This is a genomic window from Spiroplasma endosymbiont of Monopis laevigella, from assembly GCF_964019975.1.
GTDB classification, from domain to species: Bacteria; Bacillota_I; Bacilli_A; order Mycoplasmatales; family VBWQ01; genus Spiroplasma_E; species Spiroplasma_E ixodetis_A.
This window is the reverse complement of record NZ_OZ026473.1, coordinates 692,057-807,399: the sequence shown is the minus strand read 5'-3', so window position 1 is coordinate 807,399 and position 115,343 is coordinate 692,057. Positions and strand designations below refer to the sequence as shown.

General features: G+C 23.9%; 103 protein-coding genes and 12 pseudogenes (2 of these 115 running past the window's edge). 34 read left to right on the top strand and 81 right to left on the bottom strand.

Features of this window, described 5'->3' with window-relative positions; translation table 4 throughout:
• Positions 1-126, top strand: a pseudogene (locus AACK94_RS04420) (transposase) (its annotated part extends 219 nt beyond the left edge of the window); the annotation flags it as partial.
• A 39-nt stretch (positions 127-165) separates the two neighbouring features.
• Here AACK94_RS04420 and AACK94_RS04415 read toward each other — a convergent pair.
• Complete coding sequence (locus AACK94_RS04415; RefSeq protein WP_338976339.1) at positions 166-1,404, bottom strand: IS256 family transposase; 1,239 nt, start codon at positions 1,402-1,404, stop codon at positions 166-168.
• Positions 1,405-1,497: 93 nt separating this feature from the next.
• Positions 1,498-1,659: pseudogene (locus tag AACK94_RS04410) on the bottom strand (IS256 family transposase); the annotation flags it as partial.
• A gap of 28 nt (positions 1,660-1,687) precedes the next feature.
• On the opposite strand from AACK94_RS04410, the gene radC reads away from it, so the two are divergent.
• The 4 genes and pseudogenes from radC to AACK94_RS04390 all read left to right on the top strand — a co-directional run.
• Positions 1,688-2,278 carry a RadC family protein gene (gene radC, locus AACK94_RS04405; protein WP_338976338.1) on the top strand — a complete coding sequence of 197 codons (591 nt, stop codon included), beginning with the start codon at positions 1,688-1,690 and terminating at the stop codon, positions 2,276-2,278.
• Positions 2,279-2,421: 143 nt separating this feature from the next.
• The gene (locus AACK94_RS04400) at positions 2,422-3,021 is read left to right on the top strand and encodes a LemA family protein (protein WP_338975284.1); all 600 of its coding nucleotides are present in this window, start codon (positions 2,422-2,424) and stop codon (positions 3,019-3,021) included.
• A gap of 283 nt (positions 3,022-3,304) precedes the next feature.
• On the top strand, positions 3,305-3,595 hold the full coding sequence (locus tag AACK94_RS04395) for a hypothetical protein (RefSeq protein ID WP_338975283.1): 291 nt from the start codon (positions 3,305-3,307) through the stop codon (positions 3,593-3,595).
• An 82-nt stretch (positions 3,596-3,677) separates the two neighbouring features.
• Positions 3,678-3,890 (top strand): annotated as a pseudogene (locus AACK94_RS04390) (IS256 family transposase); the annotation flags it as partial.
• A gap of 44 nt (positions 3,891-3,934) precedes the next feature.
• Here the strand turns inward: AACK94_RS04390 and AACK94_RS04385 are convergent.
• Positions 3,935-4,063: pseudogene (locus AACK94_RS04385) on the bottom strand (IS256 family transposase); the annotation flags it as partial.
• Between the two features lie 98 nt (positions 4,064-4,161).
• Here AACK94_RS04385 and AACK94_RS04380 point away from each other — a divergent pair.
• On the top strand, positions 4,162-5,400 hold the full coding sequence (locus tag AACK94_RS04380; protein ID WP_338975571.1) for an IS256 family transposase: 1,239 nt from the start codon (positions 4,162-4,164) through the stop codon (positions 5,398-5,400).
• Between the two features lie 719 nt (positions 5,401-6,119).
• On the opposite strand, the gene AACK94_RS04375 is transcribed toward AACK94_RS04380, so the two are convergent.
• A protein-coding gene (locus AACK94_RS04375) for an IS3 family transposase (RefSeq protein ID WP_338975281.1) occupies positions 6,120-7,237 on the bottom strand; the annotation gives its coding sequence in 2 pieces (ribosomal slippage) (positions 6,120-6,967 and positions 6,967-7,237; 1,119 coding nt in all).
• 146 nt (positions 7,238-7,383) lie between these two features.
• Here AACK94_RS04375 and AACK94_RS04370 point away from each other — a divergent pair.
• Positions 7,384-7,752, top strand: coding sequence for a hypothetical protein (locus tag AACK94_RS04370; RefSeq protein WP_338975280.1), 369 nt, complete (start codon positions 7,384-7,386; stop codon positions 7,750-7,752).
• A 183-nt stretch (positions 7,753-7,935) separates the two neighbouring features.
• On the opposite strand, the gene aspS is transcribed toward AACK94_RS04370, so the two are convergent.
• The 11 genes from aspS to obgE all read right to left on the bottom strand — a co-directional run bounded on the left by aspS (position 7,936) and on the right by obgE (position 22,728).
• The gene (gene aspS, locus AACK94_RS04365) at positions 7,936-9,678 is read right to left on the bottom strand and encodes an aspartate--tRNA ligase (protein WP_338975279.1); all 1,743 of its coding nucleotides are present in this window, start codon (positions 9,676-9,678) and stop codon (positions 7,936-7,938) included.
• Positions 9,662-10,954 carry a histidine--tRNA ligase gene (gene hisS / locus AACK94_RS04360; RefSeq protein ID WP_338975278.1) on the bottom strand — a complete coding sequence of 431 codons (1,293 nt, stop codon included), beginning with the start codon at positions 10,952-10,954 and terminating at the stop codon, positions 9,662-9,664. Before hisS ends, aspS begins: the two co-directional genes overlap by 17 nt.
• A 260-nt stretch (positions 10,955-11,214) precedes the next feature.
• Positions 11,215-13,467: a RelA/SpoT family protein gene (locus AACK94_RS04355; protein WP_338975277.1), complete on the bottom strand. Its 2,253-nt coding sequence runs from the start codon at positions 13,465-13,467 to the stop codon at positions 11,215-11,217.
• Between the two features lie 13 nt (positions 13,468-13,480).
• Positions 13,481-14,002, bottom strand: a complete 522-nt coding sequence (locus AACK94_RS04350; RefSeq protein ID WP_338975276.1) for an adenine phosphoribosyltransferase — start codon at positions 14,000-14,002, stop codon at positions 13,481-13,483.
• A 9-nt stretch (positions 14,003-14,011) separates the two neighbouring features.
• Positions 14,012-17,176: a protein translocase subunit SecDF gene (gene secDF, locus AACK94_RS04345; RefSeq protein WP_338975275.1), complete on the bottom strand. Its 3,165-nt coding sequence runs from the start codon at positions 17,174-17,176 to the stop codon at positions 14,012-14,014.
• A 121-nt stretch (positions 17,177-17,297) separates the two neighbouring features.
• Positions 17,298-18,224: an AAA family ATPase gene (locus tag AACK94_RS04340; RefSeq protein WP_338975274.1), complete on the bottom strand. Its 927-nt coding sequence runs from the start codon at positions 18,222-18,224 to the stop codon at positions 17,298-17,300.
• Positions 18,214-18,759 (bottom strand): Holliday junction branch migration protein RuvA, encoded by a 546-nt coding sequence (ruvA, locus tag AACK94_RS04335; RefSeq protein ID WP_338976336.1) that lies wholly within the window; start codon positions 18,757-18,759, stop codon positions 18,214-18,216. Before ruvA ends, AACK94_RS04340 begins: the two co-directional genes overlap by 11 nt.
• Positions 18,760-18,842: 83 nt before the next feature.
• Positions 18,843-19,565, bottom strand: a complete 723-nt coding sequence (locus AACK94_RS04330) for a YebC/PmpR family DNA-binding transcriptional regulator (protein WP_338975273.1) — start codon at positions 19,563-19,565, stop codon at positions 18,843-18,845.
• Positions 19,566-19,577: 12 nt separating this feature from the next.
• A complete protein-coding gene (gene nadE, locus AACK94_RS04325) occupies positions 19,578-20,324 on the bottom strand; it encodes an NAD(+) synthase (protein WP_338975272.1) in 747 nt (248 codons plus the stop codon).
• Positions 20,325-20,326: 2 nt separating this feature from the next.
• Positions 20,327-21,418 carry a DNA recombination protein RmuC gene (locus tag AACK94_RS04320; RefSeq protein WP_338974852.1) on the bottom strand — a complete coding sequence of 364 codons (1,092 nt, stop codon included), beginning with the start codon at positions 21,416-21,418 and terminating at the stop codon, positions 20,327-20,329.
• Between the two features lie 23 nt (positions 21,419-21,441).
• On the bottom strand, positions 21,442-22,728 hold the full coding sequence (gene obgE / locus AACK94_RS04315; RefSeq protein ID WP_338975271.1) for a GTPase ObgE: 1,287 nt from the start codon (positions 22,726-22,728) through the stop codon (positions 21,442-21,444).
• Between the two features lie 474 nt (positions 22,729-23,202).
• Here obgE and AACK94_RS04310 point away from each other — a divergent pair, with 474 nt between their 5' ends.
• Positions 23,203-24,273 carry a hypothetical protein gene (locus tag AACK94_RS04310; protein ID WP_338975270.1) on the top strand — a complete coding sequence of 357 codons (1,071 nt, stop codon included), beginning with the start codon at positions 23,203-23,205 and terminating at the stop codon, positions 24,271-24,273.
• A gap of 92 nt (positions 24,274-24,365) precedes the next feature.
• Here the strand turns inward: AACK94_RS04310 and AACK94_RS04305 are convergent.
• Positions 24,366-25,322, bottom strand: a pseudogene (locus tag AACK94_RS04305) (IS256 family transposase); the annotation flags it as partial.
• A gap of 94 nt (positions 25,323-25,416) precedes the next feature.
• On the opposite strand from AACK94_RS04305, the gene AACK94_RS04300 reads away from it, so the two are divergent.
• Positions 25,417-26,655, top strand: a complete 1,239-nt coding sequence (locus AACK94_RS04300) for an IS256 family transposase (protein ID WP_338976334.1) — start codon at positions 25,417-25,419, stop codon at positions 26,653-26,655.
• A 44-nt stretch (positions 26,656-26,699) separates the two neighbouring features.
• Here the strand turns inward: AACK94_RS04300 and AACK94_RS04295 are convergent.
• From AACK94_RS04295 to AACK94_RS04280, 4 genes and pseudogenes are all read right to left on the bottom strand, one after another.
• A pseudogene (locus AACK94_RS04295) lies at positions 26,700-26,987 on the bottom strand (transposase); the annotation flags it as partial.
• 95 nt (positions 26,988-27,082) lie between these two features.
• Positions 27,083-27,325, bottom strand: coding sequence for a hypothetical protein (locus AACK94_RS04290; RefSeq protein ID WP_338975268.1), 243 nt, complete (start codon positions 27,323-27,325; stop codon positions 27,083-27,085).
• Between the two features lie 244 nt (positions 27,326-27,569).
• A complete protein-coding gene (locus tag AACK94_RS04285; RefSeq protein WP_338975267.1) occupies positions 27,570-28,481 on the bottom strand; it encodes a hypothetical protein in 912 nt (303 codons plus the stop codon).
• Positions 28,482-28,587: 106 nt separating this feature from the next.
• Positions 28,588-29,705, bottom strand: a protein-coding gene (locus tag AACK94_RS04280) for an IS3 family transposase (RefSeq protein WP_338975221.1) whose coding sequence is annotated in 2 segments (ribosomal slippage) — positions 28,588-29,435 and positions 29,435-29,705 — 1,119 coding nt in all. Because the reading frame shifts where the segments join, the coding sequence is not laid out codon by codon here.
• A gap of 82 nt (positions 29,706-29,787) precedes the next feature.
• Here AACK94_RS04280 and AACK94_RS04275 point away from each other — a divergent pair.
• The 3 genes and pseudogenes from AACK94_RS04275 to AACK94_RS04265 all read left to right on the top strand — a co-directional run.
• Positions 29,788-30,699: pseudogene (locus AACK94_RS04275) on the top strand (Mbov_0401 family ICE element transposase-like protein); the annotation flags it as partial.
• 350 nt (positions 30,700-31,049) lie between these two features.
• Positions 31,050-32,027 (top strand): hypothetical protein, encoded by a 978-nt coding sequence (locus AACK94_RS04270; RefSeq protein WP_338974992.1) that lies wholly within the window; start codon positions 31,050-31,052, stop codon positions 32,025-32,027.
• A 236-nt stretch (positions 32,028-32,263) separates the two neighbouring features.
• Positions 32,264-32,659 (top strand): hypothetical protein, encoded by a 396-nt coding sequence (locus AACK94_RS04265; RefSeq protein WP_338975265.1) that lies wholly within the window; start codon positions 32,264-32,266, stop codon positions 32,657-32,659.
• Between the two features lie 112 nt (positions 32,660-32,771).
• On the opposite strand, the pseudogene AACK94_RS04260 reads toward AACK94_RS04265, so the two are convergent.
• Positions 32,772-33,888 (bottom strand): annotated as a pseudogene (locus AACK94_RS04260) (IS3 family transposase).
• Between the two features lie 302 nt (positions 33,889-34,190).
• Here AACK94_RS04260 and AACK94_RS04255 point away from each other — a divergent pair.
• Positions 34,191-34,397, top strand: coding sequence for an IS3 family transposase (locus AACK94_RS04255; protein ID WP_338975264.1), 207 nt, complete (start codon positions 34,191-34,193; stop codon positions 34,395-34,397).
• Between the two features lie 256 nt (positions 34,398-34,653).
• Positions 34,654-34,986: an IS3 family transposase gene (locus tag AACK94_RS04250; RefSeq protein WP_338975262.1), complete on the top strand. Its 333-nt coding sequence runs from the start codon at positions 34,654-34,656 to the stop codon at positions 34,984-34,986.
• 158 nt (positions 34,987-35,144) lie between these two features.
• On the opposite strand, the gene AACK94_RS04245 is transcribed toward AACK94_RS04250, so the two are convergent.
• The 26 genes from AACK94_RS04245 to rpsB form a co-directional block, all read right to left on the bottom strand.
• On the bottom strand, positions 35,145-36,092 hold the full coding sequence (locus AACK94_RS04245; RefSeq protein WP_338975261.1) for a rolling circle replication-associated protein: 948 nt from the start codon (positions 36,090-36,092) through the stop codon (positions 35,145-35,147).
• Between the two features lie 190 nt (positions 36,093-36,282).
• Positions 36,283-37,779, bottom strand: coding sequence for a dihydrolipoyl dehydrogenase (lpdA, locus tag AACK94_RS04240; protein ID WP_338975260.1), 1,497 nt, complete (start codon positions 37,777-37,779; stop codon positions 36,283-36,285).
• Between the two features lie 16 nt (positions 37,780-37,795).
• The gene (locus tag AACK94_RS04235; RefSeq protein ID WP_338975259.1) at positions 37,796-39,097 is read right to left on the bottom strand and encodes a dihydrolipoamide acetyltransferase family protein; all 1,302 of its coding nucleotides are present in this window, start codon (positions 39,095-39,097) and stop codon (positions 37,796-37,798) included.
• Positions 39,098-39,127: 30 nt separating this feature from the next.
• Positions 39,128-40,168 carry an alpha-ketoacid dehydrogenase subunit beta gene (locus tag AACK94_RS04230; RefSeq protein ID WP_338975258.1) on the bottom strand — a complete coding sequence of 347 codons (1,041 nt, stop codon included), beginning with the start codon at positions 40,166-40,168 and terminating at the stop codon, positions 39,128-39,130.
• Between the two features lie 2 nt (positions 40,169-40,170).
• Entirely contained in the window at positions 40,171-41,328 is a 1,158-nt protein-coding gene (locus AACK94_RS04225; protein WP_281749245.1) for a thiamine pyrophosphate-dependent enzyme, read from the bottom strand.
• Between the two features lie 362 nt (positions 41,329-41,690).
• Positions 41,691-42,131, bottom strand: a complete 441-nt coding sequence (gene msrB, locus AACK94_RS04220) for a peptide-methionine (R)-S-oxide reductase MsrB (protein WP_338975256.1) — start codon at positions 42,129-42,131, stop codon at positions 41,691-41,693.
• A 29-nt stretch (positions 42,132-42,160) separates the two neighbouring features.
• On the bottom strand, positions 42,161-43,357 hold the full coding sequence (locus AACK94_RS04215; protein WP_338975255.1) for an NADH-dependent flavin oxidoreductase: 1,197 nt from the start codon (positions 43,355-43,357) through the stop codon (positions 42,161-42,163).
• Position 43,358: 1 nt separating this feature from the next.
• Positions 43,359-44,396: a lipoate--protein ligase gene (locus AACK94_RS04210; RefSeq protein ID WP_338975254.1), complete on the bottom strand. Its 1,038-nt coding sequence runs from the start codon at positions 44,394-44,396 to the stop codon at positions 43,359-43,361.
• Positions 44,397-44,433: 37 nt separating this feature from the next.
• Positions 44,434-44,769, bottom strand: a complete 336-nt coding sequence (locus AACK94_RS04205; protein ID WP_338975253.1) for a hypothetical protein — start codon at positions 44,767-44,769, stop codon at positions 44,434-44,436.
• Between the two features lie 74 nt (positions 44,770-44,843).
• Positions 44,844-45,908: an alpha/beta hydrolase gene (locus AACK94_RS04200; RefSeq protein ID WP_338975252.1), complete on the bottom strand. Its 1,065-nt coding sequence runs from the start codon at positions 45,906-45,908 to the stop codon at positions 44,844-44,846.
• 256 nt (positions 45,909-46,164) lie between these two features.
• A complete protein-coding gene (locus tag AACK94_RS04195; protein WP_338975251.1) occupies positions 46,165-46,914 on the bottom strand; it encodes a hypothetical protein in 750 nt (249 codons plus the stop codon).
• A 108-nt stretch (positions 46,915-47,022) separates the two neighbouring features.
• Complete coding sequence (locus AACK94_RS04190) at positions 47,023-47,829, bottom strand: hypothetical protein (protein ID WP_338975250.1); 807 nt, start codon at positions 47,827-47,829, stop codon at positions 47,023-47,025.
• The gene (locus AACK94_RS04185; protein ID WP_338975249.1) at positions 47,790-48,776 is read right to left on the bottom strand and encodes a hypothetical protein; all 987 of its coding nucleotides are present in this window, start codon (positions 48,774-48,776) and stop codon (positions 47,790-47,792) included. Before AACK94_RS04185 ends, AACK94_RS04190 begins: the two co-directional genes overlap by 40 nt.
• 107 nt (positions 48,777-48,883) lie before the next feature.
• Positions 48,884-49,711: an endo-beta-N-acetylglucosaminidase gene (locus tag AACK94_RS04180; RefSeq protein WP_338975248.1), complete on the bottom strand. Its 828-nt coding sequence runs from the start codon at positions 49,709-49,711 to the stop codon at positions 48,884-48,886.
• Between the two features lie 864 nt (positions 49,712-50,575).
• Positions 50,576-51,280, bottom strand: coding sequence for an ABC transporter ATP-binding protein (locus AACK94_RS04175; protein ID WP_338975247.1), 705 nt, complete (start codon positions 51,278-51,280; stop codon positions 50,576-50,578).
• A 2-nt stretch (positions 51,281-51,282) separates the two neighbouring features.
• Complete coding sequence (locus AACK94_RS04170; protein ID WP_338974971.1) at positions 51,283-52,011, bottom strand: hypothetical protein; 729 nt, start codon at positions 52,009-52,011, stop codon at positions 51,283-51,285.
• 88 nt (positions 52,012-52,099) lie between these two features.
• On the bottom strand, positions 52,100-53,092 hold the full coding sequence (locus AACK94_RS04165; RefSeq protein ID WP_338975246.1) for a lipoate--protein ligase: 993 nt from the start codon (positions 53,090-53,092) through the stop codon (positions 52,100-52,102).
• 7 nt (positions 53,093-53,099) lie between these two features.
• Entirely contained in the window at positions 53,100-54,236 is a 1,137-nt protein-coding gene (locus AACK94_RS04160) for an alpha/beta hydrolase (RefSeq protein ID WP_338974969.1), read from the bottom strand.
• A 39-nt stretch (positions 54,237-54,275) separates the two neighbouring features.
• Positions 54,276-55,778, bottom strand: a complete 1,503-nt coding sequence (locus AACK94_RS04155; protein WP_338975245.1) for an FAD-dependent oxidoreductase — start codon at positions 55,776-55,778, stop codon at positions 54,276-54,278.
• 142 nt (positions 55,779-55,920) lie between these two features.
• The gene (locus AACK94_RS04150) at positions 55,921-56,082 is read right to left on the bottom strand and encodes a hypothetical protein (protein WP_338975244.1); all 162 of its coding nucleotides are present in this window, start codon (positions 56,080-56,082) and stop codon (positions 55,921-55,923) included.
• 202 nt (positions 56,083-56,284) lie between these two features.
• On the bottom strand, positions 56,285-57,538 hold the full coding sequence (locus AACK94_RS04145) for an acetate kinase (RefSeq protein WP_338975243.1): 1,254 nt from the start codon (positions 57,536-57,538) through the stop codon (positions 56,285-56,287).
• 18 nt (positions 57,539-57,556) lie between these two features.
• Positions 57,557-58,549: a phosphate acetyltransferase gene (pta, locus tag AACK94_RS04140; protein ID WP_338975242.1), complete on the bottom strand. Its 993-nt coding sequence runs from the start codon at positions 58,547-58,549 to the stop codon at positions 57,557-57,559.
• Positions 58,550-58,572: 23 nt separating this feature from the next.
• Positions 58,573-59,301, bottom strand: coding sequence for a UMP kinase (gene pyrH, locus AACK94_RS04135; protein ID WP_338975241.1), 729 nt, complete (start codon positions 59,299-59,301; stop codon positions 58,573-58,575).
• A gap of 63 nt (positions 59,302-59,364) precedes the next feature.
• Positions 59,365-59,946 (bottom strand): hypothetical protein, encoded by a 582-nt coding sequence (locus AACK94_RS04130; protein WP_281749272.1) that lies wholly within the window; start codon positions 59,944-59,946, stop codon positions 59,365-59,367.
• 20 nt (positions 59,947-59,966) lie between these two features.
• Positions 59,967-60,845, bottom strand: coding sequence for a translation elongation factor Ts (gene tsf / locus AACK94_RS04125; protein ID WP_338975240.1), 879 nt, complete (start codon positions 60,843-60,845; stop codon positions 59,967-59,969).
• A 5-nt stretch (positions 60,846-60,850) separates the two neighbouring features.
• A complete protein-coding gene (rpsB, locus tag AACK94_RS04120) occupies positions 60,851-61,636 on the bottom strand; it encodes a 30S ribosomal protein S2 (RefSeq protein ID WP_338975239.1) in 786 nt (261 codons plus the stop codon).
• A 344-nt stretch (positions 61,637-61,980) separates the two neighbouring features.
• On the opposite strand from rpsB, the gene AACK94_RS04115 reads away from it, so the two are divergent.
• The 3 genes and pseudogenes from AACK94_RS04115 to AACK94_RS04105 form a co-directional block, all read left to right on the top strand.
• A protein-coding gene (locus AACK94_RS04115; RefSeq protein WP_338975238.1) for an IS3 family transposase occupies positions 61,981-63,098 on the top strand; the annotation gives its coding sequence in 2 pieces (ribosomal slippage) (positions 61,981-62,251 and positions 62,251-63,098; 1,119 coding nt in all).
• Positions 63,099-63,122: 24 nt separating this feature from the next.
• A pseudogene (locus AACK94_RS04110) lies at positions 63,123-63,542 on the top strand (transposase); the annotation flags it as partial.
• Positions 63,543-63,584: 42 nt separating this feature from the next.
• A pseudogene (locus AACK94_RS04105) lies at positions 63,585-63,779 on the top strand (IS256 family transposase); the annotation flags it as partial.
• A gap of 432 nt (positions 63,780-64,211) precedes the next feature.
• On the opposite strand, the gene AACK94_RS04100 reads toward AACK94_RS04105, so the two are convergent.
• On the bottom strand, positions 64,212-64,502 hold the full coding sequence (locus AACK94_RS04100) for an ankyrin repeat domain-containing protein (protein WP_338975236.1): 291 nt from the start codon (positions 64,500-64,502) through the stop codon (positions 64,212-64,214).
• Positions 64,503-64,866: 364 nt separating this feature from the next.
• Between AACK94_RS04100 and AACK94_RS04095 the strand changes: the two genes are divergently transcribed.
• Together AACK94_RS04095 and AACK94_RS04090 are read left to right on the top strand one after the other, a co-directional pair.
• Entirely contained in the window at positions 64,867-67,935 is a 3,069-nt protein-coding gene (locus AACK94_RS04095) for a DNA polymerase III subunit alpha (protein WP_338975235.1), read from the top strand.
• Between the two features lie 861 nt (positions 67,936-68,796).
• Positions 68,797-69,783, top strand: coding sequence for an OTU domain-containing protein (locus AACK94_RS04090; RefSeq protein WP_338975234.1), 987 nt, complete (start codon positions 68,797-68,799; stop codon positions 69,781-69,783).
• Between the two features lie 85 nt (positions 69,784-69,868).
• Here AACK94_RS04090 and AACK94_RS04085 read toward each other — a convergent pair whose 3' ends face one another.
• Entirely contained in the window at positions 69,869-70,612 is a 744-nt protein-coding gene (locus AACK94_RS04085) for a hypothetical protein (RefSeq protein WP_338975233.1), read from the bottom strand.
• Positions 70,613-71,017: 405 nt separating this feature from the next.
• Here AACK94_RS04085 and AACK94_RS04080 point away from each other — a divergent pair, with 405 nt between their 5' ends.
• On the top strand, positions 71,018-71,956 hold the full coding sequence (locus AACK94_RS04080) for a hypothetical protein (protein WP_338975232.1): 939 nt from the start codon (positions 71,018-71,020) through the stop codon (positions 71,954-71,956).
• A 58-nt stretch (positions 71,957-72,014) separates the two neighbouring features.
• On the opposite strand, the gene udk is transcribed toward AACK94_RS04080, so the two are convergent.
• The gene (udk, locus tag AACK94_RS04075; RefSeq protein WP_338976333.1) at positions 72,015-72,554 is read right to left on the bottom strand and encodes a uridine kinase; all 540 of its coding nucleotides are present in this window, start codon (positions 72,552-72,554) and stop codon (positions 72,015-72,017) included.
• Positions 72,555-72,633: 79 nt separating this feature from the next.
• On the opposite strand from udk, the gene AACK94_RS04070 reads away from it, so the two are divergent.
• The gene (locus tag AACK94_RS04070) at positions 72,634-73,872 is read left to right on the top strand and encodes an IS256 family transposase (protein WP_338976332.1); all 1,239 of its coding nucleotides are present in this window, start codon (positions 72,634-72,636) and stop codon (positions 73,870-73,872) included.
• Here AACK94_RS04070 and AACK94_RS04065 read toward each other — a convergent pair.
• The 4 genes from AACK94_RS04065 to AACK94_RS04050 form a co-directional block, all read right to left on the bottom strand.
• Entirely contained in the window at positions 73,869-74,021 is a 153-nt protein-coding gene (locus AACK94_RS04065) for a hypothetical protein (RefSeq protein ID WP_338975231.1), read from the bottom strand. The genes AACK94_RS04070 and AACK94_RS04065 overlap by 4 nt on opposite strands.
• 16 nt (positions 74,022-74,037) lie before the next feature.
• A complete protein-coding gene (gene ruvX / locus AACK94_RS04060; RefSeq protein WP_338975230.1) occupies positions 74,038-74,463 on the bottom strand; it encodes a Holliday junction resolvase RuvX in 426 nt (141 codons plus the stop codon).
• A gap of 98 nt (positions 74,464-74,561) precedes the next feature.
• Positions 74,562-74,723 (bottom strand): hypothetical protein, encoded by a 162-nt coding sequence (locus AACK94_RS04055; protein WP_338975229.1) that lies wholly within the window; start codon positions 74,721-74,723, stop codon positions 74,562-74,564.
• A 121-nt stretch (positions 74,724-74,844) separates the two neighbouring features.
• On the bottom strand, positions 74,845-76,818 hold the full coding sequence (locus AACK94_RS04050) for a hypothetical protein (RefSeq protein WP_338975228.1): 1,974 nt from the start codon (positions 76,816-76,818) through the stop codon (positions 74,845-74,847).
• A gap of 910 nt (positions 76,819-77,728) precedes the next feature.
• On the opposite strand from AACK94_RS04050, the gene plsX reads away from it, so the two are divergent.
• The 8 genes from plsX (at position 77,729) to AACK94_RS04010 (ending at position 85,294) form a co-directional block, all read left to right on the top strand.
• The gene (gene plsX / locus AACK94_RS04045) at positions 77,729-78,757 is read left to right on the top strand and encodes a phosphate acyltransferase PlsX (RefSeq protein WP_338975227.1); all 1,029 of its coding nucleotides are present in this window, start codon (positions 77,729-77,731) and stop codon (positions 78,755-78,757) included.
• 28 nt (positions 78,758-78,785) lie between these two features.
• Positions 78,786-79,505: a ribonuclease III gene (gene rnc / locus AACK94_RS04040; protein ID WP_174481262.1), complete on the top strand. Its 720-nt coding sequence runs from the start codon at positions 78,786-78,788 to the stop codon at positions 79,503-79,505.
• A gap of 2 nt (positions 79,506-79,507) precedes the next feature.
• The gene (locus tag AACK94_RS04035) at positions 79,508-81,838 is read left to right on the top strand and encodes an ABC transporter permease (RefSeq protein WP_338975226.1); all 2,331 of its coding nucleotides are present in this window, start codon (positions 79,508-79,510) and stop codon (positions 81,836-81,838) included.
• A 614-nt stretch (positions 81,839-82,452) separates the two neighbouring features.
• A complete protein-coding gene (locus AACK94_RS04030; protein WP_338975225.1) occupies positions 82,453-82,965 on the top strand; it encodes a hypothetical protein in 513 nt (170 codons plus the stop codon).
• 207 nt (positions 82,966-83,172) lie between these two features.
• Entirely contained in the window at positions 83,173-83,334 is a 162-nt protein-coding gene (locus tag AACK94_RS04025; RefSeq protein WP_338975224.1) for a hypothetical protein, read from the top strand.
• Between the two features lie 8 nt (positions 83,335-83,342).
• Positions 83,343-83,816 carry a hypothetical protein gene (locus tag AACK94_RS04020; RefSeq protein ID WP_338975223.1) on the top strand — a complete coding sequence of 158 codons (474 nt, stop codon included), beginning with the start codon at positions 83,343-83,345 and terminating at the stop codon, positions 83,814-83,816.
• Positions 83,770-84,063 carry a hypothetical protein gene (locus AACK94_RS04015; protein WP_338975222.1) on the top strand — a complete coding sequence of 98 codons (294 nt, stop codon included), beginning with the start codon at positions 83,770-83,772 and terminating at the stop codon, positions 84,061-84,063. The genes AACK94_RS04020 and AACK94_RS04015 overlap by 47 nt, the downstream gene beginning before the upstream one ends.
• A gap of 113 nt (positions 84,064-84,176) precedes the next feature.
• A protein-coding gene (locus AACK94_RS04010) for an IS3 family transposase (protein WP_338975221.1) occupies positions 84,177-85,294 on the top strand; the annotation gives its coding sequence in 2 pieces (ribosomal slippage) (positions 84,177-84,447 and positions 84,447-85,294; 1,119 coding nt in all).
• A 58-nt stretch (positions 85,295-85,352) separates the two neighbouring features.
• On the opposite strand, the gene AACK94_RS04005 is transcribed toward AACK94_RS04010, so the two are convergent.
• From AACK94_RS04005 to AACK94_RS03940, 14 genes and pseudogenes are all read right to left on the bottom strand, one after another.
• Positions 85,353-85,514 carry a hypothetical protein gene (locus AACK94_RS04005; RefSeq protein WP_338975220.1) on the bottom strand — a complete coding sequence of 54 codons (162 nt, stop codon included), beginning with the start codon at positions 85,512-85,514 and terminating at the stop codon, positions 85,353-85,355.
• 544 nt (positions 85,515-86,058) lie between these two features.
• A pseudogene (locus AACK94_RS04000) lies at positions 86,059-87,299 on the bottom strand (IS256 family transposase).
• A 148-nt stretch (positions 87,300-87,447) separates the two neighbouring features.
• A complete protein-coding gene (sepF, locus tag AACK94_RS03995; RefSeq protein WP_281748120.1) occupies positions 87,448-87,732 on the bottom strand; it encodes a cell division protein SepF in 285 nt (94 codons plus the stop codon).
• Positions 87,733-87,738: 6 nt separating this feature from the next.
• Positions 87,739-88,893 carry a cell division protein FtsZ gene (ftsZ, locus tag AACK94_RS03990; protein ID WP_338975219.1) on the bottom strand — a complete coding sequence of 385 codons (1,155 nt, stop codon included), beginning with the start codon at positions 88,891-88,893 and terminating at the stop codon, positions 87,739-87,741.
• A gap of 35 nt (positions 88,894-88,928) precedes the next feature.
• Entirely contained in the window at positions 88,929-90,209 is a 1,281-nt protein-coding gene (locus tag AACK94_RS03985) for a hypothetical protein (protein WP_338975218.1), read from the bottom strand.
• A 21-nt stretch (positions 90,210-90,230) separates the two neighbouring features.
• Positions 90,231-91,181 carry a 16S rRNA (cytosine(1402)-N(4))-methyltransferase RsmH gene (gene rsmH / locus AACK94_RS03980; RefSeq protein WP_338975217.1) on the bottom strand — a complete coding sequence of 317 codons (951 nt, stop codon included), beginning with the start codon at positions 91,179-91,181 and terminating at the stop codon, positions 90,231-90,233.
• A gap of 5 nt (positions 91,182-91,186) precedes the next feature.
• Positions 91,187-91,618: a division/cell wall cluster transcriptional repressor MraZ gene (mraZ, locus tag AACK94_RS03975; protein WP_252320016.1), complete on the bottom strand. Its 432-nt coding sequence runs from the start codon at positions 91,616-91,618 to the stop codon at positions 91,187-91,189.
• A gap of 284 nt (positions 91,619-91,902) precedes the next feature.
• On the bottom strand, positions 91,903-92,820 hold the full coding sequence (locus tag AACK94_RS03970; protein WP_338975216.1) for a BspA family leucine-rich repeat surface protein: 918 nt from the start codon (positions 92,818-92,820) through the stop codon (positions 91,903-91,905).
• A 240-nt stretch (positions 92,821-93,060) separates the two neighbouring features.
• Complete coding sequence (locus AACK94_RS03965; RefSeq protein WP_338957576.1) at positions 93,061-93,189, bottom strand: hypothetical protein; 129 nt, start codon at positions 93,187-93,189, stop codon at positions 93,061-93,063.
• Positions 93,190-93,213: 24 nt separating this feature from the next.
• Positions 93,214-93,828 (bottom strand): hypothetical protein, encoded by a 615-nt coding sequence (locus AACK94_RS03960; protein ID WP_338975215.1) that lies wholly within the window; start codon positions 93,826-93,828, stop codon positions 93,214-93,216.
• A gap of 453 nt (positions 93,829-94,281) precedes the next feature.
• Positions 94,282-96,162 carry a hypothetical protein gene (locus tag AACK94_RS03955; protein WP_338975214.1) on the bottom strand — a complete coding sequence of 627 codons (1,881 nt, stop codon included), beginning with the start codon at positions 96,160-96,162 and terminating at the stop codon, positions 94,282-94,284.
• A gap of 253 nt (positions 96,163-96,415) precedes the next feature.
• On the bottom strand, positions 96,416-96,694 hold the full coding sequence (locus tag AACK94_RS03950) for a hypothetical protein (RefSeq protein ID WP_338975213.1): 279 nt from the start codon (positions 96,692-96,694) through the stop codon (positions 96,416-96,418).
• Positions 96,695-97,076: 382 nt separating this feature from the next.
• Positions 97,077-97,763 (bottom strand): hypothetical protein, encoded by a 687-nt coding sequence (locus tag AACK94_RS03945; RefSeq protein WP_338975212.1) that lies wholly within the window; start codon positions 97,761-97,763, stop codon positions 97,077-97,079.
• A gap of 816 nt (positions 97,764-98,579) precedes the next feature.
• Positions 98,580-99,224, bottom strand: a complete 645-nt coding sequence (locus AACK94_RS03940) for a hypothetical protein (protein WP_338975211.1) — start codon at positions 99,222-99,224, stop codon at positions 98,580-98,582.
• Positions 99,225-99,323: 99 nt separating this feature from the next.
• Here AACK94_RS03940 and AACK94_RS03935 point away from each other — a divergent pair, with 99 nt between their 5' ends.
• Together AACK94_RS03935 and AACK94_RS03930 are read left to right on the top strand one after the other, a co-directional pair.
• Entirely contained in the window at positions 99,324-99,878 is a 555-nt protein-coding gene (locus AACK94_RS03935) for an inorganic diphosphatase (RefSeq protein ID WP_338974782.1), read from the top strand.
• Positions 99,879-99,995: 117 nt separating this feature from the next.
• Positions 99,996-100,667 (top strand): annotated as a pseudogene (locus AACK94_RS03930) (IS256 family transposase); the annotation flags it as partial.
• A gap of 274 nt (positions 100,668-100,941) precedes the next feature.
• Here the strand turns inward: AACK94_RS03930 and AACK94_RS03925 are convergent.
• The 7 genes from AACK94_RS03925 to AACK94_RS03895 all read right to left on the bottom strand — a co-directional run bounded on the left by AACK94_RS03925 (position 100,942) and on the right by AACK94_RS03895 (position 109,405).
• Positions 100,942-102,192: a hypothetical protein gene (locus AACK94_RS03925; RefSeq protein WP_338975209.1), complete on the bottom strand. Its 1,251-nt coding sequence runs from the start codon at positions 102,190-102,192 to the stop codon at positions 100,942-100,944.
• A 272-nt stretch (positions 102,193-102,464) separates the two neighbouring features.
• Positions 102,465-104,651: an ATP-dependent helicase gene (locus AACK94_RS03920; RefSeq protein ID WP_338975208.1), complete on the bottom strand. Its 2,187-nt coding sequence runs from the start codon at positions 104,649-104,651 to the stop codon at positions 102,465-102,467.
• A gap of 35 nt (positions 104,652-104,686) precedes the next feature.
• Positions 104,687-105,382, bottom strand: a complete 696-nt coding sequence (locus AACK94_RS03915) for an RDD family protein (RefSeq protein ID WP_281749370.1) — start codon at positions 105,380-105,382, stop codon at positions 104,687-104,689.
• Positions 105,383-105,386: 4 nt separating this feature from the next.
• The gene (locus tag AACK94_RS03910) at positions 105,387-106,385 is read right to left on the bottom strand and encodes a glycosyltransferase family 2 protein (RefSeq protein ID WP_338975207.1); all 999 of its coding nucleotides are present in this window, start codon (positions 106,383-106,385) and stop codon (positions 105,387-105,389) included.
• Between the two features lie 73 nt (positions 106,386-106,458).
• On the bottom strand, positions 106,459-106,995 hold the full coding sequence (locus tag AACK94_RS03905) for a hypothetical protein (RefSeq protein WP_338975206.1): 537 nt from the start codon (positions 106,993-106,995) through the stop codon (positions 106,459-106,461).
• On the bottom strand, positions 106,944-107,273 hold the full coding sequence (locus AACK94_RS03900; protein WP_338975205.1) for a hypothetical protein: 330 nt from the start codon (positions 107,271-107,273) through the stop codon (positions 106,944-106,946). The genes AACK94_RS03905 and AACK94_RS03900 overlap by 52 nt, the downstream gene beginning before the upstream one ends.
• A 521-nt stretch (positions 107,274-107,794) precedes the next feature.
• The gene (locus AACK94_RS03895) at positions 107,795-109,405 is read right to left on the bottom strand and encodes a YhgE/Pip family protein (protein WP_338975204.1); all 1,611 of its coding nucleotides are present in this window, start codon (positions 109,403-109,405) and stop codon (positions 107,795-107,797) included.
• Between the two features lie 86 nt (positions 109,406-109,491).
• On the opposite strand from AACK94_RS03895, the gene tpx reads away from it, so the two are divergent.
• On the top strand, positions 109,492-109,998 hold the full coding sequence (gene tpx / locus AACK94_RS03890) for a thiol peroxidase (RefSeq protein WP_338975203.1): 507 nt from the start codon (positions 109,492-109,494) through the stop codon (positions 109,996-109,998).
• 173 nt (positions 109,999-110,171) lie between these two features.
• Entirely contained in the window at positions 110,172-111,410 is a 1,239-nt protein-coding gene (locus tag AACK94_RS03885; RefSeq protein ID WP_338976331.1) for an IS256 family transposase, read from the top strand.
• A 46-nt stretch (positions 111,411-111,456) separates the two neighbouring features.
• On the opposite strand, the gene AACK94_RS03880 is transcribed toward AACK94_RS03885, so the two are convergent.
• The 4 genes from AACK94_RS03880 to AACK94_RS03865 form a co-directional block, all read right to left on the bottom strand.
• A complete protein-coding gene (locus tag AACK94_RS03880; protein ID WP_338975202.1) occupies positions 111,457-111,630 on the bottom strand; it encodes a hypothetical protein in 174 nt (57 codons plus the stop codon).
• An 84-nt stretch (positions 111,631-111,714) separates the two neighbouring features.
• A complete protein-coding gene (locus AACK94_RS03875; protein WP_338975201.1) occupies positions 111,715-112,683 on the bottom strand; it encodes a hypothetical protein in 969 nt (322 codons plus the stop codon).
• Positions 112,661-112,858, bottom strand: coding sequence for a hypothetical protein (locus AACK94_RS03870; RefSeq protein WP_338975200.1), 198 nt, complete (start codon positions 112,856-112,858; stop codon positions 112,661-112,663). Before AACK94_RS03870 ends, AACK94_RS03875 begins: the two co-directional genes overlap by 23 nt.
• 375 nt (positions 112,859-113,233) lie before the next feature.
• Entirely contained in the window at positions 113,234-113,398 is a 165-nt protein-coding gene (locus AACK94_RS03865; RefSeq protein ID WP_338975199.1) for a hypothetical protein, read from the bottom strand.
• 291 nt (positions 113,399-113,689) lie between these two features.
• On the opposite strand from AACK94_RS03865, the gene AACK94_RS03860 reads away from it, so the two are divergent.
• The gene (locus AACK94_RS03860; protein ID WP_338975198.1) at positions 113,690-114,172 is read left to right on the top strand and encodes a hypothetical protein; all 483 of its coding nucleotides are present in this window, start codon (positions 113,690-113,692) and stop codon (positions 114,170-114,172) included.
• Position 114,173: 1 nt separating this feature from the next.
• Here the strand turns inward: AACK94_RS03860 and AACK94_RS03855 are convergent, their stop codons facing one another.
• Positions 114,174-114,887, bottom strand: coding sequence for a sugar phosphate nucleotidyltransferase (locus AACK94_RS03855; RefSeq protein ID WP_338975196.1), 714 nt, complete (start codon positions 114,885-114,887; stop codon positions 114,174-114,176).
• Between the two features lie 10 nt (positions 114,888-114,897).
• A protein-coding gene (gene leuS / locus AACK94_RS03850; protein WP_338976294.1) for a leucine--tRNA ligase crosses the window boundary here: on the bottom strand, positions 114,898-115,343 show its end. 1,993 nt of this gene lie beyond the right edge of the window; the window shows 446 of its 2,439 coding nt (coding positions 1,994-2,439); its start codon lies beyond the right edge, outside the window; the stop codon is at positions 114,898-114,900.

The window sequence follows — 115,343 nt, the reverse complement described above, 5'->3', positions numbered from 1 at the left end:
ACAAGTTCAAAAAAATTAATAACTCAACAAGGTAAAATTGAAATTGATGTACCAAGAGATCGCAATAGTAATTTTACTCCTGTAATAGTTCCTAAAAGGCAAAGAAGATTTGATGGTTTTGATGAGGCTTTTTAATAATCTGTGTATCTTTGTTTTACAAAGTTACTAATTTAGATTAATTCTGTCTTCAAATTTTATCATAAAATAAGCAATTGCTGTATTTAAATTTTGAATAGGCAATGTTCATTTTTTTGTTATATTTTCAATTGCCAAGTAAAATATTTTGAAAACTACCATATCATTAGGAAAAACTTTTTTATTTCTGATGATTTTTCGTAATTGACTATTTACAGATTCAATAGCATTTGTAGTATAAATCACTCTTTTGATTTCTACTGGATAACTAATAAAAACCATTAAATTATCTCAATTTTTATATCAAGATTTAGTAATTTGAGGATATTGTTTATTTCATTTACTTTCAAACGATTCTAAAGCTTGCATTGCTTGTTCTTCACTACATGCACTATAAATTGGTTTTAAATCTGCAACTAGACCTTTTCGATGTTTGTATGAAACATATTTTAAACTATTTCTAATTTGATGAACAATGCATAATTGATGTTCTGTTTTAGGATAAACTGATTGTATTGCTTCTGACATGCCTGTTAAATTATCACTACAAGCAATAAGAATATCATTTAAGCCACGATTTTTCATTTCTGTGAAATTAGATAATCAAAACTTAGAACCTTCATTTTCACTAATTCATAATCCTAAAACATCTTTTTTGCCTTCTAAATCAACTCCTAATGCTATATAAACTGATTTGTTAATAATCCGTTTATCTTGTCGTACTTTAACTACTATACAATCAAAATAAACAATAGGATAAATACTTTCTAATGGTCGATTTTGTCATGCTTTAACATCATCAATAACATCATCAGTAATTTGACTAATAACACTTTCACTAATATCAGCACCATGATATAACTCTTGCAACTGCATTCTAATGTCAGATAATGTCATTCCTTTTGCATACAAGGAAAGAACTTGTTGATCAAAACCATCAAATCTTCTTTGCCTTTTAGGAACTATTACAGGAGTAAAATTACTATTGCGATCTCTTGGTACATCAATTTCAATTTTACCTTGTTGAGTTATTAATTTTTTTGAACTTGTACCATTACGAGCATTTTCAGTAGTACTATGTTGATTTTTTTCATATCCTAAATAATTTTGCATCTCAGAATTCAACATTTTTTCTACTAATCTTTTTGTTAATTCTTTATACAACCCTCCCTCTTTAAAAACTTTTGTTAAATCTTCAGTATTTTCTAATAATAAATCTACTGCTTTTGATATTGGATCATTATTATTAATATTTTGCTTTTTAGCCATCTGTAACTCACTCTTTCTAGTCATTTAATTATATTTACTAGAATTAATTAAACATAGTTATTTTTGTAAGTTACACAGATTACTAAACATTTCCTGCATTTCAGAATTCAACATTTTTTCAACTAATCTTTTTGTTAATTCTTTATATAAACCGCCAGGTTTAAAAACTGTTGTTAAATCTTCAGTATTTTCTAGTAATAAATCTACTGCTTTTGATATTGGATCATTATTATTAAAGTTATCTTTTTTAGCCATCTGTAACTCACTCTTTCTAGTCATTTAATTATATTTACTAGAATTAATTAAACATAGTTATTTTTGTAAGTTACACAGATTACTAAACATTTCCGGTCTTGAAAATTTAAATAAAGTAACTATTAAATCTTTAATGATTATTAAAGGTATTGGTGTTAGTAAGGCTTTAGAAATTTTAAGTTGTTTAGAAATAGTAAAAAGAATAAGAACTATTGAAAGTCAAAAAAAATATTTTAAAATTATTATTCCCGAAGATGTTTTTAATTTAGTTAATGCATATTATCAAAATTTAACGCAAGAACATTTTTATTTATTATTATTAAATAATCAAAATAAATTAATTCATCAAAATTTATTATATAAGGGTACTAATGATACTATGAAAATTGATGTTAAAGATATGTTGCATCTGGCACTTATTCATAAATCAAGTAAAGTAATTTGTATTCATAATCATCCTAGTGGTAATAGTGAACCCTCACTATCTGATTTATATATCACCGAAGAAATTAAAAAAAATTTTCAGGTTTTTAATATTACCTTAGTTGATCATATTATTATTGGCAAAGGTAATTATTTTAGTATAAATTTAAATAAAAAATATTATAAGCTTAAATAAAAACTTAAAAAAATACATTACTTAAATTTAAAAATATAGTAAAATTATTATGGTTTAGTGTGTAAATAATATTTAACTTACCAAGAATGGACTAGTTATTAAACATAGTTTGTTATTAGATATTGATAAGAAAGGAGAAAATTATGTCAACAATTAAACCTAGCAATGAATCATTTACTGCCCAACCGTCACTATTTGGAAAAATTATGGTTTATTTATCTTTTGTTTTAATATTTCCAATAATTTTATTTATTGTTTCTCGTAATAATTTTCTAAGATTACAACAATCAATTGAAGAAACTGCTTCTGATATTGATGTACAATTAAAGCGTCGTTTTGATTTATTAACAAAATTAGTAGATGCTACTAAAGGTTATATGAAATTTGAAAAAAGTACATTAACAGATGTTGTATCTTTACGAAGTGGAAAAATGGAAACAATGAGTGATCTTTCAAAAGCAGATAGTGGACTTAATGCAGCTTTTGGAAAATTTAATGCTTTATTAGAAAATTATCCTGATTTAAAAGCAAATACTACTGTTTTACAATTACAATCAGGTGCCAAAGATTGTGAAGATAATATTGCTGCTGCTAGAAGATTTTATAATGCTAATGTTAAAGTGTTCAATAGTGAAATTAAAACCTTTCCAAGTAATGTTGTAGCATCAACATTAAATTTAGTTTCAAAAGATTACTTTCTTGCATCAGATAGCGATCGTCAAGATATTAAAATTGACTTATAAAATTAAATTTATTTTTGAAAATATATTTAAATTAGTTTTTTATCCCTTTCTTTAGACAAATAAATTGTTTTGAATAAACATTTATGATTTGTTTGAAGAAAGGGTATTTTATTTAAAATTAAAATTTATATTAATTAGATTTAATTATTTTATTCTTTATTTCATTTTTTATTTAAGAAAAATTATATTTTGGTATAATCTAACTCATTAAGTAAGTTCTTAATAAATATTAAAGAAAGTAGTAAAGTAATATGAATATTTTTTTTCAAATTTTTCTTTTTTAATGTTTTTATTATGAATTTTTTTGTTTGCATATTTATTTTTTAAAATTATTAAAAATAAATTAGTTATTAATTATAAAATATTAAATTTTCAAAGAAAACATGTTTTTGGTAATATTAGTTATCAAAAGATTTTTTATTTATTGTTATTAATGTTTTTATTAACGCAAATTTTACCATACAATATTGTTTTTAATAATAGTTTACAAGTTACTCAAGTTTATTGTTTTCAAAATTTTATGATGTTAAATTATTTTATTTCTATTTTTACACTTTTAACTGGTAATGTTTAGTAATCTGTGTAACTTACAAAAATAACTATGTTTAATTAATTATAGTAAATATAATTAAATGACTAGAAAGAGTGAGTTACAGATGGCTAAAAAGCAAAATATTAATAATAATGATCCAATATCAAAAGCAGTAGATTTATTACTAGAAAATACTGAAGATTTAACAAAAGTTTTTAAACCTGGCGGTTTATATAAAGAATTAACAAAAAGATTAGTAGAAAAAATGTTGAATTCTGAGATGCAAAATTATTTGGGATATGAAAAGAATCAACATAGTAATAGTGACAATGCTCGTAAGAGGCTTTTTAATAATCTGTGTATCTTTGTTTTACAAAGTTACTAATTTAGATTAATTCTGTCTTCAAATTTTATCATAAAATGAGCAATTGCTGTATTTCAATTTTGAATAGGCAATGTTCATTTTTTTGTTATATTTTCAATTGCCAAGTAAAATATTTTGAAAACTGCCATAGGAAATGTTTAGCCATCTGTGTAACTTACAAAAATAACTATGTTTAATTAATTCTAGTAAATATAATTAAATGACTAGAAAGAGTGAGTTACAGATGGCTAAAAAAGATAACTTTAATAATAATGATCCAATATCAAAAGCAGTAGATTTATTACTAGAAAATACTGAAGATTTAACAACAGTTTTTAAACCTAGCGGTTTATATAAAGAATTAACAAAAAGATTAGTTGAAAAAATGTTGAATTCTGAAATGCAAAATTATTTAGGATATGAAAAAAATCAACATAGTACTACTGAAAATGCTCGTAATGGTACAAGTTCAAAAAAATTAATAACTCAACAAGGTAAAATTGAAATTGATGTACCAAGAGATCGCAATAGTAATTTTACTCCTGTAATAGTTCCTAAAAGGCAAAGAAGATTTGATGGTTTTGATCAACAAGTTCTTTCCTTGTATGCAAAAGGAATGACATTATCTGACATTAGAATGCAGTTGCAAGAGTTATATCATGGTGCTGATATTAGTGAAAGTGTTATTAGTCAAATTACTGATGATGTTATTGATGATGTTAAAGCATGACAAAATCGACCATTAGAAAGTATTTATCCTATTGTTTATTTTGATTGTATAGTAGTTAAAGTACGACAAGATAAACGGATTATTAACAAATCAGTTTATATAGCATTAGGAGTTGATTTAGAAGGCAAAAAAGATGTTTTAGGATTATGAATTAGTGAAAATGAAGGTTCTAAGTTTTGATTATCTAATTTCACAGAAATGAAAAATCGTGGCTTAAATGATATTCTTATTGCTTGTAGTGATAATTTAACAGGCATGTCAGAAGCAATACAATCAGTTTATCCTAAAACAGAACATCAATTATGCATTGTTCATCAAATTAGAAATAGTTTAAAATATGTTTCATACAAACATCGAAAAGGTCTAGTTGCAGATTTAAAACCAATTTATAGTGCATGTAGTGAAGAACAAGCAATGCAAGCTTTAGAATCGTTTGAAAGTAAATGAAATAAACAATATCCTCAAATTACTAAATCTTGATATAAAAATTGAGATAATTTAATGGTTTTTATTAGTTATCCAGTAGAAATCAAAAGAGTGATTTATACTACAAATGCTATTGAATCTGTTAATAGTCAATTACGAAAAATCATCAGAAATAAAAAAGTTTTTCCTAATGATATGGCAGTTTTCAAAATATTTTACTTGGCAATTGAAAATATAACAAAAAAATGAACATTGCCTATTCAAAATTGAAATACAGCAATTGCTCATTTTATGATAAAATTTGAAGACAGAATTAATCTAAATTAGTAACTTTGTAAAACAAAGATACACAGATTATTAAAAAGCCTCTTTTAACTTTTTATTTTTTTATTTTTAGTTTCTTTTTAGGAATTAATAATAATATGGAAAGAAAATATACTTTACAATTTATTAGTTTTTTGCTTCTTTTTGTAAATTTATTTTTCAATTTAGTTGCTATTCCTAATCAAACATTGAATTTATTAAATGCTATTAATATTTTTTCTGTCATTCCTTTTATTTTTATATATATTTTAGTTTTTCGTTTATTTTTAAATCTTTTTTAAATGTTTTTTTACTTTTAGTATTACGCAAATAATTAAGTTAACTTTATTTATTTTTAATTATCAAGGTATTAAAGCTATCTTCATTAATAATGAAAATAAAATTAATATTTTAGTTTTTGGGAGCGTACCGAAGATGTCGATAACTAAAAAGTTTTAAAAATAGCTCCTTTCTTTTTTAAATCCTTAAATTAAAAATAAATGACAAAAGATGAGAATAAAAATCTTGTCTTTTTTTGTAATTGTAAAATTTTAAAATTTTTAATAACCCTCTTTAACGCTATTATCAACACGTGTTAGGGAACTAAAAAAGTGAACTACAACACAGTTGTTAAAAATAGTAGCTAGCATGTGGACTTGCATGGATAAATAAAAAGTGGAGTGATACCTAATAAAATATACTAACCATTTAATGGTAATTTGGAATGGCAACCCTTTTTAGGACTATTTTTTGGTAGACATTTGTTTTTGATAACTAATTGGAGTTAGGTAGTTTAGAGTACTGTGAATTCTTATGTTGTTATATCAATTGATGTAATCAAATAATTCTAATTTTAATTGGATTAATGATGTAAAATTTTTATCATTAATAAATTCAATTTTGAAAGTTTTAAAAGTTGCTTCAGCAACAGCATTGTCATAAGGACATCCTTTTTTGCTTAAAGATCGAGTTATGTTGAAAGCTAATAAAAGTTTATCAATAGTTTTATTATTGAATTCATTACCGCGATCAGTATGAAATATTTCAATATCTTTTAAACAGTGATTTGATTGCATAAATGCTTGATATACTAATGATGCATCTTTTTTAACTCCAACACTATGTCCAATAATTTCGCGGTTAAATAGGTCGATTAATAGGCAAATATAGTTTCATTTACCATTAACTTGAACATAAGTTAAATCACTAACAATAACTTCATTTTTAATTCTATTATTAAAGTTTCTATTAACAAGATTGGTTATTTGACTATCATTGACTTTATTATGATAATTTTTGAATGATAATTTAGTGTATTTTGATATTAAATTATGCTTATTCATAATTTCTTTAATTTTTCTGCGTGATAAATAAATTTCTTGGTTTGCTAGTATGACTTTTAATCTTCTAGTACCATAAACTTCTTTATTTTCTTTAAAAGCACTAATAACAGCTTGTTCATAAATATTATTTTGAATTTTATTTTTTTTCTTTAAATTAAAATAATATGTTGATTTAGAGAGTTTTAAAAAATGACACATTGTGCGAATTTTATATTTAGATTTATTATTTGCAATAATCTCTACTTTCTGCCTATTATTAGTGCTGCTTGCTTTAAAATATCAATTTCCATTCGTAACTGTTTTAATTCTTTATTTGCTTGAATTAATTGTTTTTCTAAATCTGAAAGATTATCTTTAGTTTTAAAACTACCTGAATTAGTAAATTGCTTAATTCAATTGTAAGTAGCTGCTCTTGTAACATTGTATTCTTTAACAAGGCAAGATACTGATTTGCCACTTTGATATAAAGCTACTATTTGTTTTTTAAATTCATCTGAATATGAGTTAATAGTGACCATAATTATAATTCCTTTCTTTTAACTAATTTGTTCACTTGTCTATGTAATTAGTGTCCAATAAAGTGTAACCCATCCAGTGTAACCCATCCAGTAGTTTTAAAGGTAACGTTTATAAATATCAAAAAAATCAAAATACTTTTAAAAAAATGGATGGTATAAATAAATCTGTTTCTTCTTTAACTTTTGACAATGATGATAATATTTATGCAGGAGTTTGAACCGGTTCATATCAATCTCCTAGTAATGGTGAAGTTTACAAATGTTTAGCAGGAGAAACAAACTTTAAACCAATGTCTGGAATAAAAGGGGGAGTACTATCATTAGTTTTTAATAAAAATACAAATTTTTTATATGTTACTACATGAAACGGAGATGGAAAAACTAAAACTGATGATGGTTCACTTTATAAATGTTTAGCAACAAATAATGTCTTTACTTTAGTTCAAAAAAATTTACCAGCTATATGACATCTAAAAACCAAAGATAGTGAACCATTTATTGAACTTGAATATTAACAAATATCAAAAAAATATAATTGAAATTAATAATTATTAATTTAACATTATTGAAAAATTGATTTCAATTAAATTACATAATTAATCTCTAATGAAAAATAATTTAATTATTTTTCATTAGAGATTTTTAATATTTATATTTTCTAATTTTATTAAACTTCTAATCACTTTAAAATTAAAATTTTACTTCTTAAATTCCAAATTTAATATTGATAACTGATCAGATGAAATTTCACTAGGACTATTTGTTAATAAACAAATACCACGATTATTTTTAGGAAAAGCAATAGTATCACGAATTGATTCATTCTTAATTAAAAGCATTAATAAACGATCAATGCCAAAAGCAATACCACCATGTGGAGGAACTCCGTAATTAAAAGCTGATAAGAAAAAACCAAATTTATTTTCAATTTCTGTTTTACTTAAATCTAATAATTCAAAAATCTTTTTCTGTAATTTATAATCATGAATTCTAATGCTCCCACCAGCAATTTCAAAACCATTTAAAACCAAATCATAAGCATCTGCAGTTAAAGTTCCTAAATCTTTATTTTTTATATCTAATAATTTTTCAGGATTTTTTGGACTTGTAAAAGGATGATGACAAGCTTGTCATTTATTTTCTTCCTGTTCAAACATTGGTCAATCAATAATTCAAATAAATTCAAAGTTTTCAATATTATTCATAAAATCTTTATGATTAATTCGTTTTGACAAATCATTAATATAAAAACTTCTAATAGCACCCATAACTTTATTAGCAATATCTTGTTGTTCATATACGAAAATTAAAAAATTATTATTATATTTTATTTTTGATATTTCTTCTGATAAAACTAAATCATCAAACTTTACTTTAGAATTATTATGAATAATTTTTTTCTTAATTAAGTCATAAATTATTAATGTTTTTCCTCCATGCTGATTGCTAATTTCTGTTAATTTTTTTATAGTTGTTTCGTTCATTTTATCATTAACTATAAAACCCTTATAAATAAATCCATCACTATTATTGTTAATATTAATATTTATTAACTTACATGTACAACGTAAATCGGGTTTATCACTACCATATAAATCCATTGCTTGATCATAGGTAATTGATGAAAATGTTGAAGGAATATTACCAATTTTTAAAGTATTAAAAAGACTTATTAGCATATTTTCTACTATTAATTTAATTTCTTTACTAGTAGTAAATGCCATTTCTAAGTCTAATTGTTGAAATTCGGGTTGTCTATCAGCACGAAAATCTTCATCACGAAAACATTTAGCGATTTGATAATATTTGTCAATACCTGATATCATTAATAATTGCTTATAAATTTGTGGTGATTGTGGTAAAGCATAAAAATGTTTTTTTTGAATACGAGCAGGAACTAAAAAATCACGAGCACCTTCTGGTGTTGATTTTGTTAAGCAAGGAGTATCAATTTCTAAAAAATTATTTTGATTCAAAAATGTTCGTAAACAACTAAGAACTTGGTGTTTAAATTTAATATTATAATTCATTGCTGGTCTTCTTAAATCTAAATAGCGATATTGTAAACGTAATTCTTCACTAGCAAGCGTATTATCATTTTTAATAACAAATGGTAAATTAATAGAATTGCTTAATATTTCAATATCTTTTGCTACTACTTCAATCATATCATTAGCAGTTTTTGCATCTTTATTTTTTCGTAAGACAACTGTTCCAATTACTTTTAAAACAGATTCAACTTTAACATTTTTTATTTCTTGATAATATCCGTTATCTGGTTTAACAATGACTTGTGTTGTTCCGTACATATCACGTAAATCAATAAAAATACCAAATTTATTAATACGAATATCTTTAACTCAACCACTAATAATAATTTCTTTTGTAATATCATCCTGCGTTAAATTACCACATGTATGAGTTCTAAAGAGTTTTTCCATATTCTTCATTCTCCTCTAATAATAGATTTTTAACCTTACTAAGCAATTGCTGTTCAGTATCAAAAATTAATTTTATCATTTCTTTTTTAACAAAAGAATAAAAACTAACCTGATTTTTTTCTTTTAAAAATAGTATATTTTTGGCTAAACTACGATCAATAATCTGTGACTTATTTTTATCTTGATATAAATTATATTCCATATCAATATGATAATTTTCTTTACGTAATTGTAATAATAAATCGGAAGCCATTATTAATCCTAATTCGCTTAAAGCAATAATTTGTAAATCAATAATTGGTGGTTTATTAATATTTTTATTTTCTACCAATAATAACATTAATCTTTCAATACCAATTGCAAAACCAATAGCAGGAATTTTTAATGGTGAGCCCAATTCATTAAATAAATTATCATATCTACCACCACCAAGTAAAGTATTTTGACTTTCACCAATTCGTGAATCAATAGTAGTTATTTCAAAAATAATACCATTATAATAATCTAAACCACGAACTAAATGCTCATCAATAATAAAATTAACTTTATTATTTTTTAAACTATTAATAATAGTTGTAAAATATGTTTTTTCTTCATTAGTTAAAAAATCATTTAAATATGGTATTTCTAAATTTAATTTAGTACAAATTTTACAATCAAGAACTCTTAGTGGTGATACATTAACTCTAATTTGACAATTTTCACACAATTGCTTACTTTGATTTAATAATTGTTCTTTAAGTGCTATTTGATATTTATTTTTTGTTTCATTAGATCCAAAATAATTAATATTTAAAGTTAAATTTGGTATTGAAAAACTTTTTATCATTTCTAAGGCCATCATCATTACTTCAACATCAACTAAAGGATGTTTAACACCAACAGTTTCGATACCAAATTGATTAAATTGACGTTGACGCCCTTTTTGAGGTCTTTCATATCGAAACATCGAACCATAATAAAAATACTTTAACGTTTGCTTAGATTTATATAATTTATTTTCAATTATAGCACGAACAATACCTGCTGTTCCTTCAGGACGAAGAGCTAATAATCTATCATTTTTATCATTAAATTGATAAATTTCTTTCTGAATAATATCAGTTGTATCTCCCACAGCTCGTAAAAATAGTTGAGCATTTTCAAAAATAGGAGTAATAAATTCTTGATAATTATATTTAATTGCACACTGTGTTAAAGATTTAATAATATTACGATATATAATAACCTCTTCATTATACATATCACGTGTTCCTCTTGGCTTTTGAAATTGCATACTTTTTTTTACTCCTTTTAATAAAAAATAAATCTTCTAAAAAAACGTTCCTTTATTTTAGGAACGTTTCTTAACGCGGTACCATCCTAATTCATTTACAAAATAAATGCACTTAATTATAATTTATCATATTTAATTAATTAATAATACAAGCTATTTAATGTCATAAAATTAGTTAACCAGTGTTTGCACCAACCACACCGTCTCTTAATGTTTACCCTAAATTTACTTTTAAATGCTGAAAATATTATACTAAAATATTACATAATTATTCTGTTTATTGCAATAATATCAGGAATTTTTTTAATTGATGAAATAATTTGATGTAAACGTTCAATATTAGAAACTTTAATTAAAATTTTTAAACTTCCATGATTTTCCTTAAGTTTATTATTAGCATCAATACTTTGAATTTGTGCCTTTAAATAGCCCAAAATATTTAAAACATCAGTCATCAATGCTGGTCGATCTAAATATTGAATTTGAATTTTTGAATTATAAAGATGATGACTGGTTGCTAATAAATTTCACTTAGTATCAATAATACGTTCTTTCCGCTCTGGCAAACTAACATTAGGACAAATTAAACGATGAACTTTAATACCTTGCCCTTTAGTAATATAACCCGCAATTGGTTCATCAGGAATAGGTAAGCAACAATGAGCCAATGATGTTTTAGTATTGGGGGCATTTTCAATAATAATTTCATTATTACTACTTAAATTCATTGTTGTTTGTTGTTTAGTTTTTAATTCTTGAAATGTTGCTGAATCACTATATAAAATAGTAGTAACCGCCTGTTCAATTGTATAAGTTCCATTAGCAACATCTAAGCAAAAATCTTCATACGTTTTATATTTTAATGATCTAATTCTTGACATAATAACATTACGTTTTGCAATTTTTCAACGAATGTGATTTTCAATAATATATTCTTCTATTTTTTCCTTTGTTTTTTTTATTTTCTCTTTGTTTTCTGTATCTTTAATTTTATTTTCTTGATTAAATTTTTCTTGCTGATTATTTAAATATTTTTTTATTTTATGTTGAGCAAAATTGGTCTTAACAATATTTAATCAATCACGAGAAGGACGTGCAGTTTTAGCAGTTTTAATTTCAACAATATCCCCTGATTTTAAAACAGTATTAATAGGAGAATAAATACCATTTATTCTTGCACCCACTGTTGTTTCACCAATTTCAGTATGAACTTTAAAAGCAAAATCTAAAACAGTTGAACCAAATGGTAATGTTATAACATTACCATTTGGAGTTAATACATAAATTAAATCACTAAAAATATCTTGTCGAATTTCTTTTTCTAAATTATTATCTTTGGCAATATTATCTGCTAATATGTTTTCATCAACATTTGGATTTAAGTCATTTAAATTTAATATTTCTTGAAAAATATTTAATTTTTCATCAATTTCTGCTTGACGTTTCTTAGGATTTTTATTTTCCCCTTCTTTATATCTTCAATGCGAAGCTGCACCTGCTTCAGCAAAATCTTCCATTTCTTCAGTTCTAATTTGTAATTCATAAATTTCATTATCAAAAACAACAGATGTATGTAATGATTGATACATATTATTTTTTGGTGTTGCAATATAATCTTTAAATCTACCCGGAACAGGAGTAAAACTTTGATGAATATAACCCAAAATGGCATAACAACTATCAATAGAATTAGTAACAACTCTAATTGCTAAAATATCATGTATATCATCAAAATCTTTTCCAAAATAATACATTTTACGATAAATAGAATATAAGTGTTTACTACGACCATAAATTTTAAAAATTAAATTTTTATGTTGTGATAATGTTTTACTTAATTCTTTAATAATTTCATTAACTAATTTTTCACGTTTTTCACGATCTAAATTAATAAGGTTATCAATTTTTTTATACTCTTTAGGATGTAATACTGCAAAAGAACGATCTTCTAGTTCTGATTGTAATTTACGCATACCTAGACGATGAGCAATAGAAGCATAAACTTCTAAAGTTTCTTTAGCAATAATTATTTGTTTTTCAGGATTTAAAAAATTAATAGTTCTAATATTATGTAAACGATCTGCCATTTTAATAATAATGACACGAATATCATGAGCTAAACTTAAATATAATTTACGTAAATAATTAGCTTTAATTTCATTTCTTTTTTCTTTTGCAAAATGGCTAACTTTAGTTACAGCTAAAACTAAATTAGCAACTTCCAAACCAAATTCTGCTACTAACTCATCAAAAGTTGTTGGTGTATCTTCTAAAATATCATGTAAAAATCCTGCTTGTATTGAAGAGACATCTAAATGCCATAATACTAAATTGTATGCTGTTGATAAAACATGATAAACATAAGGATCACCATTCTTTCGATATTGATCTTTATGTTTTAATAATGCATATTCATAAGCTACTTTAATTTTTGTAATTTGCTTAGGATCTTTGATAAATGTTTTTGCTTCCGCTAATAATTGATTAAAATCTTTACAAGTTAAATTATTCATTATTTACTACTTATTAAAACTTAATTATTTCTAACAGCGGAATATTATCAAAATGATGTTTATTAGCAAATTCAGAAAGCGAAATTAAAGCAGCAATACCAACTGATTGAGCGTTACTTTGCTTTATTAAATTAAGACAAGCATTAATTGTCCCTGAAGTTGCAATCAAATCATCAATTATTACTACTTTATCTTTTGTTGAAAGTACATTTTGCTGCATTTCTAATATAGCAGTACCGTACTCTAAATCATAAGTTACTTTATAGGTTTTACCTGGTAATTTACCTTTTTTACGTGCAAGAACTAATTTAATACCCAACTTATATGCTATAGCAGCACCAAAAATAAATCCTCTTGCTTCAGGTGCTAAAATTGCTGTTGCTCCACATTTTTTAATAAAATCTACAAAAATATTAACAACACTTTGAAATGCTTCTGGATTACTTAATATTGGGTTAATATCTTTAAATTGGATACATTTAATTGGAAAATCAGGAATATTAATAATAATTTTTTTTAATGATTCTTTTGTCATTGCAACCACCTATTCATTAATACCTTTAATAACATATTCATCTGCACCAATGAAATGTTTTTTAATTTTATTAATACGTTTTTTATATCTATAAACTCTTCATTTCTCAAAATAAGTTCAAATAAAAGGAGCAATAAAGTAAGATGATACTAAACTTACTATACAACCTATTAATAATGATAAACTAACTATTCAGAAACTAGGAATAATAAACATAACAATTACTGATGTTATTAATACTACACCATTAATAACTAATGTTCTTGGTAAAGCCTTTTGAACACTTTTATTTGAAATTTGAATTATTTCTTCTGTGCTAATAACTTGTGTTTGATTATTATTAATCTTAATTTCACGAATATTATCAAAAATTGACATAATACTAATTATTGTTAAAATCATTACTCCCAATAATATTCCAACAATTGAAGTAGAAATTACAATTTGGAAAATACTAATAATAGCAAGTGTCATTAGTAAACTAAAAATAATAGCTAAAATTAAAGGAATAACATAAGTCAATTGAAATCTAATAATAATATAAATTAAAATAACAATAAAAGATAAAGCAATTGAAATAATCATATTAACCAATAAATCTACACCTGACTTAGCAACAACTAGATCAATTTCTCCTCATTGTAAAATAGATTCTTGTTTTCAATTTCTAGTAATCTCTCCTAAAAAATTCTTAAACCTTTGCTGCATACTTTGAGAATTTACTGTTGTTTGAACAATAATCTTAAACTGATATGGTTTTCCTTCACCACCAGCAATTAAGGAAAAATTAATATTTTTAAAATATTTACTAAATTGACTATTATTTTGAATTTCTTTATTAATAAAATCTTTTGCTAATTCTGCTTCTTTAATAATATTGTAACTAGGATCACTTGGATATTGAGTAATTGTACCCATTCCAATAAAATCAGTTCGTTGATCAAAACCAGAACCAAAATTAGAACCAATTACACCATAAGTAATACCTGAAGCAAGAACAATAACAGCAGAACCTGAAAGAATTCATTTTGTTAATTTATGAAAATAATTTCAGTTACTTATTTTAAGTTTTGAAAAAACATTTTTAAAATTAACTAATATTTTTTTGTCTTTTGCTTTAACTATTTGAATTTTTAACGGTTTTAATGCATTAATTAATTCTTGTTTCAATTTATTAATTTCTTGTAAAAGATTTAATTTTAAATCTTTTACTTTTGACTTATAAACTGATCTTGATTTACTATGTTCTTTTTTTAATTGCTGCTTATCAACTTTAAATTTTTTAATTAATGCTTTAACTTTATTTTTATAATTAATTTTAAACTGACATTTTTCTGAAATTAATTGTTTTTTTATTTTTTTATCATCAGTTTTAATATTATTTGTATCTATTGAATTATTTAAAACTATAGTGCTTTTTCTACTAATATTATTAGTTCCTAAAAGTTGAGGTTTATTTTCTAACCAGTTATTTCGTAATAATGTTCATAACATTAATCTTAATAAGATAATTCCAAAAATAATTACACCAAAAGTAGCAATAGAAGTCATAATAATAAAACCTTTGATAGCACGAGTTCCAAATCAGAAAATAGTTAAATTAACAATTAAAATAATAGCGCTACAATCTAATGAAGAAGATAATGTTTTCTTATTTGCTGATTTAAAAGCACTAATCAAAGTTTTACCTTGCATATATTCATTTTTAAAACGTTCCAACAAATTAATAATCGTATCTAATAATAGTGCAAAACCAATAATTAAAGCAATTACGCTTTCAGGAGCAATTATGCCATTAATGAAAACAAAACTAACAATAGTAAATAATAAAAATAATGATATTATAATTAGAACAATAACTCCTAACATACGATAATAAAACAGAACAATAGTCATAAGAACAAAGGTAACTAATATAATAATAACAACTGCAATTTTTAAAGATGTTGCACCTAGCGTTGGACTAACATTAGCATAAGATAACATAGTAAAATTATTTTTTGACAATCCTGATGTTAAAACACTTTTCATTTGTTCAACTGTTTCAAGATTAAAAGTATCTGAATTAATTGAAATACTATTGTTAGTTACTTTAACTTCACCAACTCAATATGGAATATAACGATAATCAATAACATCTTCATGTAAAATATCTGAAACATCTGGTAAACGTAATAAATCTTTAATATAAGGCAATCATGCATTCATAGGTGAACCAACAATAGGGGAAGCAAAAGGATCAAAGCGATTAGCAGGATCATATGTATTTTTTTCATCATTAGTATCAACAGAAAGACTATGAACTGAACCTAAATTATCAGAATAAATTCAATTAATACCAAATTGACCATTTTGATTAGGATTTAATAGTCGTGCTAAAGTAGGGTCTTGTGCTTTAGCTCTAGCTAAAATATCAGTACCTTTACCAAGACCTGGTGTATTATTATCTAATAATGATGTTAATGATGCTTTAATCTTACCATCAGTATCATTTTTAAGATTATCAATTATAAAAGCAAGGGAGCGAATACCCTCCATACTACTTCGAATATAATCTAATAACTGACCAATATCTGAGTAAATGTAAAATGTATTTTCTTTGGCAGAAGTAAGTTCTTTTAAAACTGAATCATTTTTAACATCAAAAACAAGTTCTGGGCGATGAGTAACAGAATTATTAACAGCTTTAATAGCAGAAAACACATCACTAGTTAATAATCTTTTATCTCTTTTTGTTCAAGTAGTATCTTTGTCATCTTTCTTTTCGGTTGCTAATAAGTCATTACCATCTTTATCAACAATATAAGAATAACCACGTCGTGATACACTATGAACAAAAGTAGAAATATCAACTCCCGCATCTTTACTCAACGCTAAATTATACTTATTATTATTACTGCTAGTAATGCTTTCAATGTCAACGTTACTAGTACCTAAAGGGTCAACTCTGTCTTTTAATAAATTAATAACATCTTTTTGTTTACCTTTACCATCATATTGAACTTGTGTTTGATAACCACCAGCAAACTCAATACTTAATTTACTATTATTTTCAACATATTTAGCACTAAACACTACTGAAATTATTATTGTAGAAACAATAATTATTAAACTAAAAATTCTTAAAAAAAATCCAAGATTTTTAGTTTTTCTTGTCTTAGAAGAAGTGTTCATATTTCTTCACTCCTAAATCAATTTATTTGTATAAACATAGATTGTATATTATTTAAGCACTATATAAGAATACCAACATTCGTTATAAATAACAATTGTTTTACAGTAATATCAAAAATAATTATTTTCTAAATAAAATTATATTATTATTAATATACTCTTTACCAATAATTGTTATTTTACGACCCTTAGTTGTCTTAGTAATTAAACCACAATGAATAAGTCAAGGTTCATAATGAATTTCAAGATTTTTTCTTTCTTCATTCAAAAGTTGACAAATAGTTTCAATACTCAAACTTTTATCTAAATTTACATTATTAAACAATGCTAAATATGCCAATTGTAAACTATCTAACCCTAAAGGATAAATTTGCAAAATATTAGTTTCATTTAAATCTACATTCATAACAACGCAATAATTATACAATTGTTTAATGATGTTAATAATGAGTCGCGGAATATTACAACAATGATTAGTAATAATATTTATTATATTATTTTCTAATTTTCAATTTAAACTCAAAGAAACTTGTGAAATAATACTTTTAATATCCTGATAATTATAATCAGATAATTGTAAAATATTAGGAATACGACTTATCAACGCTTTAGTTAAGATTCCTACTTTATTAGTAGCACCAATAAATGTAAAAGTGGGTAAATTAATTTTAACAATTTTATTATTATAATCTTTACCAATCATAATATTAATAAAATTACCTTCTAATGCAGAATATAATACTTCTAATATTTCATAGTTAACAACATGAATTTCATCAATAAAAACTATATCAGATTGTTTGATATTTGCTAAAATACTAATAATATCACTAGTTTTATTAATGCTTGTTCCTTCTAAACTATGAAAATTTACTTGCAATTCTTCTGCTATTAATCGTGCAATAGTTGTTTTTCCAATACCAAGAGGACCAATCAATAAAATATGACTTAAAGCAATATTTTGAATTTTACTACCTTGGATTAAAATTAGAATACGTTCAATAACATTATTTTGTCCAACAAAATTATTAAAACTACTAATACCCATATTTTATTTCCTTAATAGCTAATGCAATAATTTCTTCAACTTCCAAATCTCAATTAATATTTCTTAATAAAAAATTATTAATTACTATTGAACTAAAACCTAATTTTAATAATGTATCAAATACTAAATCTGATTTTTCATTTTGACTAGTTGTTAAATTACTTACTACTTTAATATGATTACTAAAATAATTAATAATATTATTAGCAATTTTATGAGTTATACCTTTACACTGTTGCAATATCTTATAATCTTGTTTGCTTATAGCCAACTTAATACTATCAAGTGATAGTTGATTTAATAATCTTAAAGCAGTTTTTGGTCCAATATTACTAATATTAAGTAAGTGAATAAAAAAGGTTTTTATTGGTTTTGATACAAACCCAAAAAATTGTTCATAAGTTGGTTTTTGATGAAAATAAACATAAATTTTTACTTTAATATTTAATGGTAATGTTTGTAAATTAACACCTTCAATAATATATCCATGATCATTACATTCAAAAATAATTTTATTTTCATAAAATTCTTTAATAATACCTAAAAATATTCATCCATAACTTATTCCTCCTTTTCTATTCTTACTATTAATTAGATGAAAAAGAAAAATAAACCTTTTTATTTTTTAAAATTATGTTCAATTGAAAGCACATCATCATCATTTTCAATTGTTTCTAACAATATATCAATTAATTTAATTTGTTGTTGATCAGTAATGGTAATCAATTCATGGGGAATATTAACAATTTCATTACTAATAAAATCATTAATATTATTTTTTTCTAATAAATTAGTTACAGCATTTAACTGTTTAGGATTAACTTCAATATCAATAATATCTTCATTTTTTTCAATATTAAAAATTTCAAAATCAATTATTAACTCCAATATTTCTTCAACTGATAATAAACTTGAAAATTGAATTACCCCCGTTGTTTGAAATAAATATTGAACAGAATTAGTAGCAGCTAAATGACCACCCAATTTATTAAAATAACTTCGAATATTACTTGCAGTTCGATTTTTATTATCAGTTAAACAATGAATAATTATGGCAATATTACTTGGTCCATATCCTTCATAAGTGACTGCTTCATAATTAGTTGTTTCATTTTTATTACTAGCTTTATTAATAGCACGATTAATATTATCCTTTGGCATATTTATACGTCGTGCTTTTTCTAACATTAATTTTAATCGTGGATTATTTTCAACATTTGCACCACCTAATTTAACAGCAACATAAATTTCTCTTGATAATTTTTGAAAAATTTTACCACGTTTGTTATCTTGGGCATCTTTACGATGTTTAATATTTGCATATTGTGAATGTCCAGCCATATTCTCATTCCTTTATTTTTTTCTTGTTCATTTTGGAGCTTGCGGTACAGGTATTCTTTTGTGTGCACTATTCTGATGCATAAATTCAATTTTATTAATTACTGATGATGGTATTAATGATTTATTTCCTAGTAAATATTGATCTAATTGTTCATACTTAAATTGCATTTCCATTTCATCGGTTTGTCCATCTCATAAACCAGCAGTTGGCTTACGAATAATGATCTCTTCATTAACTTTTAATATCTTTGATGCAGCAAAAACATCTTTTTTTAACAAATGAATAATTGGTAATAAATCAACACCACCATCACCATATTTAGTAAAATAACCAATGTGTCATTCGTCACTATTATCTGTTCCTACAACTAAATAATTATGATTTTGTGCATATGCATAAAGAGTATTCATTCTTAATCTAGCTTTTAAATTTCCTAAAATTAATTTTGATTTTTCTATATTAATTTCAGTTTCTAATGTTTTTTTAAAACTTAAAAAAACATTATTTAAATTAACTACTTTGGCATTTAATTTATGAATATTAACTAAATTATTTGCATATTCTAAATCAATATCTGGTGAAAAACAAGGCATAATTAATGCTAAATGATCATTAGGAAAAGCTTTTTTAATCAATAATGCTACTACTGCCGAGTCAACACCACCACTTAAACCAACAATTAAACCTTTGGCATTTGCTTTTTTTACTTCACTTTGTAAAAATTTAATAATTTCATCTAAATATTGTTCTAAATTCATAATTATTCGCTCTCTTTTATTTCTTCAGACATTTCAAAAATATTGTTATAATGTCCAGCAATTTTATTATGGGTTTTATCTAAAGTTTCAATGGCTTTATTAGTTGTATCAAAACCAGACTTAACTTTTTCTCATCTATCAACCCAACGATCAAAATCATCTTTGAATAAACGTAATTTTTTTGCCATTTTTTCTAAATTTTTATTGAAATCAATGTCTTTACGATTTTTATCAACTGTAAATAAAACAGCAGATAAAGTAGTAGGAGAGGTAATTCAAACACGTTTCTTAAAAGCATATTCAACAATATCATCAGCAAATTGTGCGTAAATAAAAGCAAATATTTCTTCAGAAGGAATAAACATTACTGCGCTAGAAATCTTATTTTTAATATTAATATATTTTCCAACTTCATCAATTCGTTTACGAATATCATTACGAAAATCTTTTAAATAATTTTCTTTAACTTTAATATCTTCACTTACTAAATACCTTTGATAGTTATCAATTGAAAACTTTGAATCAATAGCAATTCCTTCTTTTTCAGAATCTGTTTTTACATAGGCATCAACAACTTTGCCATCAATTGTTTTATATTGTCGTTCTCATAATTTTTGATTTGAACCCAACATATTAGTCAAAATTTTTTCTAAAACAAATTCACCAACATTACCACGTTTTTTAGTATTAATAAAAACTTCTTGTAAACTTTGAATATTATCATTAATTTTTCCTAAAACAGTTGATGATTCTTGTAACTTTGCTAAATCTTTAATAACATCTACTACTTGTCTTTGAATGACATCAGCATTGCGTTTATAATCATCTTCTTTTTTATCTAAATTTTTTTGAAAATTATCAATATTACTCATTAAATTAATTAATTTTTCGGTTTTATCACGATCTGAACCATTTCATGATATTTTAAAATCATTTAATTGTTCTTTTAAAGTTTCTACTTGCATTTTTAAAAAATCTTGTGCAATTGGGTCACTAGTAACATTCTGACTTTTTTTAATTTGCATATAAATTATTAAGCCACCAATACTACTAATAATTAAAATAACTACCAATAAACTAATTACTATTTCCATTTCCTATTTTCCTTTGCCCTTTTTTATTCTTCTTCTCAAATCATATCATAATTAAAAATCTTAACATGATCACCTTTTTTTATTCCTTGCTTTCTTAATTCATCATAAATTCCTAAATCTTGTAATTTAATTTTAAATAATAAAATATTATGATAATTATTTAAAGGATTTTTTTGATATATTACTTCAACGGTTTTACCAGAAATAGTTCATTGATTACTTGCAATTTTAGTAATAAAAACTTGTGGAACTTCTTCTTTATTAATATATTCATAAAGAATATGTTCTTCATTATTTTCATCATTATTAACTTGATGCAGTTGTTCTTTTTCAACAGCTTTAGCAATATCTTTAATTAATATATCCAAACTAATATGTTTCATAGCAGAAATTGCAATTATTGGTAATTTAATTTGTTCTTTTAATTTCTCTAAATTAGTTTCTGCATCTGGTAAATCAATTTTATTTGCAACAATTAAATGCGGTTTTTTTGTCAAATCTTTATTATAACTTTCTAATTCACTCATAATTAATTGATAATTTAAAAAATGATCTTGAGTCTTATCACTAATATCAATCATATGTACTAAAACTTGACAACGTTCAATATGACGCAAAAATTGTAAACCTAATCCTTTTCCTAAACTAGCTCCCGCTATTAATCCAGGCAAATCCGCCATAACAAAATTATTATTTTTATCAACTCTAACAACACCTAAATGCGGATTAAGAGTAGTAAAAGGATAATCAGCAACTGCTGGAGTTGAAGCAGAAATAGCTCCTAATAATGTTGATTTACCGGCGTTAGGCAACCCAACTAATCCGGCATTAGCCAATAATTTCAACTCACAAATTATTTCAAAATGTTGTCCAGTCATTCCTTTTTCACATATTTTAGGTACTCGATTTATTGCCGAAGCAAAACGAGCATTTCCTCGTCCACCAAGACCACCGGCAGCAATTATTATTTCTTGTTTATCTTTAATAATATCACCAAGAATATTTTGAGTTTTGTTATCTCTAATAATGGTACCCAATGGAACTTTTACATAAGTATTGGTTCCTTTACGTCCATGCATATTTTTGGGTGCACCATTTTTACCATCTTCAGCAGTTATCTCTTTATTTTTACGTAAGTCTAATAGAGTATTCATACCCGAATCACCAATAAAGATAATATTACCGCCTCTTCCTCCATCTCCACCAGATGGACCACCTTTGGCTACATAAAGTTCACGACGAAAAGCAACAACACCATCACCACCTTTGCCAGCAGTAACTTTTAATTTTGTTACATCTATAAAACGCATTTCTTACTCCTTTTTTATATTAAAAATAACTCTTATTATATAGTGTTAACATTTTTGTGTAAAATACTATTTTATTTTTCATATAATTTTAGTATACAGATATTATTGTTAAAAAAATAATAATTTACTATATCTAGTTAATATTTTTTGTAAACCATTTTTGCTTTATGAAAATTAAAAAAACATTTTTTTAATGTTAAATATCATTTAAGTTATTTTCATATATGAAAAATTATATATTAAAATAAAACTTATAGGTGTTTTTATTAATTTGCTTAAAATCAAATAAATAGTTTTTTTATTTAGTTTTATCTTTGAAAAAATATATTGTATATTGTTTTTTTCACATATAAACTTTATTTGAGATTTATTTAAAGTAATTTAAAAAAATAAATGAAAATTTAATTAAAAATATTTTAATAAATCTCAATTATTAAAAATAAATATTTATATTTAAAAAGGGGTACTTTAAAAATGATAAATGATAAAGATAAAAATATAGTAAAAAAATCTGATGTTGATAGTTGATGAGGTATTACCACTAGCAATAAATGTGATAAAAAAATTGAGAAATTAAATAAAAAATTACAAGAAACATGTAATAAATTAGACGAAATAAGCAATCTTTATACAAAATCAGTAAAAGAAAACAAAAATTTTGAATATAAAGTTAAAGAACTAAAAGAAGAATTAAAAAAAATTCAAGATAATAATACAAAATTAGAAACAGAATTAAATGATTCAAAAAACAATAAAAAAGAATTAGAAACACAATTAAAACAATTTCAAGACAGTAAAGAAAAACTAGAAACAGAACTTAAAGATTATAAGGATAATAATGAAAATTTAGAAGAAGAACTAAAAGCAACTCAAGATAAAAATACAAAATTAGAAACAAACTTAAAAGAAGCAACAGAAAGTATTGAACATTTACAAGAAATAATCCAAGATTATATGGATAATAAAGAAAAACTAGAAGAAGAATTAAAAGAAACTCAAGATAATAATGCAAAACTAGAAATAAAATTAAAAGAAGTAGAAAATGATAAAGAAAAACTAGAAACAGAACTTAAAGATTATAAGGATAATAATGAAAATTTAGAAAAAGAATTAAGAAAATCTAGATATACTATAGCAAAACAAGCAGCAGAATTAAGAGAATCTAAAGGTATTAAAGAAAAATTAGAACAACAATTAAAAGAAGCAGAAAAAAATATTAGATATTTACAAAAAATAATACAAGAAAATAAAACACAATTAGAAAAAGAATTAAAAGATTATATAAATAATAACCAAAAATTAGAAAAAAAACTAAAACAATCTCAATATGATAAAGAAAAATTAGAAAAACAATTAAAATATTCAAAAGAAAACATTGAAGAACTAAAAAAAATAATACAAGATTGTAAAAACACTGTAGAAAAACTAGAAAAAGAATTAAAAAATACTAAGGATATTAATAAAAAAATTAGAGACTTTGTACTTGAATGAGGCTTTTTAATAATCTGTGTATCTTTGTTTTACAAAGTTACTAATTTAGATTAATTCTGTCTTCAAATTTTATCATAAAATAAGCAATTGCTGTATTTAAATTTGAGGCTTTTTAATAATCTGTGTATCTTTGTTTTACAAAGTTACTAATTTAGATTAATTCTGTCTTCAAATTTTATCATAAAATGAGCAATTGCTGTATTTCAATTTTGAATAGGCAATGTTCATTTTTTTGTTATATTTTCAATTGCCAAGTAAAATATTTTGAAAACTGCCATATCATTAGGAAAAACTTTTTTATTTCTGATGATTTTTCGTAATTGACTATTAACAGATTCAATAGCATTTGTAGTATAAATCACTCTTTTGATTTCTACTGGATAACTAATAAAAACCATTAAATTATCTCAATTTTTATATCAAGATTTAGTAATTTGAGGATATTGTTTATTTCATTTACTTTCAAACGATTCTAAAGCTTGCATTGCTTGTTCTTCACTACATGCACTATAAATTGGTTTTAAATCTGCAACTAGACCTTTTCGATGTTTGTATGAAAAATATTTTAAACTATTTCTAATTTGATGAACAATGCATAATTGATGTTCTGTTTTAGGATAAACTGATTGTATTGCTTCTGACATGCCTGTTAAATTATCACTACAAGCAATAAGAATATCATTTAAGCCACGATTTTTCATTTCTGTGAAATTAGATAATCAAAACTTAGAACCTTCATTTTCACTAATTCATAATCCTAAAACATCTTTTTTGCCTTCTAAATCAACTCCTAATGCTATATAAACTGATTTATTAATAATCATTTTATCTTGTCGTACTTTCACTACTATGCAATCAAAATAAACAATAGGATAAATACTTTCTAATGGTCGATTTTGTCATGCTTTAACATCATCAATAACATCATCAGTAATTTGACTAATAACACTTTCACTAATATCAGCACCATGATATAACTCTTGCAACTGCATTCTAATGTCAGATAATGTCATTCCTTTTGCATACAAGGAAAGAACTTGTTGATCAAAACCATCAAATCTTCTTTGCCTTTTAGGAACTATTACAGGAGTAAAATTACTATTGGTAATGTTTAGTAATCTGTGTAACTTACAAAAATAACTATGTTTAATTAATTCTAGTAAATATAATTAAATGACTAGAAAGAGTGAGTTACAGATGGCTAAAAAAGATAACTTTAATAATAATGATCCAATATCAAAAGCAGTAGATTTATTACTAGAAAATACTGAAGATTTAACAACAGTTTTTAAACCTGGCGGTTTATATAAAGAATTAACAAAAAGATTAGTAGAAAAAATGTTGAATTCTGAGATGCAAAATTATTTGGGATATGAAAAGAATCAACATAGTAATAGTGACAATGCTCGTAATGGTACAAGTTCAAAAAAATTAATAACTCAACAAGGTAAAATTGAAATTGATGTACCAAGAGATCGCAATAGTAATTTTACTCCTGTAATAGTTCCTAAAAGGCAAAGAAGATTTGATGGTTTTGATCAACAAGTTCTTTCCTTGTATGCAAAAGGAATGACATTATCTGACATTAGAATGCAGTTGCAAGAGTTATATCATGGTGCTGATATTAGTGAAAGTGTTATTAGTCAAATTACTGATGATGTTATTGATGATGTTAAAGCATGACAAAATCGACCATTAGAAAGTATTTATCCTATTGTTTATTTTGATTGTATAGTAGTTAAAGTACGACAAGATAAACGGATTATTAACAAATCAGTTTATATAGCATTAGGAGTTGATTTAGAAGGCAAAAAAGATGTTTTAGGATTATGAATTAGTGAAAATGAAGGTTCTAAGTTTTGATTATCTAATTTCACAGAAATGAAAAATCGTGGCTTAAATGATATTCTTATTGCTTGTAGTGATAATTTAACAGGCATGTCAGAAGCAATACAATCAGTTTATCCTAAAACAGAACATCAATTATGCATTGTTCATCAAATTAGAAATAGTTTAAAATATGTTTCATACAAACATCGAAAATGTCTAGTTGCAGATTTAAAACCAATTTATAGTGCATGTAGTGAAGAACAAGCAATGCAAGCTTTAGAATCGTTTGAAAGTAAATGAAATAAACAATATCCTCAAATTACTAAATCTTGATATAAAAATTGAGATAATTTAATGGTTTTTATTAGTTATCCAGTAGAAATCAAAAGAGTGATTTATACTACAAATGCTATTGAATCTGTTAATAGTCAATTACGAAAAATCATCAGAAATAAAAAAGTTTTTCCTAATGATATGGCAGTTTTCAAAATATTTTACTTGGCAATTGAAAATATAACAAAAAAATGAACATTTCCTATTCAAAATTGAAATACAGCAATTGCTCATTTTATGATAAAATTTGAAGACAGAATTAATCTAAATTAGTAACTTTGTAAAACAAAGATACACAGATTATTAAAAAGCCTCTTACTATTGCGATCTCTTGGTACATCAATTTCAATTTTACCTTGTTGAGTTATTAATTTTTTTGAACTTGTACAATTACGAGCATTTTCAGTAGTACTATGTTGATTTTTTTCATATCCTAAATAATTTTGCATTTCAGAATTCAACATTTTTTCAACTAATCTTTTTGTTAATTCTTTATATAAACCGCCAGGTTTAAAAACTGTTGTTAAATCTTCAGTATTTTCTAGTAATAAATCTACTGCTTTTGATATTGGATCATTATTATTAAAGTTATCTTTTTTAGCCATCTGTAACTCACTCTTTCTAGTCATTTAATTATATTTACTAGAATTAATTAAACATAGTTATTTTTGTAAGTTACACAGATTACTAAACATTTCCGTTATTTATTAAAATAACCATATGGATAATTGCCATCTCATGGTATATCTATTCTTTCAATAGTATCTCCACCATTATAAAATTTTGTTTTTTTAGGATTATCAGCAAAGTATATTTTAAATTCACTTTTTATAGAAACTGAAATACCATGAATTTCAGACATTCATATTTTCTGAACACCAATTATAGGTTTTTTATATGAATTTAAATAATATTTAAGTCCACTAAGATTATGGGTAAGCACCTCCCATGATTAATCCTATTGTTCCAGTTGTAGCACCAGTTAGTGCTAATGCTAATGTTATTTTACTTAAATTTGCTTTTATTCATGTTTTCATATTAAATTACTCCTTTTTTCCTTGATTTTACTTATAAATTGTACTATTTTTGATTATTTTTACAAGTACGTTTTTAAACGCAAAATAACGCCTAAATAAAAGGCGTTTATTTTGTGATACCTATACTATTAATGATATTGTAGTTGTTTATTATATGGCAAATGTGAAGATGCTTTTTTTCACAGTAGCATTATTTTTACCCCTAATTACATTTTTATATGGATACAATGCATAAAATAATCCATCATACGGGTCTTGATACATATTTTTATCAGGAATGTTAGTTTTGGTTTGGTCATAACGTAATTCTTCTAAACATTGAGTAGTCTTTGGTAAATCATCTTTATTTGCATAAAAGTTTCCATAACTCATAATGTTTCTCATTCAAACTACTCTATTAGTTAATCCTGCTTCTTGATTTAAATTTGAAGCATGTTTAATAGCAGTTTGTGTGATTAAAATAGTATTATGTTCATCTATTAATTTTTGATTTAATCAATCAATGGCAGTTCGTGCTTTATCATCATAAAAATAAATTGCTTGTTCAAAATTTTCAAAATTATCAATTAATCCTAAAATTTCATTAACATAAGCATTAATTTTTTCATTTTCATTTATAAAATCATTTGGAGTAACTACTAATTCACAAATAATATAAGCATCATAATAACCAGTATTATTATATTCTTTAAAACCCACTACTATAAATACAGTATGGTCTTTATGACCAGTTGCTCAATCCACACCAACTGAATAAAAATCAAATTTATACATATCTTTTTTTGAATTATAAAATTCTTTTAAATCATATGGTTGTCAGCACTTTACAGTTTTTTGAAATGGGAAAATTGTTGCATCACTATCTAAAAATTCAAAACCATAAAAAACAGTATTAAATTCATCAGGATTACTTTTTTTCATTTCTAATAATGTTCTTTTTTGAATATCTGGTAATTTATTTCAAAATGGTTGAATAGTAAATCTTAAAACAAATAAACCTAAACCACTAAACATATCTTGATTTTCATAATAAATTTTGCCATTTTTTTTAAGATTTTCCATCACTTTATCATTTAATGGTAAAAATGGCGTACAGTATTTTAAATAAAATGGATGATATTTATCATAAGGATTACATGTAAAAGTGGAATGGCAACCCTTTTTAGGACTATTTTTTGGTAGACATTTGTTTTTGATAACTAACTGGAGTTAGGTAGTTTAGAGTACTGTGAATTCTTATGTTGTTATATCAATTGATGTAATCAAATAATTCTAATTTTAATTGGATTAATGATGTAAAATTTTTATCATTAATAAATTCAATTTTGAAAGTTTTAAAAGTTGCTTCAGCAACAGCATTGTCATAAGGACATCCTTTTTTGCTTAAAGATCGAGTTATGTTGAAAGCTAATAAAAGTTTATCAATAGTTTTATTATTGAATTCATTACCGCGATCAGTATGAAATATTTCAATATCTTTTAAACAGTGATTTGATTGCATAAATGCTTGATATACTAATGATGCATCTTTTTTAACTCCAACACTATGTCCAATAATTTCGCGGTTAAATAGGTCGATTAATAGGCAAATATAGTTTCATTTACCATTAACTTGAACATAAGTTAAATCACTAACAATAACTTCATTTTTAATTCTATTATTAAAGTTTCTATTAACAAGATTGGTTATTTGACTATCATTGACTTTATTATGATAATTTTTGAATGATAATTTAGTGTATTTTGATATTAAATTATGCTTATTCATAATTTCTTTAATTTTTCTGCGTGATAAATAAATTTCTTGGTTTGCTAGTATGACTTTTAATCTTCTAGTACCATAAACTTCTTTATTTTCTTTAAAAGCACTAATAACAGCTTGTTCATAAATATTATTTTGAATTTTATTTTTTTTCTTTAAATTAAAATAATATGTTGATTTAGAGAGTTTTAAAAAATGACACATTGTGCGAATTTTATATTTAGATTTATTATTTGCAATAATCTCTACTTTCTGCCTATTATTAGTGCTGCTTGCTTTAAAATATCAATTTCCATTCGTAACTGTTTTAATTCTTTATTTGCTTGAATTAATTGTTTTTCTAAATCTGAAAGATTATCTTTAGTTTTAAAACTACCTGAATTAGTAAATTGCTTAATTCAATTGTAAGTAGCTGCTCTTGTAACATTGTATTCTTTAACAAGGCAAGATACTGATTTGCCACTTTGATATAAAGCTACTATTTGTTTTTTAAATTCATCTGAATATGAGTTAATAGTGACCATAATTATAATTCCTTTCTTTTAACTAATTTGTTCACTTGTCTATGTAATTAGTGTCCAATAAAGTGTAACCCATCCAAAAACACAAAAAATGGAATTTCTTTCATTGTTAGATAATTATCTTGGTGTTAAAAAATATAGTAAACTTGCACCTAATGTTATTAAACAAATTTTGAAATATTTTGCAGATGGTAAAAAGTATCATGATGTTTGTGATACTTTTATTGAAGGTTTAATAAGTAATAGTACAGTTTGTAGAACATATAAAAAGTTTCAATTACCAAAAGCCAATATCCTCAAAATACCATTACAACCATATCAAAATTTATATGTAAATATTGATGATGGACATAGAAAATTTAAGTTTAATGAAAAACATAATACTAAAAATTGTAAAAAATGTTCAATGAGATTATTAGTATTATGTACTGGTAAAAAGAAGAATGGAAAATTAATTAATAAAAGAGCTGTATGTAAAATTAGAGTATCAAAAACAGAAATTGGTGCTGAAAAAACTGCCAAATTAATTGAAAAATATGGTAATTTATTTTTTGAAAATTTTGACCAAGCAAATTTAATAGTTTGTGGAGATAGTGCAAAATGAATTAGAAAAACTGCTACAATTTTAAATGCTAAATTTATTTTAGATAAATTCCATGCTTTTCATGTTTTATTTCTTGGCATAATGGCTGGAAGAAGAAAAAATAAAATTGCTAAATTACACTATCAAAATGCAATAAATTTATTTTCCAAAGGTCAATATTATGAATTAATTGTTTTTTTACAATCATTGACTTTACAATATAAAAAATTAAAAGTTGGTTATTTTGTTAATGCAAAAGATGGCGTATTAAATCAAGCATTAGTTGAAAATATTGGTTGCTTTACTGAAACTAATATTAAACAAATTTTAAAGCATATGATTGGTGATAGAACTTATAATTTAAAGACAAATTTGAATATTATTGACAACATCGGTACGCTCCCAAGTTTATAAAAAACTTGCATAACAAATTATACTTATTTAAAAATTATTAGACTCCCTTGTATAAAGAATTTGAGATAAAATATGAGCATTACTTCAATTTTAAAGTATATGTTGATGTTATATAAATATAATAATAATAACCTACTTTAAAATCATTAAATAATTTTAAAAATAACATTTTAGAATTTAAAGTTAATAATATCTTTTAAACAAGTTAAAAAATATTAAAATTGGTAATTTTTACTAAAATTTAAAAAAAGTCATTTATAATGATAGAATATTAAAGAAAATAGTTGACCTTAAAACACTTTTTAATTAAATTATTAAAACTACAAAAAAAGAAAGTTAGGTGCCAAATAATGTTAATTAACAAAACAGCTGATGAGTGTATCATTGAAACTGGCGGTGCTTTATTCCAATGTTTCGTTGATACAAATTTAACTGTTGATCAAAAAAAAATGTGTATAAATTGAATTGTTTTATTTTTAAACTATCAAGATGCAGTTATTCTTTGTGATGAAGAAAAAATTAATAGTTTACAAAAAGAACTTTCAGAAACATTCACAACAGATTATTATAAAAATGCTTTAAAAGAATTTAATAATGCAAATCTTATATATAAAAAAACTATACTTACCAATTTTAAAAACGTATGTTTGGAAAATACTTCACAAGATATTATTAATATTATCACTCAATTCCATCAGTCATTTATTAAAACAATAGATGAACATAAAAAATCACTTACCTTTTTGAATTTAAATAAAATATATGAAAATCTTTTATTATTATTTTTTATAATTCACTACCATTTAGGCTATCAATTTAAACAAGAATTAATTCCAATCATTAGAAGTTTCACTAATATGATTAAAATTCCTATTTATATTGAACAAAATGATAGTCATGTTAAAATGTTATTAATGAAAAAAATTTTGCAAGATAATGAACAATTATTTGAAGATCTTGAATTAATTCAATTGAGAAATTTTATTCATAGTTTAGATGATATATTTGCTAATGGTCTTAATATTAGTAGTGCCATTGAAAAATTAATATTAACTAGACCACATAAAATAAAACATTCAATGAATATGTTATTTAAAAAACACGGTATTAAACTACAAGAAATACTTTGAAAAAATAACAAAGAAAGTAATCCTACCATTGGTAATATGATTATGCACTTATTTGCTTATGAAACATATTATGTGCAAAGAAATCACAACTATGAAACATATGAACAACTAGTATTAAATAATGTTTTAACAGATCCTCTTTTTCAAAAAATATTTGTTGAATATAAAACAAAAAATCAAATTAATAAGGTTATTTAAAAATAATAATTACTTTAATTTTCTAAGTAAAAAATTAAAGTAATTTTTTTACACTTTTTTATACAAATTAAAAAACATAAATCAAAATATATATTATTTTTTTTATATCTAATCTTGATATTTAAAAATATTTATATTTTTAAATATCATTATAAAATTAACTTGTCACTACTATTGGTTTTTTCTCCAAAGTGACATAATTAACATTTTTTTATATTGAAAGGAACAATAATAAAATGTCAACAAATAAATATGATTTTGATATTGAAAAAGATAAAAATTGAGAACAAGCAGTGAAATGTAAAGAAAATATTTTTATTAAATGCCGAACAGAAAAAAATAGCATTATATGCAAATTATTAGAAGATAAAGATAAAACAGAAATGCAACAAAATGAAGTAAAAACATTTCGAACACTATTTAAAAAAAGAACGTCAGAAAATAATAATTTATGTAATGAAAATTTAGAAAATATACAATTTGAACAAATAACTACATGAAATAAATATTTACAAAAAGAAATTAACAGTAATACCACTAATTATTTTTTTGATAAAAAAAGAAGAAGCAATACTTTCAAGTATATAGGGGCGTTGCCCCTAGTTGCTTCGCAACTTACCCCAGTGGCGTAAACGCCACGGCCAACCAACCAAGGTTCTGGTTGGCTTCGACCAATAATATAGGTTTACTCTATTTTAACATCTTTCTTATTTTTCTTAGATGGAATGGCAACCCTTTTTAGGACTATTTTTTGGTAGACATTTGTTTTTGATAACTAATTGGAGTTAGGTAGTTTAGAGTACTGTGAATTCTTATGTTGTTATATCAATTGATGTAATCAAATAATTCTAATTTTAATTGGATTAATGATGTAAAATTTTTATCATTAATAAATTCAATTTTGAAAGTTTTAAAAGTTGCTTCAGCAACAGCATTGTCATAAGGACATCCTTTTTTGCTTAAAGATCGAGTTATGTTGAAAGCTAATAAAAGTTTATCAATAGTTTTATTATTGAATTCATTACAGCGATCAGTATGAAATATTTCAATATCTTTTAAACAGTGATTTGATTGCATAAATGCTTGATATACTAATGATGCATCTTTTTTAACTCCAACCTATGTCCAATAATTTCGCGGTTAAATAGGTCGATTAATAGGCAAATATAGTTTCATTTACCATTAACTTGAACATAAGTTAAATCACTAACAATAACTTCATTTTTAATTCTATTATTAAAGTTTCTATTAACAAGATTGGTTATTTGACTATCATTGACTTTATTATGATAATTTTTGAATGATAATTTAGTGTATTTTGATATTAAATTATGCTTATTCATAATTTCTTTAATTTTTCTGCGTGATAAATAAATTTCTTGGTTTGCTAGTATGACTTTTAATCTTCTAGTACCATAAACTTCTTTATTTTCTTTAAAAGCACTAATAACAGCTTGTTCATAAATATTATTTTGAATTTTATTTTTTTTCTTTAAATTAAAATAATATGTTGATTTAGAGAGTTTTAAAAAATGACACATTGTGCGAATTTTATATTTAGATTTATTATTTGCAATAATCTCTACTTTCTGCCTATTATTAGTGCTGCTTGCTTTAAAATATCAATTTCCATTCGTAACTGTTTTAATTCTTTATTTGCTTGAATTAATTGTTTTTCTAAATCTGAAAGATTATCTTTAGTTTTAAAACTACCTGAATTAGTAAATTGCTTAATTCAATTGTAAGTAGCTGCTCTTGTAACATTGTATTCTTTAACAAGGCAAGATACTGATTTGCCACTTTGATATAAAGCTACTATTTGTTTTTTAAATTCATCTGAATATGAGTTAATAGTGACCATAATTATAATTCCTTTCTTTTAACTAATTTGTTCACTTGTCTATGTAATTAGTGTCCAATAAAGTGTAACCCATCCAACAATGTTACAAGAGCAGCTACTTACAATTGAATTAAGCAATTTACTAATTCAGGTAGTTTTAAAACTAAAGATAATCTTTCAGATTTAGAAAAACAATTAATTCAAGCAAATAAAGAATTAAAACAGTTACGAATGGAAATTGATATTTTAAAGCAAGCAGCACTAATAATAGGCAGAAAGTAGAGATTATTGCAAATAATAAATCTAAATATAAAATTCGCACAATGTGTCATTTTTTAAAACTCTCTAAATCAACATATTATTTTAATTTAAAGAAAAAAAATAAAATTCAAAATAATATTTATGAACAAGCTGTTATTAGTGCTTTTAAAGAAAATAAAGAAGTTTATGGTACTAGAAGATTAAAAGTCATACTAGCAAACCAAGAAATTTATTTATCACGCAGAAAAATTAAAGAAATTATGAATTAGCAGATTTAATATCAAAATACACTAAATTATCATTCAAAAATTATCATAATAAAGTCAATGATAGTCAAATAACCAATCTTGTTAATAGAAACTTTAATAATAGAATTAAAAATGAAGTTATTGTTAGTGATTTAACTTATGTTCAAGTTAATGGTAAATGAAACTATATTTGCCTATTAATCGACCTATTTAACCGCGAAATTATTGGACATAGGTTGGAGTTAAAAAAGATGCATCATTAGTATATCAAGCATTTATGCAATCAAATCACTGTTTAAAAGATATTGAAATATTTCATACTGATCGCTGTAATGAATTCAATAATAAAACTATTGATAAACTTTTATTAGCTTTCAACATAACTCGATCTTTAAGCAAAAAAGGATGTCCTTATGACAATGCTGTTGCTGAAGCAACTTTTAAAACTTTCAAAATTGAATTTATTAATGATAAAAATTTTACATCATTAATCCAATTAAAATTAGAATTATTTGATTACATCAATTGATATAACAACATAAGAATTCACAGTACTCTAAACTACCTAACTCCAATTAGTTATCAAAAACAAATGTCTACCAAAAAATAGTCCTAAAAAGGGTTGCCATTCCAATAGTCCTAAAAAGGGTTGCCATTCCAATATTTTATTCTCTTTTTTCTAATACCAAATAAATCCATTATATTTAACCTTTCTATATTCCTTTTTAAAATAATTATAATATAAAAAATAAAAATATATAAATAAATTTAATGTAAAACTTTTTTCTTAAAATCTATTTTTTCAACTTTATTACCAAAAACTTTTTCTGTCCAAGTCAAAACATCTTTATCTCTTTGAATTAAATAACCGATTTCACTAGTCCGTAAATAATGCTTATACGATAAAGCACTTAAATATAAATAGCGTTCATAATCTTCATACTCTTTAAAATAATCATTAACAACAGTACTTTCAATAATCCCACCAATCATAACAGTATCACTATTATTATCTTTTTGAGTTTTAAAATAAAACACATTTGTTGCATTAAAACTTGCTTTAATTATATCTGCAATTGTTAATTTCTTAATTCCACGAACTACAATAGGATTTTTACAATTACGACTAAAAGCATAAGCTTTTACACCTATATCTGCTTGATTTAAAGACTTAACATCATCTATTGCTTTTGTAACATATTTTCCTAAATATTTAATAACAAATTCATTAGTACCTTTTTTAACTACCCTTAAATCATTAAAACCATGAGTTCATCATTCTGCTAACATACTTTTATGTATCTTTCTATTAAAAATTATATGAAAATGTATAGCACCACGAGATTGATATTCATAAACATAAAAATATTTTAATTCTCCTAAATAATGAAAACGTTTAGGGTCATTTCATCACTTCTTTAGTTTAAGAAAAAATAAACGAATATCTTTTTTTGCTTTTTTAATATCTTTTATATTATCTTTATAAGTTAAAGTAACAAAACTTAACATTTTACTATTATAAAAATTATGTAATGCTTTTTGAATTAAATTAGTTTTAGTACGAACAGTACTATTTCTTAATTTTTGTTTATTGCCAACATAAGACTTACCCCTAACATTCCCAATATTATTTAAAAAAGAAATAGGTAAAATTACATTTTTAACATAACAAGCATAAAAAATCTTTTTAACATAAAAATCTTGTTGAATATCCATACATAAAAATCGCTAATTCTAGGTTTTAAAAACCAATTTTATATATTTTAATAACAAACAAATCTTAACATAAAAAATTATAAAAACAAACAATAAAACAAAAACGTTACTTAATTTAATTTAATCAATATTATATTAATTTTACAATAAAAATGTACCTTTAAATTTTTAGGTACATTTTTATTATTTTCTATTTTTTATTAACTTTGTATCATTCTAATTCTAAATCTTGTGCAACATCCATAACTACTTCTGACATTGTTGGATGTGGATGACAAGAAGAGGCTAATTCAACAATAGTACCTTCCGTTTGCATAATATTAACAATTTCAGCAATTATATCAGTAGCCGTTGAACATAAAATATGAGCACCTAGGATTTCTCCATATTTTTTATCAATAATTATTTTAACAAAACCATCAGTCTCACCATCAGCCAATGCCTTACCATTAATAGTAAATGGTATTTTCTTCATCAAATATTCTTTACCTAAAGATTTACATTCAGTTTCAGTTAAACCAACACTTGCCACTTCTGGGAATGAATAAATACAACTAGGCATTTTATTATAATCTACTTCTTGCTCTTTCAATGGATGATTATCAGCATCCGTTCTACCTTCTTTAACTAAAATATTATTAAGCGCTGCTAATCCTTGTGTTGATGCAACATGAGCAAGCATTCTTTGACCATTAGCATCTCCAATTACATATATATTATCAATAACATTATTGTTAGCATCTAAAGCTTCCAATTTATTATTTACGGCAAATGCTTGATTAGGCTTAATTTGAATTCCTAAATTAGTAAAACCTTCAGTAATCGGCGTTCTTCCAGTACTTAATAAACAATAGTCACTAGTTACTGTTAATGGTTTTTTATGTTCTTTATCGGTTGCAGCATAATAAGTTAAAGTTTTATCCTTTAATTCATTAACACTATGACCAGTAATAATATTAACACCATTTTTTTCAAGAATTTTAGTTAAAGTTGTGCTAATATCTTCATCTAGTAATGCTAAAATACGATCTAAATATTCAATAATAGTAACTTTAGTACCAAGTGTACTAAATAAACAAGCAAACTCAATTCCAATAACACCACCACCAATAATAGTTAGTGTTTTTGGAACTTCTTTTAAAGAAAGAATTTCAGTCGAAGTTAATAATGTTTGGTTTGTTTTTAAATCTTTTTCACTTAAACCTTGTGGACCATTAGGATTATCAAACATTTTTACTTTTGAACCAGTAGCAATTATCATATATTTAGTAGTATATTTCTTTTCTTTACCATCTTTAGCTTTCACTAAAATCGTATTTTTATCAATAGCACTTCCAATCCCTAATAATTGTTCTACTTTATTAGCTTTCATTAAAAAGCCAACTCCACCAGTTAAACCTTTAACAACACCAGTTTTACGATCTTGCATTACTTTTCAATTAATTTCAATATTTTTTTTATCTTTAATAGCAACACCATATTTATCAGCATTTTCAATATAATGAAAAACTTTTGCGCCCTTTAGTAACGTCTTAGTAGGAATACATCCAACATTTAAACAGACTCCACCTCAGTTATCTTTTTCAACAATTGCGGTTTTTAAACCCATCTTTGCTGCTCGAGCCGCTGTTACATAACCACCAGGGCCTGCCCCGATAATTATTAAATCAAAATCATAGTTAGACATCTTTTACATTTTCTCCTTAAGCTAAAATTAATGTTGGATTTTCTAATAACTCTTTAAGTCGAGAAAGGAAATAACCAGCAGGTGCACCATCAATAACACGATGATCAATTGAAAGTGATAATGGAAAGAACTTATGTTCAACAATTTTACCATCAGCAATAATTAGTTTTTTTTGCATCATCCCTAGACCCAAAATTGCTACCTCTGGATAATTAATAACTGGTGTTCCCATTTCAATTCCTGCTGAACCAAAATTAGTAATAGTAAATGATCCACCTTGCATTTCATCACCTTTTAATAGCCCCTTACGAGCTTTATCACCTAATGAATTAACTTGTCTTGCTATTTCAAATAATGAAAGTTGATCAGCATTTTTAATAACAGGAACTACTAAACCCTTTTCAGTATCAGCTGCCATACCAATGTTATAATATTTTTTAACAAGAATTTCATTATTAGCCATGTTCAAAGTTGAATTAAGTAATTTAAATCGTTCTTCTTTTAACGCTTTAGCAACAGCCTTTACAAAGAATGGCATAAATGTTAATTTAGCACTACCATCTGGATCTTTTTCCGCTGGTTCTTTTAAAGTTGCACGTAATTGTACTAAGTTTTCAGCATCAACATTAATCATTAAACTAACATGTGGTGCTGTATAAACTGATAATGACATTTGATTAGCAACAGCCTTACGAATTCCTGATAATGGTAAATGTTCAACATTACCAAAACTTTCGATTTTAGTAACATTAATACCTTGTGAACTAATAGTTGTAGCAGAAACTGAAGATATTGAATTAATAGGTGTTGTTGATGCAGTAGTACTGGTTGTTGTACCACCATTCTTGGCATTTAATAAATCATCTTTTAAAATTCTACCACGAGGACCAGTTCCTTTAATTGTTCCCATATCAACACCTAAGTCACGAGCCATTCTACGTGCTAATGGTGTTGCTAATACTTTACCCGTTTGTTGAATAGGTTGCGCATTTTGTTTTGGTAATTCAACTGGTGATACTGTAGATGTACTAGCAACTGATTCAGATTTTGGTGAAGAATTTGTTGATGAAGGACTTTTATTATCACTAATCGTTCCACCAAACTCAACAATAACAGCACCTGATTTAATACTATCTCCTTCTTTAACAAGAATCTTAGAAACTTTACCATCCGCTTCGGCTTTAATACTATCTGAAGCTTTATCTGCTTCAATATCAACAACATTATCACCTTTTTTTACATTATCTCCAACTTTAACATGAATTTGAGTTACAGTAACTTCATCGATTCCATCCATATCTTTAAACTTCAATTCCATCTTTTCACTTTCCTTTCTTTAAACAACTAACTAAACTGGATAATTCATCATTAGTTTAACTTTTTCCATAATTTTATCTGGACTAATTATAAATCATTTTTCACCTTTAGACAGTGGAACAGTAATATCATAACCTGTTAATCTTGTTGGAGGACATTCTAAATATTCAAAACACTTTTCATTAACAACGGTAATAATTTCTGAAGCAACTGAAAATGAACGAACCGCTTCTGAAACAACTAATAATCTTCCTGTTTTTTTAACAGAATTAACAACTGTTTCTTCATCTCATGGTTGTAATGTTTGTAAATCAATTAATTCAATTTTAAAATTTTCTTTTTCTTCTAAAATTTTAACAGCAGCTTCACAATCATAAACTTTTGAACCATAAGTTACAATCGTTAAATCAGGTTTTTCTTCAGACTTATATTCTTTAAGAACTTTAGCTTTACCAAGAACAGCCACTTCATAAGCATCACTAACTTCTTCTCTAACATCATATGTATAATTATTGCTAGTATAACTATTGAAATAAGTTCCTAAACATTCTAAAACAATAACAGGATCTGGACTTTCAATTGCTGCCAATAATAATTTTTTAGTATCATTAGGTTTTGAAGTCATAACTACTTTTAAACCTGGAATATGACAAAATAAAGCTTCAATTGCTTCTGAATGATGCTCCAAAGCACCATTATTACCGTTATTTCAATCATATGAAGGCATACGTACTACCATTGGACAAGTGAATCTACCACGAGAACGATTTCTCATTCGTGCAGCATGACATAACAATTGTTGAAAAGCAGGGAAAGCAAATCCTAAAAATTGCATTTCAATAATTGGATTTAAACCATTAATTGCCATTCCAACGGCACTACCAGCAATAACTGCTTCAGCAATTGGTGCATCAAAACAACGATTAACGCCAAATTTTGCTTGTAAACCTTTAGTTGCTCGAAAAACACCACCAACATTACCGGCATCTTCACCATAAACAACAACATTAGGATTTTTTTTCATTGCTAATTCTAAGGCTAAAGTAATAGCTTGCACATTATTTCTTTTCATAATTATTTTTTCTCTCCTTCATTGAAGAAAGCTTTTGCTTCTGCTTTTTGTTCTATTAATTGTGGTGTTAATTTTTCATATGTATAATCAAATATTTCATCAATTGAAACATTTTCATTTTTTAATGCTCAAGTAATTGCATCATTAACCTTTTTAGTAATTTGTTTATCTAATTCTGCTTGTTTGTTGTCATCTCAAAGTTTAATTGATTTTAAATATTCTCTAATACGATCAATTGGATCTTTTTTTAATCATTCTTGTTCAATTTTATAATCTTCAGCAGAAAAATAATCTTTTTTAATATCAAAAGCAGAATGCGCATTTTGACGATAAGTAACAGCTTCAATTAATGAAGGACCATTACCTTTTTTTGCTCTTTCAATTGCTTCTTGTGTAGCATAATAAACAGCAAAAAAATCATTACCATCAACACGAATATTAGGTACGCCAAATGCTGTTCCTTTTTGTGCAAAAGTTGGACTCATTGTTGCTTTAGCAGTTGGTGTATCTAATGACCACTGATTATTTTCAACAAAGAAAACAACAGCTAATTTATGGATAGCAGCAAAATTAATTGCTTCAGAAAACTCACCTTCAGAAGTACCACCATCACCAATCGTAGTAATAACAATTCCTTTATCTTTTTTATATTTTTCAGCAAAAGCAATACCTGTTGCATGTGAATATTGAGTAGCAATTGGAATATTAACTGGTAAAATATTAACACCTTTCGGCATTTGACTTCCCATTTCATTTCCTAATCAATATTGAATTACTTTTTCAACTGGATATCCAGCAGTAATTCATGCTGCATTATTACGATAGGCTGGTACTAATCAATCAATACCTGGTCGTAAACAACTAGCATAAGCAACTTCAACACCTTCTTGACCTTTTGAAGATAAAAAGTTAATAACTTTTCCGATTACTTTTGGAATTCCATTTACTAATTTAACTTGTCCTTTTTCATCTTTTTCATAGTTTAATTCCATTTGCATTTGTTCTTGTATTCGTGAAAAACACATGTTTTCATATGCTTTTAATAAAACCTTACTATCAAATTTTTTTAAATAATCAACAAAATTAGGATTAATTACTCCTTTTTCATTTAATATTTGAAAAATTTCTTTTTGGGGATTATCAAATTTCTCAACTCACATTTAAATTTTCCTCCTAAATATTTTAGCTAATTGCAGTTACACTTTTAATTATACTAATTTTTAAAATAATGAATGAACATACCTTTTCATTATACTACTAATAATTGTTGGTTCAAGATAATTTGTACTAAAATATTAATTTATCTCCCGTTTTATTAATATCGTATTTTTTTATTTCCTATTATCATGTAAAAATGAAAAATATATTCTAACAATAAACAAAATAAAAAAATAATTCAAATAATAATATCGTTGTTTATTTATTTTTTTACAACATAAAGTCCTAATAAAATTAGGACTTTATAATAAAATTTATAATCATAAAACATTATCAAGATAATAAATATACAATAAAAATATTTTTATTTAATGTAAGATAAATATTCTTCATATCCTTCTGTAATCATTTCTGATAATGGAATAAAACGTAAAGCTGCTGAATTAATACAATAGCGTAAACCGCCTTCTTTTTGTGGACCATCCTTAAAAAAATGCCCTAAATGAATATCAGTTTTTTTAGAACGTACTTCAGTACGCTGCAACATTAGATTAGTGTTATCTTCCTTTTTAAAGATAACTATTTCACTGATTGGTCTTGTAAAACTTGGTCAGCCATGACTAAAATTACATTTATCTGATGATGCAAATAATGGTTCACCTGATAAAATATCGACATAAATCCCCTTTTCCTTATTATCTCAATATTTATTTTTAAAAGGAAGTTCCGTTACTGATTTTATAATGACCTCATATTGTAAAGTAGTTAACTCATTAATAGTTTTAATTTTTCATTTTTGTTTCATATTTTTATTACCTTTTTCTAAATAAAATATTAATTTTTAGTTGAATAATTATTTTCTAACTTTCTTAACTCATCCCTAGTATCTTTAGGTAAACTTTCACCATAATCCATAAGTTTAACCATTTCCTTAAAAGCAGCTTTAGGAATAGCTAATTTTTCAATATCTTTTTCAGTAATATGTAAATTAATTTTATCAATTTGCATATTTTTTATTTTTCTAACAAAATCAGGTTCGGCTACAAAAACAGAAGATAATCCTATCATATCCCCATATTCTAAGGCTTCTAAACATTTATCAGGACTATTTATACCACCACTCACAATAACAGGAATACGTTGATTAATGTGTTGATAAACAACTTTATTCACTAATTGATTAAAATATTTCCCCTGAGATTGAACTTTATATTTATATATATTTCTTCCCCAACTGGCTAGTGCTAAATAATCAATTTTAATGTTTATTAATACTTGATCCATGAATTGTAAAAAATCTTCAATTGGATAACCTATTTCTTGACCTCTAGTTTCTTCAGCTGTAGCTCGATATCCTAAAATAAAATTTTCACTAGCGTGCTTATCAATTGTTTCTCTTACTGCTTGTAAAATTTCTAATCCCAAACGTGAACGATTTTCTAAATTTTGATTACCATAAATGTCATTTCTTTGATTACTAATTACTGAAAAAAAAGCTTGAATTAAAAGTTTTTGTGCTGAAGAAATTTCGACACCATCAAAACCAGCTTCAATAGCCCTTAAGGTAGCTTTTTGATAATCTTTAATTAATTCTTTGATTTGCTTAATACTCAGTTCTTGAACTTCATGTGGAAAAGGATACATAAAAGATTGTTTAGAAGGTCCAACTACATAACCTAAACGATTTAAACTAATTATAGAAAAACGACCTGAATGTGCTAACTGTAAAATAGCTTTTGCACCTTTTGATTTCATAGCATTAGCAACTTGTTTTAATGAATCAATATGTTCGTCATTAGCAGTAGAAAAACCAAATTCAAAAATTTGTCCCTCTAAATTAATATAAGCAGCACTAGATATCGCTAAGTATGCACTATGAGCTCTTTTAAGAGCATAATCAATATCTTCTTTACTAGCAAAACCATCATAACTAGAAACATTTAAGGTAATTGGTGAAAGCACAAACCGATTATCAAAAACAAAATTTTTAATTTTGATTGGTGAAAATAATTTAGAATATTTTTTATTCATGTTAACTCAAAATTAATTCTAACAATTGGTCATTATCTATTTTCTTAAAAAAATATGAAGAAATATCCAATTCTTGTAATTTTATTTTTAAATCTTGTTTAATCATTTTAGTACCTTCAAGACCTTTCTCAAAAATAGTTAAATCTTTTGTAGCAAAAAAATCACCACTAATTTTGCAACTTTTAATTTTACCATTATCAATTATTAATGAAATATTCATTGTTCCAATTTCTAAACGTGCTTCACGATTATATTGATAGCGAGGACTTAAACCATAAACCCATTCTCAATTCTTATACTTTTGATCAACTAACTTGTCAATTTCTAGTCATTGCTCATTTGATAAAACGTATCGTTCAACATCTGCTATTTTTTCTACATTCATCAATCGTTTAATAATTTCATCTTTAAACTCAAAAATAGTTAATTTTTTGAATTGTTCATTAAGGTGATTTTTTAATTTATCTACTCTTTGATTAATTGATTTAATTCCTTTTGATTCAATTTTTTTACGACTTGGTTTAAGTGCCAAGATCATAGCATCCAAATCAATATCATAAAGTAATGAATAACCACCATAAATAATATTTTCTTCTTTTAACATAGCTGCTCCAGAAACTTTTTTACCATTAATTGTCAAATCATTTTTTCCACTTTGCATGATATTTTTAATCCCCATATCTTTAAGCACTTTTATAATTGGCTTATAGAATTCTTGGTAATTAGCATAAATCGAATTAGTATTAGAATTTAATGGAATTAAAAAACAAAAATTTACTGAATTTGAATCAATAAAAATAGCTCCTCCTCCAGTATCACGACGCACAACTGGAATATTATTTTTATCCAAATATTCTTTATTAACTTCAACCTCTGGATTTTGAAAATATCCCAATTGAATATGAGGATCACAAATAAAAGGAAATATTATCGTTTTGTTTTTTACTTTTAAATTATGTAGTGCTCATACTTGAATCGCTAAAGCATAAGCTCCATCTTTGATATATTTACCATTTCTTATAGGTTCAATTAAAATCATAATATTCCTCCAATTTTATTAAGTTTGTAAATCAATTTTAATTATCTTCAAGTTCTAAAAATTCTTTTTCAACTACATCTGTTAATTTCAAAATTCAATTATCTTTAGACTTTTTTGAATTGAAAAGAGTTGGATTTTCAATTGCTCTTTGATTATATTCCAAAACCTTTCCTGTTAGTGGACTGCGCGCATGCAAAATAGCTTTTGAAGCCTCTACTGTTAATACTAAATCATTTTTATTAACTACATCATTTTCTGTATTATATTTAACATAACACGCCATACCCATATCATCTTGTAATTTGGGTGTAGGACTAATTATGTATATATTATCTTTTTTTTCTATTATTAAACAATTTGCATTTTTTTTCATTTTTTACCCCCTAAAATAAAATAAGAAATGTTCAATGAATAAATTAAGACTATAGTAACTTTTCTTAACTCTATCTAATTATTATTCATTTCATATTTATTAATAAAATTTTTTATCTCATTAATATAAGTTTGATGAGCATTTGGCAAAGTTTCAACATGACCAATATTTTCTAAAAATAAATAATTATAATTTTTATTATTACCTTTAATTTGAAAATTATGAATAACATTTGACATGAAAAATGGGACAAAATCATCTTTTTTACCATGAATTAATAAGGTAGGAACTTTAAATCCTGTTTTTAGTTTTTTTAATAAATCATATTCTAAAATATTTGTATTTGTAAATTTTTGATATCTTTTAGATATACCATTACTAATTAATCATCAAGGTTTTTTATAACGATATTGCATAACGTAACGAAATTGAACAAGTAAATTAGAGAATCCACAATCAGTAATTGCTCAATTAATTGAACTGATTGGTGCATAATTCAACAAATAATAATTAATTGTTGATGCACCCATACTATTACCAATTAAACCAATTGTTTCAACTTGATAATTAGTCTTTAATCAATTAATTAAACAATTAACATCTTGCGCACAAGTAAGACCAGTATCACTATATTGACCATAAGTTTTACCATGAGCAACACTATCAAATGTTAAAATATTATATCCTTCTTGATAAAATCAAGACACTAACCTTAAAGCTAAATATTTATTTTCAGTTCAACCATGAAAACCAATAACTCATTTCTTGCTTTTATTTTTTTGAATAACAGCTAAACAACTAATATCTTCATTATTATTATTTTTAATAACAAATTCTTGATAATTTTCTTTTTTTCAATCAATTGGATAACCATATTTATTAAGTTCTTTAATCTTACAATCATAATAATGATAATCAAAACTATTAATATCAACTAATTGATCATCATTAATTTTAACATTTCCTTCTTTTTGATAAGTAAAACAAAATTTAAAAAATTGTTTTTGATATTTTTTTGAATAAAAATAAACAAAAGGAAATAATAAAATAACTAATAAAATTTTGCTAAAAGAATAACAAAATTTTTGATAACCATTCATTAAAATTTCGTCACTAACAGAATCATTTATTACCTTCATTTCCCGGTCTCTCCTATCTAACAAATTTGTATCAAATCCATATTTGATTAAAAAATAACTAGTTTTATTTCTTATGTACCATGTCCTTTTTTTGTTACAATCTAATTTTCCTTAAAAAATATTTTTTTTCAAGATCTATTTTTAAATTTTATAATTTTTCTTTTTTTAATTATAAAAATAATATATTATTCAATATTTAAATAAACTTATTGTATTTTTAAAAATTAAAAAATAAGAATATATTTTGTTTAATTGCTTATTTTCTAGTACCATGTAAAAAAGAAAAATATGATCCAACAGCAAACAAACCAATAAATGTTAGGCAAGAAAATACTGGTTGATAAATATTGGTGAATGATAGTTTATAATCAACTGAAGGAACAATCTGAAAAAAATTATAATAATTTTTATCACTTTGACTATAAAAAATAAAATTAATTCAAGTTATATATTTTTGTGGTACAAAATATCCAATAATAATGGTTGGTGTTGAAATTGTATATGTCATATCAATAAAAAAGTCACCAAATAAAATAGAAGTTAAAAAAATAATTATATTAATTGTTTGAATTATATAAGGATTTTTTATAGAACCAGAAATTAATAAAGCCAAGAAAAAAATAACAATAATATTTAGACTAATACTAAATATAAGACCAAATCATTGTGAAAAAGTTTTCATTGCTAATATTCATACTGTCATGATATTAGTTCCTTGTAACTGATCAATAAAAAATAAATATCCAAGTAATATAAATACTGTACAAAAAGAAATAACAAAAATAACAATTAATAAACTTAAAATAAATGCAATCTTATTGATACCAAAATTTTGTAATTGTTTTAAAAAAACTGATTCGCGTCATTGACAAATAAGATGACCAATTAAAAAAATATTAAATAATATTGGTAATAAAATATAACTAGAAACTATAATATAACGATTATATTTAATAATTGACTGTGATGTTAAAAAATAAACTAAACTAAGTAAAATAACGGGCATTATTAAAAAGTAAATATAAGTTCTAAATGTTTTTAAAATTGTTTTAAACATATAACTTATACAATGACTAAAAATTACTATACTATTTTTATTTTTCATATTTCACCTTTAAATTTCTATATTAAACACAAATGATTGTTGAGCAATAACATTATTGTTATAAACTGGTTTAATCATTAATTTTAACTGATTATGAATAGATTTTAAATTTTTTAAAAAATAATAGTTTTGATTAGTTTCGCCAACACGATATCATTTTTTTTCATCAAAATAATAAATAGCATAATAACTTAAATTTTCAATATTAACAGCATCTCATTGAAAACGAGCATTGTATAGTATTTGATTATTAACTGTTCGATTAATTACGTATTCTGATTTTGGATTTGAAATTACTGTATTTTCTTTGATTTGATTATTAGTTGTTGGACTATTTATTTCAAATTCACCAACATTAAACTTAAAATTATTATTAGTTGCTTTAATTTGTAATCCTAATTTAGAAATACGATTAAAAGTATTAATACCACCAATTTTCTTTAAATCCAAAGTAATTTTAACTCAACCACCTTGTAACTCTTCTTCATTATTTGGTGAAAAAGTTTGACGGTTTGCTATTAACGATTTTTGATCAGTAGTAGTAACTAAAAAATTAACTTTAGCATTATTATCACCATTAGTATTATAAATAAAACTGATCTGATGGTCATTTTTAATTAAATTAGTTCCCATAATATCTCAATCATAAACTTTACTTGTATTTCAATCGCCATTAATTATACTACCTTCTTCATTAAAACCCGAACCAATAGCAATTGAATTTCCTTTTTCATACACTTGATCATAATCATAAAAACCAGAAATTTTAGAGATATCTAATGGTTGTTCTGGATGAGAATCATCATAAATTTTCATTGATAAGTTGGTAAAATATCAGTTAATCTACGATTTGTTCATGGATAATCATTAGCAACAATACTATTACCATTTTGATCATGATTAACAAATTTAATACCACTACCCATTGAAAAATTAGTTTTCTTATTTAAAATTTGATTATCATCAAATAAAGTAGTTCGTTCTTTAACTAAATCACCAATGCCATAACTTGATGAGTTATAACCATTATTAGTTAAATAATTATAAATAGTATCTTTAACAAATGGATTTGGTTTTCCTTTAGTAACTGCAGTTTTTATTCTAGGATCCGATATAAATGCTGCCTCTTGATAATTATCACTTGCATTTCAACCTTGATAATCATTTGCATTATTATTTGCTTGCATACCAATATTATTATTTCTAATAAAAGTATTTGTTCCTGAAAATTGAATATTATTAAATAAATTTGTTGTTTGTGTCGCAAATAAATAAGCTCTAGTACCATTAACATTATGATTTTTAGCTCAATTATAAGCATAAGATCCAAATGTTCCAGCACCATTATCTAAAAAATCAGAAATTCCAGTATACACATTTTTATTATATTGAGGTTTACCAGCAATCATTGTTTCTGCATACCCTAATTGTCGAAAATCATAACTTCCAAAAAATTGGGCATTAGCTCCAGCATCAAGAATAGTATTTAAATTTTTACCACTATAATTTGGATAATCTGTTAAAAATGATGTTGTTTTATCTGGTGTTTCACCAAAAGTTAATTGAATATCAGTTGGTGTAACTTCACCATTAGTTTTACGATAACCACTATCTGCCATTTTTAATGTTTCTATATCATTATATCCACTAACACCTTTTGAAACTGTAGCACCATTACGATAAAAAATTATTTTTAATGCTTGAATATTTGGATCACTAGCAGTAGCTACTTTATAATTAAATTCTTTAATAATTTCGGCCATAACATTATAATCTAAAACTGTACCATTGGGAGCAGCGCCGTTTGGTTCATTATTAATAAATCAACCATCAAAGCCATTATAATTAGCAATATTAATTAAAATATCAACTATTTTATAAGTACCATCACTATTTTGCTAAGAAAATCTTTTAACATTTCTTTTGTTAAACCATGATATCCATCAAGAAAAAGATTACCAAATATTGGTGTTCCATTAATGTGTGCACTATCAATAACATCAGCTGGTGGTGGAACAATTGGCCCTTCAAATCAAGAACCTGATCAATTAATAAAATAATTAGTATATTGTCAATTTAATGGTGTATTTTCAAATGGATTTTTTGTCCCTACTATTGTATTATCAAAAGTACGATGTTTTCGTGTTGAAAATCCTAGTTGATTATAATTAATATTCTCATCTTGGTTACTTGAGTTGTATGTTGCTACAAATTGACGTTTCTGTAAAGGTACTGTTGCTCGATTATACTTTGCATCATAATCTTTTTGTGGATTCCAATCTAAAATTGAATTCATTCTTAAATATTTTCGAGCTGAAGAAGTTATACCAAAATCAGAAGCATAATTACCATTAGGCATAAAACCTTTATTCAAAGGAACGCCAGTCACTGCTTGTTTTTTAATGTTTTGTGTTCATTGAAAACCAGTATTAAATTTTGAATAATTTAAATAATGACCAGTATTGCTTGGTTTAACATTTCCCAAATCATTAATATTACCAATATTATTAATAATATTTTGCGAGTTAGTATTATCAAAATTAATACCATCTCCATAATCTGAATTTGTTCAGTCAAAATTTGGTAAACCATTTAAATAATCACTACCATCTAAACTACCAATATTACAAGCAACTACTAAACTAGCAGGAGCAGAAATTAAACTAAAAACACCAAAAAGTAATAATATTTTTTTCATTATTTTTTATCCTTTCATTCCTCAATTAAAAAATCTTTTTGATAAATAAGAAAACAACATAGTAAATATCAAGATTCCAATTAATGTTTGCCAAATACTAGTAAAAACAACAAATGATATTTCATTATAATTTTGAATAATTTGACTTATTCCTAGTGGATCTAAAAATTGATATGAAGTAATCAACATATTAAACCAAATAAAATATTTAGTTGGACACAAATAACCAATAATAATAAATATTAAATTATTGTTAGTTACTGTTGGTTGAATTAAAACATCCGAAAAAATAATGAAAAATATGGTAAAAACAGCAAGCATTACAAATGATAAATTAAACTTAGGGAAAAATGTTGTAATAAATATGTTAGCAACTGTTAAAAAAATGTTAATAATATCATAGCAAATATATAGAAAATTCAAATAAATCATCTAATATTAGAAAGCAAATTTAGATGAAAATTAAATATTGAAATTAAAGAATAAATATTATAACAAATAATATTAATACTTACTGATAATGATACCATTATTAAATTTGATAAAAAAATTGTTAAAATAATATAATATTCATTAATACCAATTATTTTTATTCTTTTTAAAAAGTTTTTCTTTCGCCACTCAATCATAAATATTCCTAAATAAAAAGATGAAATAAAAACTGATATTGATAAAAAATTTAACAAAATGGGAGGTAAAATTTGATAGTAACTATAATTATTTCATAATCATGATGATAATGCAGAAATTAAAAAACCTAATAAAAATACAAAAATGTAAGTTCTAGGATTTACAAAAATTACTTTTGAAATTAAAGAAAAAAGTCTTGAAAATTTAGAAACAGTACTTTGTTTGAATAATTCTTTAGTTACCATTAACTTCATTTTGATAATACTCCACCATCATTTTACGTAAACTACCATATTTTTTTATAATTGCATCAATACTTTGGTTTTGATAAATTTCACCATTTTTTAAAATTACTACCCGATCACAAAGTAATTCAACTTCTTCTGGTGTGTGTGAAACAATTAATAAATTAATTTTTTTAATTTCTTTTCATGACTTAATAAAATTAACAAGTTTAATTTGCATTTTTAAATCTAAACCAGTAACTAACTCATCTAAAATTAAAATTTCAGGATCATTTAAAATTGATAAAAAACAATTAAATCTTTGTCTTTGACCACCCGAAAGTAAAGAAATTTCTTTTTTCAAAATATCATTTAACTCAAAAACATCAATTAATCCTTTGCCTTCTTCACTTTTAATATATTTTTTATTTTTATAAAATTTAATTAAATCAATAATTCGTGTACCAACTGGTCAATAACCTTCTTGAAATTGAACACCAATTTTCCGACTAACCTTTTTACCAACATCATCAAGAAATAATACTTTACCTAATGTTGGTTTTAAAACTTGTGAAATTATTTCAACCAAAGTAGTTTTACCAGAACCATTAGCACCTAAAATAGCAAGTGATTGTGAAGCAAGTATCTCTAAATTAATATTTTTTAAAACCTGATTTTTACCATAATTTTTACTTATATTTTCTAGAATAATCATTTTTATTTTCCTTGTAAATTATTATTTAAAATTTCTTCATATAATTGATTAAACATTTTTTTCATATCAGAATCCAAAATTAATAGTGGCTTTACTGTATTGGCAATGGGTGGTTTATTTCACATATATTCACCTTTGTTATTTCGTTCCACATATTTATCAAAAGTATAAAAATCAATATCAATTGATTTTTCAATTGTTCTACCTAAATCTTGAATTCAAATTTTTACTCATTGAAAATAAAAACCAGCTTCAAAATACTTCATAACTCATAAGTTTAAATATTCATTTGCATTAATATAATTACTACTTGGATCATTAATTTTATTAATAGTAAACTCAATAAAATATGTTCGCAATGTTAAGGCCATGTATATTTGCATTGATTGTGAATGAATAATTTTATTATTAATATAATCATTAATATCTGCTGTTGGTATACCAATTTCATCATAGCCAGGTTTACCAGCATTTTTACTTGCTGAATCACGGTATTTATCAAATTCAGCAAGATAAAAATTATTAAAACCATTAACAATATCATCATTAGTTTTACCTACTTTATCAATAGCATCTTGATATAAAAATTGTCAAACATTTAATTGATTTCTATCTTTTTTTGGTCAACCACGTGTTGGATAAAGAATATCATTTATACTATTTGTTTGATCAAAACTATTATTTACTAAAAATGTAATAACATTGCTAATTGGTGTTATAAAAATAAACATTATAAATAAAATCCATAAATATTTCTTCATATTTCCTCTTTAATATTAGTTATAAAAGTAAGAATATCATAAATAAGAATTTTATTCATTATTTTATTATACTTTTTATGATTTCTTCAACAAGAAAATTTTCACCAAAAATTTCATTAATATTAGCATTTTCAATGATATTAGTAATAGTTGCTAAATTATATTTTTGTTTTTCTAGTTTTTTTTCTAAACTAGTAGTACCTGCTGAGCCTAGGAAATCACCATATATTTTAATATTTTCAATAATTCCTGCCTTAACATTCATTCAAACGTGAATAGTTCCTTTACTAGGAAAAAGTGTTTTATGCTTTAAATCAAAATCTGGAGATTTACCATAAACTCAATCTCAAGTTCGATATTTAGTATTTGCTAATAATTCAATATCAGCAATCATTTTTTCAGAAAATTCCATAATCTTTGTATTTTTTGTACTTTTTAATTGTTCAATAATTAAATTTTGAAATTCTTCAATTGTTATTGGTGGATTTAATAATGGTAAAATATTTGTTACTCGTGCTTGTACTGATTTAATACCTTTTGATTTTAATTTATCCAAATCAGGTTTTAATACTTTTGGTAACATTTGCATATCAACATTAAAAAGAATAGTACCATGATGTAAAATTCGATTTTTATATGTATATTGGGCATTACCCGATATTTTTTTATCATCAACTAAAATATCATTTTTACCACTAAATTGAGCATTTAAACCTAGACTTTGTAAAACATTAACTATTGGTTTTGTAAAAAGAGCATAATTACGAGCATTATCTTTATTTTTATCAAAAATAAAAGTAAAATTTAAATTTCCTAAATCTTGATAAACAGCTCCACCACCAGATAATCTTCGTACAACATTAACTTTTTTTGTTCTTACATATTCATTATTAATTTCTTCAATTGTATTTTGGTTTCTACCAACAACAATAGTATTATTATTTTGTCATAATAATAAGATTTCATCAGTTATATAAGGATTAGTAATCAAATATTCTTCGGCTGCTAAATTAAAATATGGGTCTTTGCTATTATTAATATAATAAATCATTATTAATTTAATCTCCTTTATCTTCAGTTTTAAAATTTGTTCATTTATTAACAAATTTTAAAGTAGTTTTGCAATATGTATCATAATCGGTAGTGACGGCTCTTATATGTTTAGCAAATGGCATAATTAATAATTCACTTATTGTTTCTTCTTCATAATTTATTTTCTCTTCATACATTTTTTGTGCCATTGTTGCTGGTACAGTTTCATCATCATTACCATGAATAAATAATACAGGAATTGAAGAACAATATTTTAATTTATTAATAGGATCAATACTATTAATATTAAATTTATCTTTTAACCTAAAGAAAAATTTAACACCATAATAAAATCAAAATCAATGAAGGTTAAAGTATTGTTTACCCATAATTTTAATAATATGACTAAAACTATCAAATCCACAATCAGAAATTGCACATTTAACACCAAATTTACCAGTATCAAATCGAGATATTGTTTCCAAAACAGTACTAGCACCCATACTATTACCAATTAAAGTAATATTGGGGGGTTGTTTAAAATCTGTTTCTGTTAAATAATTATTAAGACTTAAAATAACAGCATATAAATCATCTGCTTCTTTATTGCCAAAAGTAATTGCATCATGAATATTATTACTACCATGACCTCTTGTATCATAAGTAACAATACTATATCCCTGCTCATAAAAATGTTTAACTAAATATAAAATGCTATAGCGATTTTGTTGTCAACCATGAGTTGCAATTATTCATTTATGATTTTTATTAGATTGATGATTATTAATGAAAAAAGCTGATAACAAGCGATTATCATAAGTAGTTATCGTCATATCTTGTGCTTCCATCATATCCCAATTACTATCATCAATCATTAGTTGTAGAGAATTTTGTAATTCCATATCTCGATTATAAAAACTCAAAGTATTAAGATCAATTTTATCAAAATTTGGATTAGTACTTCGTCCAATTCGTTGAAAATTTTCCATAACATTTCGCATCATTAAACCAATAAAAAAATTAGTAATTAAAAAAGGAATAATCCATAATGGAAAAGTAAATATCAAAATAATTTTTAATCATCAAGCAATTTTATATTTACTTTCTTTAACTGGTGAAGTCATTCTTGCTCTAAGTTTTAAATATTTTTCATTACTAACCATTATATTTTATTCCTCTCAAAATTAATTTGATAAGGCAATCTATTTTTTCTTACCTTTTAAATATGGATCTGGATATGTAACATCTTCTTTTGTTAAAATTCCTGTTGCTAAAAGTGCTGCCGCAGTAACAAAGTTATAAGGCTTATTAAAGTGTGGTAAAAAATACATATCAATTAATGGAATTTCATCAATAGTAACCTTTTTCAATATTGCTAATGAAAACATTGCAATTGTTTCTGTATGATCATGAGTTGAACCAATTTCAGCTCCAACAATACGACGAGAACTCTTTTCTCATATAATTTTAATTTTTACTTCATGATTTTCACTCATAAAAGGTGGAAACACTGTATCTTGATAAAAATATGCTTCTACATTATTAGAACCTAAAATTGCTTTTGCAGAAACTTCTGATAAACCAGTAGCACATAACTTTCAACCAAAAACAGCAATTGCATTTGTTCCTTGAACACCAGGAAAGGCGATTCTTGTTTTAGGATCTGTTTTTGCAACATTTAATCCAGCAATTAAACCACTACGTACAGCATTAGTTGCTAAGGCAATATTAACATTTTTATTTCAAGCATTTGAACGAATATTAATACAATCACCAATTGCATAAACATTAGGATCTGAAGTTTGAAAATATTCATTAACTTCAATTGCACCACGAGGATCTAAGTTAAGTTGAACTTTACCATTCTCATCTTTCAAGATAGCAGTATTTGGTAAGAAACCAACAGCCATAATTACTAAATCAGCTTTATATGTTCCTTTATTAGTTTTTACTTCACTCACTTTATCATCTTTAATAATAAATTCTTGTAAAGTTTCTCCTAATTGTAATTTTACTCCTACTTTTTTCATATCTGCTTCAACATCATTTGTAAATTCTTCATCATAATAACGAGGCATAATACGATTTTCAAAATCAATTAAAGTAACTTCTTTTTTATCTTTATAAAAAGCTTCTACTAATTCAATACCAATATAACCTGCACCAATTACTACTACTTTTTTTACTTCCGGTTTACTCAAATCAGAAATAATTTCTTGAGCATGTTGGTATAGTTTTGATAAATGAATGCCATTTGTTAATTTAACACCATTTAAAGTATCTTTAACAATCGCACCATCTTTATGAGCAATTAAACCAGGCATTTCTTTACCACCTGGATTTAAGATTGGTCATGAACCAATTCCTAATACTAACTTATCATAACTTTCAATAAATACTTCATTAGTATCTAAATTTTTAATAGTAACAGTTTTTGCTTTACTATCATATTTAATCATTTCATGTTTTTCTTTAATTTTAACACCTAATGCTCTTAACTTTTCAATTGTGGCATAAAATAATCCTTTTGGATCAGTAAATTCTTTACCAACTCAAAGAGCAATTCCACATCCTAAAAATGAAATATTATCATTACGATCATATGCTACTACTTCACTATTTGGATTAGACCTCATAATTGCCTTTAATGCTGTTGTTCCGGCATGATTAACACCTATAACAACTATCTTTTGTTTTCTTTCCATGCTAAAATCCTCTCTTACTTATTACTTTTTTTCAATTTCTTTTATTGTGTAATCACAAATACAAATATATACATTATTTTATCACTTTTTATTTAATAGTTACAACTCTTTCTTTGTTCAGTAAATGAATATAACAATAATTTTAAGAAACTGAAATTGCCATTGCTGATGGACTACTTCCATCATGATCATGATGATATTTATTAATTTCTAATAAGCCACGACAAGTATCTCAATTATTATTTAAGAACGGCTTATTAGTTTGTTTATTTTTTTTGTCATAATTATTTATTTTATTTATCATGCTTTTATCAAAATTTTCAATTTCATCTTTTTCAAAAATTTTAAAAATTTTTTTTCTTTAATGTCTTTATATGTCATACTTTTTTCTCCTTGAATCTTTAAAGTATTTATTTTTAATTAAAATTTGATAATTATTAAGTATTTTCACTTAATTTAAACATTATATATCAAAACAAAAAACCTTAATATATTTTTTTCATTTTTTAAATATTTTTTAATAAATTATATGTATCTTGACAAATCATTAATTCTTCATTTGTTCTAATTTTAAAAATAGGAACTTCTGATTGTTTATCACTAATTTCTAAGTAATCATTATACTTATCATTATTTTTATTAGTTACTAATTTTAAAGTAAACACTTTAATTTCCTCAATAACTAATTGACGAATAATTGCAGAATTTTCACCAATACCTGCTGTAAATACTAATGCATCAATATTACTATCTAAATCATTACCATATTGAACAATATAATTAGCAATTCTTTGAACAAACATTTTTATTGCTAATTGTGATTGTAAATGATATTTATGGTTTTTATCATTACTACTTGCAAGAACATCACGTAAATCAGAAGAATGTCCACTAATTCCTAATAAACCTGAACTTTTATTTAAATCATTAGTAATAGTTTCAATAGTTGCTTCTGCTTTAACATTACACATATAACCATGAATAGAAGGGTCAATGATACCACTTCTAGAACCCATAATTAAACCATCTAATGGTGTTAATCCCATGCTAGTATTAAAACTTTTACCATTTTTAATAGCACAAATACTAGCACCATTACCTAAATGACAAATAATAGCATTAATCTTATCTTTTGGTTTATTTAAAATATTAGTTAATTTATCTAAAATATAACGATAACTAGTACCATGAAAACCATATCTTCTTACCTCATATGTTTTATATCAATCATATGGAACTGAGTAAAGATATTTTTCTTCAGGAATAGTACTATGAAATGAAGTATCAAATACTGCCACATGTTTAGCATGTGGAACTAATTTTTGAAAAGATGATAATCCTTTTAAAGCTGGTGGATTATGTAATGGTGCTAATGGAATACATGCTTTGATACCAGCAATGACTTTCTCATCAATAACAATTGAGTTATTAAATTTTTGACCACCGTGAACCATACGATGACCAATTCGTTTAATATCATCAAAATTATTAATGACCTTATACTCAATTAATGCATCAATAACTGTTTGTGCTCCTATAACATGATCGGCAATATCTTTCGTTACTTCATGTTTAATAAAGTTATCACCATTAGCAATTTCAATAATAAAATTACTATTTTTAATAGCTATCCTTTCAACTAAACCTTTACAAAGAATAGTAAAATGAGGTTGTTTATCATTATCAATAGCATTAAAAAGTTGAAATTTAATAGAACTACTTCCAGCATTAATAACTAAAATTTTATTTTGTTCTGACATATTTGTTTTATCTCCTTATTAATTCTTAATTAATGTTTGAATAGCAGTGATCAATGCTGTGTAATAAATGTCATCAATAGTAGCACCACGAGAAAGATCATTAACTGGCTGATTTAAACCCAAAACAATAGGACCAATAGCTTTATAATCACCTAATCTTTGGGCAATTTTATAACCAATATTAGCAGCATCTAAAGTTGGGAAAATAAATGCATTACAATGATTTTTAATTGTTAATTCTGGGAATTTTTTATTTCGCACTTCTTGATCTCAAGCAGCATCAAATTGAATTGGTCCTGCTACTTGCACATTCTTTAATTTTAAATGCTGAACAAAGTTAGTAGCATTACGTACTTTATCAACACTTTCACCACTACCACTAGTATTAGTAGAATAAGATAACATTGCTAATTTAATTGGATTAAATTCTAAAAGTTCGCCAAAGTGAATTGTAGATTTTGCAATATCTGCTAATTGTTCAGCTGTTGGATTTAAATTAATTGAACCATCACTAAATAAAAATATTTCTTCATTTTTATTCATAATAAATGTACTTGAAACAGTTTTAGTACCTGCTTTTGGTCCAATAATTTGTAAAGCCGGACGTAAAATATCAGCAGTAGTAAAAGTAATACCACCAACAAAACCATTAACTTCTTTATTATTTAATAACATCATTCCATAGTAATTACGACTTAATACCAATTTATTAGCTGCTTCTAAAGTTAAACCCTTTGCTTTTCTTAATTCATATAATTGATTAGTAAAATTTGTTACTTGATTTTCTTCAATAGATAATGTTTTAATATTAGAATTTTTAATATTACTAGGAATTTCTTTATCATTATTAAATAATAAAACTGGTGTAATAAAATTTTTAACAGGTGAATTATCATTAATAATTTTTAAAGCTACTGCCTGTACTTTTTCATTATCACCTTCTGGAAATAAAATTCTGATTGATGTTTTGCTTTTTTGTAAAATAGATAAAATAAAATCTAATAGTTTCATATTATCTTCTCTCCTTTAATTTGTTAATTTTGATTGCTAATAATAGTTGCAATTGCTTTATTTTGTACTGCTTTAATGATATTATTTTCAACCTTAATATCAAATACCATAATTTTCAAGTTAGCTTCCATGCACATTGTTGAAGCAGTTAAATCCATTACTTTTAATTGTTTATCAGTAATATCTTGATATGATAAATGTGAATAACGAATAGCATTTTTGTTAATATTTGGATCTTTATCATAAACACCATCAACGCCATTTTTTGCCATTAATAATATATCCGCATTAATTTCAGTAGCACGAAGTGCTGCTGCAGTATCCGTTGTAAAGTACGGTGAACCAGTACCACCAGCAAAAATACAAACATAGCCTTTTTCAAAACTACTAATAGCTTTTTTGTAATAAAAAGGTTCAGCAACTTGATTAATATCTAATGATGTTTGCACAATAACTTTTACGTTAAGAGCTTTTAACTTTGATTCAATTACCAAAGCATTCATAATAGTTGCTAACATTCCCATATAATCAGCATTAATTCTTTTTAAACCAATCTTTTCTCCTTGTTTAGCACCACGTCAAATATTACCACCACCAATTACTAAACCAACTTCTACTTTTGCCTTAACTAGGGTTTGAATTTGTTGACAAACATTATCAATACTTTCATTATTATATAATTCATTACTACCATCACCTAAAGCTTCACCACTAATTTTTAATAATATTCGTTTATATTTAAATTGTTCCATTTTTGATCATCCTCCTTAAATTTAATATTATAAGAAGCCACAGATTGCTTTGTGGCTTCTTATTTATTTACTGTTATCACTAGATAATGAATCATTATTTGCGCTTTCAGCGACAGTTTCTAATTCAACGTTAGCAATAACTTTTTGTGCTAAATGATCTTTAACAAAAAGTTGTGCTTGTGGAGTAATAATTGTTAAACGTTTTTTAATTTTTTTAATACCCTGTTCATAAACAATTTTTAAAACATTTTTCTTTTGTTCCAATGCAACAATTTTACTAGTATTAACGCTTTGTCCAAAGAAATAAATATTATGTTCATCAACTGCGATACCAAAATCAAAACTAAAAATATATGCTAATCCTAACATGATAACTAAAAATATATACTCTACTATTAATAAACTTAAAAAAGCAGGATCAGATTTAATATATTCTGGTTCAAATGTTCAAACTTGCATTCCAATTGGAACAATTGAGATAACTAAACCAATTACCCCAACTATTAATGTTGCTACTAATAATTTTAAATTCAAAAATTTAATAGTTGTTTTTGGTTTATTAAAACTATATCATCCTCAAACAAGAATAACTAATAATAATATAAACATTACTAATGCAATATAATATATAATTTGAAAATTCACTTTATTTACCTCCTAAATGTTTATTTGGCAGAACTATCAATTTTTTCACCTAATTGATAACGTATCATAGCTATAATTGTAGCATGATTTTTAGTTAAATACTCTTTAACCTTAATTGTATTATCTTTAATATAAAGTTGATCAACAATAGTTAATTCAGATAATACTTTTTCAAAACGACCTCTTATAATATTTTCAAGAATATTATTAGGACGTTTTTTTGCTTTCAATTTTTCTTCTTCTTTTGTTTTTTCACTAATAATTGATAATTCTTTATCACGAACTGTTGCGGGTATGTGATCAATATCAATATATTTAGCATCTGCTGATACTAATTGCATAGCAACATTATTTGGAATATCACTTTCCTTATCAACACCTTTGATAATAACTAAACCACTATATTTACCACCACCATGGACATATGAACCAAAAACTTCATCACTATTTTTACTTAAATATTGAAAACGATTTAAAACAATATTTTCACCTAATTTAGCGATAGCAAATCTTATCTCATCATTTAAACTTTCACTACTTCCATCAGCTTTTAACATTAAAGCTTCTTCAATAGTTTTAGGTTGATGTTTTAAAATTGTTTCTAAAATCTTAGTAAATAAATCATTAAAATCTTCTAAATCAGCAACTTGTTCAGTTTGACAATTTAATTCAGCAATAATTGCATTATTACCACTAATAACAACTTTAGTAACCCCTTCAGTGGCTTTATTAATACTTTTTTTCTCTGCTTTTGCTAAACCTTTAATTTTTAATAGGGAAAGTGCTGCTTCAAAAATATTATTTTTTTCCATCAAAGCTTCTTTACAATCAGTAATTGGTAAATCGGTTGTATCTCTTAATTTTTTCAATAATTTAACATCTACTTTAACTTCTGACATATAAACTATTCTCCTTTATTCTTTATTTTTTCAATTCCATTTGCAGTTTTATTTTGATCAAGACTAGTAGTTTCTTCTACTACTATTTCTTTTTTATCAATAACTGGTTTTACACTTTGTCCTTCATTAATAGCTTCAGCAATTTTCTTTGTAATTAAAGTAATTGATTTTGTAGCATCATCATTACCAGGAATAATATAATCAATATTATCTGGATTTGAATTACTATCACAAATCGCAATAATTTTGATACCAAGTTTAACTGCTTCTTCGACAGCAATTTTATTAGTAATAGTATCAGTAACAAAAATAGCTTCTGGTAATTTATACATATTTCTAATACCACCAAGATTACGTTCTAAACGCGCTTTTTCTTTAATTACTAGCATTTGCTCTTTTTTTGTTAAAAGTTTAATTTCTCCACTTTTTTCTTTATTTTCAATATCAATTAACTTTTTAATACTTGATTTAATAGTTTTAAAATTAGTTAAATTACCACCTAATCAACGTTCTGTTACATAAGGTGAATTACAACTAATTGCAAGTTCTTGCACAGCTTCTTTGGCTTGTTTTTTTGTACCTACAAATAAAACTTTACCACCATTTTCACTAGTTTCTTTAACAAAGTGACAAGCTTCATCTAATTTACGCATTGATTTTTGTAAATCAATAATATGAATACCATTTCTTTGACCAAAAATATATTTACGCATCTTTGGATCTCATCTTTTAGTTTGGTGACCAAACTGAACTCCCGCTTCAAGGAGTTGTTCACGTGTTACAACTGACATATTGTCTCCTTCTAATTTGTTTTTCTTCCATTTATTTCTAACATTGGCCACTTTTTAATTAAAAAGCACTAGGCAATGAATTCACAAATGTGTTGCTTATTTTCATTAAATTAAGCCTATACATTGTAGCATATTTTTTATATTTTAAACAAATTATTTTTAAACATAAAAATAGAATTGTATTTTAATAAACTATATTATAAAAATATTTTTTTATTTTTCTTAAAAAAATAATACCAATAAAAACACACAATATATTATAAAAGTATGGATGGGTTACACTTTATTGGACACTAATTACATAGACAAGTGAACAAATTAGTTAAAAGAAAGGAATTATAATTATGGTCACTATTAACTCATATTCAGATGAATTTAAAAAACAAATAGTAGCTTTATATCAAAGTGGCAAATCAGTATCTTGCCTTGTTAAAGAATACAATGTTACAAGAGCAGCTACTTACAATTGAATTAAGCAATTTACTAATTCAGGTAGTTTTAAAACTAAAGATAATCTTTCAGATTTAGAAAAACAATTAATTCAAGCAAATAAAGAATTAAAACAGTTACGAATGGAAATTGATATTTTAAAGCAAGCAGCACTAATAATAGGCAGAAAGTAGAGATTATTGCAAATAATAAATCTAAATATAAAATTCGCACAATGTGTCATTTTTTAAAACTCTCTAAATCAACATATTATTTTAATTTAAAGAAAAAAAATAAAATTCAAAATAATATTTATGAACAAGCTGTTATTAGTGCTTTTAAAGAAAATAAAGAAGTTTATGGTACTAGAAGATTAAAAGTCATACTAGCAAACCAAGAAATTTATTTATCACGCAGAAAAATTAAAGAAATTATGAATAAGCATAATTTAATATCAAAATACACTAAATTATCATTCAAAAATTATCATAATAAAGTCAATGATAGTCAAATAACCAATCTTGTTAATAGAAACTTTAATAATAGAATTAAAAATGAAGTTATTGTTAGTGATTTAACTTATGTTCAAGTTAATGGTAAATGAAACTATATTTGCCTATTAATCGACCTATTTAACCGCGAAATTATTGGACATAGTGTTGGAGTTAAAAAAGATGCATCATTAGTATATCAAGCATTTATGCAATCAAATCACTGTTTAAAAGATATTGAAATATTTCATACTGATCGCGGTAATGAATTCAATAATAAAACTATTGATAAACTTTTATTAGCTTTCAACATAACTCGATCTTTAAGCAAAAAAGGATGTCCTTATGACAATGCTCTTGCTGAAGCAACTTTTAAAACTTTCAAAATTGAATTTATTAATGATAAAAATTTTACATCATTAATCCAATTAAAATTAGAATTATTTGATTACATCAATTGATATAACAACATAAGAATTCACAGCACTCTAAACTACCTAACTCCAATTAGTTATCAAAAACAAATGTCTACCAAAAAATAGTCCTAAAAAGGGTTGCCATTCCAAAAATATGTTTCATACAAACATCGAAAAGGTCTAGTTGCAGATTTAAAACCAATTTATAGTGCATGTAGTGAAGAACAAGCAATGCAAGCTTTAGAATCGTTTGAAAGTAAATGAAATAAACAATATCCTCAAATTACTAAATCTTGATATAAAAATTGAGATAATTTAATGGTTTTTATTAGTTATCCAGTAGAAATCAAAAGAGTGATTTATACTACAAATGCTATTGAATCTGTTAATAGTCAATTACGAAAAATCATCAGAAATAAAAAAGTTTTTCCTAATGATATGGCAGTTTTCAAAATATTTTACTTGGCAATTGAAAATATAACAAAAAAATGAACATTGCCTATTCAAAATTGAAATACAGCAATTGCTCATTTTATGATAAAATTTGAAGACAGAATTAATCTAAATTAGTAACTTTGTAAAACAAAGATACACAGATTATTAAAAAGCCTCATTGAATCTGTTAATAGTCAATTACGAAAAATCATCAGAAATAAAAAAGTTTTTCCTAATGATATGGCAGTTTTCAAAATATTTTACTTGGCAATTGAAAATATAACAAAAAAATGAACATTGCCTATTCAAAATTGAAATACAGCAATTGCTCATTTTATGATAAAATTTGAAGACAGAATTAATCTAAATTAGTAACTTTGTAAAACAAAGATACACAGATTATTAAAAAGCCTCTTACTTGTTGAAGCTTGATTTTGTAAATCGATTGCATTTATTTCATTTACTAATAATTTTGTTTTTTCAATTCTTTTATTGATTTCATTTATTTTTTTGTTATCAATTTCTAATTGAGCAAGTTTTAAATTTATTTGTAATTTTTGATATGGATTTGGTTCTCTAAAATCAATATTGGTTGTTATTTTTTGTACTTAATTTGCTAATTCTTGAAGAGATTTAACTTCAAAATTATTTTTATTGGTTGTAACATTAAGAATAGTAGGTAATCCAAATTTATATCGTTGCTTTATTTCTTGTTCATAAATTTCATAGGCTAATCTTTCAACTATTTTTGGGTGTTTGTTTTAGCAGCTATTGTTAAAGCTGTATCACCATTTTCAATAGTATCTAGTATTTATAATAACCATTTGTTTTTAAATATTTGGCTATAATTATTTGTCCATTAATATTATTTAATATTCAAGGATCAGGTCTATTTTTAACTACATGATAAATATTAACATCATTATCTATTAAGATATTAACTACATCTAAATGACCATTTTGCGCTGCTCATATTAAAGCGGTTATATCATCGCATATATAATTAACATTGCCACCATTTTTAATTATTTTTTTAATTACTTGTAGATCACCACTTTTAGCAGCTTTTATTAAATTAATATTTTGAATGTCCATTTTTTTCTCCTTATTTGATTAAAAATAACAAACTCACTTACTTTAAAATGAAGTAATAAGTTGAAAACTTATATTAAGTTTATGCAGATTTTATCATATTATTGGTTTTAATATGCAAAAAATATATTATAATTTTTCCAAGTTATTTATTATTAATTATTGAAAAAAATAATGTTTATTTTTTCTTTTTTAATATAAATTTTAGAAATAAAATAAAAATATAAATTTTATTTCTAAAAAAGTTTATTTTAAGTGTTTTAAATAGTTTTGTATTGAAAACAATAACTTAAGAATAACCTAGCAAGATAAAATGATGTTAAAATTAACTTGTAATATAAGTCATTCAAGAATTGTAGGGGATAGTATGAAATATATAGTTAATTTAAATGTTCGTTCTAATTATTCATTTCTTTCATCAACTATTAAAATAAGTGATTATATTGAATTTGCTAAAAAAAATAATTTAAAAGTTCTATCTTTAGTAGATAAAAATATAATGTATGGTGCTTATGAATTTTGTAATTTATGTATAGAGAATGAAATTAAACCATTAATTGGTTTAAATTGCGTTTGAGAAAGTGCTAGTGATAAAGTTGAATTAACTATTATGGCAACTTCATATGCTGGTTATCAAAGATTAATAGAACTTTCTACTATTATTAGTACTAATAATAATATTGTTACTACTAATGATGTAAAAAAATATCTTAATCAAACACGTGAAGTTTTAGTTATTATTCATGCTAATAACAAAAATATTAGATATATTAAAAATAATTATGATATTTTAAATTCAACAGGTCATGAACTAGTTTATTTTGGTTTAGTACCTATTGATATGGATAATATTACTTTATTAAAATCGATTACATCTAATATTATTCCAATTGATTTGGTTTTATATTTAGATGAAAAACAACATCGTATTTATCAAATTTTACAAGCTATTAAAGAACAAAAAACATTAAAATCAGAAGATTTATCAAAAAGTAATGAGTTTTTATATAAAACTAAACAAGATTTAATGCAACATTATCCAAATGAAATTATTGAAAACATTGAAAAGGTTATTTGATTATGTAATTTAAAATTTCCTAAAAATAAGCCAAATAGTGCAGAATTAAGTTTACCAAAATTTACTTGCCCTAATAATCTTACTAGTAATTTATATTTGCAAGAATTATGTAAGCAGGGATTAGAAGCGCATTTTCAAAGTCGTGAAATTCCTGAAACATACGTTAAAAGAGTTTTATATGAATTACAAGTAATTAATGAAATGGGTTTTGCTGATTATTTTTTAATTGTTAATGATTATGTTAAATTTGCAAAAAGCAAGAATATAATGGTTGGACCAGGTAGAGGAAGTGTTGCTGGTAGTTTAGTGGCATATGTTTTAGGAATTACTGGTGTTGATCCTATTGCTTATAATTTAATTTTTGAAAGATTTTTAAATCCAGAACGAATATCATTACCAGACATTGATATCGATTTTGAAGATACAAGAAGAGATGAAGTTATTAAATATATTCATCAAAAATATGGCAAAGAACATGTTGCATATATTGTTACTTTTCAAACAATTGCTAGTAAAATGGCAATTCGTGATTTGGGAAGAGTTTTTCAAGTTAATATTGAAGATATTAATGAAATGACAAAATTAATACCAATTCAATATAATTTTGAAATAGATATGGCTATTAAACAATCACCAAAATTAGCATGATATGCAAATAAGTATCCTTTATTGTTTACTTTAACCAAAGAAATTCTTGGTTTTCCACGACAAACTAGTACTCATGCAGCAGGAATCGTTATTACAAGTGCACCATTAGTTACTGCTATTCCATTACAATTAGGATTTCAAGGTATTTATCAAACGCAATTTCCAATGCAAACCCTAGAAGCTCTTGGTTTGATAAAAATGGATATTTTAGGATTACGTAATTTAACTATTTTGCAAAATATTTTACAACAAGTAAGTAAACATTATTTTTTAAATTTAAAATTATCTCAAATTCCTTTAAATGATGAAAAAAGTTTTAGCATTATTAAAAATGGTGATACAACCGGTATTTTTCAATTGGAATCTTCAGGAATGCGTCAAATTTTAATTAAAATGAAAGTTGATAGCTTAGAAGATATTATTGCTAGTTCTTCTTTATTTCGTCCTGGACCACAAGAGTACATTCAAGATTATATTAATCGTAAATTAGGAAAACAAAAAGTTACGTATATTCATGAAGATTTAAAACCTTATTTAGCATCAACTTATGGCATTATTATTTATCAAGAACAAATATTATTAATTTTACAGAAAGTTGCTGGTTATTCATTAGGAAAAGCTGATTTAATTCGTCGTGCAATTAGTAAAAAAGATACTACAGTTATGAAAGAACAAGCAAACTCATTTATTAAAAGTGCTGTTAATAGAGGTTATTCATCAAGAGTTGTTAAGAAAATATGAGAAGATATTGAAAAATTTGCTAGTTATGGATTTAATCGATCTCATGCTGTTGCTTATTCATTAATTAGTTATTATTTAGTTTATTTAAAAGCAAATTATCCATTGGCATTTATGGTATCGTTATTAAGTAGTGTTATTGGTAATGATCAAAAAATGTTACAATATTTGAATGAATGTCAAAAATATCAAATTAAAGTTTTACCACCATCAATTCAATTTTCTGGCATTGATTTTTTAATTGATGATGCTAAAAAAGCTATTCGTTATAGTTTACAAGCAATTAAGCAAATGAGTCAAGGTAGTTGTAGTAATCTTATTAAAGAACGTACTAGTAATGGATTTTTTCAAGATTTTTTTAATTTTTGTGCTCGAGCAATATTTATTGGTTTGAATCGTAAAAACATTGAACATTTAATTGCCGCTGGTGCTTTAGATGATATTCAATCAAATCGAACAATGTTATTATTAAACTTGGATGCTGCATTAGAATATGCCAATATGGTGCAGGTAAAAGATGAAACTAGTGGCGAATTATCATTAAATTTTAATTTAATTGCTAAACCAATTATGTTACAAAGAGAAGATGATTGAAATAATAATAGTATTAATGAACATCGTGCATTAGGACTTTATTTAAAATATAATCCTAAATTACTATGAAAAGAACAATTAGATCCTCATAATAAAGCTATTGATTTAGCATATATTAATAATTATGTTGATCAACATGTTAGAGTATATGGAGTTATCAATAATATTAGAGTAATTAAAACTAAAACTAAAAAATTAATGGCTTTCTTTGAAATGCAAAATGATAGTAATGTTATTGAAGTAACGATTTTTGAAAAGTTATATCAAATATACCAAGAATATTTACAAGTTAATAAAGTAATTTTAATGGAAGGAAAGGTAGAAATTTATAATGATAATATTCAGTTAATTTTATCAAGAGTAATTAAAAATTTATAGTAAGCATATAATTTTATCTATGCTTACTATATTAAATAATAAATATAATCAATAGTTTTTAAATTTCTTACTTTAATTTCTAATAATAAATAAAAAATTAATGAACATAATAATTATTAATAATTTCACAATTTTCAATAGCATCTCAAAAGTTATTATCTACTTTTTTTATTTTTAAATAAATATTTAAAAAAATTAGTAATATATTTATAAATAATAAAATTGGACTTAAAATTATAGCAAAAACAATTCCAATTTTTAGTTGTACTAATGATTTAAGATTATAGTTTTCAACAATATTTTGGAAGAGGTAATGTTTACAAAAATATAATTTATTATTAGTTAACATATAAATTAAACCACGTTCTTTTATTAAATTAAAACCATTTTCTTTTGTTATTATTTCTTGTTTTCGATAATAATTATAGAAAGAAGGAATATATTTTATATCATTTTTTATGTTAAAAAAATCTATTAGGGTTAAAGATGTAAATATAACCAAAATAGTTAAAATCAATAGTGATAGTGTTATTAAATTTATTTTTTTAAGTTTCTGAATTTTCATTTTTAAAAATCTCCTTATATTTTATTTATAGGTTAATTTTATTTGTTAGGAAAGTATTATAATATATTTTTTATTAAATAAAATTAAATTATAAAATATTTATATATAATATTTTAATAATGATTTGCTATTATTTTTTTGTTTTTTTGTTATATTATAAGTAGTAATATTTATTACCAATTTTGCGATGAATTGCAAAGCAACGAGCATTAAAATCCCAATATATTTATTTAAAATTTTAGTTTATTATTTTATTTTAAAGTAACTATTTTTCTTTTAAAGGAGCACACATTACCATGGCAATTAAAGATGTACAAAGAGATGGCAATTGTTTATTATGAGCAGTAATTGTTTCATATTTAGAACAAGTTAAAACCAATAAAAACCAATTTAAAAAAAGATATAAATCACTTTTTGGTATAGAAATCGGTTGAGAACGAATTTTTAATTTTGCTGATTTTAATTTTACTGATAAAGAAAATGAAAAATGAGTTAAAGTCTTTCGTAATCGTATTTGTGATTATATTGAAACAAATTTAGATACAAAACGGCCAGATAATAAAGCTAACTTTAGATCAATGTTATTAGAAAGTGAAATCAATAAAAAAAATAAAGAATTGTATCCTAACAATAGTGAAGATACACAAATAAGAAAAACTTTAGAACAAATGAGAAAAAATGGCGAAATAACAGGTTCTGTTGAAATTGAAGCAATTTGTAATATTTTAAATTGTAATATTATTAGAATTAATGAAGATTTTGATGTTGCAAGTAGGGAAAGATTTGAACCAGATAATAATGTAATTGCTAATAATGAGGTGAAGTTATACTATCAAGCTCGACATTATCAATATTTTTCAAATGTTACTAATCAAACACCAACAAAAAGGAATGAGGAAGAAACTACAAAAGTAGTGACGCCTTCATTTGAAGTTAATTCAAGTAATAATAGTTTTCAAGAAAGTATTTTATTTCCAAGAGAGGAAAGTGCTGATTTTTTAATTAATGATAGATTGAAACTTAAAAATCAGTTGTCTGATAAAGAAATTAATGAAGAAACACAAAATGCTATAATTGATATTTTTATTGAAGATATAATTAAAGTACCAGCACATCAAAAAAATGAAATATTAGAAAAATCTATTTTTGAATTAAATAATCAAGATCAATTATTTACAAATCCTAATCTGGTTTTTGAATCATTTATTAAACCAATAATTAATAGTTCAAAAACAGGAGATCAACAATTATTAAAAGAAAGTACTAATGCAAATACTAATTAATTAGTATTATCAATTTTATATTTATTGATTTGTTATATTAATAAAAAATAACCAAATATTTGGTTATTTTTAGTATATTTTAAATTTATTTTACTTGGTATTTAATAGTTGTATTTATATTAAAAAAAGAATTTGGTAAATGTTTGTTTTCATCATAATTATGTAAAAATACTCACAAATTATTAAGTTTTAATTCTTGATTATCAGTAATTATCATTTGTTCTGGTTTAAAATGAAAATAAATTCCTTGTTCCATTAATCCAATTTTATAATGTGATATTCTAATTTGTTTAATATAATTTTCTAATTTTGTAAAAATTTCTTCTTTATTTATTTCTGTAGGTTTTACATCTATAATTCAAGGATCTATTTTAAATTTTGCTTCGATAGATTTTTGAAGAAATGCAAAATATTTCTTATATGCCTCAACATATTCCTTGCCATATCTTTCTTTATAAGCGGCTGTTTTTATTTTTTTAATAATTTTTTCTAATTTTTCTTCTTCAGTATCAATTTTTGTAATTGTAATGTTAACTTTTCCTGTATATTTACTGTCGGCTTTAGCATGTAGTTCTGCTGAATCAGCAGTTCCTTCTGATGCTGCTTTGAAGTTTTTAATTTCAACATCATTAGCAGTTACATCTTTGTTTTGTTTAATGATTTCATCAAGAACTGTTTTTTCGGTATTAAATTTGTTACCGTCAACTTCTAACTTAGTAATGATAGAACTTGATTCTTTTTTTGGTTCTGATTTTGTGCTTTTTGTAGCAACGACAGCTAATACACCAGTTGCAATTAATATTTTTTTATAATTTAGTTTTCTTTTCATATTTAACCACTCCAACGTGTTATTTTATCATTTTTGCTACATTAATGTCAAATTGCAACAATTGATTGAAGAAATATTGATGACTATTATTGATTATTTATATTTGTATTTTTATTAAAATTTGACTTATAGAAAATAAATAAATATAATTATTTTTATAAAATTTATAGAATTTTTTGACCGATACTTTAATTTTTAAAGTAAACAAGGTTTAACCTAGATAATGTGAAATATAAAAATATAATGGATAATAAAAAATACTACTAATTATTTTTCTTTTATAGTAAGTTCTAGTAAGCATATGATATTGTTTGTTCATTTTAGTTACTAGAATTATTGATATGTACTTAAAAGAAGAAATAATAAAAATAACTATTTTAAAAAAAGAATGAAGGGGATAATATAATGAAAAAAATATATGATAATTATCAAGATACTAACTTTAATTATAAAAATATAATATCAACAAAAAATGTAAAACAAACACAGGATGACAATGGTAATTTGTATTATACAACTTTTGATAGTTCTGATCTTCATACACCTGGACAAAAAATTTGAAAATATAATATCAGTACCAGAGATAATGAAATTTATTGAGAAAATAAAGAATTCAAAGTAGGTTCTTTTCGCATGATAATTGATATTAAAGGTAATATTTATTTAACTTCTGCTGGTGGAGTACTAATTCTTAATAATAAAAATCAATCTAAAACTATGCCATTAGTTTCAGGTATGGTAACTGATATTATTTATTTGAAAAATAATATTTATGTATCAACTTTTGATGGCTTTTATAAATATAATATTAATACTGAAATTACTGAAAAAATAAATTTACCAAACAATCTAATAGTTAATTCTATATTTATTGATAAAAATGAAAATATTTATCTTGCTATTTATAGATCTATAAATAAACCTATAAGTTATAGTGTGTTAATTATAAAAAAAGGTCAATCTGAAGCCAAACCAATAATTGGAGATGATTTTTTTAACATTAACGATACAATGTGAATAACAGAAATAAATAGTAAAATATATTTTTATAGTTTAAATTTAGCAAGTAAAAAAGCAAAATTATATTATAGTGATTTAGATAGTAATAAAGTAAATTATGTATTAGATTTATCAATTAATGTTCAAACATTATTTAATTTAAATAATGAACTTGGTTTAGTAACACATGAAAATGGAAATACAGTAATTGAAGTTTTAAATATTGATAGTATAGAAAAAAAATATGAAATAAAAAATAGTGTTTATGAGCAAGTAATGCAAATACAAAAATTTAATATTTTATCTCTTCTAAATGAAGACAAAATTGATTATTTAAGTTGATAATCTTCTTGTTAACTTAAAAAACAATAAAAAACAATTGAAAAATTAAAGCTTAAAGCAATTATTTAATAATTGTTTTAATTTTAGTAGCAATAATATCAATAGCTACAGTATTATGAAAATCAAAAGGAATAATAATATCAGCATAACGTTTAGTTGGCTCAACAAAAGCATCATGCATAGGTTTAACAGTTAATGCATATTGTTGTAAAACACTGTCAAGAGTACGATTTCTAAAACTAACATCTCGTTTAATTCTTCTTAGTAGTCTAGTATCACTATCAGTATCAACAAAAATTTTGATAGTAGATAATTCACGAATAATAGGATTTTCTAAAGCAAAAATACCATCCAGAATGATAACGTCACCCGGACCAATAATCTCAGTGTTTTTACTGCGACTATTGATTTTAAAATCATAAATAGGCTCTTCAATAGCATTGCCGAGTAATAATTGTTCTAAATCATGAATTAATAATTTCATATCAATAGCATTAGGGTGATCAAAATTAGTTTTTTTTCTTTCTTCAACTTTTAAATTACTAAGGTCATAATAATAATTATCCATTTGTACAAAAATGACATTGGAAATGTTTAGTAATCTGTGTAACTTACAAAAATAACTATGTTTAATTAATTCTAGTAAATATAATTAAATGACTAAAAAGAGTGAGTTACAGATGGCTAAAAAAGATAACTTTAATAATAATGATCCAATATCAAAAGCAGTAGATTTATTACTAGAAAATACTGAAGATTTAACAACAGTTTTTAAACCTGGCGGTTTATATAAAGAATTAACAAAAAGATTAGTTGAAAAAATGTTGAATTCTGAAATGCAAAATTATTTAGGATATGAAAAAAATCAACATAGTACTACTGAAAATGCTCGTAATGGTACAAGTTCAAAAAAATTAATAACTCAACAAGGTAAAATTGAAATTGATGTACCAAGAGATCGCAATAGTAATTTTACTCCTGTAATAGTTCCTAAAAGGCAAAGAAGATTTGATGGTTTTGATCAACAAGTTCTTTCCTTGTATGCAAAAGGAATGACATTATCTGACATTAGAATGCAGTTGCAAGAGTTATATCATGGTGCTGATATTAGTGAAAGTGTTATTAGTCAAATTACTGATGATGTTATTGATGATGTTAAAGCATGACAAAATCGACCATTAGAAAGTATTTATCCTATTGTTTATTTTGATTGTATAGTAGTTAAAGTACGACAAGATAAACGGATTATTAACAAATCAGTTTATATAGCATTAGGAGTTGATTTAGAAGGCAAAAAAGATGTTTTAGGATTATGAATTAGTGAAAATGAAGGTTCTAAGTTTTGATTATCTAATTTCACAGAAATGAAAAATCGTGGCTTAAATGATATTCTTATTGCTTGTAGTGATAATTTAACAGGCATGTCAGAAGCAATACAATCAGTTTATCCTAAAACAGAACATCAATTATGCATTGTTCATCAAATTAGAAATAGTTTAAAATATGTTTCATACAAACATCGAAAAGGTCTAGTTGCAGATTTAAAACCAATTTATAGTGCATGTAGTGAAGAACAAGCAATGCAAGCTTTAGAATCGTTTGAAAGTAAATGAAATAAACAATATCCTCAAATTACTAAATCTTGATATAAAAATTGAGATAATTTAATGGTTTTTATTAGTTATCCAGTAGAAATCAAAAGAGTGATTTATACTACAAATGCTATTGAATCTGTTAATAGTCAATTACGAAAAATCATCAGAAATAAAAAAGTTTTTCCTAATGATATGGCAGTTTTCAAAATATTTTACTTGGCAATTGAAAATATAACAAAAAAATGAACATTGCCTATTCAAAATTGAAATACAGCAATTGCTCATTTTATGATAAAATTTGAAGACATAATTAATCTAAATTAGTAACTTTGTAAAACAAAGATACACAGATTATTAAAAAGCCTCATGACATTTTTTTTATTACAAGCTTCAGCAATCTTTTCTGCTACTGTTGTTTTTCCTGAAGCACTGCCGCCAGCGATAGCGATTAAATTAATTTTTTTATATTTCACATTTATCTCCTAAAATTTAAGATTGAGTTATTTTATCAAAGTATGATTGTAAAATAATAGCAGCAGCCAATTGATCTTTAACTTGTTTTCTTTTATTTGAAGAAACATTAGATTTAATTAATATTTGCTGCGAAGAATAGGTAGTTCTTCTTTCATCTTGTAAAACAATATTTAGTTTATCATTATTTTGTGTTAATTTAAATTTATCAATAAAATTTAAAACAATTTTTGCGCTGGGGCCGACTGTGCTATCCATGTTTAAAGGGTAACCAAAAACAAGAATATCAGCATCATATTCTTTAATAACATTTTGGAGTTGGATAATAGCATTATTAAAATCATGCTCTGGGAAACGAATATTTTTTCAAGAAAAAGCAATTTTTCCTTCACCACGAGCAAGTCCTAATGTTTTACTACCTAAATCAATGCCTAAATATTTCATAAATTTATTATACTTAATATTTTTTTTAATTTTAATAATATATTAATTTTATAAAAAAATATTTTTTATATTGTAAGTATAATAAAAATGTATTATGTCTATAAATTTTTATCTTTTTTATATTGTTTTTTTTCTTCTGCAATTCTTTTTCTTTCTTTTTCAGCTTCTTCAATTCTTTTTTTTAATCTTTCTTCATCAAATTGTTTTTTATTTTCTGCATCTTGTTTTCTTAACTTTTCAATTTCCTTATCTTTATCCATAATAAAAAGATCCTCTTTTCTAATGTTAAATTTTGGATTATTTTTTTCTTTTTTTTAAAAATATCCATAAATTAGTATAAATATTTTTTAAAAAAAATATATTTTTAAGTTATATTATGAATTAAGCAAATAAAATCATTTTTTTGTTTGATAATGGAAATTGATCTGAATCATAATCAGTGCTATTTATTATCTTTGTCTTGATTTTTTTTGTATTTGAATATATTACTTTATAAGCCTTATTTACTTCATTTATACTATCTTGCATTTTTATTACTTCTGATTTATTAAAAATTGGAATATTACTATTATTTTCTAATTCTATTAATTTTTCTTCTAGTAAACTTATGTTTGGTTTATGAAAATATCTATTTTTTTTTATTAAAGTTTCAAAACTAAATATTTTATAAAAATTTGAAATAGAAAGAGAAATCATTTGAGAACCTGTTGCTAAGAAAAAAAATAATCATGTTTCTCATTTTTTTAATTTTAATTCAAGTAGATCATGAGATTTTGTAACTTCATATTTAGTAAGTAGTGTTGTTGTTTTAGTAATATTAGTAAAAACAGCATTGAAAAAAAATGACAAAATTGCCATTGAAAATTTTCCACAATTTGATTGTTTTGTAATTCAGTTTGAAATTATTTGAGGACAAATATTAGTTTTAATTTTTAATGTTTCTAATCCTCATTTAAATATATAATTAACTGGTCGTATAGAAAAATAAGTGATTGTATTTGCTAATATAATATTTGGTTTAGTAAAATATTTAATTCAATCACTTATTTTAAAGTTTTCTTGTATAGCATTTGCTATTGCACCTGTCATTATAGAATGTGCCATTATTCATGTTACTGATTCTAAAAATAAATCAAATAATGAATAATTTATTCTTTCTTTTCATTCTAAAGTATCTAAATCAGTTTTTTTTAATTTATTTAAATTATCAATCACTTTGTTTGCCGAAGATGTTAATTCTTTTATTATACTATTATCAATAGGCTTCTTTAAACAATTAAAGTCACTAATTTTTTCAATTTCTTTTTTAAAATTTGGATGATATTCAAAATCTGTAGAGTTTGGAATATTATTAATTTTTTTTATTAAATTATTAATACGTTTTATTCGTGACATATTATTTTTTAATTTTACTTCATTTTCTTCATATAAAAGGGTTAAAAATTCATGTTTATATTTTTCAAATGGTTCAATAGGAATTTTTTTAATTTTAAAATCATTTATTGGATTACTTTTTTGACTTTGGATTATATTTAAAATTGTATTTCTTGATCAATCAGCAATTGCTGAGGTAAAAAATGTCGTTAAAATAGTATCAATGAATGTTGTGAAATAGTTTTGTTTATTTTGAAATATTCCATAAAAATAATCTTCTGATGTATATTCTTGCTCATCAAAAATATATGTAGAAATTATTCTTTGTGCATTTTTTCCAGTAAATGCAATATAAACTAGTAGTAATCCTAACAATAAATTAGGTAATGTTTTTTTAATTTTGGCATTTATTGAAATATTGCTAGACGAAGTAGGATTATCAATAATTTTTTGCATATTTGTTAAATACTGATATAAATTTAATAAATTATCATAATTAATATTAATACTTAATTCTTGATTAAATGAGGTAATATTTTTTATAAACATATCTATATTATTAATAGAATTTATAGTAGCGTTTTCTAAAAAATAATAATATTTTGGATCTGATTTTTCGCCTCCTTTAACTTTGATAGGAGAGGAATCTAAAAGTTTATTATTGTTTAGGTCATCTGATAATTTGTCAATGTTTTCATATTTTTTAACGTGTTTATATAATTTATTATTTTTAATTAAAAATATTTCAAAAATAATTTGACTATTTGGAAAGGCAATTCTTTTAGTTCAACATTTAAAATCATTTTTGTTTTTGTCATAAATTGTCATATACGATTCATAAATAACTGAATCAAGTTCATTAGATTTATTTCTAATTTCAGTTTTATATTCTCATTCTCCTTTATTATTTTTTCATTTCTTTGTTTTTCCACCAAAGCGATTATTGTTTTTTGTTAATTTTATTTTTTTTAAATTTATCATTTTTACTCCTTTTTAATTACAAAAGTTTTATTTAATATAATGTTAATTTGTTATTAATAACAGTAAGTATATATTTTAAAAAGGATCATATTCTTTTAACAAGATCCTCAAAAGTAGTAGTATTAATTTTTTTGAATTAGTTTTACTACAAAAATTTATAAGTATTTCAAAATCATATCCAAAAAATTACTGTTTATAAGTAAAGTTTTTAGTTGTGTTATTAATTTTTCCCCAATGCCTTCTTAGATATATAATAAGAAGTAACTAAATTCTAAAGTTTTTAAAATAAAATACAATAAAAATTATTTTTAATTAACTTTATTTTTATTTTTTATGAATAATAATCAAATTAATAGTGTTTATTTTATAAATAAAAATAAACACTATTAAATGTTTTAATATTTTTTTAATTCTTTGATCATTTTTGATTTTAGTAAAATTATGATAAGATATTTTTATATTTATATTAGTTTTTTGCTTTTAAAGTTTTTTTTATTAATAAAATAAATAAAAGGGTTTTGGTCTTTAAAAAAAACTGGTGTAAATAAAAACAATTATTTAGAAAATCAATATCAAAATAATTAGAGATAAATTGTTTTTTAACTTTTTACTAGCAAATAATGAAATATTAATATTTAAAATAAATAAAAGGGTTTTGGTCTTTAAAAAAAACTGGTGTAAATAAAAAAAATTATTTAGAAAATCAATATCAAAATAATTAGAGATAAATTGTTTTTTAACTTTTTACTAGCAAATAATGAAATATTCATATTTAAAATAAATAAATGCAGTATTAGTTGGATTGTTAATCTTAAGGAATTAAAAAAATTAACGTATAATTAAACTATCAATAATATAATATAATATTATTTAAGGTTTCTTAAATTATTTTTTGTTTTTAGGAGGAACTATGAAAATTGCTTTTGATGTAATGGGTTCAGACCATGGTAGTTTGCCCGCTATTGCTGCAGCGTTAGAAGTTATTAAAGAATTCAAAAACGTTGAAATTTGTTTAGTTGGTGATGAAAAACAAATTAATGGAAACTTGCAGATTTTATTAAAAAATAAGCCATTATCATCAAGAATAACAATACTAGCAACAACCCAAGTAATAACTATGAATGATGGTCCACTCGCTGGTATTAGAATGACTGATTCTTCTATGAATCAAGCCATTCAGTTAGTTAAAAATAAAAAAGCAGATGGGATTCTAACTTCGGGTTCAACTGCTGCCTATCTTGGTGATTGTCATTTTTTATTAGGCGAAATCAAAGGCATTAAACGTCCGGCATTCATGCCAATTATGCCTACTTTAATAAAAGATCAACAAGTAGTATTATTGGATGTTGGAGCAAATATTGAAAACACTGTTGATGAATTAATTAATTTTGCATTAATGGGTCATATTTATTGTCAAACTATTCAAAATATTTCACGTCCTAAAATTGGTTTATTAAATATTGGCATTGAAGAAAGCAAAGGTCCAGAAGTAACTAAAGCAACATATGCTAAACTAAAACAATTAACACAAAAAAATGAAAAGTTAAGTTTTTTAAATTTTCACGGTAATATTGAACCACGAAATGTTTTAAGTGGTGATGTTGATATTATTATTTGTGATGGTTATTCAGGTAATATTGTTTTAAAATCAGTTGAAGGCATGGCATCATTATTATTTACATTAATTAAAAATGGTTATAAAAAAAATTTATGAACTAAATTTTTAGGTTTAATGTCAATTGGTATTTTTAAAAATATTAAAAAGACTTTTGATTATAAGAATACAGGTGGTGCTCAATTAATAGGTATTAATGGCATTGCTTTTAAAGCACATGGATCTAGTGATAAAAAATCTTATTATAGTACTTTAAAACTTTTAATTCGTGCTATTGAGCAAGATGTTACTAATAAAATAGCTAAACAAATTCAAGAATTATAATTTATAAATAAGTATTAAGGAGAAAAATATGATTAATATTGAACATATTTTAAAATCGAGTATTTTAGAAAAAATTAAATCTAATCGTAATTATCGTGAAGCGTTTACTCATCGTTCTTTTTCAAACGAACATAATTTAGATTATTCATATGAGCGATTAGAATTTTTGGGTGATTCGATTTTAGGGGAAAATATTTCAACTTACATTTGGCACTTATTTCCAAATAAAGATGAGGGACAATTAACAAGTTTACGTAGTAAAGCAGTTAGACAAGAAACATTGGCAGCAGTGGCAATTGCTCTAGGATTACAAGATTATTTATTTTTGGGAAATGGTGAAAAAAATACAGGTGGGCAACAACGCGAAAGTATTTTATCAGATGTTTTTGAATCATTTCTTGCTGCAGTATATCTTGATTTAGGAAATAGTGCCGTTAAAAAAATCTTAGATTTAACTTTATTTGAATTAATTAAAACTAATCAGTTAGAAACAATTATTGATTATAAAACTAAATTACAAGAATTAGTACAGGCAGAAAAAAGAGATCCTATTAATTATAAAACTATGGAACAAATTAAAAAAGATAATATTACTTATTTTATTGTTCATGTGTATTTAGATAATAAAATACTAATGGGGAAAGGAGTAGGAACAAATAAAAAGAAAGCTGAGCAAGAAGCAGCAAAGTCAGCTTTAGCAAAACTGTCAAAATCTAATTTATTAATAAGTGATCATAAGAAGGGATAATCATGTTTAAATTATTACGTAATTATATTCGTGAACAAAAAAACAATTTATTACAAATGTTTGGTTTAGGTTTTTTAGTAATGATTATGATTATTGCCTTTTTATCATTAAATTTTTCTAATAATTATTTATTTGAACAATATGTTAACGATATTGCTCATAATGAATTTAACCAATATACATTTTTTTCACCAGTGGAATATGTTAATTTTGATGGAAAATATAATGAAAAAGATAAAAATGGTTCTTATTTAAATAATATTAATTATTATCAAAAAGATAATACTATTGATAAAGAAAAGATGGCAAAAGCTACTTTTCAGTTAACAATACCAGATGCTACTAGACCTGATATATATCGTTTTACTTTTTATGGAGGACTCGCTAATAGTAAAGAATATTTTGCTATTGGTGATAGTCTTTTTAATGATACTAGCCATAAATATATTGATTTTAAAATTAATATTCCTATTAATTATCCATCTTATGATACTCATAAAGCAACGATAGAACAATATGCTAATATTCTAAATCAATATCTATATGATCCATTACATCCAGAAAATGCAACAAATTTTATGATTACTAGTGAAGCTGCTTTACAGTTTTATAATGATAATTTTAAAGGAAAAACTGAGTATCCATATGCTAATCGAAACTATAGTGAAATAGATATTAAAAATGAAGCTAAGTTATATGAAATAATGTCAATGGGAATGTTATATAAAGATATTGAATGACAACATGCTGTTATGGTCCGTGATTGATTAATTACTAGTAAAAATTTTGCTTTTATTGAAACAGGACCTGAATATATTGTTAATAAAGCAATTATTGTCAAAGATGGTGGCCCAAGTTTAACAGAAAAACCATTACAAGATAATGAAATTTTAATTTACAAACATTTTGCTGAACTAAATAATTTACATATTGGTCAAAATTATGTAATTGCTGGACAAACGTTTATTATTCGTGGTTATGCTACAAGCTCATTAGCAGCATTTGTTGGTCGTTATTTTGGTAATTCACTTGATTTAAAAAATAATACTGTTGCTTTTACTAATGGTAATACGATGCACAAAGTTGAATCTGATTTAAAGGCATTTAGCAGTAATATTGATGATTTTTTTTTAGGTATTAATCCTGACTTGGCTAAAAATATTGATTCACAAATAAATAATGAATGAATTTATAATTATCTTCATGCAACTTATAAAACACCTACTGATATAGCAAGTACAAAATATTATAATAATGGTATTGAATATAATAAAATAGTTTCACCTTTAAATATCAATAATCCTAGATTTTATACTAGTATGCAAGAATGATCTTTTAGTTCCATTAATAATAGAATTAATGTTATTGAAGAGATTTCTAGTTTATTTTTAATTTTAATTTTTATTGTGACTACTATTATTATTTTTATTATTACTTTTAAAATGATTGATCGTAATAAAAAATTAATTGGAATTTTAAAAGCAACAGGATATAAAAGTTGACAATTAAGTATATCATTAGTAATTTCAATTATTGCTCCTTTATTTATTTTTGCTATTATTGGTGTTTTAATTTCGATTCCAGTTGCGCATTATTTAATTTATATTACTAATATTAGTACTGTTGCCTTAATTAGTTATGGTTGGTATTTTAATATTGTTACTGCTATTTTATTACTTGTTATTCCAATCATTAGTTTAACTTTCATTAGTTTTTTAATGGTATTATTCTTATTAAGAAATAAACCCTTAGATTTAATTACTAATAATATTTCAAAACAAAAATATAAAATAAATATTAGTTCAACTTTTACTTTTATTGCAAGATATGTGATTGGTAGATTTAGTTATCGTAATAAGTTGGCCGTTACTACTTCACTACGTAGTTTTGGTAAAACATTAATTATGTGTTTTACTAGTATTTTTGCTGCAACATTAGTATTCTTTGCGCTTGCTGCTAGTGGTTTAGTTAATAATATGTTAGGTTCACAATTTGCGGGAACTAATTTTAATTATCAAAATGGTTATCAATTTGATGATAATATTAAAACTAACTTTATTAATAACGAAAATAAATTAATGTATCAATTTAATAGTGTTGATAATATTAAAAGTAAAATTTCATTATATCCAGAATTATTAGTGGCAATTAAACAATTTGATCCTCTTAATCCTAATAAATCAATTGTGATTAATGTTCAAAATCGTTATATTATGGGTAGTGAATTATTAAAAATAAAACAATGAATTGATGCTAATCCATCAAAGATTCCATCAATAATTAAGAATTTTTTAGAAAAAAATAGGGAGCGTACCGAAGATGTCGATAACTAAAAAGTTTTAAAAATAGCTCCTTTCTTTTTTAAATCCTTAAATTAAAAATAAATGACAAAAGATGAGAATAAAAATCTTGTCTTTTTTTGTAATTGTAAAATTTTAAAATTTTTAATAACCCTCTTTAACGCTATTATCAACACGTGTTAGGGAACTAAAAAAGTGAACTACAACACAGTTGTTAAAAATAGTAGCTAGCATGTGGACTTGCATGGATAAATAAAAAGTGGAGTGATACCTAATAAAATATACTAACCATTTAATGGTAATTCTTGGGGTGGGAGCGGATTGGAAACTAGTATATATAGACCTGCTTAGGGAACCTACTATATTAATTCTATTCTTTATTTAACCAACCTTGCCACTCACCAGTGAGCAAGTGTTGGTTTTATTTTTTATTTTTTTTGAAAAATTTTTGGGCGAGAAAATAAATTTCAAACTTGTAAAAAAAATTGAACCGGCACCGCTCAATGTTTTTTAAAATTTCACAATTTATTTTTGAGCCCAGAATTTCTGGAATGAATAAAACTAATAATAGTATTATTAATAATTTAAAAATCAAAATATATGTCCTTTATGCTAGAAGCAACAGGACATATTAGGAAAGGATTATTATGCAAATAGAATTTAAAAAAGAACAAATTGTTAAAGATAAACCACAATCTATTCTTATTGATTATGTTGAATATAAATTATCACTTCCAAAATGAATGATTAAAAATAATTCTTTTATTGTTGATAATAATTACACATATTGGGTTTTTAATTCTGAAAATATTAAAAGAGAATTAAATGGTGATGAATTAACAAAATTATTAGAACCATATATTTCTGAACAGAAAATAACTGTTAATAAACCAGAAACACCCAAAGAATATTATCTTAATGATATAAAACTTGAACCATTAACATTTTATGAACAGCATAATAGTTGATTTATTGGTGAAATAACTGATAGTAAAACAAAGATTACTAATCCTTGTTTTAAATATAATGTTACATGAGAAGAAAACAGAAAAGGTTTTAAACTAAATAATCCATATAACCATAATGATTTGTCAATTAATTATATAGTCACTTCTTATAAACATATTTTAACTCATAATGAAAAGATATTTTATTTATAAAGAAAAAAACTATGAATAATAAAAATAAAAAATGTGAATTAAGAGTTTGTATGGATAAAGTTTGAAAAGAATGTATTAATAATTCTACTAAAACTATTAAATATAAAAATTGACCAATACCTTATTTAATATGTGACAGTTGTTATAACAAAATACCTAAATACCTTAAACAAACAGCAAAAATAATTGAAAAGGATGATTTACATAATGGAAAAAAAGATTATTGAATATAAAGTAGGATTAATCAAACAAATTGATAGTTTACAAAAAAATAATTTAGTTTGTGGACATAAAGAGTTTATCGAAGAATGTAAATATTGCTGAAGTAATTGTGATTTAGAAATTATTAAAACAATTGTTAGAGGTTAATTTGATTAATGCAATATGACTTAATTATTGGAATTGACCCTGCTGGTATTGGTAGTAATGGAATTATTATATACTCAAATGAAACTAATAATATTGTTTTTAATGAAACATTTAAAACTAAAACAGTTTTAAAAAGCAAAAATCTATTTAAAGAATACTTTTTATTAATTAAAAAACATTTTGATAATAAAAAAATATTAGTTATTGTAGAAAATTTCTTTTTAAATTCAAAACAATTATTAACAAATCCATTAGCAACTCCTAAAATTATTGGTGCTTTAATAGTATTAGCAGAAGATGTTATGAATTGAGATTATTTAGAAAGTGAACCAAAAAATAAAAACAAAATAGAAAATTATAAAGGAAATATAAAATTAACAAAACATGAACAAGATGCATATAAGCATATTAAATATTATTTAAGGAATTATAAAAATGAAAGAGAAAGCCAATTATGTCAAATTAACAGTAAAACTGAGTAACACTATTGAAACAAAATATTACGAAAAAGGTAATAAAGAATTATATTATAGTGTTCGAGGTCAATGAAATGGATTAAACTATGTTACTTTAATTTTTAACAACCCAAAATTTTATAGACGCTGTATTTTATTAAACAAAAACGATGAAATTATTGTAACTGGTCAAATTTTTAACACTTTAAATATTCCTAAAAATCGTGCATTTTGTTCAATAAATGTTAAATGATTTAAAAAATGAAAAGAGTAAAAAATGATATTATGAAAAATTTTATTAATAGTACCAATGGATGGGTTACACTTTATTGGACACTAATTACATAGACAAGTGAACAAATTAGTTAAAAGAAAGGAATTATAATTATGGTCACTATTAACTCATATTCAGATGAATTTAAAAAACAAATAGTAGCTTTATATCAAAGTGGCAAATCAGTATCTTGCCTTGTTAAAGAATACAATGTTACAAGAGCAGCTACTTACAATTGAATTAAGCAATTTACTAATTCAGGTAGTTTTAAAACTAAAGATAATCTTTCAGATTTAGAAAAACAATTAATTCAAGCAAATAAAGAATTAAAACAGTTACGAATGGAAATTGATATTTTAAAGCAAGCAGCACTAATAATAGGCAGAAAGTAGAGATTATTGCAAATAATAAATCTAAATATAAAATTCGCACAATGTGTCATTTTTTAAAACTCTCTAAATCAACATATTATTTTAATTTAAAGAAAAAAAATAAAATTCAAAATAATATTTATGAACAAGCTGTTATTAGTGCTTTTAAAGAAAATAAAGAAGTTTATGGTACTAGAAGATTAAAAGTCATACTAGCAAACCAAGAAATTTATTTATCACGCAGAAAAATTAAAGAAATTATGAATAAGCATAATTTAATATCAAAATACACTAAATTATCATTCAAAAATTATCATAATAAAGTCAATGATAGTCAAATAACCAATCTTGTTAATAGAAACTTTAATAATAGAATTAAAAATGAAGTTATTGTTAGTGATTTAACTTATGTTCAAGTTAATGGTAAATGAAACTATATTTGCCTATTAATCGACCTATTTAACCGCGAAATTATTGGACATAGTGTTGGAGTTAAAAAAGATGCATCATTAGTATATCAAGCATTTATGCAATCAAATCACTGTTTAAAAGATATTGAAATATTTCATACTGATCGCGGTAATGAATTCAATAATAAAACTATTGATAAACTTTTATTAGCTTTCAACATAACTCGATCTTTAAGCAAAAAAGGATGTCCTTATGACAATGCTGTTGCTGAAGCAACTTTTAAAACTTTCAAAATTGAATTTATTAATGATAAAAATTTTACATCATTAATCCAATTAAAATTAGAATTATTTGATTACATCAATTGATATAACAACATAAGAATTCACAGTACTCTAAACTACCTAACTCCAGTTAGTTATCAAAAACAAATGTCTACCAAAAAATAGTCCTAAAAAGGGTTGCCATTCCAAATATTTAAAAATCAAAATAATGAATCTGCTTTAATTAAACTATTAAAAAATATAGCAAGGTCATCACTATTAATTGTTTGCAATACTTTCTTTCTATTTTTGCACTTGTAATCTTAGAAATTATTTCTTTTCTAAAATGCTTAATATTTTTTTGCTTTTTATTATCAGAACCTATTTCTTGACTTTCTGTAGGCACTTCTTTACATCCTTTCAAATAAAAAACCCATTTATTTTATTAAAAATAAAACAATTGGGCTTGAAAAACATATTTTTTTAAATTTTTTATTTTAAATTTTCATTAAAATAAGCAAAGGAACAATTCTAAAATAAATTAGTTATAATTTATTTGAAAAAGTTAATTAACAATTTCTAAAATCTCTTGTTAATTACCTATAATAATGCATATAGTTTATCTCTAATATTTAAGATAACTATTCCTAAATAATAGCATGTATAAAACGTATTGCAAATAATATACAAAAATCATACTTTATATTACATTAATTTTACTAATTAAAATGATAAATAAAAACATCATTGATATTATATAAAAATAATAAACACTGTTATTATGAAATAAATTTTATTATTACATGAAAAAATAACAAATAAACAAATTAAAACAATAAATCACTTCTAAATTAGAAGGGATTTTTATTCTAAAATTAATGTAAGAACAATTTAAAAAATAAATAATTGAGGCTTTTTAATAATCTGTGTATCTTTGTTTTACAAAGTTACTAATTTAGATTAATTCTGTCTTCAAATTTTATCATAAAATGAGCAATTGCTGTATTTCAATTTTGAATAGGCAATGTTCATTTTTTTGTTATATTTTCAATTGCCAAGTAAAATATTTTGAAAACTGCCATATCATTAGGAAAAACTTTTTTATTTCTGATGATTTTTCGTAATTGACTATTTACAGATTCAATAGCATTTGTAGTATAAATCACTCTTTTGATTTCTACTGGATAACTAATAAAAACCATTAAATTATCTCAATTTTTATATCAAGATTTAGTAATTTGAGGATATTGTTTATTTCATTTACTTTCAAACGATTCTAAAGCTTGCATTGCTTGTTCTTCACTACATGCACTATAAATTGGTTTTAAATCTGCAACTAGACCTTTTCGATGTTTGTATGAAACATATTTTAAACTATTTCTAATTTGATGAACAATGCATAATTGATGTTCTGTTTTAAGATAAACTGATTGTATTGCTTCTGACATGCCTGTTAAATTATCACTACAAGCAATAAGAATATCATTTAAGCCACGATTTTTCATTTATGTTAAATTTGCTAATCAAAACTTAGAACCTTCATTTTCACTAATTCATAATCCTAAAACATCTTTTTTACCTTCTAAATCAACTCCTAATGCTATATAAACTGATTTATTAATAATCATTTTATCTTGTCGTACTTTAACTACTATGCAATCAAAATAAACAATCGGATAGACACTTTCTAATGGTCGATTTTGTCATGCTTTAACATCATCAATAACATCTCATCAGTAATTTGACTAATAACACTTTCACTAATATCAGCACCATGATATAACTCTTGCAACTGCATTCTAATGTCAGATAATGTCATTCCTTTTGCATACAAGGAAAGAACTTGTTGATCAAAACCATCAAATCTTCTTTGCCTTTTAGGAACTATTACAGGAGTAAAATTACTATTGCGATCTCTTGGTACATCAATTTCAATTTTACCTTGTTGAGTTATTAATTTTTTTGAACTTGTACCATTACGAGCATTTTCAGTAGTACTATGTTGATTTTTTTCATATCCTAAATAATTTTGCATTTCAGAATTCAACATTTTTTCAACTAATCTTTTTGTTAATTCTTTATATAAACCGCCAGGTTTAAAAACTGTTGTTAAATCTTCAGTATTTTCTAGTAATAAATCTACTGCTTTTGATATTGGATCATTATTATTAAAGTTATCTTTTTTAGCCATCTGTAACTCACTCTTTCTAGTCATTTAATTATATTTACTAGAATTAATTAAACATAGTTATTTTTGTAAGTTACACAGATTACTAAACATTTCCAAATAATTTTATTTCTTTATTATTAGAAAGAAATAAAAACCTATTTGTTCAAGATTAACTTAATTCATTTTTAAATTCATAAATATGAATATCAGTTTTATCAACAACAAAACCAATAACATACGAAATACCACAAAGAAAATCTATAATTCTTCTTCGATCATTTTCAACAGTTGTTGTTAAATTAACTTTAATTGGTTTTTGTAAAATCATAGCATTAGCAATTGATTCAATTTCTTGATAATTTTTAGGAGCAAATTCTTGTATTTGTTCTTGAAAACTGGTTTTATAATTACTATTTTCATCACTGTCTTTATATTTTTTACTTCTTCATCCCATAATTAATTAAACTTCCTTTCGTCTTCGTAAAAATGATGGTAAATCATCATCTGCTTCCATTGCTGCTTCTTGGACTAAATTTTGTTGTTCTTCTTCTTTTTTCTTTGTTTGTTCTTTAATTTCTTCGCTTAAATATTGAGTCTTATTAGTAATAAATTCATGATTATCAACTTTTGAACTATAAACAAAATTATTGGCATTAGCACCTTCTTCATCAAAACCAGTGGCAATAACTGTTACAATCATTTCATCATTTAAATTTTCATTAACAGCGACACCAAAAATGATATTAACATCATTACCCGCAGCATCACGAACTAAATCAACAGCAATATTAGCATCAGTTAATGTCATTGTTGTTCCACCAGTAACATTAACAATAGCATTTTTAGCGCCCTTAATTGTCACATCATCAAGTAAAGGAGAAGAAATAGCTTTTGTTGCGGCTTGTTTAGCTTTATGTTCACCCTTTGACATTCCAATACCAAATAAGGCATTACCTTTATTTTCAATAATAGTACGAACATCAGCAAAATCTAAATTTATTAAAGCAGGAACAGCAATTAAGTCAGTAATAGTCTGTACACCTTGACGTAAAATATTATCTGCTTCTTTAAACGAATCTTTAAGAGGAATATTACCAATTACTTGTAATAATTTATCATTAGAAATAATAATAATTGCATCAACTTGTTTCTTTAAATTTTCAATTCCAACTACGGCATGAGCATTACGATTACGTCCTTCAAATTTAAATGGTTTAGTAACAATAGCAATTGTTAAAGCACCACATTCTTTAGCAATTCTTGCAACAATTGATGCAGCACCAGTACCAGTACCACCACCCATACCAGCAGCAATAAAAACCATATCTGCACCATCTAAAGCACGTTTAATCTCTGCTTCACTTTCAATTGCGGCTTGTTTACCAATTTCGGGATTAGCTCCCGCTCCAAGTCCCTTTGATAATTCTTTGCCCAAAATAATTTTATTTTCAGCTGGAGATGCATTAACTACTTGTGCATCAGTATTAGCAACATAAAAATCAACACCTTGTACCTCTGCTTCAATCATTCTATTAACAGCATTATTACCAGCACCACCAATACCAATTACCCGAATTGATGCTATTGGTTTAAATTGTGAATTATTATGTTCCATTTTATTTTCCTCCTGATTAATCAAATTGTCTTCTTCTATTTACTACCATCATTATACTGATAATTTGGTTGAAAGGGGGAATTATAATGCTTATTATCATGATTATTAGAATGCGTATAATGATTTAATTTTGATACAATTTCTGGTTTATGTATTGATGAAATATAATTATTACTAAAAACATTTACTAAATGTTGGTAGTGAGTATTACCGATTAAAGTAGTTCACTGATAACTATATGCACCAGGAGTTTGGCTAAGCATATATTTTACTTCTTTTAGTTTGCTATTATTTTTAAAATAGTTGGCAAAACCACATAAACCAATAGTAATTCCCGTAAAAATAATTTCCATATCTGAACTATTATTATCACTAACTTCATCAAGAAAATATTCAATACAAGCAATAATTTCATTAATTTGTTTTTTAACTGTTGCTTGTAAATCAGTTTTTGTTAAACGAACAATAGATTTTGTCTGCTCATCAACATACTTATCAACAACAACATCGCATAAATAATTACTACTTATATTAATAATTTTTTGTAAATATCTTTCAGCTTTATCATAACCACAATGCATTTGCTTCATTAATGATTGAATTATTTGATTTCAACCAATTTTAATATTTGTTGTTGCAAATAATACTGAATTACTAAAAACACTAATCTTAGTACTATTAATATTTCAATCAACTAAAACTGTATTACGATTAAAATCAGTATTTTTAATATTACATACTAATGCAAATTGATCTAAACTAACCGTTAACAATTCTGTTTCGGCATTAGTTAATACTTCGAGGTGAGAATTATATAAACTTTTAGGTAATGAATAAACTAAAGCATCAACATGCATAACTTGTCCTTTTTTAGCAATTGGTAATTGTTCATTACCAATTGCATGATCAACTTTAAAATTGTATGGTTTAGTTAAACAAATAATTTCACTATTATCAATAGTAATGTTTTTAGCCATTTCAATCACTTTACTACAATCTTCATCAGTAATAATGTGGTTAGCATCTTTAAAATCAAGTGATGCTTGTGATTGATAAATTTTTAAATTATTTGAAGGTAAAGTTAAGGCAATACGTTGTACTTTTATATTTAAAGTATTATTAATTTTATTAATAATTTGCCTTAATAACTTACCTGTAGCAATTGAATTAATAATTACACCATTTTCAGAAAACTGTTCAGTATCAACAGTTTCTTTATATAAAACCTGAATTTGATTATTAACATAATTATTAACCATCACTTTTAAACTAAAGTCTTCAATTTGACATACAACATATAATTCTTGAAAATTCATATTGTTCACCTCCAAACATTTTTATGAATCAATATAAGTAATAACTCTTAACTTTGCACTTCGTGCTCTTGGATTTTTATTTATTTCATCAGGCTTTGGTGTAATTGGTTTTTTAATTATTAATTGATATTTTGTTTTTCGATTATTATGAACTGGTAATTTAGCATATAATTGCGCTTGTGGATCAATTAAAACTTCATTAAAAGTTTGTTTAACAATACGATCTTCTAAAGAATGAAAACTAATAACAACAATTCTACCATTAGAATTTAATAATTTCAAAGATTGTTTTAAAGAAGATTTTAATGTTTCTAACTCGTTATTAACAGCAATTCTTAATGCTTGAAAAGTCTTTTTGGCAGGATGATGATGCTTATTTAATACTCTTACTGGTAATGATTTTTTAATAATCGTAACCAATTGTAAAGTGGTATCAATTGGTTGAAAAGTTCTTGTTTTAATAATATTTTTAGCAATACTACTAGCAAATACTTCTTCACCATAATTTTTAATAATTGTTTTTAATTGCTCATAATTATAATTATTAACAATATCTCACGCATTTAATTTTTGACTTTGATCCATACGCATATCTAACTTAGCATCTTTCATATAACTAAATCCTCTAATATCTTCATCAACTTGTGGTGATGATATACCTAAATCATATAATATACCATCAACTTTAGTAATATTTCTTTTTAAAAGCTCAGATTGAATATTAGCAAAATTACTTTTAATTATTTCATATTTATCTTTAAAATCTTTTAAAATAATTTTACTATTATCAATGGCCATTTGATCTTGATCAAAAGCATATAGTTTGCCAGAGGTAAGTTTTGATAGTATAACTTTACTATGACCTGCTCGTCCTAATGTACAATCGACATAAATACCATCAGGTTTAATATTTAAGAAATCAATTGCTTCTGTTAACATTACAGAAATGTGTCTTGCATTGATATTATTCATAATTTTTATATCTCATCTAGAGCTGCTGCCGCTGACTCAAATTTATCCTTGGTATCTTGATTAAAACTATTTCAATTAGTTTCTGATCAAATCTCAATTTTATTGGATAGTCCAATCATAATTACTTTTTGTTTAATATCAGCTAGTGTCAATAATGAATGTGGAATATTAATGCGACCTTTACTATCAATAGTTAATTCTTCTGAATTAGCAAATACTTGTCTTGCCAAAATTCTGGCTTCTTTCTGACCTTCAGATTGTGATAAGATTTTATCTTGTCATTTAATAAATTCAATTTCGTTACGAATAACTAAACAGCCTTCAAAACCTTTAGAAACAATAACAATCTCATTGTTATGAAAATAACTTCTAAACTTAGAAGGAATTATCATTCGTTTCTTTTCATCTAATGTTGACAATGATTGTCCTAGTAGCATAATATCACCCACACTTTCCCACTATTACCCATATTATATAACCTTTGGCATATAATTGCAATTGATTACTTTAAATGTATGACTAGTCAGTAAAATAAAAGAGCATACAATAATAAAAATAAAAACTCATTTACTTTAAAAAAATAAAGAAATGAGTTAAAACTTTTTAAACTTACCGTTTGTCAATATTATATGCTTTTATAAAAAACAAATATAATATTTTATTATACTATTCTAAGTTTTATTATAGTTAATTACTTAGAAATTAAATACTTTTGATCAAATTAAATAGTGTTATTAATAAAAAAGTTTTTAAATTTAGGTAATTTATTAGAATCAGAAATTGCTGAACCAACAGCAAAATGAGTGTGATCTAGTACATTGGATACATCTCACTTTGAAAGATCTTGATCAAATAATACTGAGCCAGCAAACATACCAGTCATAATTCTTACATTGGATACATCTCAAGTTGATAAATCTTGATTAAATGCTAAAGTATTGGCAAATGTACCAACCATATCTTCTACACTAGATACATCTCAAGCTGATAAATCTTGATTAAATAAAAAACAACCAGTAAACATACCACTCATACTTCTTACATTAGAAGTATTTCATGTTGAAAGGTCTTTATTAAATGCACTGGCATTACAAAATATAGCATGCATATTTTTTACATTTAATGTATTTCATTTTGAAAGATCTTGATCAAATTTTAAACTACCATTAAACATAGAAAGCATATCTGTTACATTAGATACATCTCAATTTGAAATATTTCCATTAAATGAAGTAGCTCCAGCAAATACACTCAACATACTTGTTACTCTAGATACATCTCAAGTTGATAAATCTTGATTAAATTGTGAAGCACCCAAAAACATAAAATTTAAAGAAGTTATTTCTGGTGGTAATTTGTCAGGTACTTCTTTAATTGTTTCTGGCATTCTAACAACTTGAATTTTACCTTGTTGGTTTTTATAAAAACCAATTTGAGTAATTTTGGTAGTTTTTATATTTGATAAATCTCTTTTATTAGTTGTTTGTTCTTTTCCATCTTTATCAATGTAAATAGTATCTTGTTGTGTTTTATTATCTAAAAGTTCAATTTTTTGTGAAGTTTTATTTAAACCAGTATTTAAAGTTCCAATAGATGTCCCAAATGTTAAAACACTTAGTGCAGTAATCAATGTTTTCATATTGAAAACCTTCCCTTTTATTTTATTCAATAACTTTTTATTAAATCTATAAGTTATTTATATCTTAGAATGCTTTTTAAGATAATGCAATAACAAATATTTATACTCCCACAAAACACTACTTTTAGCATAACGTTAACAAATCAAACAATAAAAAACACTAGCAACAATAAAGATGCTAGTGTTTTTTATTATTAAATTTTAAAAATTTATTTAAATAAATTTAACAAAAAACTATTACTAATTAGCAACAAAAACTGAATTAACAGAGTTTAATGAAGATGAATCATTATCAATATTTGTTTCATTACATCTTGTCTTAAATTCTTCATCATTAATTAATAAAGTACCATTTTCTTCATTATCCAATATGCTCTGATTTTCATTATTAGTTTAAAAATCAATAGCATTTCAAAATTTATTTATTAATCAATTAGTAGTTCCAGAAACTCCATCAAGTGTAGCAAAAATTGGAGCAATAATTTTTGAATCAAGACCAGGTGTTCAAAATAATGATCCTCCTCCAATAACTGCAGCAAAAGGACATAATAAATTAAAACCATCTTCAATTGACTTTAATATTTTATTAGTTGTTGAATCTTTATTAGTAAAATAAATACGTGTAAGTGTTGTTGTTCCAGCCAAAACACCAGAAATAGCAGATATTTCAAAACTAATAAATGGTAGTAAATTAGGAATTGTTAAATCTCAATTACTTGCTTTAGTAAATATTGTTTTAATAAAATTAACATCTAATGTTGTAACTATATATGAGGTATTTGTTAATATTTTTCAAACTTCTATTAATGTTGCTACTTTTTTACTATCTGGTAAAAATGTAAATGCTGTCCCAAAAACACCCCTATTTAAAGCATTTGCTAAATTTAATCATTGTGAAACTTGACGAGCATTATGTAATAATTTAGTAGTTGCACCAGCACTACCAGCACCAATAGCATTTAAAGCAATAGTAATAATTTTTTTATACTGTTCTTGATTATTTATCATTTAATTACTCTTCTTTCTAAGTTAAAATTTCTCTAATTAAACAGCAAAAAAACCTGTTTAGGTAATAATACTAAACAGGCTTAATGATTTAAGCACATATTTCTTGTCTGTTCATATACATTATAAAATCAAAACATTTAAAAAACAATATTCAAAATAAAGAAAATAGAAAAATATTAAGTAATGTAAACAACAATCTTTACATTACTTTTTTTCTTCAATGGTATTTAAAATATTGATTAAATTTCCTATGGTTGTTGCAAGTGTTAAAACACTTAATCTTGTTAATAATGATTTCATAATTAGTCCCCTTTATTTTCCCCAATAACTTTTTCTTAAATCTATAAGTTATCTATATTTTAAATTGTTTAAAGAAAAAATGCAATAACCGTCTTGTATATTAAGATACTTTTTAAATTAAAATATCTAATTATTGAAGAAAATTATTAAAAATTATTGACTAATATGAAATAATTTTATTTTAAAGATTTTACTTGTAAGAAAATTAGCATTTTTAAATGTAATATCATAACTTTTATTATCTAAATTATTTTTAATTTTATAACTTAAAACTGCACTAACACTACCATCATCATGTTTAAATGTATTCATTGCAATATCACTTAAAGTAAAATAACTATTATTGTTAATATCAAAATATTTACTATACATATCTTTATATAAATTTTCTTGGTCCTTTAACATATTATCAAGAATACCATTATGATGTTTTTTATCAACTATTATATTTAGTAAGGAATTTAAACTACTAGTAGAAGTATTTAATCAATTAGAAAAGTTTGCAAAAACACTATCTTGTTTAAAATTAGTTTCACCACCAAATTGAACACCTAATAATTGTAATATTTCTTTAGTTTTACTAATATTATCTGTTGTTGGATGATTAATAATATATTTAAGATTATTTAAAGCATTAATAAAATCTTTACTACCGAAAGTTAAATCTAAATATTTTACTAAATCTTTTAAATCAATTAATGGATTTGTTGTTAAATATTTATTAGTAAACTCAAATATTTTATTAATTGTGTCACTAATTGGAACATTTTTAATTGCTGATTCTAAACTATTAACAACTTGTTGAGGAATATCACTAATAGCTGAAATAAAAGAAAATTTCTTTTGAATCTCAGGTAATGTTCAATATGAATCAGTTCATGCAAAGGTAGCTTTCGCAATAATATCTTCACCAAAAGGTCCGGTCATTAAATTGGTAACTAATTTAAGCATATTATCTTTTGAAGATATTAATTCTTGAAAAATAGTTAATACTTTTTTTAGTTGAACTGTATTATTTTTAAGTAGTGTTTTATCATCTCAAGTAATACTATCAATGCCAAAAGTTGGATTAGTTAATTTTAATACTTCGCTTTTAACCATTGGTATTATTGTTTTTATTAAATAAGGTCATGCCACTGGATTTGTTAAAATCTTATTAAGAGTTTCACTAAATGTAGCATTAAAATTATCAGAATTAAAACCAATAGGTCCAGCACCTCATAAAGCATATTTAATATTATCGCTAATCATTTCACCAATATATTTTCCTGATATTGACTTAAACATATAATTAAAATTAACACCAGCTATATATTCATAAAATTGATTTCAATTTCAATTTTTTGCTTCATCTTTAACATAGTATCACTTTTCATGACTTGGAATATTTCAAGCTTGAGCAAATGTCGCTTTCTTTGACATATAATCTTGCATTTTTTCAAAAGTAGTATTACCACTAAAATTATCTTCTTGATCTCAATCTGCTAATAATTCATCAATAGTATTAGTTATAATTGGAATATAATTAGTATAAGATAAGTAATCATTAATATTTGGTATTAAATTTTTAATATTTTTTAACATTCCATCAATCATATTAACAGTATCATCATTAGATAAAATAGAATTATTTAAATAATTTTTAACCATTGGCAATATGTCACGATAACTACTATAGCTATTAATATTATTGGCGATAGTGTCAACTTTAGATTGATTAATACCATTACGTTGAAATAAAGACTGAATAGTATTAATACTATTACCATCTAAGTTGCTAGTTCAATCATTAATAAAATCATTTCCATTATTCTTACCTGTAAGATTATCAATTTGAATAGAAGGGGCTTGATTATACATATTATTTAATAAATTATTAGTATTAAAACCTTTATTTTTACCAATTAATAACGATTTACCAACAATAGAGGTTTCATTAGCATGCTTAGTTGCTGTTTTAGTATCAACATTGTTGTTAGCAAAATTATTAATACTAATATTGTTTGTATCAATTGTGAATGCTAAAAGCGACATACTAGAACTTAATAAAAGGCTGGTAGTAAAAAAAAAATTTAATTTTCGTCTCATATTTTACACTCCATTTATAATGATTTTCTTATTATTATAAACTATTACAAAATAATGTACAGTAAATTTTATTTTTAAAAAAAATATCTACTAATAAGTTAAATTAGTAGATACTTAATACATTTTAATTATGAATTTAATTAGATATTCCGTTTTTGTTAAGTTAGGACTAATAACTAGTAAAGGAATATTTATAAATTTATGAGAAAGTATGTTTATTATGTTTTTTTGGTATAGAAACATTAGTTTTTGGTGTAGAAGCATTAGTTTGTGTTTTATTAAAAACATGTGTTGGTTTAACTGAATGATTATTCTCTTGAGTAAAATGAGAATGTTTTTTGTGTTGATGTAATTTATTATTACATTTATTAAACAAATGTTTAATCAAATGTAAGGGATTTACTATACAGTGATGATGATGACATAAAATATCAACAATATTAGTTAATAAATAATTAACATTTTTATTAGCTTCCAAATTATATTGGATAGGTTTTTCTAAAATGCTATAAAAGGTAGGAATAATATTATTATAATTAGCGATATCTCTTTCCTATAAATATGTTAACATTTCCAAAACTTTTTTATTATTTACTAAATCATTATTACTTTTAAACTTTCTATTCTTGATAATGCTATGATAAGAATTTGGAACACATAAACAATATTTTATTTTCCTTGATGATTTTATTTTCTTTTTTCTTAATTTCAGAAAAAATATTATTATAAAACCAATTAAAAAAATAATACTCATGATAATAATTAAAATAACTATTAACTTCATATATTGCTCCCTAATTTTATTTTTAATTAATAAGTATTAATTTAACATTTTATTTTATAAAATAAAATACTTTTTATTAAAAATAATAACGTTTAGCAGAACCTATCTTTCTTTCAACTAAACTAAATAAGATAAAGATAAAAATAAATCTTAAAATTTCAATACCAAGTAAAATAAATAATATAATTACTGAATGATTATTAAAATTAAGAATATTATTATCATATTCATCAGGTCTTGGTAGGTTAGGACTAAAATAAAGTACTACTAAAGTTAAAGCAAAAGATAAAGTAGCAATAATCGCATTTAAGGGTACTATTACTAGACCAGCACTTATTTTTTTGATAGTATCTACTTTTAAATTTTTACTTTTATTGCACAATTTAAAAAGATAGTAGTAAATAAAATAAAAAGAAACAATAAATAAAATATTAGCAATATTATCAAAGAAAATTTGAATTGGTGGATGATCACTATCTGCTAATAAATGTAATCAAGGTTCGATAATACCAATTGCTAATGTATAATATAAACCAATAATTGGTAAAGCAAAAGCAATAATTAATGAATCAAAAATTCTTAATGGTAAAATTACTCCCATAAACTGAATAGGTATTTCAATTAATGAAGAAGCAACAGCTAATCCCAATAAAATTCCTGTCAAAGTAATATTAAAAATTTGTTGTTTTGAATTAATATTTATTTTTTTCTTTGTTTTTATATCTACTTTTTCTTTTTCTTGGTCAACACTTTTAACTCTCATTATAACTTATCCTTTTTAAAATAGGTATTTAATTAAATAAATACTTATTTATAAAAATTATAAATTACTTTTAATTAAAAAACAAGACATTTATTAAATTTTTATAAAAACTATTAATACTACTCTAATTTAGAAAATTAATTAACAATGAAAATATCATAATAATAATTTGATAAATAATTTTTATTACAATAAAAATAACAAAAACTAAAAAATAAATTATAATATTAATCATTAATTTAAACAGTGTTAAATCCTTATATAGATATTTTTCTGTATTAGGATTTTTATTAAATTAAATATTGAAAAAGAAAAGGAAGATAAAAAGATGGCAAAAAAATATACACTCTAAATAAAAGAAAAAGTATTACAATATTTACAAGATGGTAAAAGTTATGATGAAATCAAAAAAGAAACTGGCATTTCAAAAACAACAATTTGAATTTGAAAACAAAAAGCAAGAAAGAATGAACTTAAAACAAAACATTCAGTCAACTCAACTCCAAAAGATATATTAGAAGAAGCTATCAATATTGCGGAAATAAATTGTGATAATAATGAGAATCAAAATTATAAAGAAGAATTTTTAAATCAACAACAAGCAATAAATTTATTATCAGTAAATATTAACAAACAAATAGAAAACAACTATTTTGATAATTCAGAAGAAGATAGTGATTCAGAACGATTAGTAATTGATGAAGATTATAAAGAAGAAGTAAATATTTGAAGACCTTGAGAAGAATCAGAAATAAAGCAAAATAATGAAGAATCTTTAGTAATAGAAATAAAAAAAGATCAATTAAAATATATTATTTAAATATTAAAATGTTGTACTAAAATTTGTACTGGCCTAACTAATAATAAATATAAAAACAAAACTGAAGTAAATTTAATTAAATTAAATGGTACAAATACAATTCAAATCTTATCTTTAAGATCAGCAGCACCATACATGTCTAAAATAAAAGCTCAATTATAAAAAGCACTAATTAATGATACTAAAATACAAGTAATAACAATTGTTGGTATTTCAATAATCATTAATCGTTTTCAAGAATTATTAGATTGCGTTTTTCAAAATGGTAATTGCTTAAATAATAATTTAAAACTACTATATAATAACAATAAAGTAATAGTATTTAACATATAAGCAAATTCACCAATTGGTTCAGCATTACCAGAAGGAAAATGAGGTAAGATTAAACTTAGTCAAGGAACAATAATGGCAATTAACAAACTATAAGGAAGTTTAATAATTAACAATGCAATTAAATTAATAGTATTACCAAAATCAATTTTTAAAAAAGGTAAAAAAATAGGTGGTGTTTCTAATAAGGTCATTAATGTCGTAACTGCTAATAAACTACTAACTAATGCTATTCTATGAGTAGTTAGTTTTAAAGAATTATTCATATTACTTTTAAATTGTTGTCACTTTTTCTCATATTTTAAACTCATCTTTTACTCCTTAAAATACATTTATTATTTTAATTATATATAAAAAAAAGTTTATTTATTATATAATAAAATTAATTTTTAAAAGGAGATGAAGTATTAATGAATAAAAGCGAAAATAACATTGTGCAAATGGTAGTTGAAATTCCCAAAGGATCAAGTAATAAATATGAATATGATTGAAAATCTAAAACTATGATATTAGATCGTGTTCTTTATGGTGCTAATTTTTATCCCGGTGAATATGGATATATTCCTGAAACTTTAGATTACGATGGTGATCCTTTAGATATTATTAGTTTAATTACTTATCCAACTTTCCCTGGTTGCTTAGTAGAAGTTAGAATTTTAGGAATGATTAAAATGATTGACGGTGGTGAAGTTGATACTAAATTATTTGGTGTTGTTAATTCTGATCCACGCTTTAATGAGTATCAAGATCTAAAAGATGTACCACAACATTTACGTGATGAAATTGTTAATTTCTTTCTACAATATAAAGAATTACAAAAAAAGAAAGTCATAATTGAAGGTTGAGGTAACTTAAAAGAAGCATTAACTGAACTTACAACATGTAAAAATATGTTTAAACAATATCAAAATGAAATGAATAATTTACCAAAAGCACAATTAGTGTCATTATTAAACAAAAAATAAAGAAAAAATTTAATATATTAAAAGGAAATGTTTAGTAATCTGTGTAACTTACAAAAATAACTATGTTTAATTAATTCTAGCAAATATAATTAAATGACTAGAAAGAGTGAGTTACAGATGGCTAAAAAAGATAACTTTAATAATAATGATCCAATATCAAAAGCAGTAGATTTATTACTAGAAAATACTGAAGATTTAACAACAGTTTTTAAACCTAGCGGTTTATATAAAGAATTAACAAAAAGATTAGTAGAAAAAATGTTGAATTCTGAGATGCAAAATTATTTGGGATATGAAAAGAATCAACATAGTACTACTGAAAATGCTCGTAATGGTACAAGTTCAAAAAAATTAATAACTCAACAAGGTAAAATTGAAATTGATGTACCAAGAGATCGCAATAGTAATTTTACTCCTGTAATAGTTCCTAAAAGGCAAAGAAGATTTGATGGTTTTGATCAACAAGTTCTTTCCTTGTATGCAAAAGGAATGACATTATCTGACATTAGAATGCAGTTGCAAGAGTTATATCATGGTGCTGATATTAGTGAAAGTGTTATTAGTCAAATTACTGATGATGTTATTGATGATGTTAAAGCATGACAAAATCGACCATTAGAAAGTATTTATCCTATTGTTTATTTTGATTGTATAGTAGTTAAAGTACGACAAGATAAACCGATTATTAATAAATCAGTTTATATAGCATTAGGAGTTGATTTAGAAGGCAAAAAAGATGTTTTAGGATTATGAATTAGTGAAAATGAAGGTTCTAAGTTTTGATTATCTAGAGGCTTTTTAATTATAACTTAAAAAAATATTTTTATGATAAAAAATATTTTTATTTTTTAATTATCAAAATTTTATGATATTAGAACAAAAGTAGTTTTAAAGTGATTAGCAAATTAAACAATAAAATATAACAAATTATATTATTATAATTTGTTATATAAAGAATTACTAATTATTTTACTTTTAATTTTCCTTAAATAATGAGTAAAAAAATCTTAATTTCTTCTTATTTAAATTTTGATATTTTTTATAATAATTATCAAAAAAAACATTAAACTTTACGAACTGGACTTTTTACTCAATAAGTTCAATTACCAGTAAAAACATTTGTAAAATCACCTTCATTTAAATATTTTAATCCGTGATTATTTGTTCCTCAAACTTCATCTATCTTACCATTACTATCACGATTTAATGATCATATTCTAATGTTTGCTAATTTATTTGTTTGTGCTCAATTATATAAATCTTTAGCATCTTCTAAAGTAAAATAGTTATTATTTACATCATTAATACCAATCATTGGTGTAATACCTAGTTTTTGATAAACATCAGTAAGTAATAAATTAGATTTTGGAAAATATTGTTTTATTAATTCAAAATATTGGTTAGCAGTACTTTTAATTGCTTGTTTAGCAATATCAAAAAAAGTTAAACCTTTATCAATTACTTCTTGTCCAACAATTTCACCATAATCCATAGCCATAATGTTAATTGTAAATAAATCTTCAACTTTTAAATCTGCTTTTTGATATATTTCTAAAGCTATTTTAATAACATTCTCAATATCTCTACCAACTAGCCCTGTTGGCATTACTGGTAATGTAACACTAAAGTTTCAATTTTGATTATTTCTTTTCATTTTTGTTAATGTAGTAAATAAAACCTTCATTCCATTAATATGATCACTATCAAAGTTTATCCCTTCAATATCTAAGTCTAAATTTAATGGCATATCTTTAGTTTCAAAACCTGCAAATTTAGTAATGCGTTCTTGATACTCAATCAAAGCTGGTTGTAGCATTGCTACTGCTTTATTAATATCTTTATTAGATAGCGTATATGCAACATCTCATGGATTATAACCAACAGCTGAAGCAGCACCACCATAAGCAACAACAATATTATTAAAACCATCATTCTTTACTAAAGGTTTAAGCACTTCTGGTTTCAATTTATTTTCTACTCAATAATCATATCCGGCGCCCAAAGACTGTCCAGCAATAGTTAATTCTAACTTATCTTTAATTGCAATTGCTTGCTGAACAAAAGCCAAAGTAATAGATTTTAAATCTTTTATTTTATTAAAAACTTTTTTACCATCATGTAATATAATTTCTTTACCATTAATTAAGTCTCTAGGAGTTGTTCCTATTCATAATCCTCCATCATAATAAGGTTGGAATAAATAGTTAGCATGTTGTTTAACTTTATTAGTAACTGATTGACCATCACGATTAGGGTTAACTTCAATTCAATTACGAATTAAACCTTTTCACGTTTCTAAATTTATTTTTATCATAATTACTTTTTTTCCTTTCATTAAAATAATAAGATTTATTAAAATATTAATTTTTCTAAAATTATTTCAAAATAAAAAATAATTGGCAATTTAGCACCAATTTTAAAATATTATTAGGAAAATTAAATTAAAATAAATCTTAATTCTAATTTTATACTTGAAAAAATTAATATGTAATAAAAAATTTCTTATAAAAAAGTACTTTTTTATAAGAAATTAATTAAAAATACTTAAAAATGTCCAAAAAATAGACATTTTTAATAAAAATAAATTTATACAAATTTTTTAATAGCACTATGATTAGAACTAATAATTCTAATACCACCATGATTTTTATGAAAAGCAACTTGAATTTTATCACCAATTAATTTAGTAATAATACCTTTGCCAAAAATTTCATGAATAATTATATCTCCAACATTTCAATTATTAGTTATTTCAACCTTATCTTTATTATCAGTTTTATAGTAATTAAATTTAGAATGATTACGATTTTGATAAGTTGCTGCCATTTCTTGATGTTCGTTATTAATGATTTTTAAATATTTAAGATCTAAATCTTTTAAGAAACGAGATGGTTGTTTCATACGATCCAAGATATATGAATATCCACCGGCACTAGATAAAAATAATCATTTTTTTGCCCTAGTAATTGAAACATAAAAAAGTCGTCGTTCTTCTTCAATTTTATCTAAGTTTTCTATACTAGATTTACCTATTCCAGGCAAAATACCTTCATTAATGCCAACTATAAAAACAACATCAAATTCTAAACCTTTAGCACTGTGAATTGTCATTAAATTAACGGCTTTATTAGTACTATTTTCATCTAAATCAGTATATAAACTTACTTCTTGTAAAAATGACGTTAATAATTCTTCGCCTTGTAATTCATTATTACTACTATCATATTCAAGCAATTGTTCTAATAATTGTTGAACATTTTCAATTCTTTCTTTTTCAAGATTATCTTCTAGTTTTTTTAAATAATTATTTTTATTTAATAAATTTTCAACCATGTTATGTAAAGAAGTAACATCTTTGATATTAGTTTGCATCTCATTAATTAAATTAATTAAAGGTTGTAAATGTTGACGATAATTTTTTGGTAATCCATACTGAAATTTAAATAAGTATTCATTTAAAGTTAGTGATTGTTCATTAGCAAGTAATAATAAGTTATCAATAGCTTTTGGTCCAATTTTAGGTGTTGCATTTAAAATTCTAATCATTGATATATTATCATTTCAAACAATAATTTTTAAATATGCCAAAATGTCTTTAATTTCTTTACGTTCAAAAAATTTATAACCACCAAAAATTTTATAATTTATATTATTATTAATCAAAGCTTGTTCTAAATCTTTTGATAAATAATTATTACGATAAAGAATAGCAATTTTATTCAAATCTAAATGATATTTTAAATGAATTTTTTTAACAGTTGTTGCAACTCAATGTGCTTCTTGATCACTACTACTAGCATGATACATAACAATATCATTACCAAGATCATTTTTAGTAAACAGTTCTTTTTCAATACGTTGAACATTATTTTTAATTAAACTATTAGCTGTATTTAAAATCTTAGTTGTTGAACGATAATTTTGATTTAAAATAAATGTTTGTGTATTAGGAAATTGTTTAGTAAAATTCAATATTAAATTAATATTTGCTCCTCTTCAACTATAAATAGTTTGATCGGGATCACCAACTACAGTAATATTTTTATGATTTTTAGCAAGTGACAATAAAATATTATATTGAATATCATTAGTGTCTTGAAATTCATCAACTAAAATAAAATCAAATTTCTTTTCTCATTTTGTTAAAATATGTGGAAATTCTTTAAATAGACGTTCAACTAATAATAATAAATCATCAAAATCTAAACATGAATTAATAAATTGATATTTTTTATACGATTCAAAAACTTTGATACGTAAAATTCACTCATCTTGATTTTGATAATCAGCTAATAATTCATCTTGAGAAAGATAATTATTTTTTCAGTTAGAAATATTAGAACTTAATAATCTTAACTCCTGCAATTCAGCTTTATGTGAAAATTCTTTTTGAAAAATATCTTTTAATATTTTTCGTTGATCTTCTTGATCAATAATATTAAAATTATTATTAATATTTAAATGATGAATATCTCTTCTTAATATTTTGGCACATAATGCATGATAAGTAACAATATTAACATTAATGTTGATATCATTTAAAAGTTGCATTATTCGTTCTTTCATTTCGCGTGCTGCTTTATTAGTAAAAGTTAATGCCAATATTTTTTCACTAGCAATTTTAATTACATTAATTAAGTAAGCAATTTTATATGTTATAACCCGCGTCTTTCCAACTCCAGCCCCCGCAATAATACGACATGGGCCATCAACATTAATAATTGCTTGTAGTTGTTGTTCATTTAGATTTTCTAAAAGTTTTGTTTTATCCATGTTATTTATCCTTAAGTTAGTAAGAGTATATACTATTAAAGACTATTTATATTTTCTAATTCGTCATCATTAATATTTCCTGGTTGAGAATAAACTAAATGAATATGTGGATCATTAACGTTAGTTAATATCTTCCGTTTATTAGTTGCAAGCGGTTTCTTGTTAATGACAAAAGTTTTATGATTACGATCAAAGAATAGCTGATGATATTTATCAATTTTAGTGACGATCATAATCCCACAATACCAAGCAAAATCAAAACTAACTACAGAACGAATAAGAATATTTAATCAAGAATTTAAAGTACTATTACTATTAATAGTAGCAATGTTTTCATTAAAAGTCAATTTCATAAAAAGAATTATTGAAGTGGTTAATAATAAAGGAATAAAAACTAAAAATAGTTCACGATAAAAAAAATGTTTTAACTTTAAATCTTGATTTTTTTCATTTACTAATCTTATTTGAAAAATTAATTTTCCTAAAGTTTGACCCTTACATTTTCATGGAATAATAACAAAATATATAATAACAATAATTATATTAATAATAAAAATAATTATTAATTGTCATGATTCTTGATTACCTTTATTATCTAAATAATGGATTGCTAATCCAATTATTAATGGGATTAAACTAACAAAAATCACGTCAAAAATACGTGCAATAATACGTTTTCATGTTTTAGCTATTATATATGTTTCGGTTGTATCTAATTTTTTAATATTCATTTTTTTACTCTCAATATTTTGAATCATCTCTAATATTATTATCTTTAAAATATTTCTTAAAATAAGTACTTAGATCAGGAGCATAAGTGGTAAATTTATCATTTGGATTAATAGTATTAAAATAAGAATTTTTTTTAAAATTTTTAAATTTAAATTCAATAATTTCTTTGACACGATTATATGTTTTTTCAATTAATGCAGGTTTTTTAGAAATACTAATAAATCTTAAAAGAGTATATAGATAGTATCTAACAAAAGCATATTCCAACTCTTCATATAAAACTTTTTTAATTTTATAATTATTATAATAGTTTAAAATATGTATTCATTGATGAATTAGTTCAAAAATATTATCATTTTCCAATGTGTTATTTTTAGACGTTAATAATGTTTCATTAATTGCATAATATGTTTTACAATGTGCTAAAAATGAGTATAAAAATAAACTATCAAATTGGATTTCTTTACGAAATTGTAAATTATATTCATTAATAATACTAACTTTCATGATTTTTGTTGTTAAAACTGGTGTTGTTAAAGCAAAGACTATTTTTCCTTGTGTTGTATTTAAATTATATAATTTATTAACTTCAGTTCTAATTGTTGAATGAAAAACATTATTTATATCAAATTCATAACGAACACAATATTCAATACAATCTAAATCTTTATTATTATCTAAAATTTTATTAACTGTTTCAACAAAATTAACGCTAAGAATTTCAGTTGGATTTAAAATAACTACATATTGTCCGGAAATATATTTAAGACCAAGATTACGACTAATGGCAATACCTGATACTTGATAATTAGTAATCATTTTTAAATTTTGTGGATATAATTTAAAATATTTACTAAATATCTCCAAATTTTCATTGTTAATGCCATCATCAACAACAACAACTTCAAAATTAGTTTTTTTATTTACAAAAATCTTTGCTAAAAAAGAATCTAAGTGTTCGGATTCAAATGAAGTTGTATATAAAATAAAAGTTAGTAGCATAATAAATATTTCCTCCCTTTTATAAATAATTATAACACTTCTTTAACAATTTTAAGTGAAGGTTTATCAACATTTATTTTTTATTTTTTTGATTACTATTTTTAAGTTTATTTTTAGATTCTAAAGTAGATTTTTCTATATTATCTGTTTCTTTAATAACTTTAACAGTCATATTTTTATGATCAAAAATAGTTTTTAAATTACCTTCAATAATAACGGTTTCAGTATTATTAGATTTAATAACGTTTCGCTTTGCGGGATTGGTAACTTTTTTCTTTTTTTGTCCTTTTAATATTTCTGCTCTTAATAAAGCACGTGTTTTTCTAATTTCAAATTTTTCAAATTTAAAAAGAAATGATTTAATAAACTTTTTATACGAATTAACAAAATATCGAAGTCTTTTCTTGCTTCGAGCATGATTATCATATTTTAATAAAATACAAACATAGTTTAATTCATTTCTTGCTTCTGATTCAATTAATGAATTAAAAAAACTGTGATAATTATGACTTAAGTTATATGGTTGACCAGATATTGGACTTTTATAAGGAGTAAAACCTAGATTACCAGTAGTTTTATAATACTTAAAATCAGCAATTCGTGTTGTCATTTGTCCCTTAGGATGTTCTGGTGATTTAATTTCTGATATTTTAAAATATTATTTGTATCAAATTCTAAAAAATAGCAATATACCTTATGAACAAAGTTACCTGCAGTTTTAAAAGCAATATACAAATCTACTTTTGCTTCATAATTTAAATTATCAAAAATACTAACGTATGGTTGATAAAAATCATATTTTTTATCAATAATTTCTCATCCTTGTTTTTTAATAGTAAGTTCAATCTCATCAGCACAAATATTTGGATTTAAAATAATTTTCTTCATTTTCTACTCCTAACTCTAATATTTTCTAAGTCTATTTTATCAAATTATATATAAAGTGTGGGCTAAGAAAATTTTCCACTTTGATTAATAATTAAAGTACTTTAATTATTACTATTAAACAGCTAACAATACATCATAAAATTATCTTTAAACTATATGAATATATCATATATTTCTACACATAATAAACATTCCTTTTTGTTCGCTAGTTATTAATTAAATTACACCACTTACTCCTTCCAATTTTGAAAATGTTTCATGGTTATTACAAAAGAAATTTTAATCAATTTATTATTAGAAACATGAGTATTAATTGAAAGCATAGTCCCTTAACTAGCAAAATATGTTATAGTAACATTATTAATAATTTTTTAATACATAAGTCATTTTCTTCTTTTACTTTTTTATGTTTTTTATTTTATAAATTAAGTTTTTTTGAAAAAATAATATATAACATTCTTTAAAGTACTCTATTTTTATTAGAAAATATTAATAAAAAAGGACACCTAAAAATATAATGTTTAATTTTCATCAGTAGTAGTTTTATTATTTAATGATGAAGAATTATTAACAACTAATTTAATTTTTTTATTTCCAACTTGATTTTTTGCATCTTTATGATCATATCATCAATTAAGTAACAATGATAATGGTACTAAAATAATAATAATAAATATTAATAAACAACCAATACTTCATAAAATAGTCATTGGATTAGGATTAATAAGAATTTCTCTTAGTCCTTTTATTGCATAACTAAATGGTAAAAAATTATACATTACTTGAAAAAACTTGGGTTCTAATTCAACAGGAAAAGTACCACTTGATGAAGAAAGTTGTAATATTAAAAGAATAACAATTAAAAATCTACCTAAATCATGATTACGAAACATGTGAGCAATTGATTGAACAACCAAGTCAAAAATAATTGCTATTAATCACATGTATAAAAACATTTGTCAAAAACGTTGTCATAAATCAATATTATTAAATAATAGTAATAATGAAGTTACTAAAATTGTTGACTGAATTAAACCAAAAATAATCATTCATGCTGATTTAGCTAAATAGTTTGATCAAAATTTAGTTTTTGGAATATCTTTATTTCTAATAAAAGTAAAAGTTAATAATAAAGTACCTACTCACATTCCAATACACATGAAATATGGTCCTAAACCAAATCCATAAGGAGATTTATCTTGACCTTCAATATTAATATTAAAATTAATAAAGTTAATAGGTGCCAATAAAGTATGATTCATTCAATAATCATGTTCTAAAACTTTAATATGTTTAATATCTCTGTTGCTTGTTACACTATCAATATCAATATTAAATTGTTCAGCATGAAGACCTAAACCAGGAACAGCAATTGAAATAATACCATAAATTTCTTTTAAAATTGGTTGTAAATGCTGATAACCTGAATCAGAAGCATCTTTATCTCAATAATCAAATACTTGATCACTAATAACAACAGGTAAAAACTTACTAAAAATATTATCTTTTAATGCATTTAAAGCAAAATCATTAATTTCACCTAAAATCGGACTAACTTTATATGAAGCTTGTAAACTAATTTTTGGTCTAATAGTAATTTGATTAATAAGATTCCAAATTCTTCCTGGAGTTTTAATATTTTCAATAACTACTTTAAAAGCTTTTTTAAAAAAATCATTAAAATCCTTAGTAAAACAACTATCAATAATAATTTCAGTTAAAAAAGTTTTGTCATTTTGATGTTGATAATAACTTTTTCAATCATCATAATAATAAACAGTAAATGTTTTTTTCTCATTGTTAATTTGTAAATCATTAATTTTAAATTCATAAGCACCACTACTATTAGGATTTTCATCATCCAAATTTAAATTATGTCTATTAATAACACGATTAATTCCTACTGCAGAACTATCATTATTAACTAAAGCAATTGGTAAACGATTAATATTTCCCAATGGATTAAAAAAAGCTCATAAAGCAATAAACGCATATAAAAATGGAATAAAACATAGTGCAATACTTTTAATAACTGTTCTTTTATTTTTATAAATGTATTTAGTCCCCACTGCTTTAAAAACCACTTTAAATTCTTGAATCACAATTTTAAATTTATTTAAAATTTTTAACACTTTGTTACTCCTTAATAGATTATCTTTAATAAATTTAGTTATAATAATATTATAAATACATTTGATAAAAAGGGAGAAAAAATATTATGTTGCAATTAACAATTAAAGGTAAACCCGTTCATATTAAAAATGAAATAATCAAAGTTGGAGATACTTTATCATTTTCTGCAGTTAATAAAACAATGGATAATATGAATTTGGAAAAATTCACTAATAAATTTAAAATTATTTCTAGTGTACCAAGCATTGATACTAAAACTTGTGCTTTACAAACTATACACTTTAATAAAGAGGCCACTAAATTAAAAGATTTAGTTATTATTACTATTTCCAAAGATTTACCATTTGCTCAAAATCGCTTTTGTGAAAAACTAAAAATGAATAATAATTTTCATATTTTAAGTGATTATCGTAATAATGAAAATAATTTTAGTAATACTACTAATTTATTAATTGATGAAATCCAATTATTAGCACGTACTATTATCATTGTTGATAAAAATAACAAAGTTATATATTTACAAATTGTTAAAGAAGTAACATTAGAACCAAACTATGATGAAGTTCTAAAATTTATTAAAACTTTAACATAAAAAAAGTTAGGTAATATTTTTAAAATAAGTATTACCTAACTTTTTTTATTTATCAGTAGACTTTTAAAAAACTATTTATGGAAATGTTTAGTAATCTGTGTAACTTACAAAAATAACTATGTTTAATTAATTCTAGTAAATATAATTAAATGACTAGAAAGAGTGAGTTACAGATGGCTAAAAAAGATAACTTTAATAATAATGATCCAATATCAAAAGCAGTAGATTTATTACTAGAAAATACTGAAGATTTAACAACAGTTTTTAAACCTGGCGGTTTATATAAAGAATTAACAAAAAGATTAGTTGAAAAAATGTTGAATTCTGAAATGCAAAATTATTTAGGATATGAAAAAAATCAACATAGTACTACTGAAAATGCTCGTAATGGTACAAGTTCAAAAAAATTAATAACTCAACAAGGTAAAATTGAAATTGATGTACCAAGAGATCGCAATAGTAATTTTACTCCTGTAATAGTTCCTAAAAGGCAAAGAAGATTTGATGGTTTTGATCAACAAGTTCTTTCCTTGTATGCAAAAGGAATGACATTATCTGACATTAGAATGCAGTTGCAAGAGTTATATCATGGTGCTGATATTAGTGAAAGTGTTATTAGTCAAATTACTGATGATGTTATTGATGATGTTAAAGCATGACAAAATCGACCATTAGAAAGTATTTATCCTATTGTTTATTTTGATTGTATAGTAGTTAAAGTACGACAAGATAAACGGATTATTAACAAATCAGTTTATATAGCATTAGGAGTTGATTTAGAAGGCAAAAAAGATGTTTTAGGATTATGAATTAGTGAAAATGAAGGTTCTAAGTTTTGATTATCTAATTTCACAGAAATGAAAAATCGTGGCTTAAATGATATTCTTATTGCTTGTAGTGATAATTTAACAGGCATGTCAGAAGCAATACAATCAGTTTATCTTAAAACAGAACATCAATTATGCATTGTTCATCAAATTAGAAATAGTTTAAAATATGTTTCATACAAACATCGAAAAGGTCTAGTTGCAGATTTAAAACCAATTTATAGTGCATGTAGTGAAGAACAAGCAATGCAAGCTTTAGAATCGTTTGAAAGTAAATGAAATAAACAATATCCTCAAATTACTAAATCTTGATATAAAAATTGAGATAATTTAATGGTTTTTATTAGTTATCCAGTAGAAATCAAAAGAGTGATTTATACTACAAATGCTATTGAATCTGTAAATAGTCAATTACGAAAAATCATCAGAAATAAAAAAGTTTTTCCTAATGATATGGCAGTTTTTAAAATATTTTATTTAGCAATTGAAAATATAACAAAAAAATGAACATTGCCTATTCAAAATTGAAATACAGCAATTGCTCATTTTATGATAAAATTTGAAGACAGAATTAATCTAAATTAGTAACTTTGTAAAACAAAGATACACAGATTATTAAAAAGCCTCCTATTTATTTTGAAAATGAAATATGTTTTTTTGATTGCTGTTCTTTTTTAGTACTATCTGCTTTTTCCTTTTCACGTGCTGCTTTCTCAGCTTTTTGTGCTAGTCTTTCTTTCATATCTTTAGCTCTTTGCATAGCTGATTTAGTAAGTATTTTATCTACTTTTTCTTTTTCATCCATAATGTGTCTCCTTTTTTAAATTATAAACTTGCTCTTCTCATATTTTTAACTGGTGATTTCTTTCTAATATCTTCTCTTTCAAGATTATCATTTTTTTCAGGATTTTCAAATAAATTTCTTACATTTTCCATTTTTTTTCTTCTTGAAATTATTCTCATACTTGTTTTGGTTTATAAAAAAACCATCACACATATGCTTTTTAGTTGCATCACTTTCATTAAAAACTTCTTTTATTTTTCTGATATCTCTAGGTTTTGAATTTTGTGAAAATTCAACTGTTTCATTTCAATTTTCATTTCATTGTTGAACTTTTTGAGCATAAATTTTTGAAAATTCTTGAGTTTTTACATCTTGTTTATTTTTTTCAATTTTTTTACTTAATTCTTTTTGAATATTTTCAAATGTTTTATTTTTATTACTATCTCAAATTTTACCAAAACTTTTTGCAAATGCCTGTACTTTTGCTTCACGCGTTAAACTTAAAAATCATTGTTTTGATTTTGTCTTTCCTTTTCTTAATTCTTTTTGTAATTGTAAATCTTTTTTACGTTTTCAATTAGGTAATAATCATGCTTTTATTTTGTCTTTATATGTTTCTCATGCTATAACAGTTCCACCAACGATAGCTCCACAAGTTAAAGCAATTAGTGCTCCTGCAACAAGTGGTGGTACAAGAGGAGTTATTAATGGACCAACAACTAAACCACTTAAAAGACCAATACCAGCTCAAGCAACTAAAAACATTGTTACTTTTGATATTTTTCATAAAATTTTTCTAAATTTTGAATCTTTTATACTAGCATCTCACTCTTCTGTTTGTCCTTGATTGACACTATTAATAAAATCTAAAAATGGCATTCTAACAATAGTTGTTGTATCATCTTCAGTTAATTTAATAAATTTCTTATTTTTTGAAATTTCATTTTCATTAAACTCATTGAAGAATTGATCACTACTTAAATGTCTAATTTGTTGAACAACTTCTTCTTTTTCATCATCATGCAATTCTAATAATAAAACAGGTTTATTATTAATTTCTATTATTTTCTTCAATAATTGTTTTAAATTGAGAATGTTTTATATCTTCATCTTCATTTTCTTCACTTTCAAATAGAAAAGTTTTACCATTATGTCAATTTTCATCATTTTCTTTAAATTTTGTAGAAATAGCATTTTTATCATCTTTATCATTAAATTCTGCTTCAATAATAGGTGTTGTTGGTCACATTTTAGTATCTCCTTTTAATTAAAAAACCCATTTACTTTAAAATAAAGGAATGGGTAAAAACTTATATGTTTAATAACTATATTTTATCAAATATTACATAATTTACAATAATTTTTTAATATAAATAAGCATATTTTATTTAAATTAATATTTATTTAATTTATGAAAAATATCTATTGTCAGTAAGTATTATTAAACATAATAACTAAGCTTTTAATTATTTTAATTTATGGATATTTTTGAATTTATAAATGTTATTTAATTTTTCTGAATAACCTTTAATTTCAATATATTTCTTTTTAAAATAAAATAATAAATTTAGAACTATATTAAATTTTATTTCATAAGTTTTTATCTAAAATTAAATAATGAGATTTAAATTTTCGGATTTCTTGATTTATGTTTTTTTATTTGTTTTTCTTCTTCAATTTTTTTTAATGTCTCTTCTTGTTTCTTAGCTTTTACAAGTAATAAATCAAGTCTTCTACTTTCTTGTCCTGCATCATGTAATAATTTTGCTGCTTTTTCTTTTTCATTCATAATATTTTTTCTCCCTTTCTTTTAAATATTTATTTTTAAAAATATCCAAAATACAGTATAAAATTTTTCATAAAAATTAAAAGATAAAATAAATATTTTTAAATAAAATTATGATTTATTAACTCAAAAGTAAGGATGTTATTTTTTTAATTATTGTGCTTAAAAATTGAAAATATGTTATACTAACAACATAATAAACTAAATTATTAAAGACCATTAGGTTCGACTTATTCTTTTTTATTAGATAAGTGGAACCTAATTATTTTTAAATAAAAAAGGATGTGAAAAATTATGTCAGCACAACAACAGCAACAACCAAATAAAGAAATTTTTGATAAATTACAAGGTGAAAAAGATAAAAAAGAAAAAGCAAATACTTCTTCTGGTGGTAGTAGTAGAAATTGAATTGTAAAATTTGCAAAAGATGTCGCTTATATTTCTTTTTTTCCATACATATGATTAAAAAAACTTTTAGTTTCACTATTTAATAATCGAACTAAAAAACCTAAACTAAATCAGTCAGTTAATATTATTAAAAATAAAGATAATGTTAATCAAAACAATAATGTTATTGCTCGTAGTAATGGACAAGTTAGTTTTAAAGAAGTAGATGCACTAGATCCAGAAAATGAATCAGTAGCAGAAACAACAGCAGAAGCACTAAAATTAAACGGTAATACTACTAATCCATTCCAAAATGTTGCACATAGTTGTAATCGTGAAGAAATTCCAGTAGTTTCAACAACAACTTCTGGAAAAAAATTAACTACTTAAATTATTTAAAATATTTATTAGTTCGTTCTAAATCAATAATATTATCAACATCCCAATGACAATCAAATGATAAAACATAAGGTTTTAATTCAAAATTATGTTTAATACTATTACTAATTAAATATTTACCAACCATTGTTGTTTGCAATACAAGTTCTTGTTGTGGATTTATTAAATCTTCACCAAGAACTTTTGCTCATTTTTTAGTAATATAACTTCATTCTCCTGCCAAGAAACTATCCTTTTTTTTACTTTTAATAATATCAATAATATTACCATTCTTGTTTAATTTATAACTTCAATCTTCTTTGATATTATCATGATCACGATTAATAGCGGCCATCATATTAGTTGAAAAATTATTTAAAAAAATATTTTTTGTACTAATCATATCACCAGAAATAATAAAAATATCATCTTGACCATTAAAATATGATGATACTAATGTCAAAGCATAACCACTATTATAATCAAGGAAATGTTGATTATTTACTAAAATTAATTTTGAATATTTATGAGTAAGAAAATTAAATTCATCTTTTAAATGACCAGTAATGACAATAATTTTTTTTAAATCATGTATTTCAATTAAATGATTAATTATATGTTCAATTAAAGTTAAACCTTTAAATTTAATTAACGATTTATGAACATTATTTGAGATAGGTTGTAATCTACTGCCAATTCCTGCTGCAAAAATAATAGCAACTTTCATTATTCCTCCTTTACTTAACAACAAAATTAACAATCTTATTTGGTATACAAATTGTCTTAATAATTGTTTTATCTTGCAATCAATATTTTACTTTTTCTTCATTATTAACTACTTTTAAAAGTTCTTGATTATTTAAATTTTCTTTTACTACTAAAGTTATTTTCGTTTTACCATTAATCTGAATAGCAATAGTAACTTCACTAGTAATCAAAAATTTTTCATCATAACTTGGAAACTGACTTTTATTAATACTTTCTTTATTACCAAATTGAAATCATAATTCTTCAGCAATATGTGGAGCAAATGGATTTAATAATTTTAAAAAATTAACTAAATATTGTTGATAAATAGTTGGTGCTTTATAACAAGCATTGATAAAAATCATAAGTTGCGCAATAGCAGTATTAAAATTTAAATCGTTAATATCATTAGTTACTTTTTTTACAGTTTGATGAT